Source organism: Streptomyces sp. NPDC006140 (assembly GCF_040628815.1).
Taxonomy (GTDB): Bacteria; Actinomycetota; Actinomycetes; order Streptomycetales; family Streptomycetaceae; genus Streptomyces.
Map to the genome: position 1 here is coordinate 1 of NZ_JBEXTS010000027.1, position 86,975 is coordinate 86,975.

Consider the following 86,975-nt stretch of genomic DNA (forward strand, 5'->3'; position numbering starts at 1 on the left):
CGACCTGGCGAGGCGCAGCCAAACGCAGCCGAACAAGGAGTGAGCAGGACCTCACCACCCAAGACCACTCCACCCCCCGCCACCACCTCCCGGGCGGTGAGTTCAACCCTCGCCTCCGGACAGACCGGCTCCTCCATCCGGCATCACACCGCGCGGGCGAGACCTCGTCCCAACAGATTGGCGATCGCCGGCGTCCCGGGGCCGACAGGTGCGTCGGAAGGCCATGCTGCCCCGAGGTGGCGAAGGGCGCCCGCAGTGAGCTGTAGGGCGCCGGATAGCGTACGGGCATGGCGAGGACGGGGAAACGACGGGTCCTGTACCGGCAGGGCACCGGATTCTGGCGGATGACGGCGAAGTGGGCTGTGGTCTTCGGGACCCTGTACCTACTGGACGGCGGACTGCTCCGGTCGTGGGGCGATGCTCTGATTTGGCCACTGATCGGGATCCTGCTGTGGGTGCCGTTCGGGATCGGCGTCGTCTGGTACCCGAAGAAGGACCAGCGCGTCGAGCTGACGGCGCGTGAACTGCGGGTGCGGCGCAAGCGGCTGGCGATGGAGAACGTAAACCTGCTGCACGTGGCGCGCCTGTGGCTGGACGGCCGGTCAACCGCGGACGACCAGCCGGTGCTCGAATGGATACGCTCCGACCGGGTGGTATGGGTGCCACTACGGGACGGGCGAGCATTCGGCGTGGAGTTCCGCGACCCGGCCGCATTCGCCAAGGTTTTCGGTGACTTCGCGATCGCGGCGTGCGGCGGTCCCGACATCGTCCGTGCGAGGGCCGCAGCGGAGACCTACCCGGATCCAGTCCCGATGCGGCCCCGCCCCGCCGACGACGCAGGCTCCTGGCTGGACGTTCTGGATTTCTGACGGCTGGGAACGTGGGCACAGCACAGCGCTCCATCCGTCCGACTGACCCAGAGCAGACGAGAACCGCTAAGTCGTGGTGCTACCGGACTTCGAAGGAGTACGAGACGCCGAGAAACTCCCATCCGTCGGTACCCTTCGCCATGCGTGTTTCCGATCCTTACACCCCGCTGAATGACGATGACGATGCCGATGTCTGCGGCTCGGCAGGATCGAAAAGGCGTTGGAGAGGCTCACGGGATTCTCGTAGGGTCAGCGCATGGACTGGCAGAAGTGGCAAGACCGGTACGACACTGCTGACTCGCCCCTCGCTCGTCGGCTGGTCACCGTGCAGGAGCGCATTCGTCTCGCGCTGGAGGACTGTCCTCCCGGTCCCTTGCAGGTGGTGAGTCTTTGCGCGGGTCAGGGCCGCGACTTGCTGGGAGTGCTGCCCAGTCACCCACGTGGTCAGGACGTGCGTGCGCGTCTGGTGGAGCTCGACCCGCGAAACGTGGACGTGGCGGCCGAGGCAGCCAGATCCGCTGAGCTGCACAGTATCGAGGCCATTGCTGCCGACGCCGCACTGCTCGATCACTACGAGGGCATGGTGCCGGCAGATGTGGTGCTGATCTGTGGGGTCTTCGGCAACATTGTGGACAGGGATATTGAGCGCACCATCAACGCCTGCACGCAGTTGTGCAAGGCCGGAGGCCGGGTCATCTGGACAAGGAACCGCAAGACACCCGACCGTGTGCCGTTGATCTGCGACTGGTTCGAAGAGCGCGGCTTCGAGCGCGAGTGGGTCACTGCCCCGGACGTGATCCAGGCCGTGGGAGTGCACCGTTTCACCGGCCAGCCCCAGCCCCTCCAGATTGGCACGCGGCTCTTCACCTTCGTGGGGTACGACAAGCTGCAGTCAGCGACCTGAGCGTGTGGATCCCCGATCAGCTGTCGGCTGGCACTGGTTTCCCCGGCCGGCTGGGGCCTCCTTCCGGGCGGGGCGCCTGGTCATGAGGGTACTTCGACTGGGAGATCCCTGTGCCGCCGAAGGCAGCACCTTCCTGTGCGAATTGCGTCAACATACTGCAAGAGGTGCCGAGCTCCTTCGGGCGCTCTATCGGCTTCCCTCCCCATGCTGAGAACAAGCTCCTGTGGTTGTGGACATGCGACGTATTGACATCGACGACGACGAGGTTGACATCGACTTCGATCACCGGTTGCTCTATTCCGGGCAGCCTTATACAGGGGAGGCCGTGGAGCGCTTGGCTGGGCGTCCAGTGAGCCTTGCAACTTACACGGACGGGCTCAAGGACGGCCCTTACCGTGAGTGGTACAGGGACGGCAGACTCCGGGCCGAGGGCATGATGCGCATGGGATTCATGTCAGGAGAATTCAAGCGTTGGCACCCAAACGGAGTTCTGGCAAAGCGCATGGTCAATAGTGAGGATGGAAAAGCTCCCATTGCTGAATACGCATGGGATGAGGAAGGTCTCCCCACTCGCTCCTGGGAGCGCACGAGCCGTGATCGATGAAGTAAAGTGCAGTGCACTTCCAGAGGCCCATCTCGAGGACCGGACCCAGGAAGACATTGAGCCTTTTCCAATCTGACGTCGGGGGGCGTGATGGGCGAAGACCGCAGCCCTTCCTCGCATATGGTTGCCCGAGTGCGTCGTCACGTCGGCGCGGTACCGGTGATCTGCTGCGGCCTTCGGCGCTGTTGTCGGTGATCGCTCGGAACAGCTCGCGAAGCCGCTCGCAGAACTGCTCGTCCTCCGTGATGTTCGGCTCGTCACCGTCCGCCAGCACTCCGAGGCCTGGAGCTGCTCGGAGCGCAGCCCTCCGTAGCGGGCCCGCACCTCAGCCGTCACCGGCGAGACGGCACTTGCCCCACCTGGTGCACCGGCATCCGCATGCCGCCGTTCACCGCCCACGCCCGGGCCGAAGCCGACGGCCGCCCCGTCGGGGATGGGCGGCGTAGGCGGGATCGCGGGGCTGCTGCCTGAGTATCGCCTTTGGGGCGCCTGGCCCGGTGCCGTTGGACGACGGGAAGTGTTTGCAGGGCATCCTGTTTGTCTGGCCTCCCGCGCTTACGCGTTGAGCCAAGTGGTCCAGGTCGTCATGGACTTGCGCATCATGGCCATCGCCGTCACCGACTCCCTGAGCGTCTGAGCGAAGCCGGCCTGGTACTCCGGACTTCCGCCCCGGTGGCCGCACGCCATCCACAGCTGCCAAGCCGCCGCTCCCACGCGCCCGGCGAACATGCCGGTGAACGCCGACTCATCGACCGCCCCGACTGCCCCTCCCGCTGCGACATACCCGGAGAGGCACGCTTCGACGATACGGCGCTCAGGCACTCCCAGGCCGCGGTCGAAGCCGGCGAGATGGAAAGCGGTGAAGACCAGCTCCCACCACGGGTCCTGCGCCCCGGCGGCGTCGAAGTCCAACAGGACCGGTCCACCGGAGCTGGTCAGGATGTTCTGGTGCCGGATGTCGCGATGCATGACCAACTTGGATCGCCACAACTCCTGCTGGTCTTCGACCATGGCCTCGGTCTGCTCCACCGACAGCTTGAGGGTGCGGACATGCTCGGCACTGAGGACCTCGAGGCGTTCGGCCTGAGCGAACCACTCCTCCCACTCTTCCTGGGAGTACGACCGGTAGTCGCCGTCGACGGTCGGATCGGCTGGAATGGCGCACCGCGCAAGGTCAGCGACGAGCCTGCCAGCCCAGGCCGCCAACGGTTCCGATGTCGGCGCGGTCGGATGCGCGCCCTCGACGAAGCGCACCGCACGGGCGTAGAAACCGTCCCCGATCGGCCGCCACAGACCCGCTTCGTGCAGAGTCGTCGATTGCGGCTCGGGCATCGCGACACCGATCTCCCAGGCGGCGGCTTCAAGCGCCCCTGCCTGGGCAGCCATGGGCAGCCAGAAGTCGCCCCAGGGCTGGGCGATCTTCACCACCCATGAGCCGGAGTCAGTAACGGCCTTCCACACCGGGCTCTGCTCGTCGTCCTTGAGCAGCAGCGGGGCCTCCAGCATCTGCCCCAACCCGAGTTGCTCGGCTGCCTGTGCCAGGTTCATGGCCAGTCAGTCAACTCGCCCGCCGCACCAGCGGCAAACCAATTAGTCGCCCCACCTGACAATCTCTGACAAGACACCCGCCGTGCCCGGGAGGGCCAGCAGCGCGCCTTGGAGGTGTCCGCGCCGACCAGCACCATCACCCGCACCCTGCTCCACCTCGACGCCGCAACCTGCGCCCACCACGACGGCGACGGCGTGCAGGCCTGCCACCGCACCATCGCCGCCCTGACCGCACTGCCGGACGGCTGCCGCACCGGTCTGGTCCACCGCCGCGCCCAGGACCTATACGAAGCCGTCCCCGCCCAACACCATCGTGAGCGCCGTCCAGGAGCTGCGGGACGTCCTCGCCGCTCTACGGTTGCGAGCGGGCTGCGCCGCGGGCGCGCCCCCAGCAGCCCGGGCAGGACCAACCCGGCTCCTCCTGCCGAAACATGAGGAGAGTTCGCCGAACCAAAGGGCTTGCGGCGATGACTACCTGCTTTGGTCGCCTCGCGCTGCGCCTTGCCGGGGTCGTCGAGTTCGCTGGTGACTTGCGGCTTTCGTCCCCGCGGAGAGCCTCCTTTTCGTCCTGGGCAGCCTCAGCGATCAATACTCGGGGAACGGCAACGGATCCGTGACCCAGCCCGCCGCCAGCACGAGCCGCGTATGGCGATGCAGGGCGAGGAAGCCGAAGGGCCGGTCGAAGGCGGCGCTGATCTGGGTGGTGACGTAGCGGAGGTCGGGCATGCCCCCGGCGACTGCGGCGAACGCCGTCACCGCGGCGGCCTCGAAACCCAGCGCGTCGAACTTCGCCATGGTGTTCTGCTCGGCCGACCCGATGGCGAGCGGGAAGTCGCTGATGCCGGGGAAATGCCCGCGCGAGGGGTCCCGTGCCGTCGTGAGCCCGAACAACCGGTGCAGCTTCAGCAGATCGTGGCTCGCGCTCATGTCGTACGCCACGGTCGTCACCTCCAGCGACGGCGGCTCGGGCCGCGTGCAGCGCACCTTCTCGACCCGCAGGCCGGGGCCCACGTCCCCGTAGGGCAGCCGCGGCCCCGGCAGGACCGCGTACCGGCCGGCGAGGATGTCGACTCCGGCTCCCAGCACTTGCCCCGGCTTCATATCTTCCTCACCGAGCAGCAGGTGTACGTCCAGGGCGTTGTTCCCCAGCACCTTCAGCTCGGTGACGTATCCGCTGGGTGTCTCCGCCAGCCCGACCCGGTCCAGCACGGCACTGGAGCGCCACAGCCCCAGCCGCGGCTTGGTGGCCCAGGGCTCGTACGCCGTCTCGAGTTCCATCTCGTGGAAGGGGCTCAGCCACTGCGTGCGCATGGTCAGCGCGCTCGCCAGCACCATCTGCGTGTCCTCGGTCAGCGTGACCGGCATACGGTCGATCAGCCCGTCGGTCCGCTTCACCGCCCAGGCGTCCAGCGCCTGGTGGTCGGCCACAGGGTCCCCGGAGAGCACCCCGTGGGTGTCGGCCGGCAGGCCCGCCTCCCACTCCCCCCTCAACTCCAGCGTGCGGTTCGTCCACAGCCCCAGAGCTGTGTCCAGTCCCCGCATGGAGCCCATCGCGGCGAGCAACTCGCGTGCTGCGTCCGCCGCTTGCCCGGCAGGGACCCCAAGAGTCTCCGCCAGTTCGGCCCGCGCGGCGCCCTCGGCCCCGTCGGCCAGGTGGGCCAGCAGCGGCCACACCCCGGCCGCCGAGAACACCGTGCCGTCCTGCGAGACACCCGCCCACCGCGCGGTCAACCCGTTCACCGCGTGGACCGTCCTCGTCGCGACTCCCATTCCGCCCCCGTCGTCAGCGCGTCTACGCAGCACCCAGCCGTACGTCAGGTTCGATGTGCCCTTGCCCGTCACAGCGCCTCGTGTACTGATGAAATGATGTGCCTGTTCCGCCTGTTCCGGCCTGTTCCGAAAGACTGCTTAACGAAAGCCCTCCCACGTGAAGAGGTGAGGTTTCCTACTCACCGGCGCGGGCCACGAGCAGCGGCTGGAAAAAGCCCGTCTCCTGCGGCATCCCCCACTCGGGGTCGACGAACCCGGCCTCGGCCGCGAGGCCGGCCAGCCGGTCCCGGCAGAGTGCCCAGTAAGTAGTACGGCGGACCTTGACACGCCATTCTCCGCCTGCTGGAAAGAGCTGGAAGTGCTCCAAGTCGTAGTGCTCGCCGTCGTCGTGCCAGTTCCAGAGCTGGAAAGTGACAGTTCGTTCTTCGCCGTCGGCGCAGTCGACGTTCTTGTGGATCTGTGGAGGTGTCGAAGCCGGGCGGTCGCGCAGCAGGTCGTCGTAGTGGCGTGTGCTGACCAGCAGCAGGCCGTCGGGGCGCAGCACGCGGCGCATCTCGGCCAGGGCTGCGTGCACGTCCTGCTCAGTCAGCAGGTGAGGCAGCGAGTTGTCGGCGCAGACGACCGTGTCGAACCGGCCATCAGGAAACGGGAGACGTCGCATATCGGCAGCGGCCGTGCGCAAGCTCAGGTTCCGGCGGGCAGCCTCACGGGCAGCGCGGGCAGCGGCGCGAGGGCTGAGGTCGGTCCCGGTGACCCGATGCCCACGCAGCGCCAGGCCGATGGCCTGCGTGCCGATGCCGCAGGAACAGTCGAGAACCTCCGCGCGGTCTTTGCCGATCAGGGCATCCAGGGCGTCCGCTTGCCGACGGATGCTCATGTCCCAGTCTGCGTAGATCAGGTGGTAGTCGTCGGCCAGTTCGTCGTAGAAGCGCGCCACCGATGTCTCGGGCATGGCCCGAGGTTACCGACATGGCCTGAGGGAGGCGCAGGTGGCGGAGAAGTTTGCCGAAGACGCCCGGCGTGAGCGGGAGACGCGGCAGCAGGTGGGCGTGCCCGCCGGCCGGGCCCCCTACGCGAGGGACCCTGAGATGCCGGCGGAGCTGTGGGCGGCCAAACAACGGCTGGTCGACGAGATGACGGTGTGGCGGGCGTGGTCACTGGTTACGGCAGGAGGTCGGCAGCTACCGGGCGGGGCTTCGGCTGCAGCGGTCGATCAGCTGGAGGGAACTTCCCGGTTGCCGGGTAGAAAGGCCAGCACCTTCCGGAGGTCGGCAGGCCCCTGGTAGTGCACACCGGTCATGCCGAGCGAGAGGGCAGTCTCGACGTTCTCCCATCGGTCGTCCACGAACAGGCAACGGTGGGCGGCGACTCCGGCCCGCTCGGCTGCGATTCTGTAGATCGCCTCGTCAGGCTTGGCGACCCCCACCCGGGCACTGCTGACGACGTGGTCCGCGAGATTCGCCAGCCCCATCGACTCAAGGTCGCGCTCCAGTTCCAGGGTCGCGTTGGTCACGAGGGCCAGGGGCATGTGTTCCCGCACCCGGCGCAGCATGGCCACCACCACGTCGTCGGCCCGGAACGGAGCATCGGCAAGGGCCATTCCCAGCTCACGGGCGCGCGTCGGCGGTATCCGGTCGGACAGTGCCGACGCGATGGAGTCCACCCATGCCTCCTTGGTGATCTTGCCGAGGAGGAGCGGCAGGTCCACTTCAGGGGCGTAGGCCACCTCTGTGGTGGTGCCCTCGGCCACTCCTGCGGCGCGTTCCAACTCGGCCAGTGGAGCCATGTCGTAGAAGCGAATCACGTTGTCGAGGTCGCACAGCACCGCGTCGAAGGGCCTGCTGGATGTCTCGGAAGCCGTCACCTGCTCATGAGTAGCACAGCGCTCGGCCGCTGCTTCACCGCGACCAGAAGAAGGTGGCGAGTTCGTCGGCTCGTTCCTTGTCGGCGCACAGTCCGGCGTGGCAGTACCCCGGGCAGCAAGGCCCGCCTCCTGAACGGGCCTTGAGCGTGCGATCCGCGTCCGGTCAGGCGGTGGCGAGGAGTTGCAGGGTGTCGATCACTCGGTTGGAGAAGCCCCACTCGTTGTCGTACCAGGCGACGACCTTGACGTGGCGGCCGTCGACGCGGGTGAGGGCCGCGTCGAAGATGGACGAGGCGGGGTTGCCCACGATGTCGGAGGAGACGAGCGGGTCGTCGGAGTACTCCAGGATGCCGGTGAGCGGCCCCGTGGCCGCGGTCTGATAGGCGGCGAGCACGTCGTCGCGGGTCACGTCGCGGGCGACGGTCGTGTTGAGTTCGACGATCGAGCCCACCGGCACCGGTACGCGGATGGAGTCGCCCGACAGCTTGCCGTCCAGGCCCGGCAGCACCAGGCCGATCGCCTTCGCGGCGCCGGTCGTGGTCGGCACGATGTTGACGCCGGCGGCGCGGGCGCGGCGGGCGTCGCGGTGCGGGCCGTCCTGCAGGTTCTGCTCCTGGGTGTAGGCGTGCACCGTCGTCATGAAGCCGTGCTCGATACCGGCGAGGTCGTCGAGCACCTTGGCCAGAGGGGCGAGCGCGTTGGTGGTGCAGGAAGCGTTGGAGACGATCGTGTGCAGACCGGGGTCGTAGGCGTCGGTGTTGACGCCGAAGGCGAGGGTGACGTCGGCGCCGTCGGACGGTGCGCTGACGAGGACCTTGCGCGCGCCGGCGTCGAGGTGGGCGCGGGCGGCTTTGGCGGAGGTGAAGCGGCCGGTGGCCTCCACGACGATGTCGACGCCGAGTCGGGCCCAGGGCAGCTGCGCCGGTTCGCGCTCGGCCAGCACCGTGATCCGGCGGCCGTCGACGACGAGGGCGTCCCCCTCGGCGGTGACCGGGCGTCCGAGCCGGCCGGCCGTGCTGTCGTAGGCGAGCAGCCGGGCGAGCGTGGCGGGCTCGGTGAGGTCGTTGACGGCGACGACCTCGAGAGTGCTGTCGCGTTCCAGCAGGGCGCGCAGCACATTGCGTCCGATGCGGCCGAACCCGTTGATGGCGATGCGAGTCATAGTGATGTCCCTTCCCTTCGCTCCCCAGGCTCGCTCGCGGGCCGCGCCACGGACAGTGGCGCTATCGCCATGGTTCAAAAGGATCTGGCCATGGGGCGGGCCAGCGCTATTCGCCGCGGGTGAAGGTGCGTCGGTACTCGCTCGGGGTGGTGCCCAGGATGCGCTGGAAGTGCAGGCGCAGGTTCGCGCCGGTGCCGAGGCCGACGTCGGCGGCGATCTGTTCGACGCTGCGCTCGGAGCGCTCCAGCAGTTCGCGGGCGAGGTCGACGCGGGCGCGCATGACCCACTGCATCGGCGTGTAGCCGGTCTCCTCGACGAAGCGGCGGGAGAACGTGCGGGGCGAGACGCCGGCCTGCCGGGCCAGGAGGTCCAGGGTGAGGGGCTCACCGAGGTGGTGCAGTGCCCACTGGCGGGTGACGCCGAAGCGCTCGCCGAGCGGCTCGGGGACGCTGCGTGGCACGTACTGGGCCTGGCCGCCGCTGCGGTAGGGGGCCGCGACCAAGCGGCGGGCGGCGTGGTTCGAGGCGGCCACTCCGAGGTCGCCGCGCAGGATGTGCAGGCACAGGTCGATGCCGGAGGCGGCGCCGGCCGAGGTGAGCACGCTGCCTTCGTCGACGAACAGGACGTTCTCGTCGACCTGGATGCGCGGATGTCTGGCTTTCAGTGCGCGTGTGTAGTGCCAGTGCGTGGTGGCGCGTCTGCCGTCGAGCAGGCCGGTGGCGGCGAGTGCGAAGGCGCCGGTGGAGATGGCGGCGAGCCGTGCGCCCCGGGCGTGGGCGGCGAGCAGCGCGTCGGTGACGGGCTGCGGCGGGTCGTCGCGGTCCGGGTGGCGGTAGCCGGGCACGAAGACGATGTCGGCCCAGGCCAGCGCGTCCAGGCCGTGGGCGACGGAGTAGGACAGGCCGTCGCCGCCGGTGACGAGGCCGGGTGTCGCGCCGCAGACCCGTACCTCGTACGGCATGCTCGCGCGGGTCGTGAAGACCTGGGCGGGGATGCCGACGTCGAGTGGCTTTGCGCCCTCGAGGACGAGGACGGCGACGCGGTGGAGGCGGGAGGACGGCACGGGACAAAGGCTACGGGGGACCTGATGCCGATACGCCCACGGTATGGGGAGGGGGCTCGGCCGGCCGTGCGTGATCGTGGTCGCGCTGGAGACCGGGCGCCCTTCGTGGACGGTGGTGTCGGATGCGAGCCGGCCGGGCTACTCCCCGAGCGGGCCTCGCCTCGGCGGCTACAGCCAGGGTCAGCGGGTGCGGCAGCACCGGTTGTCGGTGCTCAGCGGCGGTACGCGGCTGTCGCGATCTCGATGAAGGATCGGATCAACGGGTTGGTGTCACCTTCGTTCCACACCGCCACCACTCGGCTCGGCGCCATGTCGGTCAGCGGTACCAGGGCCAACTCCGCGGGCAGGTCGTGTCCGAGTGGCGCCAGGCCGACCGTGCCGTTCCACAGCACGGCCTGCAGGCATTCCTGGACGGCGCGCACCACTGGCCCCTCGCGCGGACTGCCGCCGTTCCAGTACGACTGCCAGATGGGGTCGGTGCCCCGGGGGAACTGGAACCAGCGGCGGTCGCCCAGCTCGGCCAGCCGCAGTTGGTCGCGGCGGGCCAGCGGATCGTCGGCGCGCAGGACCACGCCGACCGGGTCGGTCCGCAGCGCACGCACCGTCAGGGCGGTCTCGTCGAAGGGCGCCCGGGTGAGGGCCACGTCGACCAGTCCGGCGCGCAGCCCGCATGTCGGATCGGTCAGGTCGGTGTCGCGGACGCGGACGTCGATGCCGGGGTGGCTCTGGCGGTAGGCGGCGGCCAGCCGGGACACTCCCGGGTCGGTGCCGTCGCCCAGGATGCCGACGGTGATGGTCGCGCCGTTGGCCGCCGCGCCGACGCGTGCACGGACGTGGTCGGCATGGTCGAGCAGGGCTCGCGCCTCGTCGAGCAGCACCGTGCCCACCGCGGTGAGCGTGACGCCGGTGGGCGAGCGGGTGAAGAGCGGGGCCCCGACGTCGGCCTCCAACTGCTTGATCGCCCGGCTCAGCGGCGGCTGACTCATGTGCAGCCGGGTGGCGGCCCGGCCGAAGTGGAGTTCCTCGGCGACCGCCACGAAGTAGCGCAGGGTCCGTAGCTCCACGCTGCAACGATACCCACCGGGTATCGGCGCCGCGGGACAGGTCTTGGACATCGGCAGGGGGCGGGCGGTGCACTCGTGGGCATGACCGAAGAAGCCAGGACCAGCGAGCCGCAGACCGAACCCGCCGTATCGGTGGTGCGTCCCGGCGACGGCGAGACGATCGTTCTGGGCGCCACGCGTATGCGCGTGCTGGAGGACGGCAGCCACACCGGGCACCGCCTCGCGATCGCCGAGTCCGTCCTCCCGCCGCACACCCAGGGACCGCCACAGCACCGCCACGCCCGACACGACGAGGGCTTCTACGTCCTCTCCGGCACCGTGCGCTTCACCGTCGGGCAGGAGGACCACGACGCCCCCGCGGGCACGCTCGTGATCGTTCCGCCGGGCACGCCGCACACCTTCGCCAACATGACCGACCAGCCCGCCGTCATGCTCAGCACATTCACCCCCGACCTGTACGTGCAGTACTTCCGGGACCTCCAGGAGGTCCTCGCCGACGGCCGGCCGCTGACGCCACAGGCCAACATCGACGCGATGAGCCGCTACGCCACCGAGCCGGCCACCGGCCTCGGTGGCGGCGACCGGGGCAGGGCCTGACGTGCGTCGAGGCCGCTCCCGACAGTTGATCTCCATCGGAGGTGGCTCCCGGTCAGCGCATGCCCCGGCGTTGCGTCACCGGACAGGGGTGGGCTGAGTGAGGTTCACCGGGTTGCCGTCGGGGTCGACGATGTGGGCGACGCGTTGTCCCCACGGCATGTCGGTGGGGCCGCTGCGGACCGAGCCGCCCAGCGCGGTCACGCGGCTGAGCGTCTCGTCGACGTCGTCGACACCGATGCTGAGCAGGATCCGCGGCGCCGCTCCAGTCCCAAGGGTCTCCTTGGCCACCAGCCCGAGATCGGTGTCGCCGATGCGCAAGCCGAGGTAGAAGGCCGGGCCCTCCGCCGGTACCCGGAAGACCTCCTCGGCGCCGAACAGTTTCGTATAGAAGTCGAGCAGGACGTCCTGGTCGGCGGTGAGGATCACCGGCTGGATGGTGGACATGGCACTCCTGTCGGGCACGGTCGTGTCGCCGGTAGACCGTTCGAGGACGGTGAACTCATCGGCTGAACCGCCCTGAGGCTCATCCGCGAGCGTCCCGAAAAAATCTTGGGCGGCGATGTCGAGAACCCGTGGCCTGCTTCGTCCCCGGGGTGAACGCGACCACAATGGGCCGCACCAGCACCCAGGAGAAGACAAAATGGCCAAGTACCTGCTGCTCAAGCACTACCGCGGCGCCCCGGCGGCCGTCAACGACGTGCCGATGAGCGAGTGGACGCCCGAGGAGATCTCGGCGCACGTGCAGTACATGAACGACTTCGCGGCCCGGCTGGAGAAGACCGGCGAGTACGTCGACAGCCAGGCGCTCGCCCCCGAGGGCGCCTGGGTCCGCTACGACGGTGAAGGGCGCCCGCCGGTCACCGACGGCCCGTTCGCCGAGACCAAGGACCTCATCGCCGGATGGATGGTGATCGACGTCGACAGCTACGAGCGCGCCGTCGAGCTGGCCGGGGAGCTGTCGGCCGCCCCCGGGGCGGGCGGGAAGCCGATCCACGAGTGGCTCGAGGTGCGCCCCTTCTACGGCACCACGGCCACCATCACGGAGTGACCTCACCCATGGACGAGGCCCTGCTCCGCAGCCTCACACCCGGCGTGCTCGCCCTCCTCGTCCGCCGCGGAGCCGACTTCGCGGCGGCCGAGGACGCCGTGCAGGAGGCGCTGGTCGAGGCACTGCGCGTCTGGCCGGCCGACCCGCCGCGGGACGCGAAGGGCTGGCTGGTCACCGTGGCGTGGCGCAAGTTCCTCGACCAGACCCGGGCGGACGCCGCCCGTCGCCGGCGCGAGGACCTCGTCCTGCAGGAGCCGGCACCCGGGCCCATGCCCGGCGCGGACGACACGCTCCGGCTCTACTTCCTGTGCGCCCACCCGGCGCTGACGTCGTCCTCCGCCATCGCGCTGACGCTCCGCGCGGTCGGCGGGCTCACCACCCGCCAGATCGCCCAGGCCTACCTGGTGCCCGAGGCAACCATGGCCCAGCGGATCAGCCGGGCCAAGCGCACGCTGGCCGGTGTGCGGTTCGATCAGCCCGGCGACGTCGCCACCGTGCTGCGCGTCCTCTACCTGGTCTTCAACGAGGGCTACTCCGGTGACGTCGACCTCGCCGCCGAGGCCATCCGGCTCACCCGGCAGCTCGCGGCCGCCATCGACCACCCCGAGGTGGCGGGGCTGCTCGCCCTCATGCTGCTGCACCACGCCCGGCGCGCCGCCCGGACCGCGCCCGACGGCAGTCTGGTGCCGCTCGCCGAGCAGGACCGCGGCCGGTGGGACACCGGGTTGATCGCCGAAGGCGTTTCGATCCTGCAGGCGGCCCTCGCCCGGGACCGGCTGGGCGAGTTCCAGGCCCAGGCGGCCATCGCCGCCCTCCATGCCGACGCGCCCAGAGCGGAGGAGACCGACTGGGTGCAGATCGTCGAGTGGTACGACGAGCTCGTGCGGCTGACCGACAGCCCCATCGTCCGGCTCAACCGCGCGGTCGCCGTCGGCGAGGCCGACGGACCGCGCGCCGGGCTGGCGGCGCTCGCGGCACTGGACGCCTCGCTGCCCCGCCACACCGCGGTGGCCGCGTACCTCCACGAGCGCGACGGCGACCTCGCGACGGCGGCACAGTTGTATGCCGAGGCGGCCCACAGGGCACCCAGCCTCCCCGAGCGCCAGCACGTGACGCGCCAGGCCGCCCGGCTCAACGCCCGCCTGCGTCGCTGACGGATCGCGCCCGACGTGTGGGCGTGTGCCGCGGCCCTGCGTGCGGTGCGGCCGCCGCGACCGGCCGGCATCGGTACGGGGGAAAGGGGCGTCGGACTGATCACCCGTCAGTCCTCGGGAGCGGCGCTCCTCGACCAGCCGCGTGCCTCGCCCTCGTCGATGAGGCGCCGCCCGGCCTTCCACAACGAGGACGACGCATCCCCGATGACCGCCTTGCGGGCTCGGACATCGTCGGCGGTGACGCCCGGGGTGCGCCAAGTGCCGCCGCGCGCCATCCAGTTGAGGAGCAGGGGCTGCAGCCGGTCCATGGCCTTGGCGAATCGGGCTTCGGGAGTGCGGCGTTCCTCGAATTCGTCCCACAGTGCCCGCAGGCGCCGGGCCTGGTCCCCCGGGAGCAGGTCGAAGAGTTCGTCGGCCGCGACGGCTTCCCGCTCCTGCTGGTCCATGCCCGCGGCAGTGTCGTAGAGCGGGGTGTCGCCGGCGTAGATCTCCACGAGGTCGTGCACCAGGACCAGTTCGATGGTGTGAGCCACGTCGATGGGCTGGTCGGAGTGTTCGGCGAGCAGCACCACCATCATCGCCAGGTGCCATGAGTGCTCTGCGTCGTTCTCACGGCGGTCCGCCGCAGCGAGAGGCGACTGGCGCAGGACGGTCTTGAGCTGGTCCACCTCCACGAGGAAAGTGAACTGGGCGCGCAGCCTTTCGTCGAGATCGTCGGGGAAGGGCGTCTTGTCTGCGAGCAGCCTGCGGCGTTCGTCCTTCATGCGGTTCATCGTGGCACGCAGGGCCCCGGCTCACAGGCAGTCGGGGAGATCGTGGGCCCGGTCAGAACCAGTGCAGGCAAGGCGGGGAGAGGTCGGTGCGGAAGAGGGTGTCGGCGAGGGTGGCCGCGTCCGGGTGGTGGGCCGGGATGTGTCCGGCACGTACGAGCGTGCTCGGGGCGGTGCCGCCGTCCAGAGGACGAACCGGGCCAGGGCCGTGAAGACGGTGTCGGCGGCGGCGATGGTCTCGTCGACCGTCAAGGTGCCGGCGTCGGTCGAGTAGCTGGCGTATCCGTCCGGGACGCCGTCGGCGTCCCGGTGGACGGCGACGTAGCGCGGCGCCGGGGAGATCGGGGCTGCCCGGCGCGCAAGGGCCACCAGCGGTGGGGTCGGGACAGCGCGCCGGGCTGGGCGCGGCGATACCGGTCCTAGACCTCTTCCAGGATCTCGTCGCACTGGGCACGGCGGAGCACTTCGACCGAGCCGTTGTCCGGGCCCGGCGCTGATGCGTCGGCCGGTCCGTGTGCCCGGGGCGGGGCGAGGGCGGCGCGGTGGCGCCGCACTGTCAGCCGCTGCGTGTAGGTCGCCGGTCCGTAGCCGAACCGGCCGTGAGCGCCCGAACGCGGCACGCACCGTGTCGACGAAGACGTCGAAATCCTCGTCGGTGGTGGGACGTATCTCCGTCGCTGCCGCTGCCGCTGCCTCCTCGGGATACCGGCAGCACGAGCGGTGGTGAACAGAAGAGGGCTGTGGAATGTCAGGGAGGTCACCGAAGTTGATCTGAGCATGACTCAAGGACCAGCGCCGCGTTCCCTGTCCGACGAAGCCCTCTCCGATCTGCTCGCAGGGCAGCAGTTCGGAACTCTCGCCACTGTCAAGCAAAGTGGCCAACCGCACCTGACCACCATGCTCTACAGCTGGGACCCCGAGGCCCGCATCGTCAGAATGTCGACCACGGCCGGCCGCATCAAGGTCAAGCACCTGCAGCGCAACCCGCGCGCGGCGCTGCACGTGCAGGGTGGCGACGTCTGGTCGTTCGCCGTCGCCGAGGGCGCGGCGGAGGCTTCGGAGATCACGACGGTTCCCGGGGACGCGGTCGGACGGGAGCTGCTCGCGATGATCCCGGCGGCCGCGAAGCCGGAGGACGAAGACGCGTTCCTCAAGCAGCTGGTGGCCGAGCGCAGGGTCGTCATTCGGCTGCGGGTGGAGCGGCTGTACGGGACGGCCCTGGACATCAACGGCTAGGGGCGACCGTGCGGGTCATCGCCCGCGCGGTGGCGAGCATGGGCAGCGCGGCTTGTGTCCACGCTCGACCGCCAAGCACAGTCGTAGGCCCCCAGCGGCCTTGATCCACTTTCGCAGCACTCCCTAGCGCGCCACGCGGTAGCGGAGGTAGGGGAATCTCGAGTGGAAGGTGCGGGTCTCGACGAGTTCGAGATCCACCCGGCGCTCGTTCCGGGGAAAGAACGGAATGCCACCGCCGACGAGCACCGGGTAGACCACGGTCCGGTACTCGTCGATCAGGTCCGACGCGGCCGCCTCGGCGGCGAGGGTGGCGCCGCCGATCGCGATGTCGCCCTCCCCCGGCTCGGCTCGCAACCGCTCGATCTCCTCCGCCAGGCTGCCGGAGGCCAGGCGGGCATGGCCCTGGACCGTCGACAGCGTGGTGGAGAACACCACCTTGGGGAGCGGCTTCCAGAGCGCCGCCCACTCGAGTTCCGAGTCGTCGAGCGATCCATCCTGGTCTGCGGTCTCCCAGTACAGCATCGTCTCGTACAGCCGCCGTCCCATCAGGTGGACGCCCACTTCCCGGATCTCGTCGATCCAGAAGCGGAAGACCTCCTCGTCGGGCGCCGTCCAGTCGAAGCTGCCGTCCGGTCCGACGATGTAACCGTCGAGCGAGACGCTCATCGAATAGGTCACACTGCGCATCGGCAGTCCTCCTCGGTAGCCGCTTCGACAGTACGGTCCGGACGCCGCAGGACTCGTCACGGCTCGCAGGGTCCGCTGGATCCCCTGGACGTCAGGCTTCGGCGGTCGCGGGCGGGGACGGAGCCGGTTCCAGGCGGACGCAGCAGTGGCCGGGGCTCGGGGCCAGGCATGCCTGGAGGGTGCCTTCACCCCGTCCTTCGAGGACGCCGCTGAGCAGGTGGAGGTTCATGCCGCACACGGTCTGGGTGTGCTCGCGGGCCAGCTCGTGGAAGGGGCAGTTGCCCAGCACGATCGCCTCACCGTCGAAGCGCGGCTCGAAACCGTACCGCTCCAGGAGGTCGAACACGCTCGCGGCGTCCTGCGCGGCGAGCTGGGCGCCGAGAGTCCGGGCCTTTCGGTGCAGGACGGTGCGGACCGGTTCGCCGGTGGTCTCGGCGTCCTCCATGGCCTGGGCGAGGAGCCGTCCGGCCAGTTCGTAGCGCCGTTCCGGCAGGCTGACGGTGACCTGCTTCGCGGAGCGCTTGTACAGCTTGGCCGGCCGTCCGGCTCCCGGGCCGGTGCGGCCGCTGCGGCGCTCGTAGACGACGTCCAGGAGTGCTTCGTCCGCCAGGCGGTCCAAGTGGAAGGCCGCGGTCTGGCGCGCCAGGCCGAGGGCGGCAGCGGCTTCATCGCGGCTGACCGGTCCCGGCTGCCGTACGACGTGGTCGTACAGCCTCCTGCGGGTCGGCTCGTCCAGAGCGGCGACGGCGGAGACATCGGACGGGGGTGCCTCATTCGGGTGGTCCACGAACACCAGTGTAAAACCCACAGCTCTTGACTAAAGAAGCGTCGCGTACTTCTATCGTTAATGAACGTTGTCGATAGAAGGGACGGGCGTCATGTCGTCCGCAACCACCACCACACCGTCCACCGCCCCCAGGCGCGGCGCGCTCAGCGATCCCGGCTACCAGGCGTTCGTCGTCCTGCGTACGGGGTTCACCGCCGCGCCGATCCTGTTCGGGCTGGACAAGTTCGCCAACCTGCTCGTGGACTGGCCGGTCTACCTCGCGCCGTGGATCAACGACATCGTGCCGGGCAGCGCCCAGGCGGCCATGTACGCCGTGGGGGTGATCGAGATCGTCGCGGGTCTCGTCGTCGCCGTGGCCCCTCGTTTCGGGGGCTGGCTGGTGGCCGGATGGCTGGCCGGCATCATCGTCAACCTGCTGACCATCCCGGGCCACTACGACATCGCGCTGCGCGACTTCGGACTGCTGCTCGGCGCGGTCGCCCTCGCCCGGCTCGCCCAGCGCTACCGCGGAGAGCGGCGACCGCGCTGACCGCCGACAGCGGCCCGGGCGGCGGCAGCGCCGGCGGAGGGGAGGCCGGCTCCGAGCGGCTTCGCGTCTCGCAACCGAGGGCAGGTTCTCGATCGCTTGCCCGGTCCGTACGGTGTTCGCGTGAAGGACACGCTGATCGACGATCTCCGTACCGCGTATGACACCCGGCTCCGGGGCGTCGCCCCGCCCGGCGGCGGCGCCCGCGTCGAGCGGGACGGCCCGTTGACCCGTGTCGTCGGGTGGCACCGTGGCTTCGTGACGGGACCACGGGACCTCGGTGTGCGCGGGGAGGAACTCGACACGCTCATAGCGCGTCAGCGGGACTTCTACGCCTCCCGGGGCGAGGCGGTGGAATGGAAGACCCGCGCCCACGATCTCCCCGCCGACCTCACCGAGCGGCTCACCGCGGCCGGCTTCGTCGCCGAGGACACGGAGACCGTGCTCATCGGACGGTCCGCGGACCTCGCCGCCGACCCCGTCCTGCCCGACGGCGTGACCCTCCGCCGTGTCACCGCCCGGTCAGACCTCCAGCGCATCGCCGCCCTGGAGAGCACCGTCTGGGGCGAGGACTGGAGCTGGCTCGCCGACGACCTGGCCGCCCGGATCGGGAACGACCCGGAGAACACCGTCGTCCTCGTCGCCGAGGCACGCGGTGAGGTCGTCTGCGCGGCGTGGCTGGTGTTCCAGGACGGCGTCGACTTCGGCGGCCTCTGGGGCGGTTCGACCCCCGCGGAGTGGCGTGGCCGGGGCATCTACCGGGCCATGGTCGCCCACCGGGCCCAGCTCGCCGCCGAACGCGACGTCCCCTACGTCCATGTCGACGCCTCGGCCGACAGCGCCCCGATCCTCACCCGCCTCGGCCTGCACGCGGTCACCACGACCACGCCGTACGTCTGGTCGCCCTGACACCGACCGACCTCGACGCGGTGTCGATTGTCCGGTCCTGACGGGGCGCGGCATGCTGCTCCCATGCCGTTGAAGACGATCCCTCCGCTGACCCGACGCACCCTGATCCGCGCCCTGGGCTCCGGGGCCGTGCTCGGTGGGCTCGCCGGGTGCGGGGTCCCGGCGGCGTACGTGCGTCCCGGTGATCGCGACGCCACCGACCTGTCCGCGACCGATCGGCGGCTGGTCTGGGCGAACTGGCCGCTGTACATCGACGTCGACGAGGAACAGCCGTCACGGCGGCCCACCTTGGCGGCCTTCGAGAGGCGGACGGGGATCTCGGTGGACTACGTCGAGGAGATCAACGACAACGACGAGTTCTTCGGCAAGGTCAGCCCCGCACTGATGAACCATCAGTCCACCGGCCGGGATCTGATCGTCGTCAGTGACTGGATGGCCGCGCGGTTCGTGCGGCTCGGCTGGGTGCAGGAGATGGACCGGGCGCGGCAGCCGAACGTGTCCAGGTACCTGGACCCGCAGCTGCGTTCGCCTGCCTTCGACCCCGGCCGCAGGTGCACGGTGCCGTGGCAGTCCGGGATCACGGGGATCGCGTACAACCGGCGCCGGACCGGCCGCGAGATACGGCGGGTCGCCGATCTGTGGGCGAGCGACCTGAAGGGCCGGGTCACCCTGCTGTCGGGCCTGGACGAGGCGTTCGCGCTGCTGATGCAGGGCAACGGTGTCGACATCGGCAGGTGGACGGCCGACGACTTCCACACGGTCTGTGACCAGGTGGAGAAGCAGGTGAAGCGGGGGCAGATCCGGCGCTTCACGGGCAACGACTACATCAAGGACCTGTCCAGCGGCGACGTCCTGGCCTGTCAGGCGTACTCGGGCGATGTGATCCAACTCCAGGCGGACGACCCGGACATCGAGTTCGTCGTCCCCGAAGAGGGTGCCGAGCTGTGGGCCGAGTCGCTGATGATCCCCAACCTCGCCCGCCACAAGGCGAATGCCGAGCGGTTGATCGACTACTACTACGAGCCCGAGGTCGCCGCCGAACTCGCCGCCTGGGTCAACTACGTCTGCCCGGTCCCCTCCGCCCAGGACGTCCTCGCCTCCGCCGGGGACCCGGAGACCGCGGCCCTGGCCGAGAACCCGCTGATCTTCCCCGACCGGGAGATGCGCGGCCGGCTCGCCATCGCGCGGGACATCACCTCGGCGGAGCGGGCGGAGTTCGCGCGGCGGTGGAACCGGATCGCGGGGTTGTAGACGCAGCCAGGGCCGCAGGACGGGTCAGGGGGTGAGTTCCTTGCGGACCAGCAAGGTGAACGCGGTGGCCGACGCCTCCCGTTGGACGTCGACGCTGGGCGCTGGTCCGCTCACCGCCGGGAGCTTCAGTGCCTTGACGTCGGAGGCCGGGAAGTCCTCCCGGGCCAGGCCCAGGGTGACGTGGGGCCAGAAATCGTCCTCCACGATGTCCAGGTACTGGGTGACGTCCTGCTGGATGCGTGCCAGCTCGGGAGTGCGTTCGATGCCCAGGCGGATCTGTTCTCCCTTCTGGACGGTGTCCTCGTCGTACCGGTAGCTCGGGTTCTTCCTGAGGGTCCAGCTGCCGTGGCGTACTTCGCCGGTCAGGCGGATGGTCGGAGCGGACCATGCTCCGCCGGTGATGAACGAGCGCGCGTCGTCCAGTTTCCGTTCGTCGGCACCGTGCAGGAAACCCAGGGTGATGTGGATGTGCTCCGGGTACTGCGGGTCGACGCGGTCCTGGCACTGCCGTTGCACGTCGACGAGGTCGTCGACCAGTTCGGGCGGGACCCTCAGGCAGATGAAGGCGTTCGTCCTCTGTCCACCGGCCATGGCGTTCCTCCGTGTGTCGGTCGATCCGGTCACCAGTCGGCGGTATGCCTTGCCCCTGGGCGGCAGGGGCCGCTCATGCCGGACGCGGTTTCACCCGGATGGCCGGACGGCTGCACCGCGTGACCACCCCGCTCAGCCGAGGTCCAGGTCGGTGTGCAGCACGTGGTGGTCCGAGGCCGGGGTCGGCAGCACGCGGTGGTCGAGCGGGGTGATGCCTCGCAGGAAGACGTAGTCGAACTTGAGCTGCCAGTCGGTGGTCGGCTTGCAGGTGCCGGTGGGCGAAGGGCCGCACTGGGGGTCCGTATCCGTGGCCAGTGCCCACATCGGGGCGAGTTCGGGGGCGTCCGGCACGGCGTTGAAGTCGCCGAGGAGGATCGCGCGGTCGTGCCGCGCGGCCTCTGCCGCGAGGACGCGGACCTGGCCCGCCCGCACCTCCTCCTGGCGCCGTTGGGCGAGGTGGGTGTTGAAGACCCGGACCGACCGGCCGCCCACGGTGGTGGTGACCGCCACGTACCCGCGGTCCTCGGAGCCGCCGTCGGGATACTCCTCGGTGACGACGTCTGTCATCGGTGCCGCCGACAGGACCGCCTGGCCGAAGGCCCCCGGGCTCCACGGCGCTCCCCCGCAGCGGCCCCAGTTGCGGAGCACCGTCCCGTACTCGACGTGGTACACGAGCCCGTGGAGGTTCTCCAAGTAGTCCCGGATCAGCTCGACATCACGGACGCACGCCTCTTGCAGGCCGATGACCTGGGGGGCGTACGCGGCGATCTCCGCCGCCCGGTCGACGTTGCTCGTCTCGCAGGGGTTGCAGATGTTCCACGTCATGACCCGGTTCGGTACGACATCCCTCACGGGCTCGACGAGCGGGGTCCCGGCGGAGACCGCGCCGCTCGGCGCGCTGGGGCCGATGAGCACCATGCAGACGACGGTCATGACACCCGCGAGCAACCGCATACCGCTTCTGAGCACCGTCGCCTCCTCCAGGTGGACACACGTGGCATCCGAGGTTCCTTGGACGAGGTTATGGGACGGAGTTGTGGAACGGGATCGCGGATCGGATGGTGGGAGCGGGAACCCGGGCGGACGGCGAGCGCCCGCCCGGGGGTGTCAGCCGCTGTGGACGCCGACCTCGTAGAGGGAGTAGCCCCAGTCCGTGGCGCGTTCCAGGCCATGGACGCGTACGTATCTGGCCGGTGCGGCGGTGAAGTTCGCGGTGTCCAGGCCGCCGTCGCCCGCTGTCGTGGACCAGGCGGTGCGCCAGTTCTCGCCGTCGGTCGACAGCTCGACCCGGTACGACTTCGCGTACGCGCGCTCCCAGTCGAGGGTGACCCGTCCGACGGTCCGCGTGGAGCCGAGGTCGAGCCGGTACCACTGGTCGTCGCTCCAGTCGCTCGCCCAGCGGGTCCCGCCGTCGCCGTCGACGGCCCTGTGCGGCTTGCGGTCGGTGAACAGGCTCCACTCGGAGGAACTGGCCGACGGGGTGGCGCCTGTGGCGAGATCGGTCTCGGCCTCGTGGTTCTCGGAGGCCCTCCACGTGTCGAGGTAGGACTCCGCGCCGCGCAGGAGGTCGGTCACCACGTCCTGGCCGCCGACGCGGCGGATGTCCTCGATCCAGTCGGGGACGAGGCCGTAGTGCGCGGCTCCGTCGGTGTTCAGGTCCCAGGTGCGCTCGCCGGTGACCTGCCGGTGGAGGACGGAGCCGCCGTCGGCGCTCTTGAAGGGGTACTCGACCTTGTTCGGGGCGTCGGCTCCGCGCGGGGCGGGCCAGCCGCCGACGCCGTTCATGTCGGTGCCGTAGCCGTAGCCCACGCCGTACTTGTCGCGCAGGGCCTTGGTGCGCCTCGCCTCCGCGACGAAGTCCTCCGAGCCGTGCATGTACTGGGCGATGAAGCCGCCCAGGCCGTAGACCCGTTCGGTCCACTCCGCGTCCATCCAGCTGTGCGAGGAGAGCACACCGGGGTAGGAGGCGGCCTCGAAGAGGTCGAGCACCCGGCCGGTGGCCTTGACGCTCATGTGGTCGATCTCCAGCATCATCCCGCGCCGCATCATGCCGCGCACGGCGTACTCGCCGAGTTCGGTCAGCCCGCGGACGTTGCACCGGGCGTCCGCGCTGTAGCCGGGGACCTCCACGCCCGCCGGGAGCTTCGCCTCGGCTCCGGCCGCCGGCGCGTCGCCGATGGGGTTGTCGGCCTGGGGGCCAGTGCACTTCTCCGTCTTCCAGAAGGTGCCGGTCGACAGGAACTGGCCGACGTTGATGGCCGTTCCGAGCGTGCCGGAGTCGAAGCGGACACCGCACAGGGCGTTGTCGAACTTGTGGCACAGGAACATGCTGCGCACGCCCAGGGAGTGCAGCTCGTCCAGTCCCTTGTCGATGTCGGCCCTGCTGCACTGCGCGATGTCGAGGACCTGCTTGCAGCCGAACGGCTCGGAGGTCTCGACGCCCAGGACGACGGCCAGTTTGCCCTGCTCGATGACCTGGCGGGCCTGTGCGCTGTCGGTGACGATCCGGAAGAAGCCCTTGCCGGGCCCGCCGTAGATTCTGTCGATGTAGGCCTGCATGTCGTACGTCAGCTTGGCCTGGAGGCGGATGGACGTCATCTCGTCGCAGCCGCGGTCCTTGAAGAAGTACACGGAGCAGATCACGCCGTTGGTGACGAGGTCGTTGACGAGGACCCGCTGGCCGCCGCGCCAGGCCCGCTCCACCCAGGCGTAGTAGTTCTGCTGGTGGGTCAGGGAGTCGTGGGCCGGCCAGTCCTTGAAGGTGGGCCAGCCCACCGGGTCGTGTTTGCCGTCTCCGCCGCGCGTGATGAAGTCGAAGACCGCGAGCGAGCCGTCCGGATAGTGCTCGGGGCAGTCCTTGAGCGCGTCGGCGACGCCCTGTTCGGAGAACGGCTTCCCGCAGATCAGGCGTCCGCCGAACGCCTCGTTGGCGAAGATGTGGTCGTGCGCGTCGACGAAGCCGCGTACCTCTCCCCCGGCGTCCGTGCCGGTGAAGGGCGCGCCGGTGACGTTGATGTCGGAGTCGGGGGCGGGCCGTGCGGTGGGGTTCCACCAGTCGGCGCCGGCCGCCGAACTCGGCGCGGGGCCCAGCACGACGGCCAGCACGAGCAGCAGGAGCGACACCACGGTGACGTTCTTGCGTCCGTGGTTGCGGCGTTCGGCACTCGTCACGACCCACGTCCCTCGGTCAGCGGGAGGCGGGGTCCACGGCCAGGGAGCCGATTGTCATGACCTCGCCCAAAGGTGCGACGAGGATCACCCCTGCCGCTTGACGAGTCAAGTCTCCGGGAGCGATGGGCTACTGACAGGTAATCACTATGTCCTGCCGTCGGTTCGGTGTCAGCTCTTGCGTCCGACGTGGTCGGCCGGGCGGCGGGAGCGGGTCAGGGCCAGTCCGCCGAGGGCTGTGGCGATCAGCCCGACCACGAGGGCCACGTAGGCACCGCCGAGTCCGTTGCCGGTGCCGAGGCCGCCGTCGGCGGTGGCCGCGACCAGGCCGCCGAGGACCGCGCCGGTCAGCGCCGTCACCAGGGCGAGCCTGGCCCCGAGGGAACCCCGGGCGGTGCCGAGACGACCGGCCGGGCGTGCCAGTGCCAGCCAGGCGAGGGCCACACCGGCCAGCCCCAGCAGGGCGCCGGTGGTGGCCCCGAGGCGCCCGAGGCCGAAGTCGTAGACGTCGGCCGCCACGGGCCGGGCCGAGGGCCGGGCGGCCGCCGGCGTGGCAAGCGCGATGCCGGCGAGCAGGGCCGCCGCAGTGGCAGTGGGCAGGGCGGCCGCTGTGGCGGTGAGCAGGCGGCGAACAGACATCCTGGTGCTCCTTCTCTTGCTGCGAGTGGGTGCCGCCCGAGCATGTCCGGCGGACCCGCGCCCGGTCGTCCGGCGGACGCGGACACTTCGCACTGCCGCCGGTGCCGCATCCGGCTACCGCGATCGCCGCAGGCGGCCCGCGGGTACCGCGTGTGCGGTAGCCGGCCGTCGCCCGCGAGGCGGACTCGCCCGTGGCGGCGGCCGGTTAGGGTGCCCGTCATGAGTAACGGGGGGAGCGGTGTCCGGGCCCGTGTCGTGGACTGGGGCATCGCCGGCGGTGTGGCGGCGGCGCTGCTGGTGACCGGGCTGTCCGGGCAGCGCTCCGCCGCGAGCCTCGATGTGCTCGGCTACGCGCTGCTGGCCGCGGGCGGGCTGGCGCTGGCCGCGCGCCGCCGGGCTCCGATCGCCGTCCTGGCCGTCACCGGGCTGTGCGCGGTGGGGTACCAGGCGGCCGGTTTCGACGTGCCCGCCGTGGCGTACCTGTTCGCCGTGTACGCGGCCGTGCGGGCGGGGCACCGGACCGTCACGGTGGCGGCGAGCGTGGCCGTGCTGGGGCTGCTTCCGCCGGCGGCCCTGATCTCGGGTCTGCACGACACGGGCGAGGCGTTCGCGCGGGCCCGGGGCGCCCTGGAGATCGCCTGGCTGATCGCGGCCGGCGCCGCGGGTGAGGCGCTGCGGCAGGCCGAGCGGCGGGCGGACGAGGCCGAGCGCACCCGGGAGGAGACCGCGCGGCGCCGGGCCGACGAGGAACGGCTGCGCATCGCACGGGAGTTGCACGATGCGCTCACCCACCAGATCTCCGTCATCAAGGTGCAGGCGGAGGTCGCCGTGCACGTGGCGCGCCGACGCGGCGAGGAGGTGCCGGACGCCCTGCTGGCGATCCAGGAGGCCGGGCGGGAGGCGGCCCGTGAGCTGCGGGCGACGCTCCAGGCCCTGCGCGACGACGACACGACCCCGCCGCGCGGCCTCGACGACGTCCCGGACCTGGTGGAACGCGCCCGCGCCATCGGCCTGGACGCGACGCTGACCATCGAGGGGCGACGCCAGGACGTGCCGGCCGCGGTGGGCCGGACCGTCTACCGGATCGTCCAGGAGTCGCTCACCAACATCGCCCGGCACGCGGACGCGAGTACGGCGTCGGTGCGCATCGACTGCGGTCCGGACGCCCTCGCCCTCCGCGTCGACGACGACGGCAGGGCGACCCCGGACACCGCCCCGCCGCCCGGTCTCGGCCTGCTCGGCATGCGCGAACGCGTCACCGCCCTCGGCGGCCGGCTGCGCGCGGAACCGCGCGGCGGGGGCGGCTTCACCGTCCAGGCCGAACTCCCCGTGGAGCACACGTCATGATCCGGGTCCTGCTCGTCGACGACCAGCCGCTCATCCGCAGCGGGTTCCGCGCGCTCCTCGACCTGGAGGACGACATCGAAGTGGTGGCCGAGGCCGCCGACGGGCGGGAAGGCCTGGAGCTGGCCGTGAAGCACCTGCCCGATGTGGCTCTCATCGACGTCCAGATGCCGGTCGTCGACGGCATCGAGGCGACCCGGCGCATCGCCGCCGACCCGGCCCTGGCCCAGGTGCACGTCGTCATCCTGACCAACTACGGCCTGGACGAGTACGTCTTCGACGCGCTGCGCGCCGGCGCCGCCGGGTTCCTCGTGAAGGACATCCTGCCGGAGGACTTCCTGCACGCCGTCCGTGTCGCGGCGCGCGGCGAGGCCCTGCTGGCGCCCTCCATCACGCGCAAACTCATCCACCGCTACGTCACCCAGCCGCTCCCCGCGACCAGGGGAAAGAGACTGGAGGAGCTGACCGGCCGCGAGCGGGAGGCCGTCGCCCTGGTGGCGCGGGGCCTGTCCAACGACGAGATCGCGGGCCGCATGGTGATCAGCCCGATGACGGCGAAGACCCACATCAACCGGGCCATGGCCAAGCTCCACGCCCGTGACCGGGCCCAACTCGTGGTGTTCGCCTACGAGTCGGGCCTGGTGGTCCCGCCCGGCTCCTGACGCGGCCACGGCCCGGGTGCCTGCCGAGACCCTCACCTGGGCGCTCCTCGGCCGCGCCTCCGGGCGCCGGGGCGGGTCAGGAACCGCAGCAGCCGTCCGCCGGTGCCTGTGCGGCAGGGGCCGGCGCGGCGGCCGGTGTGCCGAGCTGGACGGGCCGGGGCGCCGGGGCGCAGCAGCCGCCGCCGTCGGCCTGGTCGGCTTCGGGGGTGTCGAAGAGGCCGGCGCCGCCGCACACGCCCGTTTCGGGGAGGGTGAGTTCGACGCGGTCGGCGGCCTCCAGGTCGCCGGCGATCGCCGCGGCGACGGAGCGGACCTGCTCGTAGCCGGTGAGGGCCAGGAACGTGGGCGCGCGGCCGTAGGACTTCATGCCGACCAGGTAGACGCCCTGTTCGGGGTGGGAGAGCTCGCGGTGGCTGTGGGGGCGGACGGTGCCGCAGGAGTGCTGGTTGGGGTCGATCAGCGGGGCGAGCCTCACCGGGGCCTGGAGGCGTTCGTCCAGGCCGAGGCGGATCTCGGAGAGGAAGGACAGGTCGGGCCGGAAGCCGGTCAGCACGATCACCTCGTCCACCGGCTCCAGGCGGCGGCCGTCCTCGCCCACCAGGACCAGGCGCCCGTCGCCGTCGCGTTCGACGGCGTCGGTCCGGAAGCCGGTGACCGCGTCCGCGTGCCCCTCGTCGACGGCGGCCTTGGCCGCGAGGCCGAGGGCGCCGCGCGCGGGGAGCTGGTCGGCGGTGCCGCCGCCGAAGGTGGAGCCGGAGATGCCGCGGCGCAGGATCCACACCGCCTTCGTCCCGGCCCCGTCGCCGGCCCCGGCCAGGTCGGCGAGGCGGGCCAGGGCGGTGAAGGCGGAGGCGCCGGAGCCGATCACGGCGGTGCGCCGGCCCGCGTAGCGGGCGCGGACCGCCGGGTCGTCGAGGTCCGGGACGCGGTAGGTGACGCGGTCGGCGGCCGCGCGCTCGCCGAGGGCGGGCAGGCCGCTGCCGCCGGCCGGGCCGGGAGTGGTCCAGGTGCCGGAGGCGTCGATGACGGCGCGGGCGAGGAGCCGCTCCTCGGTTCCGTCGGTGCGGGTGACGTGGACGACGAACGGCTGTGTGTCGCGGCCGGCGTCGACGAGCCGGTCCCGTCCCGCGCGGGAGACGCCGGTGACGCGGGCGCCGGTGCGGACGCGCTCGCCGAGGGCGTCGGCCAGGGGCTGGAGGTACCGCTCGGCCCAGTCGCCGCCGGAGGGGTGGGCCGAGGGGTCGGGCCTCGTCCAGCCGGTGGGGGCGAGGAGCTTTTCGGCGGCCGGGTCGACCAGTTCGCTCCACGGCGAGAAGAGCCGGACGTGTGCCCACTCGCGCACCGCCGCGCCGGCGGCCGGCCCGGCTTCCACGACCAGGGGTTCGATGCCGCGGTCGACGAGGTGTGCGGCGGCGGCCAGACCGGTGGGTCCGGCTCCGATCACGACGACGGGCAGCTCGGGGGTGGCGGGCGCGGTCACGGCGACTCCTTGTTGTTTCGACGTTTGTCGATGTCCTGTGCGGCCAGGATGGCAGCTGTATCGACAAGCGTCAACATAGACATTCATCGAATCAATGGGCTCGGCATGGTGATCCATTTCCGACCGAGCCGCGGCCATTGGTTCGACGCATGTCAACATAGACACATGTCGAATACGAAGGCGCTGCCGCTGCTCGGATCCGGCGGACCGGACGGCCAAGGGGCGGCACCGTGCTGCCCGCCGCTCACGGAGCGTCCGATGAACGCCGAGGAGGCCGAGACGGCCGCGCGGATGTTCAAGGCGCTGGGCGATCCGGTGCGGCTGCGGCTGTTCTCCGCGGTCGCCTCGCACGCGGGCGGTGAGGCGTGCGTGTGCGACATCTCCGACGTGGGCGTCTCCCAGCCGACCGTCTCCCACCACCTGAAGAAGCTCAAGGAGGCCGGCCTGCTGACCTCCGAACGGCGCGGGACCTGGGTCTACTACCGGGTCGAGCCCTCGGTCCTCGCCGCCATGGGCAGGCTGCTGACCGCTGCTCCGGCCGTCTGACGCCGGCAGCGGGGCGCCGGCGGCACCTGCTCTTCACCCGCTGTCGGCCCGCCGGCCACCTGGCCTCTCCTGCGCCTTGACGGGGTCACGTATCGTCTGCCGATATCGGATTCCGTCACATGCGGCCGGGCCGCCGAGGGAGCAGGGCATGAGCAAGCCGTCCACCACCGCGGGGCTGCCGGACGAGTTGCGCCGGCGACTGGGGGTACCGGACGCGGTCGTGATCGGGCTGGGGTCGATGATCGGGGCGGGCATCTTCGCCGCGCTCGCCCCGGCCGCGCACGCGGCCGGCTCCGGCCTGCTGATCGGTCTCGCGCTGGCGGCGGTGGTCGCGTACTGCAACGCCACCTCCTCCGCCCGGCTCGCCGCCCGCTACCCGGCCTCCGGTGGCACCTACGTCTACGGCCGGGAGCGGCTCGGCGCGTTCTGGGGCTACCTGGCCGGGTGGGCGTTCGTGGTCGGCAAGACCGCCTCCTGCGCGGCGATGGCGCTCACGGTCGGCTCGTACGTGTGGCCGGGGCAGGCCCACGCGGTGGCGGTCGCGGCGGTGGTGGCGCTGACCGCGGTGAACTACGCCGGGGTGCAGAAGTCCGCTGTGCTGACGCGGGTGATCGTGGGCGTGGTGGTGGCGGTGCTCGCCGCTGTGGTGGTCGCCGCCCTGACGTCGGGCGCCTCGGACGCGGCCCGGCTGGACGTCGGCGACGACGCGACCGGGGGCGGGGTGCTCCAGGCGGCGGGGCTGCTGTTCTTCGCCTTCGCCGGATACGCGCGGATCGCCACGCTGGGCGAGGAGGTCCGGGACCCGGCGCGCACCATCCCCCGGGCGATCCCGATCGCGCTGGGTATCACCCTGGTCGTGTACGCCGTCGTCGCCGTAGCCGTGCTGACGGTCCTCGGCGCGGACGGGCTGGCGCAGGCCACGGCACCGCTGTCGGACGCGGCCCGGGCGGCGGGGGCCGACTGGCTCGTGCCGATCGTGCGCGCCGGCGCGGCGGTGGCGGCGCTCGGTTCCCTGCTCGCGCTGATCCTGGGTGTCTCCCGCACCACGCTCGCCATGGCCCGCGACCGGCACCTGCCGCACGCCCTGGCGGCGGTGCACCCGACGTTCAAGGTGCCCCACCGGGCCGAACTCGCGGTCGGCGCGGTGGTGGCGGTCCTCGCCGCCACCGGGGACGTGCGCGGGGCGATCGGCTTCTCCTCCTTCGGCGTGCTGGCCTACTACGCCGTCGCCAACGCCTCCGCCTGGACCCTGGCCCCGGACGAGGGGCGTCCGGCTCGGATCGTCCCCGCCGTGGGCCTGGCCGGCTGCCTCGTCCTGGCGTTCGCCCTGCCGGCGGCCTCGGTGATCTCCGGGGCGGCGGTGCTGGCGCTCGGCGCCGCCGTGTACGGAGTACGCCGTACCGTGGCCGCCCGGAACTCCTAGGCGTATGGAGCACGAGCGGTCGGCACCAGGCGGTCTCCTTCTCGGCGCCGCCCCCTACGGGGCTTCCTCGCCGAGGAGTTCACGGGCGAGTTCCCTGAGCGCTCGACGGTCCTCGGCAAGGGCCTGCCTGCCGGCTTCCGTCGCCCTGTAGACGCGCCGGGTGCGGCCGTCGACCACGCGCTGCTCGGAGACCAGCAGCCCGTCCGCCTCCAGCCGGTGCAGCGTCGGGTAGAGGGTGCCCGGGCTGATCCGGTAGCCGTGCGAGGCCAACTCCTCGGACATCCAGGCTCCGTGGATCTCCTCCTCGGCCGCGTGGTGGAGGATGTGCAGCCGCACCGCACCCCTCTGGAACTCCCGCACCCCGACCCACCTCCGTGCCCGCCGGACAGTGACGCACCCGATATCGGCAACCGATCCTAGCCGGACCGGGTCGTCCGGGGGCCGCCGCGTGCTCGCGTCGTACACCACGCGGGGGTACTAGGCGCGGGTGCTAAGCACTGGCGCTAGGCGGTGGTGCTAGGCGCGGGCGAACTTCCGGCGCCAGGCCAGGGACACGTACACCAGCGCCACCAGCACCGGCACCTCGATCAGTGGGCCGACGACTCCGGAGAGGGCCTGGCCGGAGGTGACGCCGAAGGTGGCGATGGCGACCGCGATGGCCAGCTCGAAGTTGTTGCCCGCGGCTGTGAAGGCGAGCGTGGCGGTGCGGTCGTAGGCCAGGCCGATGGCCTTGCCGAGGGCGAACGTGCCGAACCACATCAGCGCGAAGTAGACCAGCAGCGGCAGGGCGATGCGGGCCACGTCCAGCGGCTGCGAGGTGATCGTCTTTCCCTGGAGGGCGAAGAGGATGACGATCGTGAAGAGCAGGCCGTACAGCGCCCAGGGTCCGATCTTCGGCAGGAAGCCCGTCTCGTACGTCTCGCGGCCGAGCTTCCGCTCGCCGAGGCGGCGGGTGAGGAACCCGGCCAGCAGCGGGATGCCGAGGAAGACGACGACGTTCAGGGCGATCTTCCCCATGGAGATGTCGAGGTGCTCGCCGTTGCCCAGGTTCAGCCAGCCGGGCAGCAGGTCGAGGTAGAACCAGCCGAGCAGGCCGAAGGCGAGGACCTGGAAGACCGAGTTGAGCGCCACGAGCACGGCGGCTGCCTCGCGGTCGCCGCAGGCGAGGTCGTTCCAGATGATGACCATGGCGATGCAGCGGGCGAGGCCGACGATGATCAGGCCGGTGCGGTACTCGGGCAGGTCCGGCAGGAAGATCCACGCCAGCGCGAACATCACCGCGGGGCCGACCAGCCAGTTGACGACCAGTGACGAGACCATGAGCCTCTTGTCGCCGGTGACGGCGTCGAGCTTGTCGTAGCGGACCTTGGCCAGGACCGGGTACATCATGACCAGCAGGCCGATGGCGATCGGGAGGGAGATGCCGCCGATCTCGACCGCGGCCAGGGCGTCGTTCAGGCCCGGGACGGCGCGCCCGAGGCCCAGGCCCACGGCCATGGCGAGGAGGATCCAGACAGCGAGGAAGCGGTCGAGGGTCGACAGCTTCGCGACGACCGAGGAATCCTCGGTGGCCGCGGGTGCTTCGGTGCGGGTCACGGGCAGGCCCTCTTGTTGTCGGCGGCGGCACGGGCGGACTCGGCCAGGTCACCGAGTTGTTCGGCGAGCTGGGCGATGACGTCGGGGCGCAGCCTGTAGTACGTGTACCGGCCGCACGGCTCGGTCTCGACCACACCCGCCTCGCGCAGCACTCTCAGGTGGTTGGAGAGGTTGGTCTGCCGGGCGCCGGTCTCCTCCACCAGGTGGGTGGTGCACAGCGTCTCTTTGGCGAGCAGGGTCACGATCCGGAGCCTGAGCGGGTCGGCCAGCACCCGGATCAGGTCAGTGTCGACTGACGTCATCATGGACTGATAGTGTCACATCATCCATGGCTGATAACAGCCGGGGGTGACCTGATCGTCGAACTGCTCGTCCCGCTGTCACGAAGGATGAACCGATGTCCTCCTCCAGCCCGCTCGCCTCCGTGCTGTTCGTGTGCGTCCACAACGCCGGACGCTCCCAGATGGCCGCCGGATTCCTCGACCACCTCGCGGGCGACCGGGTCGAGGTCCGCTCAGCCGGTTCGGTCCCGGGCGACCGGGTCAACCCCTCCGCCGTGGAGGCCATGCGGGAAGTCGGCATCGACATCTCCGCGGCCGAGCCGAAGATCCTGACCACGGAGGCCGTCCAGGCGTCCGACTACGTCATCACGATGGGCTGCGGCGACGCCTGCCCGGTCTTCCCCGGCAAGAAGTACCTCGACTGGGCCCTGGAGGATCCGGCTGGCAAGGGCGTCGAGGCCGTCCGCCCGATCCGCGACGAGATCAGGGCCCGCATCGAGGCGCTGATCGCCGAGATCGACGCCCAGCGGAGCGTGTGATCCCTGCGGGGTCCGGCCGCGGTCGGTTCCGTCCGGCCAGGAGGGCGCCGTCGACGTCCCGGATCGCGCCGGGCACGGACCCTCTTCCCGTCCTTGCCTCCCGACCGGCGATCCGGTCGGCGGATCGCGGACATGTGACGGTCAGCGGACGACACTCCTCGACCGGGGCCCGAGCGACAGGACCGACAGTCGGCGGATCGCAGGGGCGCGCGCCAGGGGCGCAGGAAGCAGAGGCGGTCGTCGGCACGCGACCGTGAGGGCCGGTCGGCGTAACGGCCGTGCGGGTTCTCACAGGTCGAACTCGAGGTGCTCCACGTCCGTGAACTCCACCAGCAGGCCCTGGGCGCGGCGGCCGTGGTCCTTGAAGTAGATCTCCTGGAGGCCTTCCGCCGCGATGTCCCGCAGTTGCTGTTCCGTGCCGCCTGCTTCCTGCGTGTCGAACAGGCGGGCGGCGTACTCGGGGGGCAGGGCCACGGTGAGGTGGCGCAGGCGGGCGTCGTCGGTGGTGCCGGGGGCGGCGGTGTAACCGAAGCGGGCCCGGGTGTCGATGACGATGCCGGCCGTGGTGGCGGCGGCCCGTCTGGCCTGGGCCCTGACCCTGGGCTGCCACCGCTTGACGACCTCTCGCTCCAGGCGCTGCGCCAACTCGGGGCGGGGGTGTCTGATCTGGTCGCGGACGTACCGCTCGACCGTGCGCCGGGTGATGCCGAGCAGCTCCGCCACCGGCCCGGTGCCCCGCAACTGCCGCACCAGGAACCGCATCCGGGCACCCGCGCTGCGCGGGACGGGGCGTGTGAACGCCTTGCGCAGCGCGGCGTCCAGACCGTCGCCGACCCTGTCCACCGGTCCTCCCCCTCTACTCTCCGTCGTCCCCGGCGGCGACCTCGCCCGTCTTGATGTAGCGCGCGAGGTTGAGGTCCTGGCCGTATTTCTCGCGCACTTCCTCCGCCCACAGCGTGGTCTGGGTGCCCTCGTGCTTGACCATGCCGGGCGACACCCCGATCCGGAAGGAGCCGGGGACCGTCCTGCCGTCGGCGCCGTAGGGCAGCACGTCCAGCGGGGACGGGCCGTCAGCGGCGTAGACGGCGCAGTCGGAGAGTACCGCCACCGGGTAACGGCCGGTCGCCGCGGCCAGGTTGAGCATCTTGCGGTGCATGTTGACGCGGGCCCGGGAGATGACGGCGGCGCGGATGTCGGGGCGCCATGTCGGCCGGGACAGGGCAGGCCAGGGCTGCCCCGGCTTCCAGCCGCCGCCGCGCGCCCGCTCGCGGAGCTTGCCGATACCGCCCTTCACGGTCGACTTGACCGCGTCCAGGACCATCGCCATCTCCGGGTCGCGCCGCCGGTAGCCGTCCATCGCCTTCAGGAACCGCGCGGGCGGCAGTTTCTCGCCCACGCCCAGGTCGGTCATCGTCTCGACGTAGGCGTCGCGCAGCCGCTTGTACCAGCCGTCGAGGAACCTGCCCTTCTCCTCGCGGACCCAGGCCTCGACGGGTGCGACCTCGTAGCCCAGTTCCACCGCGTAGGCCACCGTCGGTGTCGCGTACCAGGCCGGGCCCGAGGGGTGCTCGCCCGTCGGGGTGAACGGGTTGGGCAGCAACTCGCCCCGCACCCGCTGCCACCGCTTGCCCACCAGCACCCGCGAGAGGTCGACGTGGGAGAGGTCGACGAGCCAGGCCCCCGGCAGCGCCGCGTCGAAGGCGGGGCGGGTGACGTGCACGGGCGGGGCGGCCAGGCCGACCACCGCGCCGTTGGCGGCGGCCCCGAACGCGAGGTTGACGTCGATGCCGACCAGGTAGCGCTGCATGCACTCGGCGTCGGTCAGCTGCCGCGCCCAGTCGTAGGCCTCCTCCAGCAGCATCTCCTCGGGGCCGCGCTGGTGGAAGCGGGGCAGGTGGGCGAGCAGCGGATGACCGTCGGGGGCTTCGCAGGGGGCGCACTCGACGGGCCGCTCCCCCAGCGAACCGGGCCGGTGCTCCTTGTGCCGCCGGCCGGACTCGTCCGGCTCGCCCGCGCGCGTCGGCGGGTTCACCGCCGTCATCAGCTCCAGGCCCGTGACGGCCGCCGAGCCCCGCGGGGTCAGCACCCGCACCGCGTAGGTGCCCAGTACCCGGGCCAGTTCCGCCGGTTCGAGCTGCGCGGCCCCGCCCCAGGTGCGGGGGTCGAGTGCGTTCCAGGAGGGGACGCACAACTGCACGCACTGGCGCAGGCGGCCCTCCGCGGGACGGTAGATGCGCGCCCAGGGGCCGAAGCCGCGCTGGGTCAGCTGCCAGTTCGCCTTGTGGAGTTGCTTGACGACCTTGTGGCCGTCCGGGAGCCGCCCGGCCAGCCGCTCAGGCTCCGACAGGCGCGCCGGGAGGCCGTAGCGCTCCAGCGCGGACTCGGTGAGCACGAGCAGCGGGTCGGCGTCCTTGCCGCTGCCGTGCAGTCGCGGGGCTCCCAGTCGCGCTGCGGTCAGTGTCCATTCCACCAGCGCGGGCAGCGACTTGGCGGGGACGTCCAGCATCAGGCCGCCGACGCCGTAACCGGTCACCCGTCGTTCGGCGTCCGCGTCGAGGACCAGCAGCGGGCCGTTCGCGAACCGGTCGGTGCCGGGCTGCGGGGGGCTCGGCTGTGCCGTCCGCTCGGCGTCTCGGCGTCGCCCCGCCGGTGACGAGCCGGACGGGCGCGCCCCGGGAACCGCCGCCTGCTCGCGATCCGTTGGCGCGGCCGGGGTGTCGGGGGGCGTGGGGGTCGTGTCCGGTGCGGGAGCGGCCGTGTCGGCGTCGGCGGGGTAGAGCCGGGCCAGTTGGTCCAGCAGGCGGGCGTACGCGTCGCGCTCCGGTGGGCGCGGTTCGGTCTTGCCGGCTTCCCAGCCGCTGAGCGTCGCGCGCCGCACCCGCAGGGCCGTGGCCACCTCGTCGAGCGTCAGCCCGTGTGCCTGCCGCAGGCGCTTGCGCTCCGCCGGCGGCGGCAGGGGGGAACGGGAAGCGACCAGCGCGTCGACCGCGTCGAACAGCTCGGACATGCAGTACCTCCTGTGCGGCACCGTATCGCGAAGCGCACATCTCGCGTACGAAGCACGCACCTGCGGCGCACCTGTCAACCGGATACCGCGCACCTGTCACACCGGAAACCGGGCACCTGTCACACCGGATGCCGGTCGCGGGCCGGTCGTTGGAAGCAGGAGAGGACGACCACGAACGGCCAGACCGACTGGATCGTCGTCACGGCGCGCTCGGCGGCACCCGCGGCGCCCCGCTGGTGCAGTTCGACCAGGAACCATGCCGCGCCCAGGGCCATCACGGCGGTCGCCCCGAGGGCGGGCAGGGGCCGCAGGGCCCAGGGCACGGTGCCGCTGGTCCTGGCGGCCAGGACGGGCCAGGCCGCCAGGAGGACGAAACCGACGGCGGCCACCGAGCCGTGACCGAGGGAGCCTCCGCTGCTCGGTGCCGGGACCAGGGCCACCGTCAGGGCCGACACGCCGCCGGCCGCGAGGGCCACCCGTCCGGCGGTCGCGGCCGGTCGCAGTCCCCAGGCGGTGAGCAGGTGGCAGACGCCCAGGGCGATGAACGCGGCTGTCATCACCCAGTAGCCCGAGTTTCCCGGGGCCGCCAGGACGCTGATCGTCTGGGCGGCCGGGTCGTAGGCCGGGCCCTGCAGGGACGCGGCCATCAGCCAGCCCATGATCAGGACGACAGGCGCACACCCCGACGACACCAGCGCCCAGACAGGAACAGATCGCATCAGGACACCGTAAAGCGGTGCATTCGCCGACGGTGGTGTGTGGGTGTCGGTCGCCGGGTTCCGGGCACGGGTTGGGCCCGCGTGGCGTAGTCGCCCAGCCCCCGTGCGGCTGCGGGGCGCACGATGGAATCGTGCGGGTGCGCGGCGAAAGGTGATCGGTCATGGAGCTCACCCTGGTGGTGCTCATCATCATCGTGGGGCTGACGTTCGACTTCACCAACGGCTTCCACGACGCCGCGAACGCGATCGCCACCTCGATCTCGACCCGGGCGCTGACGCCGCGGGTGGCGCTGGCCATGGCCGCGGTGATGAACTTCTGCGGCGCCTTCCTGGGGACCGAGGTCGCCCAGACCGTCGGCAGCGGCATCATCGGCGCGCCCGAGGAGCTGTCGGGTCTGCTGCTGGTCGTCTGTGCGCTCGTCGGCGCCATCGCGTGGAACGTCTTCACCTGGTGGCGGGGGCTGCCGACCTCGTCCTCGCACGCCCTGATCGGCGGGCTCGTCGGTGCCGCGCTCGCCGCCTCCGCCACCGTGCACTGGTCCGGCATCGTGGACAAGGTCGTACTGCCGATGCTGTTGTCGCCGCTGGTCGGCGTGGCTCTCGGGTACACGCTGCACGCGACCATCCTGTGGGTGTTCCGGCGTGCCATGCCCCGGCCCACGATGCGCCGGTTCCGCATGGCGCAGACCGTCTCCGCCGCCGCCATGGGGCTGGGCCACGGACTGCAGGACGCGCAGAAGACCATGGGCGTCATCGTGCTCGCCCTGGTCACGGCGGGGTGGCAGGACGACTTCTCCGTCCCGGTGTGGGTGATCGTCGCGGTGGCTGCCGCGATGGCCGCCGGTACGTACAGCGGAGGGCGCCGGATCATCACCACCCTCGGGCGGCGCATCGTGCATCTCGATCCGCCGCGCGGGTTCGCCGCCGAGACCGCCGCCGCGGCCGTCCTGTACACCACCGCGTTCCTGGTGAAGGCGCCGATCTCCACCACGCAGACGATCACCGCGGCGATCCTGGGTGCCGGTGCCACGCAGCGCGCCTCGGCCGTACGCTGGCAGGTGGCCCGTTCCATCGTCACCGCCTGGATCCTCACGTTCCCCGGCGCCGGGATCCCCGCCGCGGCGATGTACCTGTTCCTGCACGCCGTCACCGGCCTGTGAACCCAGCCGGAGGCCGTCCATGATCGCCTTCCCTCCCCGGCCGTCCGAGCAGTCCCGTGCCCTCGCTCCGGACGGGCTTCCGATGCCCGGACGCTTCGCCCATCTGCACCCCGACGACGGCGCCTGCCTGATGGAGGCCGCCGCCCTGCTGGCCGGCGGCCGGTTCACCGACAGCCCGGCCGGTACGCACCCGGCGCTCGCGGCGCTGGCCCGGGCGGTCAACGACAGCGTCACGGACGCCGCCCGGCTCGCCCTGTGGCCGCTGGCCGCCGACCTCGCCGACGCCCGCCCCGAGGGCCGGGCCTACGCACCGCTGCTCGTCGGCGCGGTCGTGGACGCGGCCCGTTCGACCCGGCCCACGTCCCGGCGTCTGGCGCGGGCGAGCCGCGCGTGCCGCCGTCGAGCCGAGCGGCTCGCCCGGGCCCGTGCGGGCGGGCTGCCGGGGCGCGTCGCCGATCTGCTGTGGTGGCGCGGGCCGGGGCGCCGTTCCCTCGAGCACGCGCTCCGGGTGCTGTGCGCCGCGCCCGACGCCGACCAGCGGCTCTCCCGGCTGCTGCGGCAGGCCGTGGCGGACGCCCGGGGCGAGGCAGTGCGGGCCGATGCCTGCGAGGTCCGCGGTGAGCGGCCCGCGTGAGTCGTCGTCGGCCCCGCCCGCTGAGTATCATCCTATGGACGTAAATCGGATGATTTGCCTTCGAGGGTCGTCACCGACCGTGGCCATCCTCGCCGGAGTGATCCATGTTCCGCACCGGCACGACGGACGACGGCGACGAGCTGCTGACCAGGCTCGGGGCCCTGACGGCTCAGGCACGGGCGCAGGCCGAGATGCAGCGGTCCCGCCTCGAACTGGCCATCGCGCTGCAGCGCGGCATGCTCCCCCGGGACCTGCCCGTCGCCCGCAGGCTGCATCTGGCCGTGCGGTACACACCCGCCTGCCAGGGCCTCAACGTGGGCGGCGACTGGTACGACGCCTTCACGCTCGGCGACGGCCGGATCGGGCTGTCCATCGGTGACGTCCAGGGCCACAACATCGAGGCGGCCGCCTTCATGGGGCAGGTGCGGGCCGGACTGCGGGCCCTGGCCTCCGTCACCAGCGAGCCGGGCGAGGTCCTGGCCCGGACCAACGACCTGCTGCTGTCGCTGGGCTCCGACCTGTTCGCCACCTGCACCTACATGCGGCTCGACCCGTGCGCGGGCGTCCTGGAGAGCGCGCGGGCCGGGCATCTGCCCTGCGTCTGGGCCACGGCCGACGGGAAGTCCGGCGTCACCGAGGACGAGGGCGGCCCGCCCCTGGGGATCCAGGCCGGGACGCCGTACCCGGTGACCCGTCACGAGCTCACCACGGGCGGCGTGTTCGTGCTGCTCACGGACGGTGTCGTGGAGGGGCCGTCCATGCGGCTCGAGGAGGGCCTGGACCAGGTGATCCGGCTCGCGGGCATCGCGGCGGTGGCGGGCATGGACGTGGACGCGCTCGCGGCCGCCGTCATCAAGGGCGCCGAGCGGGTCGGGCACGACGACGACGCCGCCGTCCTGGTGGTCGGCCTCGACGGTCCCGAAGCTCAGCCATAGGGCCGCAGGGCCCCGCTCTCACCTCGCCGACGCGGCGGCCCCGGTGTCTCATGGCTGCTGTGGTGGGCACCCAGGATCTGCGTACGCCGGTCGTCATCGCTCTGCAGACGCTGGCCGTCGCCGCCTGCTATTACGTGTCGGGGCAGCTGGGCCTGATGCGGGAACTGGTCGTCGAGGGCGCGGTCGTCACGCCCGTCTGGCCTCCCACCGGCGTCTCGGTCGCCTTCCTGCTGATCTTCGGGCTGCGCTGCTGGCCGGGGATCGCCCTGGGCGCCTTTCTCGTCATCCTGTCCCTCACCTCCCTGCGGCCCTCGGCGTTCGGCGTCCTGGCCGGCAACACGGCCGCGCCGGTCGTCGGGTACCTGCTGCTGCGCCGGGCCGGTTTCCGTACCGACCTGGCGCGGCTGCGGGACGGTCTGGCCCTGGTGTTCCTGGGCGCGTTCACCGCGATGCTGATCAGCGCGACCGTGGGCGCCGGCCTGCTGATCGCCACGGGCCGGCTCGACTGGCCGAGCTTCTGGGCGGTGTGGCTGGCCTGGTGGGTGGGTGACGCGATGGGCGTCCTGATCGTCACGCCGGTGCTGCTCCTGCTGTACCGCCTGCGCCGGCCGCTGCGGCTGTCGCGCTGGAAGGAGGCGTCGGGCCTGGCGCTGATCGCGTGCTGTGTCGTTCCGCCGGCCACGCACAGCCCGGTCAGTCTGCTGTTCCTCGTCTATCCCCTGCTGATCTGGGCGGCGCTGCGTTTCCAGTTGGCGGGCAGCATGCTGTGCGCCCTGTTCGCCTCGATCATGGCGACGGTGGCGGCGACCGACCGGTCCGGGCCGTTCGAACGGCTGACCAGGGTCGAGGTGATGATCAAACTGCAGGCCTTCAACGGGGCGATGGCCCTGACCGCGCTGATCCTGTCGGCCGTGATCACCGAGCAGATCAACACCCGGCGTTCCGTGGAACGGGCGTGCCAGGAGCTGGTCGAGGTGCTGGAGCACCTGACGGCGGGCGAGGCGGCGGACGGCCGGGCCTCACTGGAGGAGGGGAGAATCGGGCGGCGGCAGGACGAGTGACGGGCCGGGGGTCGTGCGTCCGCGGGGTGGGGCGACTGGTCTGCGGCCGGGCTCGGTGGCCGCTGCGCCCGCCGGGGGCAACGGGTCCGGTTGCCGTCACGCCCGGGGAATCGACGGCCCGCGACCAGGCCCGGCTACCGCTCAGCCCACCGGGGGCCGAAGGGTCCGATTGCCACCGCACCCGAGGGAATCGACAGGCCCGCGACCAGGCCCGACTACCGCTCACCCCACCCGGGGGCCGAAGGCTCCGATTGCCACCACACCCGAGGGAATCGACAGGCCCGCGACCAGGCCCGACTACCGCTCACCCCACCGGGGGCAACGAGCCCGATTGCCACCGCGCCCGCGGGGATCGACGGGACCGCGACCGCGCCCGGCGTTGCGCCCGCCGGGGGGCCGACGGGCACGATTGCCGCAGCGCCCGCGAGGGGCGAAGACCTCGCGGCCGGGCCCGGTTACCGCGTCCTAGGGTGGGGCCATGACCGAGGTCGAGGTGCTGGAACTGCTGGTGTCGCCCTCGCACCGGCTGGCCGGACGGCCGTCGGACGGCCCCTCCCCCGGCCCGGCCGACGAGCGCGTCACCCGGGTGGAGGTACGCCGGGGCCTGGGGCTGGTCGGCGACCGCTACTACGCCCGGCCCGCCCACCGGAACGCGGCCGTCACCATGATGGCCTCGGAGGGCCTCCCGGCGGACGCCGACCTCCGGCACACCCGCCGGAACGTCCTGCTCAGGGGCGTCGACATCGACGCGTACGTCGGCGCGACGATCGCCCTCGACTGCGGCACCGGGCCGGTGGTGTTCGCCGTGAACCGCCCCGCCCGGCCCTGCGCCTGGATGGACGTCACCATCGGGCCCGGCGCGCACCGGGCCCTGCGCGGCCGGGGCGGTGTGCGGTGCACGCCCCTGAGCGACGGGGTGCTCACGGTCGGCCCGGCCACGTTCCGTGTCGTGGCCGGGGGCGAGGCCGTGTCCTGAAGCGCCTTCGGCGGTCAGCCGGCGGACGGTGCCGTGCGGATGGCGGCGATGTCGAGCTGCAGGCGCACCTTCTCGCTCACCATCGCGCCTCCCTCGGCCAGCCTGCTGTTGTAGGTCAGGCCCCAGTCGGAGCGGTTGATGGTGGTGGTGCCGTCGAAACCGACCCGGTCGTAACCGAAGGGGTCGGTGACGTGCCCGATATAGGTCATGTCCAGTACGACGGGGCGGGATATTCCCTTGATGGTGAGCTCCCCCGACATGCGGTACAGGTCGGTTCCCGCTTGTTCCACCGCGGTACTGGTGAAGCGCATCCGCGGATAGGTGGCCGCGTCGAGGAAGTCGCGGCCGACCAGATGGGCGTCACGCTGTTCCACTCCGGTGTCGACACTGGAGGTGAACAGGGTGATGTCGGCCCGCGACCGGGCCGGGTCGTGCGCGTCGAAGTAGAGCCGGCTTTCGTACTCCAGGAAACAACCGCGCACGGTGGTCACCATGGCGTGCCGGACGGAGAAGCCGATCCTGCTGTGCGCGGGGTCGACGACCCATTCACCGGTGAGATTCGCCAGGCCGGGGTCCGGCAGCACGGCGGTGGGGGAAGCCGGTGCGCCGCCGGGGCGCTGTGGGGGGACGGTCGGCGCCTGCCGGCGGGACGGCACGACGCGGTTGAACAGGTTCATGATTCATCTAGTACTTGAGTTTGGTTATGGCCGCAAGTCCCCTTGCGATGTGGGACTGTTGAAAACGAGCGCCTGACCTTTTTGCCGCCGCTTCGCACAGAATCCACACATGGCTGTCGCTTCCCGCTACCGAAATAACCATCCGAAGCCCGCTGGATTTTCATTTCGGGCATATCGGGGAATGAGGCTTCTTCTCTTCGATCGCGAGGTCGTTGTCGACGGTGTAGTAGGGGCGCAGGGAGGATCCGTCGCGGGTGACCGCCGGGTAGACGTACACGTGCTTGCGGTCCGCCACGTCGTCGAGCAGGCGGCCGATCCTGATCGGCGCCGCGTCGGCGGTGGGCCGGACGAAGGCGTCCCAGATCCGGTCCGCGCCCCCGTCGTCGGCCGCCAGGTCCTCGGGGCCGGCGGTGAAGGAGAAGCCCTTGGCGTCGTCGTCGATCCGTGGGCTGAGGCACCGTACGGTGTCGGTGCCGCGCAGGCGCAGGCGCACGGTGGCGTCCTCGTGGAGGCCGGCACCGTGCAGGCGGGCGGTGACCGTCATCGCGCGGTCCGTGACGTCGATGGTGCGGGCCTCGGCGTGGGCGGTGCGCAGCCAGGCCCGCAGCGCGAGGAAGCCGTCCTTGGTGACGTACGGGATCCGGACGGCGACCGGCGCGGGCCGGTCGCGCAGGTGCCCGTCGACGAGGGCGCGCAGGTCCCGCAGGCCGGGGCGCAGCCGTCGGCGTTCGGCTCCCGGTTCCGGCAGGAGGTAGACGTCCCAGCGGCCCTCGGCCAGGGCCGGGTCCGGTTCCAGTACGGCGTGCAGGTGGGTCCCGGTGTGGTCCGGTGCCAGGTCGAGGAGGTGGCGGACCGTCTCGGGGCTGCCCTTCTTGGGGCGCAGCCGCAGCAGCAGCTGGGGGCGGGCGGCCGGGACCGGCGGGAGGCGGAAGGTGATCCGGCCGTCCGTGTCGATCGCGCAGTCGGTGCGCGGCTGGGTGTCGTGCGGGGTGCCCATCGTGGTGCCTTCCGGCGCGTTCGTCGTCATGGTCGTCGGTTCCGGCGCGCTCATCGCCGTCCCTCGCGGATGCGGATGCGGCGCAGTACGCCGGTCGCCACGGTGTGGGCCGCGTCGCGGGCGGCGTGGCCCCGGCCGGTGAGCGGGCTGCCGGCCCGGGGCTCCTGCGCGGTGCCGGGCCGTCGGCCCGTGGTCCTGGCCGTCGCGGCCTCCTCGAGGATGCGTTCGGCCTGTGCGACGACGGGGCCGGGGGCGTAGCGGCGGGCGTTCTCCAGGGCGGCGCGGCCCATGCGGCGGCGTCGTTCGTCGTCGCCGACGAGTTCCAGCAGGGCCGAGGCGAAGGCGTCGCGGTCGCCGACCGGCACCAGCCGGCCGTCGGTGCCGTCCTGGATGATCTCGCCGGGGCCGTAGGGGCAGTCGGTGCTGACGACGGGCAGTCCGCAGCGCATCGCCTCGACGATCGTCATGCCGAACGGCTCGAAGTCGGAGGCGGCCGCGCCGATCGAGGCCTTGGCCCACTCCGCCTCCATGGGGGTGGCGGCGCCCATGAGGAACACGTTGTTCCACAGGCCGAGCTGTTCGATGAGCCGCCGCAGCCTGGGCTCCTCCTCGCCCTTGCCGTAGATGCGCAGCTGCCAGTCCGGGAACGCGGCGGCGACCTGGGCGAACGCCTCGATGAGCAGGTCGTAGCGCTTCACGGGGACCAGCCGGCCGGCGGCGACGACGATCTTGGCGTTGCCGTCCGCGGGCGGCAGGGCGGGGTCGGGGACGCTGTTCGGGAGGGCCTCGACGTGGACGCCGGGCAGCCACATCTTGCGCCGGTAGGCGGCGGCGTCCGCCTCCGTGACGGTGGTGACGACGTCGAGGTCGCGGTAGGCGCGGCGCAGTGCGGTGCGCAGCCGCGGCGAGTGGTTGTCGAGGGTGAGGTGCTCCTGGCCGACGCGCAGGACGTGGCGCGGGGCCTGGCGGGCGATGTGCACGTTGAGGCCCGGGCGGGTGCCGATGACGACATCGGCGTCGAGCGCCTCCAGGTGCGCGCCGATCCGCTCGTCGGTCAGCTCGCTGTACTGGTGGTGGCGGTACTCGGCGGGCGGGAAGACCTTCGCCGGTCTGGCGTGGAGCGGATGGTCGGCCTCCTTGCGGAGGTCCACCAGGGCCCGCAGCCGCACCCGGGGGTCCGGGGTGAGGTTGGGGTGTTCGCGGTGGCGCAGCGCGGAGACGATCTCCACGTCGTGCCGTTCGGCGAGGGCTCCGGCCAGGTTGAACGTGGTGGTGATCGTGCCTCCGATCCCGTAGGCGTTGTGAATCAGGAAAGAGATCTTCATGGTGGCCTAGACGGTGTCAACCACCGGACAGTTGTTCGCCGTTACCACTCCGTTGCCGGTCCGGCGGTGCGGGCCGGTCCGGCCGGTCCGGGCGTGATCTCGGACATAAGTGGTCTGGGACATACCGGATTGCCACCCAGGTGTGCATAGCTTGATGTGTTTGCCCGCAGCAACGTCGCGTCATCGGGTGCCCCCTCGTATTCGATCTCCAGGAGACCCATGCGCCCCCGAACAGCCTCCGTCCCGCGCATCACGTCCCTCCCGCCCCTCGCCCTGGCCGGCGGGGCGCTGGCCGTCGGGGCCGGCGGTCTGTACCTCGCGGGGCTGGTCCTCACGGGCGGGGAGATCGACTCCGGTACGACGGTGCGCGGCGTGGAGATCGGGGGGCTGAGCCGCGCGGAGGCGGTGCGGAAGCTGGAGCGGCGGCTGGGCGCGGCCGGCGCGCGGGAGCTTACGGTGAAGGTCGGTGACCGTACGGGCACGGTCGATCCGCGGCGCGCCGGGCTCTCCTACGACATCCAGGAGACCGTCGACCGGGCGGCGCGCACCGGCAACGACCCGGTCGGCGTGTTCGAGGGGTTCTTCCGCTCGGGCGGTGCCGTCGAGCCGGTCGTACGCCTCGACGAGGGCAAGGCCCGGGCCGCTCTCGGGCAGCTGGCGAAGGACCTCGACCAGAAGGTGCGGGAGGGCGCCGTCGGCTTCGACGGCGGGCGGGTGAAGCAGGTCGCGCCGCGCACGGGTTACGCGCTCGACGTGGACGCCGCGGTGGCACCCCTGCGCGCCTCCTTCCTGCGCGGCGACGCCGCCGCGGTGACGGCCCTGCCCGCGCGGGAGAGTCGGCCGGAGGTCACGGCCGACGAGGTCCGGCGGGCGGTGCGGACGTTCGCGGAGCCGGCCGTGTCGGCGCCCGTCACGCTCACCGCGGCCGGCAGGCGGTTCACGGTCGGCCCGGACGTGCTGGGCGAGCACCTGGCCATGCGGCCGGACGACAGCGGCAGACTGAGACCGGAGCTCGACGCGAAGGGGCTGCGGGCCGCCTCCGCCGTCGCCGGTCCCCTGGACGAGGTGACCACGACGGCCGAGAACGCCAGGCTGCGGGCGGACGGCGACCGGGCCGTGGTCACCGCGGACGCCGTCCCCGGCCGGGAGGTCACCGACAAGGCGCTGGGCAAGGCGGTGCTGCCGCTGCTCACGAGGTCGGGCGCCGACCGCGAAGGCGAGGTGGAGGTGCGCAGGATCCAGCCCGAGGTGACCCGCGAGAACGCCGCGGAGCTGGGGCTGACGGAGAAGATGTCCTCCTTCACCGTCCACTTCGAGCCGGCCGAGTACCGCACGAAGAACATCGGCCGGGCGGTGGAACTCATCAACGGCTCCCTCGTCAGGCCGGACGAGACGTGGAGCTTCAACCGGACCGTCGGGGAGCGCACCGAGGAGAACGGTTTCGTCGAGGGCATCATCATCCTCGACGACAAGTTCACGAAGGCCTCCGGCGGCGGCGTCTCGGCCGTGGCGACGACGGTGTACAACGCGCTGTTCTTCGCCGGGGTCAAGCCCGTGGAGCACGGCGCGCACTCCTTCTACATCGAGCGGTACCCCGAGGGCCGCGAGGCGACGGTCGCCTGGGGCAGCCTGGACCTGAGGTTCACCAACGACTCCGGCAAGGCGATCTACATCCAGGCCGAGTCCACCGACACGTCCGTGACCGTCTCCTTCCTCGGCACGCGCAAGTACGACGAGATCAAGTCGGTCAAGGGCCCGCGCACCGAGGTGAAGAAGCCGGAGAAGAAGGTGAGCGACGACAAGGAGTGCGTGCCGCAGACGCCGCTCGAAGGGTTCGACGTCACCGTGGAGCGGGTCTTCTACGACGGCGGCCGGGAAGTGAAGCGGGAGCCGTTCCGCACGCACTACACGCCGCGTGACGAGATCGTCTGCGAGTAGGCCACTCGCTGTTCCTCTTCCTCCGCAACTCTCCTTTCGGAGCTGAGCGTTGACCCGCCCCCGGGGTGCCAGCACAATGAGCGCGCACTGGCTGAGAGCGCTCTCAAGAGGAGATCCATGACTGGCAGACAAGGCCCGGCGGTCAGCCGGCGTTCGCTCATCGGTGCCGGACTCGGCATCAGCGCCGCGGGGCTCACCACCGTCGGCTCGGCACCGGCCCTGGCGGCCGGCCGGGCCGGGGCGCGTCCCGCGACGGCCCGGGGGTACGCCTTCCTCGCCGCCGCCATGGACGCCTACCCCGGTCACAGCGGCATCCGCCTGGCCCAGAGCTACACCGACCAGGCCGGGCTGTTCAGCACGGCGTTCACGTACGACAACGCCCTGGCCGTTCTCGCCCACCTCGCCGCCCGCACCGCGCACGGCCTGACCAGGGCCGAGGCGCTGGGCGACGCCCTGCTGTACGCGCAGCTCCACGACCCGGCGTACGACGACGGCAGGCTCCGGCAGGCGTACAACGTCGGCCCGTACACCTTCTACGACGGCGCGCCGCAGCCCGACGGCTTCGTACGGCCGGACGGCACCGTCAATGTCGGCACCCAGTTCGGTTTCACCGGCACGGCGGTGGGCGACATGGCCTGGGCGGGTATCGCGCTGAGCGCGTTGGCCCGCCGCACCGGGGCGCGCCGCTTCCTCACGGGTGCCGTACGGATCGGCGAGTGGATCGCGCGGACGGGCCGGACCGACGAGCCGCTCGGCGGCTACAAGTTCGGGGTGGACGGGGCGAACCAGCGGCTGCCGTTCACCTCGACCGAGCACAACACGGACCTGATCTGCCTGTTCGGCCGGCTGGCCCGGCTCACGGGAGACCGGGTGTGGCTGGAGCGGCGGGCGCGGGCCGAGGCGTTCGTGCGGCGCATGTGGGAGCCGTCCGGGGGCTTCTTCTACACCGGCACCAACGACGGAGTCACGGTCAACACGTCGCCGGTCCCGGAGGACACCCAGACCTGGACGCACCTCGCGCTCGGCTCCGGCCGCTTCTCCCGTTCGCTGGACTGGGCCGCGGCCGAACTGGCGGTCCTGGACCACTCCGGCCGCACGAACAGCACGGTCCCCGCCGGGCAGTCGTACGAGGGCGTCACCTTCAGTTCGGCGAGCCTCCTCGCGGACGAGGGCGCCCCGATCGCGGCGGGGCAGCCCAAGCCCGACCGCAACGGCGTGTGGTTCGAGGGGACGGCACACCTCGCGCTCGCCCTGCGGGACCGCGGGGCGCGGGGCGACGAGGCACGCGCCCGGCGTCTGCTCGCGTCGGCCGAGAAGGCCCAGGACCTGCTGGGCGGCGGTCAGACCGTGGGCGGCAGGGCGCTGCCGGAGCGCTGTGGCGTGGTGTCCGCGAGCAGCCCGCTGGACACCGGGTTCGGTTTCGGCTACTACCCCTACCGGCACACGGGCGCGACCGCCTGGTACCTGATGGCGGCGGCGCGGTACAACCCGCTCAAGGCGTGACGGGACGGCCCGGTCCGCCGTGGTGTGCGGCGGACCGGGCCGGTTCTCAGGCGATGCGGTGGACGGCCTGGGTGCTCAGTTCGTAGCGGGCGCCGACGATCGCCAGCCGGCCGGTGTCGACCTTGGCGGCGAGGTCGGGCTCCGCGGCGAGCCGGGCGCGTACGAGCCGGACGTTGGCGTCGACGGTCGCGTCGATGCGCGCGTCGCCCTCCTTGCCATGGTCTATCGCGGGGCTGATCTCGTCGGCCAGATACTGGATGTGCGCGGGCAGACGGCCGCCGGACTCCTCGGCCTCGACGGCGGCGCGGACCGCGCCGCACGACTGGTGGCCGAGGACGACGACCAGGGGTATGCCGAGTTCCAGGACGCCGTAGGCGACGCTGCCGAGCACGGCCTCGTCGAGGACCTCGCCTGCGGTCCGGACGGTCATCAGGTCGCCCAGTCCCTGGTCGAAGACCAGCTCCGGGGGCACGCGCGAGTCGATGCAGCCGAGCACGACCGCGAAGGGGTGCTGGGCCGTCGTCAGCGTCCGGCGGATCTCGGGGTCTTCGTGCGGGTGGCGTTCGCGGTAGTCGCGCCAGCGGCGGTTGCCGGCGGCCAGCTCGTTGAGGGCCTCGCCCGGTGTGGCGGGCCGGGGACCGGTGCCCGGGGTGTGGGGGGCGGCGGTGGCGGGCCGGGCGGCGCCGAGGCCCGCGCCGAGGGCTGCGGCCCCGGTCAGCGCGGTGCGCAGCAGGGTGCGGCGGACGGGGCCGCCGGTGGTCGGCCGTGGACCGGCGAAGGGGTGCGGTGCACGGCCGGCGCCTCTGTGGGCAGCGGAATCTGTCTTCACGAGCAGAACGTATGCCCGAATCCGGGCGCGATCGCCGTTCTTGCCGTTTCATGGTGAGAGTTGGGTAAGTGATGTTCTTACCTTGAACGGCCTTTGACGATCCCTCAGAAGACGCGCGAACGCCCCGGGCCGGCCGGCCCGGGGCGTCCTGTCATGCGGGGTCGGTCAGACCAGGTCGAACCGGTCCAGGTTCATGACCTTGACCCACGCGTCGACGAAGTCCTTGACGAACTTCTCCTTCGCGTCGTCGCTCGCGTAGACCTCGGCGAGGGCCCGCAGCTCGGAGTTCGAGCCGAAGACCAGGTCGGCGCGGGAGCCGGCCCACTTGACCTCGCCGGTGGCGGCGTCGCGGCCCTCGAACGTGGTCTGGTCCTCGGACGTCGACTTCCACGTGATGCCCAGGTCGAGCAGGTTGACGAAGAAGTCGTTGGTCAGCGAGCCGGGCGTCGTGGTGAGCACGCCGAGCTGGGACTGCTGGTAGTTGGCGCCCAGCACCCGCAGGCCGCCGACCAGGACGGTCATCTCGGGGGCGCTCAGGGTGAGCAGGTTCGCCTTGTCGAGCAGCAGGTACTCGGCCGGCAGGCGGTTGCCCTTGCCGAGGTAGTTGCGGAACCCGTCGGCGGTCGGCTCGAGCGCCTCGAAGGACTCGGCGTCGGTGTGCTGCTCCGTCGCGTCCACCCGGCCCGCGGCGAAGGGGACCTCCACCTGGAAGCCGGCTTCCTTGGCGGCCTTCTCCACGGCGGCGGAGCCACCGAGGACGATCAGGTCGGCCAGGGAGACCTTCTTGGCACCGGCGCCGGAGTTGAACTCCTGCTGGATGCCTTCCAGGACGCGCAGGACCTGGGCCAGCTCGTCGGGCTCGTTGACCTCCCAGCCGCGCTGCGGCTCCAGGCGGATGCGGGCGCCGTTGGCGCCGCCGCGCTTGTCGCTGCCGCGGAAGGTGGAGGCCGAGGCCCACGCGGTGGACACCAGCTGCGAGACGCTCAGACCCGACTCCAGGAGCTTGGTCTTGAGGGTCTTGATGTCCTCGGCGTCGATGAGCTCGCCCTCGGGCTCCGGCAGCGGGTCCTGCCAGATCAGGGTCTCCTCCGGGACCTCCGGGCCGAGGTACAGGGACTTCGGGCCCATGTCACGGTGGGTCAGCTTGAACCAGGCGCGGGCGAAGGCGTCCGCGAACTGGTCGGGGTTCTCGTAGAACCGGCGGGAGATGGGCTCGTAGATCGGGTCGAAGCGCAGCGCCAGGTCGGTGGTGAGCATCTTCGGGCGGTGCTTCTTCGAGGAGTCGTGCGCGTCCGGCACGATCTCCGGGGCGTCCTTGGCCACCCACTGGTGGGCGCCGGCCGGGCTCTGCTCCAGCTCGTACTCGAACTCGAAGAGGTTCTTGAAGAAGCCGTTGCTCCACTGGGTGGGCGTGGCCGTCCAGGTGACCTCCAGGCCGGAGGTGATGGCGTCGGCGCCCTTGCCCGTGCCGTAGGTGCTGCGCCAGCCGAGGCCCTGCTCCTCCATGGAGGCGGCCTCGGGGTCGGCGCCGACGTGGTCGGCGGGGCCGGCGCCGTGGGTCTTGCCGAAGGTGTGACCGCCGGCGATCAGGGCGACGGTCTCCTCGTCGTTCATCGCCATGCGGCGGAACGTCTCACGGATGTCGCGGGCCGCGGCGATCGGGTCCGGGTTGCCGTTCGGGCCCTCGGGGTTGACGTAGATGAGGCCCATCTGGACCGCGCCGAGCGGGTTCTCCAGCTCGCGGTCGCCCGTGTAGCGCTTGTCGTCGAGCCAGGTGGTCTCGGGACCCCAGTAGACGTCCTCCTCCGACTCCCACACGTCCTCGCGGCCGCCGGCGAAGCCGAAGGTCTCGAAGCCCATCTGCTCCAGGGCGACGTTGCCGGTGAGGATCATGAGGTCGGCCCAGGAGATGGACTGGCCGTACTTCTTCTTCACCGGCCACAGCAGGCGGCGGGCCTTGTCCAGGTTGCCGTTGTCCGGCCAGCTGTTCAGCGGCGCGAAGCGCTGCTGGCCGGCGCCGGCGCCGCCGCGGCCGTCGCTGATGCGGTAGGTGCCCGCGCTGTGCCAGGCCATACGGATCATCAGCGGGCCATAGTTGCCGAAGTCGGCCGGCCACCAGTCCTGCGAGGTGGTGAGCACCTCGGCGATGTCGCGTTTGACGGCCGCGAGGTCGAGGTTCTTGAACGCCTCGGCGTAGTCGAAGTCCTCACCGAGGGGGTTGGCCACCTCGGGGTTCTTGGCGAGGATCTTCAGGTTGAGCCGCTCGGGCCACCACTGCCGGTTGCCGCCGCCCTGGGTCGGGTGCAGCGCGCGGCCGTGCGCCACCGGGCAGCCGCCTCCTGCCTCCTCCGACTTCGGGTCGGTGACGATCGCGTCGTGGTTCTCAGTCATGGAAATCCTTCCGGACGGGGTGGATCACGGTGCTCGGGTGGATCACGTGCTCAGGAACTGCGAGCGGTGGAACAGGCGGGGCACAGGCCCCAGTAGATGACCTCGGCCTCGTCGACGGCGAAGCCGCGGTCGTCGGACGCGGTCAGGCAGGGGGCGTGGCCGACCGCGCAGTCGACGTCGGCGACGGCTCCGCACGACCGGCACACGAGGTGGTGGTGGTTGTCGCCGACCCGACCCTCGTAGAGCGCCGGGCTGCCGGGTGGTTCGAGGCGGCGTATGAGTCCCGCCGCGGTGAGTGCGTGGAGCCCCTCGTAGACGGCCTGGACGGAGATGTGGCCGACGCGGCCGCGAACCTCGGAGGCGATGGCCTCGGCACCGAGGTGGTCACCGTCCCGCACGGTCTCGAGCAGCGCGACGCGGGCTGCCGTCACCCGCAGGCCGGCACCGCGCAGCTCCTCGGCGGTGGTCGGGGTCCCGGATGCGGTCATGCGGGACAACCTAGCGGCATAAACACGACTGATTCAAGAAAACGAACGGTTCAATTTTGGTGTCCTGCGGGTGAGGCCTTGTGGGGCGGCCGTTTCGGCAGAGGTCTGTGAGCCATGTCACAGGAGCTGGGTGCGGCGACCGCGGGACCGGCCGGGCGAGGGGAGCACTAGGTCAGGCGGGCGAGACGGGCCGCGGCCGTCGCGGCCCGGCGGTCGGCCTCGCGGAGGCGGCGGTCGGCGTCGCGGGCCCGCTCGCGGGCCGACCGCTCGGCGAAGCGGGCCTGCTGGTGTTCGCCCTTGGTGCGCTCCAGCTCCTCGGTGAGCTCGTCGACGCGCCGCTGCAGGCGTTCCACCTGCCGCTTCGCCTCCTCGGCGGCCTGTCCCGCGGCCGCCGCCTCGTCCTTCCGGGTCCGCAGCTCGCGCTCCGCCTCCGCGGCGTCCTGGCGGGCTTCGGCCAGCCGTCTGCGCTGCCGGTCGTCGGCCTTCTTGTCGGAGCGGTTGTCGTCGGCCTTCCTGCCGGGGCGGCCCGGGGCCTCGGCGGGTGTGCGGGGCTGCGGTCCGGCGCCTTCCGCGGCGGCCGGGAAGCCGACGGTGGCGCTGAGCGGCTTGGTCAGCCGGCCACTCGCCCAGGCCTCGGCGGCGCCGGGGTCGGCCAGGACGGCGTGCAGGGTGTTCTCGACCTCGCGGAGCACGCTCTCGCCGATCGGATGGCCGGCCTCCTGTGCGAGCTGCCGGGTCTGCGCGGACAGGGCGCGGATGAGCGCGTGCTGCCGGCGGCTCAGCTCGCGCAGCTGCGTGCCGTCCAGGTCCTGGTGGGCCCGGCGCAGGCCCTCTCCCAGCCGGAGCAGCGGCTCGACCTCGCCGGGCCGGCTGCGGACCAGGAGGTTGCCGGCCCAGGCCGCGAGGCTGGGCTTGCGCAACGCGCCGATGCGCTCGGCGAGTTCCCGGTCGCCGGCGGTGCGGGCGGCCGCCACGGCCGCGGCGCGGGCGGCGGTGAACTCCTCCGGCCGCAGGGCGTACAGCTCGTCGGCCACGGCGTCGTAGTCCATGCGCGTCCCTTTCGCGCGGAAGCTCCGTTCCGATCGTCTCAGGCCGGGCCCTCGGGGGCGCGCGGGGAGCGGGCCGAGCGCTCCGGAGACCCCCGTTCATGATCAGGAAATCGACGGTTTAACATATGAGCGCCGCCTAGCTCGAAAGATGGATTCGTGACTGCCAACGAGGACTCGTTCACCAATTGGAAGAACCGCGAGGAGATCGCGGAGTCGATGATCCCGATCATCGGGAAGCTGCACCGGGAGCGGGACGTGACGGTCCTGCTGCACAGCCGCTCCCTGGTGAACAAGTCGGTGGTCAGCATCCTCAAGACCCACCGGTTCGCCCGGCAGATCGCCGGCGCGGAGCTCTCGGTCACCGAGACGCTGCCGTTCCTGAAGACCCTCGCCGAGCTCGACCTCGGGCCCTCCCAGATCGACATCGGCATGCTCGCCGCGACGTACCGGGAGGACGACCGCGGTCTGTCGGTCGCGGAGTTCACCGCCGAGGCCGTCGCCGGGGCCACCGGTGCCAACAAGATCGAGCGCCGCGAGGGGCGCGACGTCGTCCTCTACGGCTTCGGCCGCATCGGCCGGCTGGTCGCCCGGCTCCTCATCGAGAAGTCCGGCTCGGGCAACGGCCTGCGCCTGCGGGCCATCGTCGTGCGCGGCGGGGGCGAGCAGGACATCGTCAAGCGCGCCTCGCTGCTGCGCCGCGACTCCATCCACGGCCAGTTCCAGGGCACGATCACCGTCGACGAGGCGAACAGCACGATCGTCGCCAACGGCAACGCCATCAAGGTGATCTACGCGAACGACCCGTCCGAGGTCGACTACACGGCGTACGGCATCAAGGACGCCATCCTCATCGACAACACCGGCAAGTGGCGCGACCGCGAGGGCCTGTCGCAGCACCTGCGTCCCGGTATCGACAAGGTCGTGCTGACCGCGCCGGGCAAGGGCGACGTCCCGAACATCGTGCACGGCGTCAACCACGACACGATCAAGCCGGACGAGCAGATCCTGTCGTGCGCGTCCTGCACCACGAACGCCATAGTGCCGCCGCTGAAGGCGATGGACGACGAGTTCGGCGTCCAGCGCGGCCACGTGGAGACGGTCCACTCGTTCACCAACGACCAGAACCTGCTGGACAACTACCACAAGTCCGAGCGCCGGGGCCGGTCCGCGCCGCTCAACATGGTCATCACCGAGACCGGTGCCGCCTCCGCCGTCGCCAAGGCGCTGCCCGACCTCAAGGCGAAGATCACCGGCAGCTCCATCCGGGTGCCGGTGCCGGACGTCTCGATCGCGATCCTCAACCTGCAGCTCGCGCGCGAGACCACCCGCCAGGAGGTCCTCGACTACCTGCGCGAGGTGTCCCTGACCTCGCCGCTGAAGCGCCAGATCGACTTCATCAGCGCCCCCGACGCGGTCTCCAGCGACTTCATCGGCTCGCGCCACGCCTCGATCGTCGACGCCGGCGCCACCAAGGTCGAGGGCGACAACGCGATCCTCTACCTCTGGTACGACAACGAGTTCGGCTACTCGTGCCAGGTGATCCGGGTCGTGCAGCACGTGTCGGGCGTGGAGTACCCGACGTACCCGGCTCCGGCGGTCTGATCCGCGCGGTGCCGGTGAAGCAGTGCCGGTGAAAGCGCGGGGCGTGCGGGCCCCGCGCTTTCGCGCGTCAGCGGCGGGTCAGCTCGATCCGGTACTCCCGTGTCTGTGAGCCGTCCTCAGCGGTGACGGAGACGACGTGGGCCGTCCTGCCCCGGGAGGTGTCCTCGCCGACCGTCACCTTCGCGTAGGGGTCACGCGGGGTGGCGGTGACACGGGCCCGGTCCGGGCGGTCGACCGCCGTCCGGTAGCTCGTCCGGTCCGGGTCGAAGCCGCTCAGCGGCGTACCGTCCACCTCGATCGAGGCCGCGGCGGCGTCGGCGGAGGTGCCCGGCGCCTTGGCGTACACCTCGATCTCGCCCAGGGTGATGTAGCCGCCCGGGCGTGCCGTCATGACCACGCGCACGCCGGTCACCGGGCCGCTCGCCCGCACCGGCACGTCGGCCACGGGCGTGCCCTCGGTGCCGACCGGGACCGTGTCGCTCGCGTCGGCCCAGGTGCCGTCGGCGCCGCGCACCTGCACCTTGAGGGACTCCGCGAAGCTGACGTTGGTGCCGTCGCGGTGGAAGTGGGTCACGACCCGGGTCAGATCGCGCGCCTCCGGCAGGGTCAGGGTGATGGTGTCGGACGGGTTCTTCGTGCCCGACTTCCAGTTGGACCAGGCCTTCTCGGAGGTGTTCCCGTTGCGCAGGCCCTCGGCGGAGTAGCCGCTCTCGGTGTACGTCGCGCCGACCGTCACGCCCTCGTCGCGCGCGGCGTTCGTCTCCCGGGGCGCGGTGACCTGGACGCGTGCGGTCGCCGCCGCCGTCGTTCCGCCGGGGACCCGGGCGGTGCCGCGCAGGGTCACCACCCCGGTCTCGTCGAAGGCGCCCGCGGGTGCGGCGTCCCAGGTGACCGGCAGGTCGGCGGTTCCGCCGTGCCGTCCGACGCCGGTGACCGTGGCGGGCAGGCCGGGCCGTCCGCCGGTGTAGGTCTTGGCGCGGGCCGGGAGGGTGGCGGCGACGGTGTCCACGGTGACGACCGCCTCGGCGGGGACGGTCCGGCCCAGCGCGTCGGTCGCCCGGCCCTTCACCCGTACGGTTCCGGGTTCGCGCCAGCGTGACGCGGAGGGCAGCGTCCATTCGACGGGGAGCGCGCCCCGGGCGCCGTCGCGGAAGACGGGTGTCACGGTCGCGGGCAGGTCGGGCGCGTGGCCGGGGACGGTGAACGCCCTGGCGGGCTGTGTACGGAGCACCGTTTCGTCGGTGACGCCCCACCGCTGGTTGGCGGCGGAGGTCGGCAGGAAGGCCGAGACGCGGGCGCCGTCCGCCGTGGACTGCCCGACGACGTCGAGCAGCCGGCCCGTGGCGGCGTTCACGAAGGTCCAGGTGCCGTCCCCGGTGGTCGACATGATCCACTGGGCGGCCGGTGCGTCCGCTTCCTGGAGTACGGCCTCGTTGTCGCGCACGCCGAGGCGCCTGCCGTCGGAGGCGTTGACGAGGGCGTAGCGGTCACGGTTGCCCTCACCGCGGGTCAGCCGCTTCACGGTCCACAGCTGGGACTTGGCGGCCGGGTCGTTCGTGCGGACGACGACGCCGTCGCCGTCGGCGGCCGGGGCCAGGGACTTGCCGCTCTGGGCGCCCTGGAGGCGGTAGACGTGGCCGGGCTGGACGAGCGCGGCGTTCTCGGCGGTGCCGGACACGCCGTCGACGAGGAGGGTCGTGACCGACTTCGGCGGCACGGTCAGCGTGGCGGAGGCGTCCTTCACCTTCACGGGCGTGCCGCGGACGAGTGCGCCCTCGGCGCTGGTCACCACGGGGGTCACGGTGGCGCCGGGGGCGACGCGCCGGAACTTCGCGAGGTCCAGGGTGACGGCGCGCGGGGTCGTGCCGTTGTTGACGTGCACCACGGTCGCCGCGCGGCCGGACTTGCGCACGGCGGCGACGCTGGAGGGGTCGTCGGTCTTCACGAAGCGGTCGCCGGGCCGGATGTGGTGGGTGAAGTTGCGCAGGGTGTGGAACTTGGTGTTGGCCCGGATCGGGCAGGTCTCCAGGGTGTCCTTCGCGGTGCAGTTGAACGGGATGTGGATGCTGCCCCAGTTCTTGCCGGCCGCCGCCTGGGGGATGGAGTCCTCGATCGGCTGCCACAGCACCCAGGCGGACGGCTCCAGTTCACGGATGTCGTCGACGACCCGGGTGGCGATGCCGAGCCCCGGTTCCATGCCGGTGAAGTCGGTGCCGGTCCCCCAGGTGCCCTCGACCTCGCTCATCCAGAACTTCTTGTCCGCGGCCTTGGCGCTGTCGCGGGCGCTGGTGCGCATGCCGGTGCCGTAGGTGTGCACGTTGAGCTGGTCGACGGCGGCGCGGGCGGAGCTGTCGTAGGCGTTCCAGTTGCGGACGAAGGTGCTCGGATTGGTCTCGTCCATCGCGGAGACGGTGGCGCGGGTGCGGGCGTTCTCCAGTGCGCGGTGCAGGGCCAGGACGACCTTCTGCTGGAGTTCGGGGCCGGCGTGCGCGCCCTCCTGGCGGCCGCCCGTGGGCTGTCCGTCGGGGCCGAGCTGGGTGCCCCAGTAGTTGGTGTTGGGCTCGTTGAGCGGGGCGATGGTGTCGAAGCGGATGCGGTGCTTCTTCTCCAGCTGCTCGGTCACCTTGACCAGGTAGGTGGCGAAGTCGTCGACGCGGTCGGCCCGGATCTGGTCCGTGTTGGCGTCGAAGCCCCCGGAGACGTAGCCGCTGACGGTCTGGAACCAGGGCGGGGAGTTGCTGAAGGCCTCCCAGCGGGTCACCTTGCGCTTGACCTGGTCCACCCACCAGCGCTGGTTGGCGTCGGCGGACCAGTCCCAGTGGTCCGGGTCGTCCGGGTTCCACCAGTCGGTGTCCTCCCGGGTGGTGCCCTCCGGGGCCTTCCAGAAGCCCTCCATGGTCGCGCCGGTCTTCATGTAGTCCTTGCGGACGTCCGGGGCGTTGCCGCCGCCGATGTTGTAGCGCGCGATGTTGAGGCGGAGGCCGTCCTCGCCGAACAGCATGTCGACGAGCTTCCGGCGGATGGGTTCCGGATAGCCGCCGGTGATGTTGGCGAACCAGACGAGGCTCGTCCCCCACCCTTCGAACTCCTGCTGCCGGTACGACGGGTCGATCCGTACCGTGACCGCGCTGCCGGGGGGATCGGCGGCAGCGGCGGGCGGCACGGCCACGAGCCCCGCCCCGAGCGCCAGGGGGACGGTGGCCGCCAGGGCCCGGGCGAGGCGACGTCTGCTGGACATGAATTCCCTTCGGGAGCGAACAGAACCGCGCAGAACCAATCGAGCTTCCCGAATATTTGAGGACGGCAATCAACACGTCAAGAGGCAGGACGAGTTGGGAATCGACGCACGCCCCTTGACGCCCTCCGGCCCACCACCCCAATAATGACCGTCCACATATCTAAACGACGTTCTCTGTTGTGTACGGGAGCGAACGCGGAGGCACAGTGGCCGGTACAGGCGCAGCCCGCAGTCGTCCGATCGTCACGTCCCTCGTCGTCCTGCTCGCCGCCTCCGGTTGCTCGGTCGCCGGCGCCGACCCCATCGGCGGCGGACCGGACGCCTTACGCATCGTCCTGCCCGAGGAACCGCCCACGCTGGAACCCTGTGACGCCTCGCTGACCGCGACGGGCCGGGTGACCCGGGCCAACATCACGGAGGCGCTCACCGAGCGCGACGCCTCGACAGGACGCCTGGAGCCCGCCCTCGCCACCAAGTGGACGCGTACGTCGGCGACTTCGTGGACCTTCACCCTCCGCGAGGGCGTCACCTTCCACGACGGCTCGCCGTTCACGGCGGCCGCGGCGGCGTTCTCCATCAAGCGCGCCACGGACTCGGGGATCGACTGCAACGTCGACGGCTACATCTTCGCGGACAGCGAGCTGACCGCCACGCCCGTCGGCGGGACCACGCTCCGGGTCACCACGGCGAAGCCCGACCCGATCCTTCCGCTGCGCCTGTCGTTCGTCGAGATCGTGCCGACGACCACCGACCCCGACTCCCGCGTGCGCGAGCCGGTCGGCACCGGCCCCTACCGGATCGACGAGTGGAACCAGGGCCGTTACCTGCGGCTGAAACGCTTCGCCGGCTACTGGGGCAAGACCCCCGACTTCACCGCGGCCACCTACGTGTGGCGCGCCGAGGGGAGTGTCCGGGCGGCGATGGTGACGAACGACGAGGCGGACGTCGCGATCGGGCTGGCACCCGAGGACGGGGCCGGTGACCGGGCCGTGGAGTTCGCCACCAACGAGGTCTCGTACCTGCGGATGGACGCCGGCAAGCCACCCCTCGACGACATCCGCGTCCGGCAGGCCGTCAACTACGCCATCGACCGGGAGGGGTTGACCACGGCGGTCTTCGCCGGACGGCCCAGCGGGCAGCTCGTGTCGAAGGGCGTCACCGGCTACAACGCGAGCGTCCGGCCGTGGCCGTACGACCCGGAACGGGCCAGGGAACTGGTCGCCGAGGCCCGCGCCGACGGGGTCCGCACCGACACCACCCTCACCCTCATCGGCCGCAACGGCATCTACCCGAAGGCCGCCGAGGCGATGGAGGTCGTCCAGGACGGCCTGATCAAGGCCGGGTTGAAGGTCAGGATCAGGATGCTGGACGTCAACGCCTGGCTGGAGTACCTGCTGCGCCCCTTCCCCGCCGGCGACACCGGCCCCACCCTGCTCCAGGCCCAGCACGGCAACCAGGCGGGCGACGCCGCCTTCACGATGGGCCAGATCTACGGCAGTAAGGGCGCCCAGAGCAGCTACGGCACCGCCGAGTTCGACGCGCTCATCGAGCGGGCCGGACTCGCCTCGGGCGGCAAACGCCAGAAGGCGTTCGCGGCGGCTTTCAGCCATCAGCGCGACAAGGTCGTACGGGACGCCGTGATGGCCAACATGACCGGCCTGCTGGCCCTCTCCCCCAAGGTCCGCTACCGGCCCGACTCCGCCACCAACGACGAGATGCGGCTCGCCGACATGCGCCGCGCGGACTGAGGGAGGACGTCCCGTGCTGACCCTGCTGCGCCGCCGCGCGGTCTCCAGCGTCATCCCGCTGCTGTTCGTGGTCCTCGGCGTGTTCTTCCTGGCCCGCCTCACCGGAGACCCCGCCAACCTGTACCTGCCGCTGAGCGCGACGCCCGAGATGCGGGCCGAGTTCGCCGCCCGCAACGGCCTGGACGACCCGCTGATCACCCAGTTCGGCGACTACCTCGCCCAGGTCGCCCACCTCGACTTCGGTGAGTCGCTGCGCACCGCACAGCCGGCGGGCGAGGCCGTCCTGCGGGCGTTCCCGGCGACCCTCCAACTGGCCGGCTGGACGATGCTGCTGGCCCTCGCGGGCGCCGTCGTCATCGGCAGTCTGGCGGCCTACCGCCCGAACTCGGCCACCGACCGGATCGCGACCTTCCTGTCCTCGACGGCCGCCAGCGTCCCCGACTTCTGGATCGCCATCATGGGCGTGCTGGTCTTCGCGGTCACCCTGGGCTGGCTGCCCACCTCCGGCACCAGCGGCGCGGCGGCCTGGGTGCTGCCCGTGGCCACACTTCTGATCCGCCCGTTCGGGGTGCTGGTCCAGGTGGTGCGGGGCGCCATGGTCTCCGCGCTGTCCGCCCCGTACGTCAAGGTGGCCCGCGGCAAGGGGGCCTCCGAGATCCGGGTGGTCTTCGGGCACGCCCTGCGCAACGCGGCCGCGCCGGCGCTCACCGTCGCCGGAGACCTGGCCGTGGGGCTGGTCAACGGAGCGGTCGTCGTCGAGACGATCTTCGGCTGGCCCGGGATCGGCAAACTCATGATCGACTCGGTGCTCCAGCGGGACTTCGCGGTGCTACAGGCCGCGGTGCTCGTGACCGCGCTGGCGATCTTCGCCCTCAACATCCTGGTGGACCTCTGCCACGCGCTCCTCGACCCGCGGGTACGGCAGCGGGCGGCGGCATGAGCCAAGGACGGGACATGCTCGACACTTCCGAGGCCGGTGGTCCGGCCGTACGGCGGCGGTGGTTCGCCCTGCTGCTCCGCGACCGGTTCGCCTGCGCGGCGGCCCTGGTCCTGATCCTCGTCGCGCTGTGCGCCGTGCTCGGGCCGCTGCTGGCGGGGGATCTGGCGACCCGTCAGAACCTGCGCGCCCCGGGCCGGCCGCCCTTCAGCCTGGAACACGGCTGGGCCTTCGTCCTCGGCAGCGACTCCCTCGGCCGGCCCGTCGCCGCGCGGCTGCTGGCCGCGGCGGGGACGACCCTGGCGGTGGCGGTGCCCGCCGTGCTCTGCTCACTCGTCATCGGCTCGGTGTGGGGCATGTGGGCGGGCTATCACGGCGGTTGGCGCGAGAACGTGTCGCTGCGGGTGGCCGACGTGATCCTCAGCTTCCCCTCGCTGCTGCTGGCCGTGGTCGTGCTGTACGTGTTCTCGCCGAGCGCCGCGAGCCTGGTGCTGGTGCTGGCCGTGGCCCGGATCCCGGTGTATCTGCGCACGGCCCGGGCGGAGGCGGCGGAGCTGCGCAGCCGGCTGTTCATGGACGCGGCCCGGACGTTCGGCACGGGCAGTCGGGCCGCCATCCGGCGGCATGTCGCGCCGAGCGTGCTGCCCACGCTGCTCACCGTCGCCGCGCTCGACTTCTGCTTCGTGATGCTGGCCGAGTCGTCGCTGAGCTTCCTGGGCATCGGCATCCAACCGCCGGACGTCAGCTGGGGGTTGATGGTGGCGCAGGGGCGGCAGGAGTTGCAGAGCGCGTGGTGGATCGCGCTGTTCCCCGGGCTGGCGATCGTCGTCACGACCGTCTCGGCGACCGTCCTCGCTTCCTGGGCCCGGTTGACGACCGACCCGGGGCAGCGGTGGCGGGAGGGACTCGGGCGGCGGTCCGGGGAGCGGGGCGCGAGGCGGGACGACTGGGGGCGGTCCGCGGCGGACGGCTCCGCCGCAGGCGGCCGGCCTGCACGGTCGGACAGCGCGAACGGTCCCGGCGCCCGCCCTTCGGGTGCGGGCGCGGACGCCGGCGTCCTGGTCGTGGACGGCCTGTCGGTCGACGTCCACACCCCTGCCGGTCCCGTGCACGTCGTGCGCGGGGTGGGCTTCGCCGTGCGGTCGGGCGAGACGCTGGCGCTGCTGGGCGAGTCGGGCTGCGGCAAGAGCATGACCGCGCACGCCGTCGCCGGTCTGCTCGATCCGGTCGCCGAGGTGGTGGGCGGGCAGGTGCGCCTGGACGGCGTGGACCTGCTCGGGCTCGGGGCACGGGCCCGGCGCCGGCTGGCCGGGCCGGGTCTCGCCATGGTCTTCCAGGACGCGCTCAGCGCGCTGAACCCCGTCCACACGGTCGGAGCGCAACTCGCCGAGCCGTTCCGCATCCACGAGGGCCTGTCCCGGCGTGCGGCGCGGGCCCGGGCGGTGGAGCTGATGGAGCGCGTGGGCATCCCGGAGGCCCGCTCCCGGGCGGACGCCTACCCGCACCAGTTCTCCGGCGGGATGCGGCAGCGCCTGCTGATCGCGACGGCGGTCGCCCTGCGGCCGAAGGTCCTGATCGCCGACGAGCCCACGACGGCCCTGGACGTCACCGTGCAGGCCCAGATCATGGACCTCCTGGGCGAGTTGCGCGCCGAGCAGCGGACGGCGCTCGTCCTCATCACCCACGACCTCGGGCTCGCCGCCGAGCACGCGGACCGGGTCGCGGTCATGTACGCCGGGACGGTGGTGGAGACCGGGCCGGTCGCCGAGGTGTTCGGCAAACCCCATCACCCGTACACCCGTGGCCTGCTGGAGTCGGTCCCGGCCGAGCAGCACCGGGGCGCCCGTCTGACCTCCATCCCCGGGAGCCCGCCGGAGCCGGGCGCCGTGCCGGCCGGCTGTGCCTTCCGTACGCGCTGTCCGCTGGCCCGGGAGCGCTGCGCCACGCACCGTCCGGAGCTGACCGGCACCGGGACCGGCCGGGCCGCCGCCTGCCACTTCGGGAAGGAACTGGCCGATGCCTGAGCACGCGGCACTGCTGGAGGCCACGGGTCTGGCCAAGAGCTTCACGGTCCGGCGGACCCTGCGGGGCGGCACGCGGCTGCGGGCGCTGGACGGTGTCGACCTGACCCTGGGGCGCGGGGAGACCCTCGGGCTCGTCGGCGAGTCCGGCTGCGGCAAGTCCACGCTGGCCAGGGTCCTCCTGCGGCTGGAGCGGCCCGACGCGGGCAGCCTGCGCTACGACGGCGTCGACCCGTTCGCGTTGTCGGGGGCGGAGTTGCTCACCTGGCGCCGGCGGGTGCAGATGGTGTTCCAGGACCCGTTCGGTTCGCTCGACCCGCGCCTCACCGCCGCGGATCTCATCGGCGAGCCCTGGCTGACCCACCGCGCGCTCGTGCCTGCCTCGAAGCGGGCGGCGCGGGTGGCCGGGCTGCTGGAGATGGTCGGCCTGCGCGCCTCGGACGCACGCCGCCTGCCGCACGAGTTCTCGGGTGGGCAGCGGCAGCGGATCGGGATCGCCCGTGCCCTCGCGCTGGAGCCCGAGGTGATCGTCTGCGACGAGCCCGTGTCCGCGCTGGACCTGTCGGTGCAGGCGCAGGTGCTCAACCTCCTGTGCGACCTGCGGGACGAGCTGGGACTGTCGTACGTGTTCATCTCGCACGACCTGTCCGTGGTGCGGCACCTCGCCGACCGGGTCGCCGTGATGTACCTCGGCAGGATCGTGGAGACGGGTCCGACGGAAGAGGTCTACGAGCGGCCGCGGCACCCGTACACGGAGGCGCTCCTGTCGGCGGCCCCGTCCCCCGTGGCCGGCAGCGGGCGCCGCAGGCAGCGCATCGTGCTCACCGGCGAGATCCCGTCACCGGCCGACCCGCCGTCCGGGTGCCGGTTCCGGACCCGGTGCCCACGGGCACGGGACCTGTGCGCCGAGGCCGTTCCCCCGCCTGTGCCGGGCGCGCCGCTCCACGGCGCGGCGTGCCACTTCCCCCTGGAGGTGGTTGCGTGAGTTCGCGCATGCGGACAGGCCATGGCCGGTGCCGCGCCCTCCATGGGGACGCGGCACCGGCATTCGTTCGGCGGGTTCCTCACCTCAGTGCTTGAAGACGTCCTTCGTCTTCTCCTTGGCCTGCCGGGCGTCGCCCTTCGACTGCTGCGCGCGGCCCTCGGCCTCCAGCCGCTCGTTGCCCACCGCCCGGCCGGCCGCCTCCTTGGCCTTTCCCTTGGCCTGCTCGGCCTTCGCCTTGGCCTTCTGCTCTCCAGCCACGGTTCCTTCACTCCCAGCCGTGTCCGACTTCGGTGTCACGGTCCGAGTTGCCTTGAGGAGGCAGCGCAAACGTGCCGGGTCGCCGGCGGTCAGTTCAGGAGTTCGCGGGCCAGGGCCGCGCACCACCACCGCTCCACGCGGTCGGGCGACCACCCGCGTTCACCGGTCAGCACGGTGTAGACGTCGATGTTGCACAGCGCGGCGTAGACGTCGACCGCGGACGGCACGTCGAGGCCGGGGCGCAGGACTCCGGGCGGCCAGGAGGAGAAGACCTGCACCCGGGTCCGGTCGCCGCGCAGACGGCTGTCGTGGTAGAGCGTGGCCAGCTCCGGCTCGGACCGTCCCGCTTCCCGGACGAGCGTGATGACCTCGCCGGCGCGCTCGTACAGCCGCCGGTCGTAGCCGGCCATCGCGGCGAGCTGCCGGGCGGGGTCCGTCGTGGCGGCCTCCAGCTCGGCGATCAGCTGCGGCACGCCGGCCGAGAGGTCCGCCGCGTCGGCCAGCGCCCGGGTCAGTCCGGACTTGTTCCCGTAGGCCGCGTAGACGGTCGGCACGGACACCCCCGCCTCGCGGGCCACGTCCCGCACCGTCGTCGCACCCCACCCGTGGGTGACGAACAGCCGCAGCGCGGCGCGGGAGATGTCGGCCCGGGTCTGCTGCGCCTGCGCCGTCCGGCGCAGGGAGTCGTACCGTCGCCGCCCCGGCCCCTCGGTCATGCTCCGTCCCTTCCCCGCATTAGCTTGACGCTCCCTATAATCAATATATGTTACGTACGCAGCCGGGGACCGCCCCGGCCCTCGTGAAGTCCGCCCGGGTCAGCGGTCTCGCCGCCCTGGGCTTCGCCTTCCTGATCGTCGCGGGGAACGTGGTCCTGGTCCCGGCCGGCCTGCCGCGCACCGGCACCGGCATCGCGGAGGTGGAGGAGTTCTTCCGCGCGCACGGGGGCCTGGTCGGCGTCGGCTCCGCGGTCACACCCGTCGCCTGGGTGCTGGCCACGCTGTTCGGCGCGGGCGCGGTCCGTGTGCTGTGGCGGTCCGAGCGGGACCGGGGCGAGGCATGGGCCCTGTTCGGCTTCGCCGGGCTCGTCCTGCAGAACGCCGTCTTCGCCGGGGTCGTCGCGATCCGGCTGGCGCTCGCGTCGACAGCCGCGGACGGCGTCGGCGCGGCCGGCGGCCTGTGGGCGCTGCACGACGCCCTGTTCACCCTCAACGGCACGTTCCTGGCGGTCGCGCTGGTCGGCCTGTCCCTCGCCGGCCTGCGGGCGGGGCTGATCCGGCCGTGGCACGGCGGCTGGGGGCTGGTGTCGGCCGCGCTGCTGTCCTGTTCGGCCGTCCTCACCCCGCTGGTCATCGACCACGACGGCCCGCTCGGACTCCTCGGCCTCGCCGGCTGGCTGATGTGGGTGGTGTGGCTCGTCGTCTACGGTCTCGCCCTGATGCGCCGGGTGCCGGTCCCGGGGCCGCCGACCGGCGGTTGAGCGGGGCCCTTCGGGCCGTGGGCCGGGTCTTCCGGCAGCAGAAGGGAGCCTGGCCCGGGCCCTGGGGAGTCAGTGGCAGCACCCCTCGGCCTGCTCGGGGCCGGGCGCGGTGTCCAGGCGGCAGAAGCAGGACGCCTGGATCGGTACGTCGGCCAGCGCGGTCGCCAGTTTGAGCTGCTGGGCCACGAGGGCCGCCTCGCCGGTCCTGCCCAACCGCAGCAGGCACTCGTGGAAGCCGTGCAGGGACCAGACGTTGCCGGGGTGCTGGAGGGCGCGGGGCAGGGTGTCGTCCAGGCCGAGGTCCGCTCGGTAGACCGCCTCGGCCTCCGCCACCCGGCCCTGTTCGAGCAGCAGGGCGCCGTAGGCGTGGCGGGTGGGCTGCATCCAGCCCCAGGGCTCGTCGTAGGGGAGGTTGTCGTCCAGGGCGATGGACCGCTCCAGGGCGGCGAAGGCGAGGTCGTGGTTGCCCCTGCGGTACTCCAGCTCCCCGTCCAGCATGGCCGCCGCGATGGCGAGGATGTCGTGGCAGGTGTTGTTGAACAGCATCCGCGTCTCGGGCACCCGGCTCACCGCCGCGCGGAACAACTCGCGCTCGGCGTCGGCCCGGGCGACCTCGCCGGTGGCCGAGAGGGCGACACCGCGGGCGTAGTGCCGCAGGGCGGTGGTCACCGAGTAGAGGTCCGGGTCGGTGGGGGCCGGCAGGGCGAGGATGTCGGTCCAGCGGCCGAAGCGGATCAGTACGTGGACGCGCATGCCCAGGAAGGCTTCGAGCCAGTCGGCCATCGGCGGGCTCTGCACCCGCAGCAGGTCCTCCGGCACGGCGGCTTCCAGCTCGGCGGCGGTGTCCAGGGCGACCCGCTCCTGGCCGAGGAACATCGCCCCGTAGATCTTGAAGTGGTAGTTGTGCACCCGGTAGAGGGTGTAGAAGTTCATCGCGCCGGACCGCCGGCGGAACTTCTCGTCGGCGGCGATCGCGTCGCTGTTGGCCGCCACGACCCGGCGGTAGTCGCCGCACAGGACGTCGAGGTGCGAGGGCATGTGGAGCAGGTGCCCGGCGTCGGGCACGATGCCGCGCAGGCGGTCGGCGACGGTGAGCGCCTGCTCCGGCGTCGGGGACATCTCCATCAGGTGGATGTAGAGGTGGAGGACGCCGGGGTGTTCGGCCCCGGCGTCGGTGCCGAGCGCGCTCTCCAGTACGGCCCTGGCCTCCAGGGTGCGGGCGCCCTCGGCCGGCTGTCCGGTCCTCAGGTCCCACAGCTGCCAGGGGGTGAGGTTCATCAGGGCGTCGGCGTGGAGCGTGGCGATGTCCGGGTCGTCGGGCGCCAGTTCGTACACCGCGCGCATGGCGTCGGCGTAGGGCTCGTTCCACACCGAGCAGTCCTCGACGGCCTCCGGCTGGGGGTAGCGGGCGCGCAGCGCGCCGATGAGGGCCCGTTCGACCGGGGTGGCGCGGGCGGCGGCCTTTTCGTGGGCCCGTTCGACGGCGGTGTGCGTGCGTTCGACGGTTCGCACCAACTCATCGTCGTCGAAGAATTCCCAGGGCTTGTTGTAGTTCGGGCCGAGCGCGTAGGCGATACCCCAATAGGCCATCGCGCACTCGGGATCGGCCGCGGCCGCCTTCTCGAAACAGGTGACGGCCTCTTCATGGTGGAAGGCGTACGTCCACACCAGGCCGCGATCGAACCAGAGTTGGGCTTCCGCCGAGGACGTGGTGACGGGACGGCTGTGGGTCCCGAGGTCGTAATAGTCGCCCATGGGTTTCTCCTGGGATGATGCACCAGTGACGCAGAGGTGATGAAGAGTGACACATCGGACACACCCCGGCGGCGAGGACGATCATCGTGTCGTTCGATCGTGGGCACGTTCGCCAGTGGGCTGGCACCGCCCAACTCCCGCTCCCTAGGATGTACTTCCTGTCCAGCCAGTCCGTTGGCGCGGCACCTTGCAGGGGGAACGATGCATTCCGACAAGCAGTTGTCCACCGAGATCGACGCGACCGTGCCGACGGCTGCGCGCATGTACGACTACTACCTGGGCGGCAAGGACAACTACGCGGCCGACCGCGCCGCGTGCGAGGAACTCGACAAGGTCGTACCCAGCACGCGCCGTCTGGCCCTGAACAACCGGCGTTTCCTCCAGCGTGTCGTGCGGGCCCTGTCCGAGGAGTACGGCATCCGGCAGTACCTCGACCACGGCTCAGGCCTGCCCACGCAGGACAACGTGCACCAGGTCGCCCAGCGCATCGACCCCACGACCCACGTGGTGTACGTCGACAACGACCCGATGGTGCTGGTCCACGGCCGCGCCCTGCTGGAGCAGGACGAGCGCACCGCCGTCATCCACGCGGACATGCGCGCGACCGACCTGATCCTCGACCACCCCGACACCCAGCGGCTGATCGACTTCTCCGAGCCGGTGTGCGTGCTCTTCAACTCGGTGTTCCACTGCATCCCGGACAGCGACACCGACGGGCCGCTCGCGGTGGCGCGCCGCGTCCGGGAACGGCTCGCGCCGGGCAGCTTCATGGTGATGTGCCAGCTGGTCAGCGAGGACCCCGAGGTCCGCGACTTCGTTACGAACTTCATGGACCAGGCGACCCAGGGACACTGGGGGCGGGTGCGCGAGGAGAAGGACGTCGCCACCTACTTCGAGGGTCTGGAGATCCTCGAACCGGGCCTGGTGGAGGTGTCCACGTGGCGTCCGGACACGGAGGTGGCCCCCCGTCAGCTCACCCATGAGTGGATCGAGTTCGGCGGTGTGGGGCGGGTTCCGCTGGAGAGGTGACCGCGAGGCCTCTCGCGGGGCGGCCGGCGTCCCGCGAGAGGCACACGCACGTCAGGGGTAGCGCTGCTCCATCGTCCGACACAGCATGTCGAGGGAGTCGCGCGGCTTGAGCGCCTCGTCCGCGAGGCGGTCCAGCGCGATCCGGTACTCCTCCGTCTCGTCGCGGTCCTCGAGGAAGTTGGCGCTCCGGATGTGCTCCAGGTAGACCACGTCGGGCAGGTCCAGGCCGCCGAAGCGCAGATACGTCACCGGGATGGCGGGCGCCGAGGCGTTCGTGACGCTCAGCGGCACGATCTGCACCGTCACATGGGGGCGCTGCGCCATCTCGACGAGGTGCGCGAGCTGCTCCCGCATCACGTCGGTGCTGCCCAGGACGCGCAGCAGCACGGACTCGTCGATGATCGCCCACAGCTGCGGGGCGTCGGTCCGGGACAGCAACCGCGCCCGGCGCGTGCGGAGTTCGACGCGCCGCTCCACCTCGCCGGCGGGCGCGTTCGGCAGGCCGCGCTCCACCACCGCCCTGGCATAGGCGGGGGTCTGCAACAGGCCGGGCACGTACTGGATCTCGAAGGTACGGATGGTGGCGGCGGCCTCCTGGAGTCCGACCAGGCGGTCGAACCACTCGGGCATCAGCCGCTTGTCGTACCGCTGCCACCAGCCCGGCTCACCGGCGCGCCGCAGCAGCTTGAGCAGCACCGAGGCTTCGTAGGCATCGGTGCCGTACAGCTCCAGCAGCGCCCGGACGTCGCTCTCCGTCGGCGGGCGGCGGCCCTTGCCCGCCTCGATGCGGGACAGTTTCGCGGCGCTGAAACCGACAGCGCGCGCCGCCTGGTCCTGGGCGAGCCCGGCGTCCTCACGGAAGCCTGCCAGCTGCACACCGACGAGCATCTTCAGCAGAGTCGGCGCCGGCTCGGGCCTGTCCAGGTAGGGTTCCAGACGGGAGATGCGATGCGACGCGGCGGACATCCTGACTCCCAGCAGACCGGCACAAGGGCGACTTACACTATCGCACCCGGCCGGGCGTCTCCGCATCAGCCCGTACGGGCCCATGGATGTGGGGAGTTGGATTCCACTCCCCCACCAGGGCTTCACGCCGCGTTCGCGTCGCCACCCCCGCTCACACCAGGTGGTCGAACTCTCCGTCCTTGGCCCCGGCCAGGAACGCCCGCAGCTCCGCGGCCGTGTAGACCAGGGCGGGCCCGTCGGGGTCGCGGGAGTTGCGCACGGCGATGCCCCCGTCGACGAGGGGAGCCACCTCGACGCAGTTGCCCTCGGCGTTGCTGTGCCGGCTCTTGATCCAGCAGGCGTCCAACGAACTCGCCTGCACTCCGTTCCGCACTGGTGGCACCGCGGTCTCCTTGCTCTCCGGCCGTGTCCGTCCCGGCTTGCGTACCCACAACGGCTTGATTTTCACGCAATTTCTCGTGCAATTGCACGCGAGCGCCGTCAGCGTGGATAATAGCTGCGGCGTCAACCCCTGTGCTGGCGCCGCGTCCTGACGTCGCATCGGGGAGATGCCGTGTCATCACCTGCGCAGCCTGTGCTCCGGCAGCCGAGTGGGGCTGCGGCACACGCAGGCGCATCGGCGACGGCCCACGACATCCCGCCCGGCCCGCTCACGGCGACGCCGTACGAGGCGACGCCGTACGGGCCCCCGCCCGCGATGCCGGAGACGGTGCCGCCGCCCTCGGTCGCCCTGACCGCCCCGGCCCCCCTGTCCGCCTCGGCCACCCTGCGGGTCGAGTGCAGTCGGGAGGGCTTCGCACGCGTCCGGTCCTTCACACGTGACACCCTCCACGTGTGGTCGCTCGACCACTGCTGTGACGACGCCACCCTCGTCATCACCGAACTCACCGCCAACGCCGCGACGCACGCGGCGGCGGGAGCACCGGGCGCGCCGGAGATCCGGCTCGGGTTCCTCCTGGACCCGACGCACCTGCTGGTCACCGTCTCCGACCCCGACGACCGTCCGCCCGTGTACGCGCCCGCCGGCTCCTCCCTGGAGGAGAACGGCCGCGGCCTGTGCATCGTCGACGCCCTGTCCGAGGAGTGGGGCTGGGCCCCCAGCCCTCCGGCGGGCAAGACGGTCTGGGCCAGATTGTCGACCTGTCCACCCCTCTGACACGACTGCCGCGGAAAGGCCCCTCGCCATGCGCAGCGCTTCGACGGAACACCCGAGCAGCGAGCGCCCCCAGCGCCCCGACACCCCGACCGGGGTGGCCCGGACCACGCCGCTCACGGCACTGGACCGCGTGCCGTGGGGCGACATCCAGGACTCCACCGGTTCGGCGGCGGCCATTCCCCTGCTGCTCAACGGCATCGCCTGGGGCGACGCCGACACGGCCCGGTCCGCCCTCGGCGACCTGCGGAAGCGGATCTGCCAGTTCGGCTTCGTCGTGGAGCAGGCGACCGCCGCCACGGTTCCGTTCCTGTGGGAGCTGGCGAAGCTGCCGCAGGTGACCTGCCGCGCCGAGATCATCCAGCTGCTCAAGAGCATCGCCGACGCCCGCCAGTGGGAGAGCACCGCCGCCGTCTATCCGAAGCTGATGAACCACCGGGAGAACCCGGTGGCGTGGGAGCGCGCGGCGCGGCAGGCGGTGCGGGCCCGGCGCGGCGACCTCGGCCGGCTGATGGCGGACGAGGACACGGAGATCGCCCGGGCCACCACCGAGCTGGCCCGCTCCCTCGCCACCTGAGGCCGTCGCGCGCCGTCCGAGACCGTCGGACGTTTCCCACGGACCGGGAGGCCGTGCGGGTCCGGAGTCGTGACGATACGGTGAGGGCCCCCTGTCACCATGGGTGATGCCCCTCGCCTTGCCGGGCCCGGCAGTGTAGACATGGGCACATGGTCCGACTCTTGGGTCGATCCGGGACTCGATCGCCCCTGCGGCCCGGCGCTGCGCCGTCCGCACGGCAGCGGCGGGAGGCGGGCCCGTCGCGGTGGCATCCGGTGGCGGGGCTGCGGTCGGCGCTGGGCGGGCGCAGCGTCGCCGGACAGGTGTTCCTGCTGGTCGTGGTGATCGTGCTGCTGCTGGTCGTGGCGGCCGTGGTGGCGCTGCTCCTGCAGGTGCGGCACGACACGACGCTGGAGGCCCGCAACCGTTCACTCGCCGTCGCGGAGACCTTCGCCAACGCGCCGGGCACCGTCGAGGCGCTGCGCAGTCCCGATCCCACGGCCGTGCTGCAGCCACGGGCCGAGGCCGCCCGAGAGCGGTCGGAGGTCGACTTCGTAGTCGTCATGAACACCGACGGCATCCGCTACACCCACCCCAAGACGGACCGCATCGGCAAGCGGTTCGTCGGGACCATCGCACCGGCCCTGGCCGGAAAGGCGGTGACCGAGGAGATCGAGGGCACCATCGGTCCCCTCGTGCAGGCCGTGGTGCCGGTGAAGGGCCCGGACGGCCGGGTCGTGGGCCTGGTGTCGGCGGGGATCACGACGGCGAAGGTCGGCGGGACCGCCGACGAGCAGCTGCCGCTCCTGCTCTCCGCCGCCGCGGCGGCGCTCGCCCTGGCGACGGCGGGTGCCGCGCTGGTGAGCAGGCGGCTGCTGCGCCAGACCCACGGCCTCGGGCCGCACGAGATGACCCGGATGTACGAACACCACGACGCCGTGCTGCACGCCGTCCGCGAGGGCGTTCTCATCGTCGACGACGGGGGCACGCTGGTGCTCGCCAACGACGAGGCGCACCGGCTGCTCGGGCTGCCCGCCGACGCCGAGGGCCGGCACGTCCTCAGCCTGGGCCTCGACCCGGGCACCGCCGACCTGCTGGCCTCCGGGCGCGTCGCCACCGACGAGGTGCACCTCGTCGGGGACCGGCTGCTGGCCGTCAACCAGCGGACCACCGACCACGCGGGCGGTCCGCCCGGCAGTGTCGCCACGCTGCGCGACTCCACCGAGCTGCGCGCCCTGTCCGGCCGGGCCGAGACCGCGCGGGAACGGCTCAACATGCTGTACGACGCCGGCGTGGGCATCGGGACGAGCCTGGACGTGACCCGCACGGCCGAGGAGCTGACCGAGCTGGCCGTGCCCCGGTTCGCCGACTTCGCCACCGTGGACCTGTTCGACGCGGTGCTGGGCGGCGGGCAGCCGGACGCGGCGGCCGCGCTGAGCCGCACGGCGCTGAGCGGCATCCGCAAGGACGCTCCGCTGTACGCCGTCGGCGAGCGGATCAGGTTCGTCGAGTCCTCCCCGCAGGGCCGCAGCCTCGCCACCGGCCGGCCGGTCCTGGAACCCCGGCTGAGCGAGGCACCGGGCTGGCAGGCGCAGGACCTCGAACGCTCGGCGCAGATCGTCGACTACGGCATCCACTCCCTGATCACGGTGCCGCTGCGGGCCGGCACCCTGCTGCTGGGCGTGGTCAGTTTCTGGCGCTGCGAGAAGCCGGTGCCGTTCGACGAGGACGAGCTGGCCCTGGCGGAGGAGCTGGTCGCGCGGGCCGCCGTCTCCATCGACAACGCGCGCCGCTACACCCGCGAGCACAGCATGGCGGTGACGCTCCAGCGCAGCCTGCTCCCGAGGAACCTGCCCGAGCAGGGCGCGCTGGAGATCGCCTACCGCTATCTGCCCGCGCAGGCCGGTGTGGGCGGCGACTGGTTCGACGTGCTGCCGCTGTCGGGGGCCCGGGTCGCGCTCGTGGTCGGCGATGTCGTCGGCCACGGTCTGCACGCCGCGGCCACGATGGGGCGGCTGCGCACGGCGGTGCACAACTTCTCCGCCCTCGACCTGCCGCCCGAGGAACTCATCGCCCTGCTGGACGAGTTGGTCGGCCGCATCGACCAGGACGAGACGGAGGCGGAGGGCAGTGCCCCGGTCACCGGCGCGACCTGCCTGTACGCCGTCTACGACCCGGTCTCCCGGCGGTGCACCGTCGCGCGGGCCGGGCATCCGCCGCCGGCCCTGATCCACCCCGACGGCAGCGTCGAGTTCCCCGAGGTGCCGGCCGGGCCCCCGCTCGGCCTCGGCGGTCTGCCGTTCGAGACGGCGGAGCTGGAGCTGGCCGAGGGCAGCCGGCTCGTGCTCTACACCGACGGGCTGGTCGAGGACCGGGAGCGGGACATCGACGTCGGCCTGGAGATGCTGCGCGAGGCCCTGAGCCGGTCCGGGCAGTCCCCCGAGGAGACCTGCCGGACCGTGCTGGACTCGCAGCTCACGGCCCGCTCCAGCGACGACATCGCGCTGATCGTCGCGCGCACCCGGGCGCTCGCCGCCGACCGGGTCGCCGAGTGGCCGGTGCCGGCCGACCCGGCGGCCGTGGGCGAAGTGAGGGCGGCGGTCAGCCGGCAGCTGGCCGAGTGGGGCCTGGAGGAGCTGACGTTCACCACCGAGCTCATCCTGAGCGAGCTGGTCACCAACGCGCTCCGGTACGGAGAGGGCCCCATTCGCGTGCGGGTGCTGCGCGATCGCCACCTGATCTGCGAGGTGTTCGACAGCAGCAGCACCTCGCCGCACCTGCGGTACGCGACCATGACGGACGAGGGCGGGCGCGGGCTGTTCCTCGTCGCGCAGCTCGCGGAGCGCTGGGGGACGCGTTATCTGCCCGCGGGAAAGGTGATCTGGGCGGAGCAGCCCCTGCCGTGAGCGGAAGGCGAGGGTGACGTCGGCGCCGTCGGACGTGTCACCGGGCCGTGCCCGCCGGGGGCCGCTGTCCGATCCGGTCCACCACCCCCACCGCCACCAGTCCCTTGACCTCGGTGTACTTCTGGCCGCCCCGCAGCTCGCCGTCCGCCCAGCGGCCGCCCTTCGATCCTTCCTGTCGCAGACCGAGGTAGGCGTAGGTCTTCGGGTCGAAGATGAAGGCGAAGGCCAGGCCGGGGTGGGAGACGGCGATGCCGTGGCGTCCGAGCGCGTCCACCGCGTGGTGGTCCAGCTCGATGCCGGGCAGCTGGGCGACGGCCTCGAAGGCGGCGGCCTGGAGGCCGGGCGGCATCACGCGGGGGCCGCGCATGAGCAGGCAGGCGTTCAGGTAGGCGTCCTGGTCGGCTTCCGGACGGTCCGCCCCGCGCACTTTGAGGATCTCCAGGAGCTTGTCGGGATCCGTGGGCCACTTCCTGAGCTTCGCGTACTCGGTGGGGGGCCAGCGCACCTGGTGCTCGCCCAGGGGAGGTTCGTCGAGGATCCGGCCGTAGTAGCTGTACCGGGAGGGCTTGGAGCCGTCGACCGACAGCCAGCTCTCGTCCGTGAACCGCTGGGTCTTCCCGCCCTTGAGGTACGTACGGGCGGTGATCTCCTTGGTGTAGAGGTACTGGTCGTTGCGCGGGACCGGCAGGTGCGCGCTGTCGGTGCGGGAGCGCTCGGCGGCCCGGTGAAGGAGCCGTGCCGCGCCGGCCAACTGCGGTGCCGTGGCGTCCCGTTCCTCGCGGCGGGCCGTCAGGACGACGGCGCCGGTGGCCGTGGCAGCGGTGGCCGTCGCGGCGAGGGCGGTGCGGAGCGCGAGCCGGCGGGGGAAGGCCCGGACGACGTGCGGGCGCGCTTCCCGGTGGACGGCCCGCAGGAGGCGGGCCCGGGCCTCGTTGCGGGCCCGGTCGGTCAGCGGGGGCACGTCGGCCTCCAGTTCGCGCACCGCGGTGAGGTCATCCACGAGCGGTCTCCTTCGTCTCGCCGGTCGGGCCGGTCTCGTCCGTCTCGTCGTGCGGGGCGGTGGGATCCGAACCGCCCAGCGCTTCGCGCAGTTTCTTCCGGGCCCGGTGCAGCCGGGAGCGGACGGTGCCCACCGGGATGCCGAGGGCCTGGGCGGCCTCCGCGTAGTCGAGGTCGCCCCAGGCGATCACCAGCAGCACATCGCGGTGACGGGCCGGCAGCGCCGCGAGGGCACCGGCCAGGGCGGCGCGTGAGCCCTCGGCGCTGACCCGGGCGGCGACCCGGTCCGCCAACGGCTCGGCGTCACCGCCGCGTTCGCCCGGCGCCTCCGCGGCGACGCGGGACAGGGCGCGCAGCCGGCGGGCCTCGGCGCGCCGGTGCCGGCCGACGAGGTTGGTGGCGATGCCGTACAGCCAGGGGCGAGCGGGCGACCGTGCCAGGTCGTAGCGGCGACGCTGCTGGAAGGCGGTCACGAAGGTCTCGGCCATCAGGTCGTCGGCCGCCTCGGTGCCGAGCCGCCGGGCGATGTACCGGTGGATGTCGTCGGCGTAGCGGTCGAAGAGCACCGCGAACGCGTCGGGGTCCTCCCGCGACCGCTCGATCACCGAGGCGTCGGACTCGTCGCACCGGCCGGGGGCGTGGCGGGCTCCGACGCTCGGGGGCGCGGTCATCGGTCACCTCTCGGGTCCGGCCGGTCGCCTCTCAGGTCCATGGGGCCTTCCTTCGACGTCACGGGCATGGTCGACTGCTGTTCGCCGATGCCCGCGTTCGGGTTCCCGGGGACGTGTGCGAGGGCGCCGCGGCAGGCCGGACACCTGCCCATAAAGTAGCCTTATGAGCTCATAGACCGGACCCGCATACCGACTTAGGCTTGCCTTAGTTTAGGCTTCCCGTCGAGATCGCTTGTCGCCGCTCGAAGGGAACCTGACCATGCCCCGCCCCCTGCGGGTAGCCATCGTCGGATCCGGCCCCGCCGGGATCTACGCCGCCGACGCCCTGCTCAAGTCCGAGGTGGCCGCCGAACCCGGCGTGTCCATCGACATCTTCGAGCGCATGCCGGCGCCGTTCGGACTGATCCGGTACGGCGTCGCCCCCGACCACCCGCGGATCAAGGGCATCATCACGGCCCTGCACCAGGTGCTCGACAAGCCCCAGATCCGGCTGTTCGGCAACGTGGACTACGGCACCGACATCGGCCTGGACGACCTGCGCGCGTTCTACGACGGCGTGATCTTCGCCACCGGCGCGATGGCCGACCGGGCGCTGTCCATCCCCGGCATCGACCTCGACGGTTCCTACGGCGCCGCCGACTTCGTGTCCTGGTACGACGGCCACCCGGACGTGCCGCGCACCTGGCCGCTGGAGGCGGAGAAGGTCGCCGTGCTCGGCGTCGGCAACGTCGCGCTCGACATCGCGCGCGTGCTGGCCAAGACGGCGGACGAGCTGCTCCCGACGGAGATCCCGCCGAACGTGTACGAGGGTCTGAAGGCCAACCGGGCCAAGGAGATCCACGTGTTCGGCCGCCGGGGCCCGGCGCAGGCGAAGTTCAGCCCGATGGAGCTGCGGGAGCTGGACCACTCCCCCAACATCGAGGTCATCGTCGACCCGGAGGACATCGACTACGACGAGGGCTCGATCGCCACCCGGCGCGGCAACAAGCAGGCCGACATGGTCGCCAAGACGCTGGAGAACTGGGCGATCCGCGACGTCGGCGACCGGCCCCACAAGCTCTTCCTGCACTTCTTCGAGTCGCCGGTCGAGGTCCTCGGCGAGGACGGCAAGGTCGTCGGCCTGCGCACCGAGCGCACGGAACTCGACGGCACCGGCAACGTCAAGGGCACCGGCACGTTCAAGACGTGGGACGTCACCGCCGTCTACCGCGCGGTGGGCTACCTGTCCGACAAACTCCCCAAGCTGCCCTGGGACATCGACTCGGGCACCGTCCCGGACGAGGGCGGGCGGGTCATACAGGAGTCCGGCGAGCACCTGCAGTCCACGTACGTCACCGGCTGGATCCGGCGCGGTCCGGTGGGCCTGATCGGCCACACCAAGGGCGACGCGAACGAGACGGTGTCGAACCTGCTGGACGACTACGCGAACGGCCGGCTGCACACGCCCTCGACTCCCGCGCCGGAGGCCGTGGACGCGTTCCTCGCCGAGCGCGACGTCCGCTTCACCACCTGGGACGGCTGGTACCGGCTGGACGCCGCGGAGAAGGCGCTGGGCGAGCCGGAGGGACGCGAGCGCGTGAAGATCGTCGAGCGTGAGGACATGCTCCGCGCCAGCGGCGCCTGACCTCTCTGTCCACCCGCGGGGCGGGTTCGGTGGCAATGTCACCGGACCCGCCCTTATGCGTGCTTGAACCGTGTACGATCCAGACGCTTTCACCGAACCATCACATCGCCTTCATCAGAGGGCCATGCAAGGGGGACGAACGTCCATGCGTATACGCCTTGTCGCCGCCACGGCCGCCGCTGCCGGAGCCCTGACCGCCCTGACGGCGGCCCCGGCCCAGGCCGCCGAGTACAACTCCGCGCTGAAGATCGGCGGTGTCCAGTACGACGCCCCCGGCCGCGACTCCAACAACTGCCGGACGGGGAACACCGACGAGGAGTACCTGAAGATCAAGAACTACTCGCGGTCGACGACGGTGAACCTCAAGGGCTACGTCGTGAAGGACGCCGCCGGGAACAAGTTCACCTTCACCGCGAACCACACCCTTCAGCCGGGTGACTACGTGAAGCTGCGCGGCGGCAACGGGTCCGACTCCGACGCGAACAACGTCGTCTACCGCGACAACTGCAACTTCATGTGGAACAACGACAAGGACACGATCTACGTGTACAAGCCGTCCGGCAGCCGGGCCGACGTGCACTCGTACACCAAGAGCGGCTCCGACAAGGACGGCAACGGGTACATCTCGTTCCACGGCTGAGCCTTTTGCCGAACCGGCAACAGGCTTGGTGCGCGGCGCGGCGGGCGCCGGATGATCGGTTGGACCGAGCGTCCCACCGCGCATCCCGGGAGGATCCATGCCGCAGACGTCCGCCGTCGACCGCACGCACCGCCTCGTGCCTTCACCGGCCGGCCGCACCCACCTCGTGGAACAGGGGGACGGGCCGCTCGTGCTCCTGCTGCACGGATTCCCCGAGTCCTGGTACGCGTGGCGCCACCAACTGCCCGCCCTGGCCGCGGCCGGTTACCGGGCGGTGGCCGTCGACGTCCGCGGCTATGGACGCTCGTCCCGGCCCGCCGAGGTGGAGGCTTACCGGCTGCTGGAGTTGGTGGCGGACAACGTTGCCGTGGTGGAGGCACTGGGCGAGCGGTCCGCCGTGCTCATCGGCCACGACTGGGGTGCGACGATCGCCACGACCTCCGCGCTGGTCCGGCCGGACGTGTTCCGCGCGGTGGGGCTGCTGAGCGTGCCCTACACGCCGCCCGGCGGCCCCAGGCCGAGCGAGGTGTTCGCGGGGATGGGCGGCGACGAGGAGTTCTACGTCTCCTACTTCCAGGAGCCGGGCCGGACCGAGGCGGAGGTCGAGCCCGACGTACGCGGCTGGCTCGCGGGCTTCTACGCGGCCCTGTCCGCGGACACGATGCCCGAAGCCGACCCGCATTTCGTGGCGCGGGGCGGCCGGTTGCGCGACCGGTTCCCCGTCGGCCGGCTGCCGCACTGGCTGAGCGAGACCGACCTCGACATTTACGCTGGGGAGTTCGAGCGCACGGGCATGACCGGCGCCCTGAACCGCTATCGGAACATGGACCGCGACTGGGAGGACCTGGCGGACTTCGCCGGCGCGCCCGTCACCCAGCCGTCGCTGTTCATCGGCGGCGGCCTGGACGCGTCCACGACCTGGCTCGCCGACGCGATCGAGGCGTTCCCGGCCACCCTGCCGGGCCTGACGGCGTCCCACATCCTCGACGGCTGCGGCCACTTCCTCCAGCAGGAACGTCCCGTCGAGACCAACCGGCTGCTGGTCGAGTGGCTGGGCGGCCTTCGGGGTTAGCCGTGCGGCAGCCGGCGCCCGGTCGTCGGCCGGCTGCCGGAGCAGCAGCTGCGGCCTCACCTCGCCGTACCGCCGTACCGCCGTACCGGAGCCCGGCATGGCGGGGCCCTCCACGTCGGGTCCGTCGCGGAGGGCTCCCGTCCGGTGGTGCCGGTTCAGACCTCCAGGTCGGCTTCGATCCGGCGGAGCTGGTGGCGGGCCATGGCCAGGTTGGCCCGGCTCCCGTCCAGCACGAGGTAGAGGAACAGTCCGCTGCCCCCGCGCCCCTTGAGCAGGCGGATGAGGTGGTACTGGGTGTTCAGGGTGATCAGGATGTCCTCGATCTCCTCCTTCAGCCCCAGGTGTTCCATGGTGCGCAGCTTGGCCCGTACGACGTCGGTGTTGCCGGCGGCGGCGACTTCCAGGTCGAAGTCCTTGCTGCCGCCGAGGGTGCCGAGGGCCATGCCGCTGGTGTAGTCGACGAGGGCGGCGGCCGTGGCTCCGTCGATGGAGCTCAGGCATTCCTTCAGGGCGGTCTCCGTGTTGGCCATGCGGTCGGTTCCTTTCGGTCGGTGTCTGTTCGGTCGGTGTCTGTTCGGTCGGTCGGGAGGTTCGTGCGGCTCAGCTGCCGGTCTGCGGGCGCGGCGGGTGGGTGGGCCGTTGCGGGGTGCGTACCGGGAGGGTGCCGATGGGGCGGGCGGTGGCCGGGGGCGCTGTGGCGAGGTGCTCTTCGGGTGCGGGTGGGGACGGGGACGGGGGTGCGGCTGCTGCTGCGGACGCCGGTGCCGGCCTCGGCGTCGGTGTCTGTGCGGGCCGCGGTACTTGTGCGGGCGTCGGTGTCGGTCGGTCGGCGTGGCGGCCGGTGCCCGGGCCGACGCGCGTGGCCACCAGGTCGGCGATACGGGCGCCGCCGCGGCGGCCCTCCAGGTGGAGGCGGCCGACGTTGACGCGGTCCTCGGCCAAGAGGGTGAGGACGGCGGTGGTCCCGGCCGCGTAGGTCGCGACGTAGCCGTGGGCGCCCCGTACGAGGAGTTCGCGGAAGTCGCCGCGGGCGGCGGCGTCGGTCATCCGGTACGCCACGCCGAGGGCGGCGGCGGTGAGCGCCGCGAGTCCCTCCGGCTCGGTCTCCGGTACGTCGTGGGCGAGGACCAGTCCGTCGACGGTGGCCGCGAGGGAGCCGGTCAGCCCGGGCACGCGGGTGCGGAGCCGGCGCAGTTCGTCCAGGACGTCGGTCTCGACGGCCATGAGCAGTCTCCTTTCGGCACGCTGTCGTCGCGCGCGGATCACAGTGCCTCCAAGGCGTGCAGGAGCCGTCGCAGCAGTGCGGTGTCGGGCTCGTCCGGTGCCGCAGGCAGGGGGGCGGGTCCCGGTGCGGCGGACGCGGTGGCGGGGTCTGCGGGGACGACCAGCCCGGCTGCGGCCAGACGGCGGAGTTCGACGAGGGTGTGGAAGGTGCGGCAGGCCAGGGCCGTCGCGATCTGGGCGGCGGTGCGGACGCCGTCGACCTGGGCGAGGATCCGGTCGCGGCGGGCGGGCAGTTCCACGGGGCCGCCCGGCACGCGGGCGAGCGGGGCGACGTCGATGGCGGGTTCGGGCCAGATGCGGTGCAGCAGTTCGCGGCGGCGCCGGGACTCCCGCAGGACGGTGTCCACCGGTACGGAGCGGACCGCGCCGAGCCAGTGGGCGACCCCCGGGCGGAAGCGGAGGGCCGGTCCGTCGTGGGCGAGGACGAAGTACGCCGCGTCGAAGAGGGCGCCGAGGTGGCACAGCTCCAGCGCGCCGGCGGCGAGGTGGCCGCTGTCGACGAGCTGTCGGCCGACCCGGCAGCGGCGGCCGGCCTGGTCGATCGCCGCCCACCAGCCGTCCGCGGCGAGCGCTCCGCTGTGGGTGAGCAGGTCGCCGAGGTCGGGTGTGACGGCGGATTCGACGTGGACGACGTGTCCCGCCGCGAGGTAGACCATCCCCGACTCGGTGGACAGGGCACCGCTCGCGCCCTGGGCCGCGAGGGTGCCGAGCAGGACCGAGGCCGGTTCGTCCGTGCGCGCGGTCAGCATCGGCGCGATCATCCGAGCACCAGTCGGTCCGCCATCTCGGCCAGCCGGATGCGGGCCAGGGCCAGGTTGCCGTCCGCGCGGTCGAGCCATAAGTGCAGGAACACGGTGCTGTCGAAGGTCGTGGTCACGAACCTCAGCAGGTGGTACGAGTCGGTGTTCGTGATGATCAGGTCCTGCACGGGTGGTTCCTTGCCGGACGGTCCGCCCGCGTCGCCGCCGGCCGGCGCGAGGGCGCCGCTCTCCGTGGCGAGGCGGGCGAGTTCGGCGGTCTCCGCGGCCGTCGCCTCCGGGTCGCCGCCCGGTGCGTCACCCACCGCGCCCAGGGCGAGACCGCTGATCCAGTCGACCACCGAGGCGCCTCGCGCACCGGGCAGCCGCATGGCTTCCAGCAGACTTTCGTCGATTCCGGGCACGCCGAATCCCCTCCCCCTGCACGGCTGTTCCCGCGAACGTGAGCACGACACTACGGAAAGTGCTTGGCCCAGGTGAACGCTTTGGCATTTTCCAAAGGAATGTGCAGGGAAGCGGGCGGGGGTTGAACGGGGTTGATCGGAAGGGGGCAGGACGCATCGCAGGGCACCGCAGGAGCCCTCGTCCGCGCCGTCCCTCATCCGCCGCAGCGATGTAGGCCGGCCCGGGCGTCGGCACCCGCGCCCCCGCCGCTGCGGCTCAGGCGGACCTCGTCGTGTCCACCACCATGCCGCGAATCAGGCCGCGACAAGCCCCTGCTCGCGGTCCGGGGTTTTGACCTTGGGCTTCTTGTTCGGCAGTGAGAGCCGGAAGACCTTGCGCCACGCGGAGAACACCTGTTTGGGCAGTGGCCCTGTGACGTACTCCAGCTCGTACTTCTCGAACAGCGCGCGCACCTTCACCGAGACCTCGGCGTACCGGTTGCTCGGCAGGTCCGGGAACAGGTGGTGCTCGATCTGGTGCGACAGGTTGCCGGTCATGAAGTGCATGGCCTTGCTGCCGCTGATGTTCGCCGAGCCCATCATCTGGCGCAGGTACCACTCGCCGCGCGTCTCGCCCTTGATCGACCGGCGCTCGAAGACCTGCACGCCCTCGGGGAAGTGCCCGCACATGATCACCGAGTGGGACCAGATGTTGCGGACCAGGTTCGCGGTGAACGTGGCGGCGAGCGTGGGGAGGAACGACGGGCCCGACAGCAGCGGGTGGATCACGTAGTCCTTGAGGACCTGCTTGCGGATCTTGCGGCCCACGGCCTTGGCCCGCGCGCGGAACTCCGGGTTCTTGCGGCGGCGCTTGTGCAGGTTCTTGCCGAGCTCCAGGTCGTACGCTGCGATGCCGTACTCGAAGAAGCAGGCGTTGATGAAGTTCCACAGCGGCTGACCGAGGTGGAACGGGTGCCACTTCTGGTCCTCGTCGACGCGCATGATGCCGTAGCCGAGGTCGTTGTCCTTGCCGATCACGTTGGTGTACGTGTGGTGCAGCTCGTTGTGCGAGTGCTTCCACTGGTCCGCCGGCGAGACGTGGTCCCATTCCCAGGTGGTGGAGTGGATCTTCGGGTCGCGCATCCAGTCCCACTGGCCGTGCAGGATGTTGTGGCCGATCTCCATGTTGTCCATGATCTTCGCCACGGACAGACCGGCGGTGCCGATGATCCACGCGGGCGGGAACATCGAGAACAGCAGTACGCCCCGGCTCACCAGCTCGAGCTTGCGCTGCGCCGAGATGACCTTGCGGATGTAGGCGGCGTCCTTCTCGCCGCGGCCGGCGATCACCTCGTCGCGGATCGCGTCCAGCTCGCGGCCGAGCTCCTCGATCTGCTCCGCGGTCAGGTGGGCGGTGGGGTCGATGGCGGTCAAATTGCTCCTACCGTTCGATGTCGCAGGGGCCCGCCGCGGCGGACACGCAGGTCTGGATGAGGACGCCCGGCTCGGCCTCGGTGATCTCGCCGGTGCGCAGGTCGCGGACGGCGCCCGCCTTGAGCGGCGTGACGCAGCCGAAGCAGATGCCCATGCGGCACCCGGACGGCATGAGCACGCCCGCCTCCTCGCCGACGTCCAGCAACGGCGTGGCGCCGTCCGCGTCGACGGTCTTGCCGGTGGCGCTGAACGTGACCTCGCCGCCGTCGCCGGCGGCGACGATGCCGGGGCGGAAGCGTTCGGTGTGCAGGCGCTCCTGGACGCCGTGCCCGCTCCAGTGCTCCTCGGCGGCGTCGAGCAGGCCGGCGGGCCCGCACGCCCAGGTCTCGCGCTCGGCCCAGTCGGGCACGAGTTCGCCGAGGCGGGCGATGTCGAGCTTGCCGTCCGTGTCGGTGTGCACCTCGATGAGCCGCAGCTTCTTGTCCGCGACCAGGTCGTGCAGTTCGTCGCGGAAGATCACGTCTTGCGGCTGTGGCGCGCAGTGGACCATGACGACGTCGTCGAACTCGGTGTCGCGCAGCATGCCCATCACGGGCGTGATGCCGCTGCCGGCCGTCAGGTAGAGCACCTTGGCGGGCTTGGCCCGCGGCAGCACGAAGTCACCGGTCGGCTGGTCGAGCTGGATCAGCGTGCCCGGTTTGGCCCTGCGGACCAGGTGGTTGCTGACCTTGCCGTCCGGGATCGCCTTCACGGTGATCGTGACGCGGCCGTCCTGGCGGTTTGTCGGCGAGGTGATGGAGTAGGCACGCCACAGGCGCACCCCGTCGACGTCGACCCCGATCCGCACGTACTGACCGGCTGTGTGGCCGCGCCAGCCCCGGCCCGGCCTGATCACGACAGTCGCGGCGTCACGCGTCTCGGGGTGCACGGCCTCGATGCGCCCACGCAGGTCAGCGCCCGCACGCAGCGGGCTGACCAGGTCGAGGTAGTCCGACGGCAGCAGCGGCGTCGTGACCATCTCCATCAGTTTCCACGCCCTGCTGCGGAGGGCTGCACTCGTCATGGCTCCAGCCTGCTGCGCCTCAAGGCGTAAAGTCCTGACCGCAGGACGTGAATCTGATCGGCTGAATTGTTCGCAGGGAACAAAACGTGAGCCATGCAATCCGGAGGGCCAGCGAACTGGCCCTTGATGAGACGACGGTCACCGCACTTCGGGCCGCGCTGAAGACCACCGCCGACGAGGTCGTCCAGGCGATCATCGACGAGGTCCCTTCCTACGCCAACGCCCTTTCGGGCAGCATGGGCGGTACCATCCGCCGAGCCGTCCGTACCGCCCTGGGGCACTACCTGGACCTCGCGAGCGGGAACGCCACGGGCGGCGACGGCGGTGACGCAGCCTACGAGTTGGGCCGCGGCGAGGTGCGCGACGGCCGGTCGATGGACGCCCTGCTCAGCGCCTACCGCGTCGGCGCCCGCGTGGCCTGGCGATGTCTGGCAGCGGGTGCCGTATCCGCAGGTCTGCCCGCCGCCGAGGTCGCCAAGTTCGCCGAGCTGACCTTCGCCTACATCGACGAGCTCTCCGCCGCGAGCGCCGCGGGCCACGCCGACGAACTGGCCGCCCAGGGCCGGGCCCAGGAGCGCCACCTGGAACAGCTGGCCCGCGACCTCCTCGCCGGCGCGAGCCCGGACGTGCTGCTGGCCTCCGCTCAACGGGCCGGGTGGCAGCCTCCGGTTACGCTGACCGCGGTCCTGCTGCCCGCCGCCCAGGCCCGGCCCGCCTACCGCGCGCTCGACCCGAGCACCCTCGTCCTCGACGATCTGCCGGATGCCACCGGTGTGCTCCTCGTCCCCGACGCCGACCGATCACATCTGTTGCGGCAGCTGACCGACCGCACCGCCGTGGTCGGCCCGGCCCGGCCATGGACTCGCGCGTCCGCCTCGTACGCACGAGCCGTACGCGCGCGCTCCCTCTCCTCTGATATTCGCGACACCGAGGACCACCTGCCCGAGCTGGTGCTGAGCGCCGACGTGGACGCGTACGCGGACCTGCGTGCCCGAGCCCTCGCACCGTTGCGGACCTTGCCTGTCGCGACCGCACAGCGGCTGGAGGAGACGTTGCGGGCGTGGCTGCTGCATCAGGGCAGGCGCGACGAGGTGGCGGCGGCGTTGTTCGTCCATCCCCAGACCGTCCGGTACCGGATGTCGCAGCTGCGGGAGCTGTTTCCGGATCTCGCATCGCCACAGCGAGTCCTTGAACTGACTCTGGCGGTCGGTCTTCGGGTCAGCTGACGCGTTCTTCGATCGTCCACGCCCGCATCCGCGAGCGGTCCAGGCATCGTGTCTCGTCCTCGGTGCCATCAGCTGCGGCCCGGGGAAGAGCAGTATCAGCCAGCTGGCGGTAACCCGCTCTGCGATGACAGGTCCTCCTTCTCGCGTAGCAGCGGCCCCAGTGCGGCTGGCAGGGCCTGGGACGCCGTCCGGTGAACCGCCTCCGAACAGGTGGGCCATGAGGCAAGGCTCAGTGCTTCGACTGCGGCTGCACGGCCTGCGGGGCAGTTCCCCCAACCTTCGGCCGCGGCGGCTTGGAGGCGGCCTCGCTGGCGTCCCGTCCAGTCTCCCGTCGGCTCTGAGGCGGCTTACAACAAGGCACCAACCCGTCGGTGAAATCGCCCACCCAGTTGTGGACGCCGCGCCGACGGGCGGCGGCCGAGATGGCTCCCAGTGCGCGCACCTGGTCCGCGGTGGCCGCCCGGGAGGAACGGGCCCAGTTCACCGGCGTCGACCGCCACACCCAGACAGCGCGGCGACAAGGGCAGCGGTCGCGGATGCGACAACCGGGCCCCAGCGTCGCGACGGCGCAACGCGAAGACTCACAAGATCCCCTTCGTCGGACCGGGATGATCAGAGGCCGAACCGGTGCGTCGGTGCTGTTCCGCCTACCGCCTTCCGTCGCCCGCGGTGCCGCAACTTCGCCGGTTCCCCATGCCGACTGACCGTGCACGGTGACCGACCTCGAAGACCGCCGTCCCCAGGAGGCCTCGCGGTCACTTTCGCACCGATATGGCCGGTTCCGCACTGGTGCACGGTGCACCGACTTCGGGAGGCTGCCGACGGGCCTCATGTCTAAAGAGACATGACAAGAATCGCAGGGGAACTTCAGGGAGGGGGAGTTACATGAGACGGGCAATACTGGCGGTCTTCGCCGCGATCGGACTGCTGCTCACGGTCCCCGGAACAGCGAGCGCGCACAGCACCGACGACTGGGTGGAAACCGAAGTCCACCCTCAGGACAACGGGTTCGGCTACGTCGGCGACTCGACCAGCCACGTCGGCGGCGTGTACCAGTACACCAACATGTGGCGCACCAACAACTACGTGGCGCTCAGCTCCTACGTATCCGACACCTCGACCGACGGCCACTGCGCCACCACCCAGATCCGCTACGAGATCCACGACAACGGCAACTGGGTCGGCCACTGGCACTACCGCACCATGCCCGTCCACGACTGCTCCACCGGATCCGCGGGCGGCGGCGGGGTCTTCGACGGCTACTTCTACAGCACGTACAAGGTCCGCAACGTCTCCGCCCGCGCGTGCCACGCCAACTCCTCCGGCGCCATCGTCGAGTGCGAATCCACCTGGCACGGGCCGATCTGACCCCGACCTCACGCAGTCAAAAGGCCGACGCCCCAGGCGGGGAGGTTCCCTGCCTGGGGCAACGGCTTTGGTGGTGGTCAGCGACCAATCCTGTGTCGTAGAAGGCCCCGAGCTACCCGCCCGACACCCGCAACGCCTCTATGCACGTTGCGTCGCCGTACGGCTTGATTCTGGTCGGTTACGTGTGCTGGACCAGGCCGAACGTCACGCCCGTCGGGTCTGTGAGGACGGCGCTGCGTCCTACTCCGGGTGTCTCGGAGGGTGCGGAGACGACGGTGCCGCCCAGCTCGACCGCCCTGGCCACCTCGCCTTCGATGTCCTTGACGCCGAAGTGCAGGGTCCAGCCGGCCGGGCCCTCGGGCCCGCCGGTGATGCCGCCGAACCGCGCGACTCCGCCGACGAAGGTCAGGTGAGCCGCGGCGCCCCCGGCCGGAGGAGTCGTGGCGGTCCAGCCGAACACCTGGGCGTAGAAGGCCTCGGCGCCGTCGGAGTCCGGGCTGTTCAGCTCGAACCAGGACGGCGTTCCGGGTTCGCGGACCAGTCCGGAGCCGGGGTGCTTGTCCGGCTCCCAGGCGCCGAACACCGCGCCGTCGGGGGCGGCGTAGACGGCGGCGCTGCCGGCGACCGACACCTTCGTCGGCGGACTGACGACACGGCCGCCGGCCTCTTCGACCGCCTTCGTCGTCCCGTTCAGGTCGTCCGACATGAAGTAGACGCTCCAGCCGGCCGAGTGCTCCTGCCCCTCCTTGAGCTCCACCGCGCCCACGATCTTCTCTCCCCGCAGGGTGAAGTTCACGTAGCCACTGGGGAGTTCCAGGGCCTGCCAGCCGAAGAGCGAGCCGTAGAAAGTGCGGGCGGAGGCGACGTCGGGGGTGTCGAGGTCCGCCCAGCACGGTGCGCCGGCAGGGTGACGGGTGATCTTCATCGATGCTCCTCGGAACGCGGTGGACGATCTTCACTCAGCATCGCCGCGTTACAGAAAGGGCTCCAGCCAGGACCGTCAACTCGCTTATTTCTTCCATCCGTTGACCGGTGGGCGGAGAATTCGACCAGTGGGCCGGTCATCGGATGGCGAGGTTGTCGAGGTACGAGGTCACGTTCCGGCGGGTCTCGGCCACACTGTCGCCGCCGAACTTCTCCGCCACCGCGTCCGCGAGCACCAGCGCCACCATCGCCTCGGCGACGATGCCGGCCGCCGGGACCGCCGAGACGTCGGAGCGCTGATGGTGGGCCTGCGCCGCCTCGCCCGTCGTCACATCCACCGTCTGCAGCGCCCGCGGCACCGTCGCGATCGGCTTCATCGCCGCCCGCACCCGCAGCAGCTCACCGGTGGTCAGACCGCCCTCGGTGCCGCCCGAGCGGCCGGTCGTGCGCCGGATGCCCTCGTCGGTCTTCACGATCTCGTCATGCGCCTTGGACCCGGGGATCCGCGCCAGCTCGAAACCGTCGCCGATCTCCACGCCCTTGATCGCCTGGATACCCATCAGCGCGCCCGCGAGCCGCGCGTCGAGCTTGCGGTCCCAGTGCACGTGCGAACCCAGACCCACCGGCACGCCGTAGGCCAGGATCTCGACCACGCCGCCGAGGGTGTCGCCGTCCTTGTGGGCCTGGTCGATCTCGGCGACCATCGCCTTCGAGGCGTCCGCGTCCAGACAACGCACCGGATCCGCGTCCAGCTTCTCGACGTCGGCCGGGGTCGGGTAACGGCCCTGCGGCGCCTTCACCGAGCACAGCTCGACGACATGGCTGACGATCTCGATGCCGGCCGTCTCCTTGAGGTACGACCGGGCCACCGCGCCCAGCGCCACCCGGGCCGCCGTCTCCCGGGCGGAGGCGCGTTCCAGGATCGGCCTCGCCTCGTCGAAGCCGTACTTCTGCATCCCGGCCAGGTCGGCGTGACCCGGGCGCGGGCGGGTCAGCGGCGCGTTGCGGGCCAGCCCGGCCAGAACCTCCGGATCGACCGGGTCGGCCGCCATGACCTGCTCCCACTTCGGCCACTCGGTGTTGCCCACCATGATCGCCACCGGCGAGCCGAGCGTGAGCCCGTGCCG

At 71.6% G+C, this 86,975-nt stretch carries 83 protein-coding genes and 1 pseudogene; 38 read left to right on the plus strand and 46 right to left on the minus strand.

What is annotated here, in order from left to right; translation table 11 throughout:
* The first annotated feature begins 287 nt into the window (after window positions 1-287).
* From ABZ386_RS40125 to ABZ386_RS40140, 4 genes are all read left to right on the plus strand, one after another.
* Window positions 288-869: a hypothetical protein gene (locus tag ABZ386_RS40125; protein WP_358968410.1), complete on the plus strand. Its 582-nt coding sequence runs from the start codon at window positions 288-290 to the stop codon at window positions 867-869.
* A gap of 256 nt (window positions 870-1,125) precedes the next feature.
* Window positions 1,126-1,773: a class I SAM-dependent methyltransferase gene (locus tag ABZ386_RS40130; protein WP_351343649.1), complete on the plus strand. Its 648-nt coding sequence runs from the start codon at window positions 1,126-1,128 to the stop codon at window positions 1,771-1,773.
* A 235-nt stretch (window positions 1,774-2,008) separates the two neighbouring features.
* Entirely contained in the window at window positions 2,009-2,377 is a 369-nt protein-coding gene (locus ABZ386_RS40135; protein WP_355713381.1) for a hypothetical protein, read from the plus strand.
* 378 nt (window positions 2,378-2,755) lie between these two features.
* Window positions 2,756-2,848, plus strand: a complete 93-nt coding sequence (locus tag ABZ386_RS40140; protein ID WP_358968413.1) for a hypothetical protein — start codon at window positions 2,756-2,758, stop codon at window positions 2,846-2,848.
* An 84-nt stretch (window positions 2,849-2,932) separates the two neighbouring features.
* Here ABZ386_RS40140 and ABZ386_RS40145 read toward each other — a convergent pair whose 3' ends face one another.
* The 7 genes from ABZ386_RS40145 to ABZ386_RS40175 form a co-directional block, all read right to left on the minus strand.
* Window positions 2,933-3,925: a phosphotransferase gene (locus tag ABZ386_RS40145; protein ID WP_355713384.1), complete on the minus strand. Its 993-nt coding sequence runs from the start codon at window positions 3,923-3,925 to the stop codon at window positions 2,933-2,935.
* A gap of 585 nt (window positions 3,926-4,510) precedes the next feature.
* A complete protein-coding gene (locus ABZ386_RS40150) occupies window positions 4,511-5,695 on the minus strand; it encodes a serpin family protein (RefSeq protein WP_358968416.1) in 1,185 nt (394 codons plus the stop codon).
* A 175-nt stretch (window positions 5,696-5,870) separates the two neighbouring features.
* Window positions 5,871-6,647, minus strand: coding sequence for a class I SAM-dependent methyltransferase (locus tag ABZ386_RS40155; protein WP_351343634.1), 777 nt, complete (start codon window positions 6,645-6,647; stop codon window positions 5,871-5,873).
* Between the two features lie 261 nt (window positions 6,648-6,908).
* A complete protein-coding gene (locus ABZ386_RS40160; RefSeq protein WP_355713396.1) occupies window positions 6,909-7,559 on the minus strand; it encodes an HAD-IA family hydrolase in 651 nt (216 codons plus the stop codon).
* A gap of 163 nt (window positions 7,560-7,722) precedes the next feature.
* Window positions 7,723-8,721: a type I glyceraldehyde-3-phosphate dehydrogenase gene (gene gap, locus ABZ386_RS40165; protein WP_355713399.1), complete on the minus strand. Its 999-nt coding sequence runs from the start codon at window positions 8,719-8,721 to the stop codon at window positions 7,723-7,725.
* Window positions 8,722-8,827: 106 nt separating this feature from the next.
* Window positions 8,828-9,784 carry a helix-turn-helix domain-containing protein gene (locus ABZ386_RS40170; protein ID WP_358968419.1) on the minus strand — a complete coding sequence of 319 codons (957 nt, stop codon included), beginning with the start codon at window positions 9,782-9,784 and terminating at the stop codon, window positions 8,828-8,830.
* Window positions 9,785-9,996: 212 nt separating this feature from the next.
* Window positions 9,997-10,833: a LysR substrate-binding domain-containing protein gene (locus ABZ386_RS40175; RefSeq protein ID WP_358968505.1), complete on the minus strand. Its 837-nt coding sequence runs from the start codon at window positions 10,831-10,833 to the stop codon at window positions 9,997-9,999.
* A 96-nt stretch (window positions 10,834-10,929) separates the two neighbouring features.
* Here ABZ386_RS40175 and ABZ386_RS40180 point away from each other — a divergent pair, with 96 nt between their 5' ends.
* On the plus strand, window positions 10,930-11,445 hold the full coding sequence (locus ABZ386_RS40180; protein ID WP_351343622.1) for a cupin domain-containing protein: 516 nt from the start codon (window positions 10,930-10,932) through the stop codon (window positions 11,443-11,445).
* A 75-nt stretch (window positions 11,446-11,520) separates the two neighbouring features.
* Here ABZ386_RS40180 and ABZ386_RS40185 read toward each other — a convergent pair whose 3' ends face one another.
* Window positions 11,521-11,889 carry a VOC family protein gene (locus ABZ386_RS40185; protein WP_358968422.1) on the minus strand — a complete coding sequence of 123 codons (369 nt, stop codon included), beginning with the start codon at window positions 11,887-11,889 and terminating at the stop codon, window positions 11,521-11,523.
* Between the two features lie 196 nt (window positions 11,890-12,085).
* Between ABZ386_RS40185 and ABZ386_RS40190 the strand changes: the two genes are divergently transcribed.
* A complete protein-coding gene (locus tag ABZ386_RS40190; RefSeq protein ID WP_114257203.1) occupies window positions 12,086-12,493 on the plus strand; it encodes a YciI family protein in 408 nt (135 codons plus the stop codon).
* Between the two features lie 8 nt (window positions 12,494-12,501).
* Window positions 12,502-13,647, plus strand: a complete 1,146-nt coding sequence (locus ABZ386_RS40195; RefSeq protein ID WP_358968508.1) for a DUF6596 domain-containing protein — start codon at window positions 12,502-12,504, stop codon at window positions 13,645-13,647.
* A gap of 107 nt (window positions 13,648-13,754) precedes the next feature.
* Here the strand turns inward: ABZ386_RS40195 and ABZ386_RS40200 are convergent, their stop codons facing one another.
* Together ABZ386_RS40200 and ABZ386_RS40205 are read right to left on the minus strand one after the other, a co-directional pair.
* Window positions 13,755-14,411 carry an HD domain-containing protein gene (locus ABZ386_RS40200; RefSeq protein WP_358968425.1) on the minus strand — a complete coding sequence of 219 codons (657 nt, stop codon included), beginning with the start codon at window positions 14,409-14,411 and terminating at the stop codon, window positions 13,755-13,757.
* A 61-nt stretch (window positions 14,412-14,472) separates the two neighbouring features.
* Window positions 14,473-15,019: pseudogene (locus ABZ386_RS40205) on the minus strand (GNAT family N-acetyltransferase); the annotation flags it as partial.
* Between the two features lie 175 nt (window positions 15,020-15,194).
* Between ABZ386_RS40205 and ABZ386_RS40210 the strand changes: the two are divergent.
* Window positions 15,195-15,653, plus strand: a complete 459-nt coding sequence (locus tag ABZ386_RS40210) for a PPOX class F420-dependent oxidoreductase (RefSeq protein WP_358968427.1) — start codon at window positions 15,195-15,197, stop codon at window positions 15,651-15,653.
* Window positions 15,654-15,776: 123 nt separating this feature from the next.
* On the opposite strand, the gene ABZ386_RS40215 is transcribed toward ABZ386_RS40210, so the two are convergent.
* Both ABZ386_RS40215 and ABZ386_RS40220 read right to left on the minus strand, forming a co-directional pair.
* Complete coding sequence (locus tag ABZ386_RS40215; protein ID WP_356506261.1) at window positions 15,777-16,340, minus strand: dihydrofolate reductase family protein; 564 nt, start codon at window positions 16,338-16,340, stop codon at window positions 15,777-15,779.
* Between the two features lie 91 nt (window positions 16,341-16,431).
* On the minus strand, window positions 16,432-17,133 hold the full coding sequence (locus ABZ386_RS40220; RefSeq protein ID WP_351343876.1) for a helix-turn-helix domain-containing protein: 702 nt from the start codon (window positions 17,131-17,133) through the stop codon (window positions 16,432-16,434).
* 85 nt (window positions 17,134-17,218) lie between these two features.
* Here ABZ386_RS40220 and ABZ386_RS40225 point away from each other — a divergent pair, with 85 nt between their 5' ends.
* From ABZ386_RS40225 to ABZ386_RS40235, 3 genes are all read left to right on the plus strand, one after another.
* On the plus strand, window positions 17,219-17,656 hold the full coding sequence (locus ABZ386_RS40225; protein WP_358968430.1) for a hypothetical protein: 438 nt from the start codon (window positions 17,219-17,221) through the stop codon (window positions 17,654-17,656).
* A 120-nt stretch (window positions 17,657-17,776) separates the two neighbouring features.
* The gene (locus ABZ386_RS40230) at window positions 17,777-18,562 is read left to right on the plus strand and encodes a GNAT family N-acetyltransferase (RefSeq protein ID WP_358968433.1); all 786 of its coding nucleotides are present in this window, start codon (window positions 17,777-17,779) and stop codon (window positions 18,560-18,562) included.
* Window positions 18,563-18,625: 63 nt separating this feature from the next.
* Window positions 18,626-19,813 carry a spermidine/putrescine ABC transporter substrate-binding protein gene (locus tag ABZ386_RS40235; RefSeq protein WP_356619218.1) on the plus strand — a complete coding sequence of 396 codons (1,188 nt, stop codon included), beginning with the start codon at window positions 18,626-18,628 and terminating at the stop codon, window positions 19,811-19,813.
* A gap of 24 nt (window positions 19,814-19,837) precedes the next feature.
* Here ABZ386_RS40235 and ABZ386_RS40240 read toward each other — a convergent pair whose 3' ends face one another.
* The 4 genes from ABZ386_RS40240 to ABZ386_RS40255 all read right to left on the minus strand — a co-directional run bounded on the left by ABZ386_RS40240 (window position 19,838) and on the right by ABZ386_RS40255 (window position 24,211).
* The gene (locus tag ABZ386_RS40240) at window positions 19,838-20,404 is read right to left on the minus strand and encodes a hypothetical protein (RefSeq protein WP_351343600.1); all 567 of its coding nucleotides are present in this window, start codon (window positions 20,402-20,404) and stop codon (window positions 19,838-19,840) included.
* A gap of 132 nt (window positions 20,405-20,536) precedes the next feature.
* Complete coding sequence (locus tag ABZ386_RS40245) at window positions 20,537-21,358, minus strand: endonuclease/exonuclease/phosphatase family protein (RefSeq protein WP_351343873.1); 822 nt, start codon at window positions 21,356-21,358, stop codon at window positions 20,537-20,539.
* Window positions 21,359-21,511: 153 nt separating this feature from the next.
* A complete protein-coding gene (locus ABZ386_RS40250; RefSeq protein WP_358968437.1) occupies window positions 21,512-23,575 on the minus strand; it encodes a discoidin domain-containing protein in 2,064 nt (687 codons plus the stop codon).
* A 168-nt stretch (window positions 23,576-23,743) separates the two neighbouring features.
* Entirely contained in the window at window positions 23,744-24,211 is a 468-nt protein-coding gene (locus ABZ386_RS40255; protein WP_351343593.1) for a DUF6223 family protein, read from the minus strand.
* Between the two features lie 219 nt (window positions 24,212-24,430).
* Between ABZ386_RS40255 and ABZ386_RS40260 the strand changes: the two genes are divergently transcribed.
* The gene (locus ABZ386_RS40260) at window positions 24,431-25,558 is read left to right on the plus strand and encodes a sensor histidine kinase (RefSeq protein ID WP_356506265.1); all 1,128 of its coding nucleotides are present in this window, start codon (window positions 24,431-24,433) and stop codon (window positions 25,556-25,558) included.
* Complete coding sequence (locus ABZ386_RS40265) at window positions 25,555-26,217, plus strand: response regulator transcription factor (protein ID WP_351343586.1); 663 nt, start codon at window positions 25,555-25,557, stop codon at window positions 26,215-26,217. The genes ABZ386_RS40260 and ABZ386_RS40265 overlap by 4 nt, the downstream gene beginning before the upstream one ends.
* A gap of 76 nt (window positions 26,218-26,293) precedes the next feature.
* Here ABZ386_RS40265 and ABZ386_RS40270 read toward each other — a convergent pair whose 3' ends face one another.
* The gene (locus tag ABZ386_RS40270) at window positions 26,294-27,697 is read right to left on the minus strand and encodes an FAD-dependent oxidoreductase (protein ID WP_358968440.1); all 1,404 of its coding nucleotides are present in this window, start codon (window positions 27,695-27,697) and stop codon (window positions 26,294-26,296) included.
* Between the two features lie 165 nt (window positions 27,698-27,862).
* Here ABZ386_RS40270 and ABZ386_RS40275 point away from each other — a divergent pair, with 165 nt between their 5' ends.
* A complete protein-coding gene (locus tag ABZ386_RS40275; protein WP_351343580.1) occupies window positions 27,863-28,243 on the plus strand; it encodes a metalloregulator ArsR/SmtB family transcription factor in 381 nt (126 codons plus the stop codon).
* Between the two features lie 148 nt (window positions 28,244-28,391).
* The gene (locus ABZ386_RS40280) at window positions 28,392-29,666 is read left to right on the plus strand and encodes an APC family permease (protein WP_356674102.1); all 1,275 of its coding nucleotides are present in this window, start codon (window positions 28,392-28,394) and stop codon (window positions 29,664-29,666) included.
* 54 nt (window positions 29,667-29,720) lie between these two features.
* Here the strand turns inward: ABZ386_RS40280 and ABZ386_RS40285 are convergent, their stop codons facing one another.
* From ABZ386_RS40285 to ABZ386_RS40295, 3 genes are all read right to left on the minus strand, one after another.
* Entirely contained in the window at window positions 29,721-30,026 is a 306-nt protein-coding gene (locus tag ABZ386_RS40285) for a PadR family transcriptional regulator (protein ID WP_355724706.1), read from the minus strand.
* Between the two features lie 156 nt (window positions 30,027-30,182).
* Window positions 30,183-31,262 (minus strand): ACR3 family arsenite efflux transporter, encoded by a 1,080-nt coding sequence (gene arsB, locus ABZ386_RS40290; RefSeq protein ID WP_351343571.1) that lies wholly within the window; start codon window positions 31,260-31,262, stop codon window positions 30,183-30,185.
* Window positions 31,259-31,567, minus strand: coding sequence for a metalloregulator ArsR/SmtB family transcription factor (locus ABZ386_RS40295; protein WP_351343568.1), 309 nt, complete (start codon window positions 31,565-31,567; stop codon window positions 31,259-31,261). Before ABZ386_RS40295 ends, arsB begins: the two co-directional genes overlap by 4 nt.
* 92 nt (window positions 31,568-31,659) lie before the next feature.
* On the opposite strand from ABZ386_RS40295, the gene ABZ386_RS40300 reads away from it, so the two are divergent.
* A complete protein-coding gene (locus tag ABZ386_RS40300) occupies window positions 31,660-32,082 on the plus strand; it encodes an arsenate reductase ArsC (protein WP_351343565.1) in 423 nt (140 codons plus the stop codon).
* A gap of 288 nt (window positions 32,083-32,370) precedes the next feature.
* Here the strand turns inward: ABZ386_RS40300 and ABZ386_RS40305 are convergent, their stop codons facing one another.
* The 3 genes from ABZ386_RS40305 to ABZ386_RS40315 all read right to left on the minus strand — a co-directional run bounded on the left by ABZ386_RS40305 (window position 32,371) and on the right by ABZ386_RS40315 (window position 35,808).
* Entirely contained in the window at window positions 32,371-32,925 is a 555-nt protein-coding gene (locus ABZ386_RS40305; RefSeq protein ID WP_351343562.1) for an XRE family transcriptional regulator, read from the minus strand.
* A gap of 13 nt (window positions 32,926-32,938) precedes the next feature.
* The gene (locus ABZ386_RS40310) at window positions 32,939-35,089 is read right to left on the minus strand and encodes a helix-turn-helix transcriptional regulator (RefSeq protein WP_358968444.1); all 2,151 of its coding nucleotides are present in this window, start codon (window positions 35,087-35,089) and stop codon (window positions 32,939-32,941) included.
* A 119-nt stretch (window positions 35,090-35,208) separates the two neighbouring features.
* A complete protein-coding gene (locus ABZ386_RS40315; protein WP_351343556.1) occupies window positions 35,209-35,808 on the minus strand; it encodes a DUF998 domain-containing protein in 600 nt (199 codons plus the stop codon).
* A gap of 161 nt (window positions 35,809-35,969) precedes the next feature.
* Here ABZ386_RS40315 and ABZ386_RS40320 point away from each other — a divergent pair, with 161 nt between their 5' ends.
* The 5 genes from ABZ386_RS40320 (at window position 35,970) to ABZ386_RS40340 (ending at window position 40,574) form a co-directional block, all read left to right on the plus strand.
* The gene (locus ABZ386_RS40320) at window positions 35,970-36,968 is read left to right on the plus strand and encodes an inorganic phosphate transporter (RefSeq protein ID WP_114257178.1); all 999 of its coding nucleotides are present in this window, start codon (window positions 35,970-35,972) and stop codon (window positions 36,966-36,968) included.
* Window positions 36,969-36,987: 19 nt separating this feature from the next.
* A complete protein-coding gene (locus tag ABZ386_RS40325) occupies window positions 36,988-37,602 on the plus strand; it encodes a hypothetical protein (RefSeq protein ID WP_358968446.1) in 615 nt (204 codons plus the stop codon).
* A 104-nt stretch (window positions 37,603-37,706) separates the two neighbouring features.
* Window positions 37,707-38,537: a PP2C family protein-serine/threonine phosphatase gene (locus ABZ386_RS40330; RefSeq protein WP_351343549.1), complete on the plus strand. Its 831-nt coding sequence runs from the start codon at window positions 37,707-37,709 to the stop codon at window positions 38,535-38,537.
* 50 nt (window positions 38,538-38,587) lie between these two features.
* On the plus strand, window positions 38,588-39,598 hold the full coding sequence (locus ABZ386_RS40335; protein WP_351343546.1) for an MASE1 domain-containing protein: 1,011 nt from the start codon (window positions 38,588-38,590) through the stop codon (window positions 39,596-39,598).
* Window positions 39,599-40,076: 478 nt separating this feature from the next.
* Window positions 40,077-40,574 (plus strand): molybdenum cofactor biosysynthesis protein, encoded by a 498-nt coding sequence (locus ABZ386_RS40340; protein ID WP_356675598.1) that lies wholly within the window; start codon window positions 40,077-40,079, stop codon window positions 40,572-40,574.
* 14 nt (window positions 40,575-40,588) lie between these two features.
* On the opposite strand, the gene ABZ386_RS40345 is transcribed toward ABZ386_RS40340, so the two are convergent.
* From ABZ386_RS40345 to ABZ386_RS40355, 3 genes are all read right to left on the minus strand, one after another.
* The gene (locus ABZ386_RS40345) at window positions 40,589-41,251 is read right to left on the minus strand and encodes a YceI family protein (RefSeq protein ID WP_351343540.1); all 663 of its coding nucleotides are present in this window, start codon (window positions 41,249-41,251) and stop codon (window positions 40,589-40,591) included.
* 160 nt (window positions 41,252-41,411) lie between these two features.
* A complete protein-coding gene (locus ABZ386_RS40350; protein WP_356506021.1) occupies window positions 41,412-42,248 on the minus strand; it encodes a transferase in 837 nt (278 codons plus the stop codon).
* A gap of 50 nt (window positions 42,249-42,298) precedes the next feature.
* Entirely contained in the window at window positions 42,299-43,573 is a 1,275-nt protein-coding gene (locus ABZ386_RS40355; RefSeq protein WP_351343537.1) for a glycosyltransferase family 4 protein, read from the minus strand.
* Between the two features lie 219 nt (window positions 43,574-43,792).
* Between ABZ386_RS40355 and ABZ386_RS40360 the strand changes: the two genes are divergently transcribed.
* Window positions 43,793-45,511: a VanW family protein gene (locus ABZ386_RS40360; RefSeq protein ID WP_358968449.1), complete on the plus strand. Its 1,719-nt coding sequence runs from the start codon at window positions 43,793-43,795 to the stop codon at window positions 45,509-45,511.
* A 117-nt stretch (window positions 45,512-45,628) separates the two neighbouring features.
* Window positions 45,629-47,014 (plus strand): Tat pathway signal sequence domain protein, encoded by a 1,386-nt coding sequence (locus ABZ386_RS40365; RefSeq protein ID WP_358968452.1) that lies wholly within the window; start codon window positions 45,629-45,631, stop codon window positions 47,012-47,014.
* Window positions 47,015-47,060: 46 nt separating this feature from the next.
* Here ABZ386_RS40365 and ABZ386_RS40370 read toward each other — a convergent pair whose 3' ends face one another.
* The 4 genes from ABZ386_RS40370 to ABZ386_RS40385 form a co-directional block, all read right to left on the minus strand.
* Entirely contained in the window at window positions 47,061-47,843 is a 783-nt protein-coding gene (locus tag ABZ386_RS40370; RefSeq protein ID WP_358968454.1) for a carbonic anhydrase, read from the minus strand.
* Between the two features lie 165 nt (window positions 47,844-48,008).
* Window positions 48,009-50,234, minus strand: coding sequence for a catalase/peroxidase HPI (gene katG, locus ABZ386_RS40375; protein ID WP_351343525.1), 2,226 nt, complete (start codon window positions 50,232-50,234; stop codon window positions 48,009-48,011).
* A gap of 50 nt (window positions 50,235-50,284) precedes the next feature.
* Window positions 50,285-50,722 carry a Fur family transcriptional regulator gene (locus ABZ386_RS40380; RefSeq protein WP_351343522.1) on the minus strand — a complete coding sequence of 146 codons (438 nt, stop codon included), beginning with the start codon at window positions 50,720-50,722 and terminating at the stop codon, window positions 50,285-50,287.
* Between the two features lie 167 nt (window positions 50,723-50,889).
* On the minus strand, window positions 50,890-51,771 hold the full coding sequence (locus tag ABZ386_RS40385; RefSeq protein WP_358968457.1) for a hypothetical protein: 882 nt from the start codon (window positions 51,769-51,771) through the stop codon (window positions 50,890-50,892).
* A gap of 156 nt (window positions 51,772-51,927) precedes the next feature.
* Between ABZ386_RS40385 and ABZ386_RS40390 the strand changes: the two genes are divergently transcribed.
* Complete coding sequence (locus ABZ386_RS40390; RefSeq protein ID WP_114257166.1) at window positions 51,928-53,373, plus strand: glyceraldehyde-3-phosphate dehydrogenase; 1,446 nt, start codon at window positions 51,928-51,930, stop codon at window positions 53,371-53,373.
* 67 nt (window positions 53,374-53,440) lie between these two features.
* Here ABZ386_RS40390 and ABZ386_RS40395 read toward each other — a convergent pair whose 3' ends face one another.
* Complete coding sequence (locus ABZ386_RS40395) at window positions 53,441-56,611, minus strand: RICIN domain-containing protein (protein WP_358968460.1); 3,171 nt, start codon at window positions 56,609-56,611, stop codon at window positions 53,441-53,443.
* A 206-nt stretch (window positions 56,612-56,817) separates the two neighbouring features.
* Between ABZ386_RS40395 and ABZ386_RS40400 the strand changes: the two genes are divergently transcribed.
* From ABZ386_RS40400 to ABZ386_RS40415, 4 genes are read left to right on the plus strand one after another with little or no spacing between them, the layout of a single operon-like run.
* Window positions 56,818-58,359: an ABC transporter substrate-binding protein gene (locus ABZ386_RS40400; RefSeq protein ID WP_358968463.1), complete on the plus strand. Its 1,542-nt coding sequence runs from the start codon at window positions 56,818-56,820 to the stop codon at window positions 58,357-58,359.
* Window positions 58,360-58,372: 13 nt separating this feature from the next.
* Window positions 58,373-59,299: an ABC transporter permease gene (locus ABZ386_RS40405; protein ID WP_355726112.1), complete on the plus strand. Its 927-nt coding sequence runs from the start codon at window positions 58,373-58,375 to the stop codon at window positions 59,297-59,299.
* A 14-nt stretch (window positions 59,300-59,313) separates the two neighbouring features.
* Window positions 59,314-61,320, plus strand: coding sequence for a dipeptide/oligopeptide/nickel ABC transporter permease/ATP-binding protein (locus ABZ386_RS40410; protein WP_358968466.1), 2,007 nt, complete (start codon window positions 59,314-59,316; stop codon window positions 61,318-61,320).
* Window positions 61,313-62,302, plus strand: coding sequence for an oligopeptide/dipeptide ABC transporter ATP-binding protein (locus tag ABZ386_RS40415; RefSeq protein ID WP_358968469.1), 990 nt, complete (start codon window positions 61,313-61,315; stop codon window positions 62,300-62,302). The genes ABZ386_RS40410 and ABZ386_RS40415 overlap by 8 nt, the downstream gene beginning before the upstream one ends.
* 84 nt (window positions 62,303-62,386) lie before the next feature.
* Here the strand turns inward: ABZ386_RS40415 and ABZ386_RS40420 are convergent, their stop codons facing one another.
* Both ABZ386_RS40420 and ABZ386_RS40425 read right to left on the minus strand, forming a co-directional pair.
* On the minus strand, window positions 62,387-62,560 hold the full coding sequence (locus ABZ386_RS40420; protein ID WP_114257161.1) for a CsbD family protein: 174 nt from the start codon (window positions 62,558-62,560) through the stop codon (window positions 62,387-62,389).
* Window positions 62,561-62,649: 89 nt separating this feature from the next.
* A complete protein-coding gene (locus ABZ386_RS40425) occupies window positions 62,650-63,276 on the minus strand; it encodes a helix-turn-helix domain-containing protein (protein ID WP_356619189.1) in 627 nt (208 codons plus the stop codon).
* A 47-nt stretch (window positions 63,277-63,323) separates the two neighbouring features.
* Here ABZ386_RS40425 and ABZ386_RS40430 point away from each other — a divergent pair, with 47 nt between their 5' ends.
* Window positions 63,324-64,037, plus strand: a complete 714-nt coding sequence (locus ABZ386_RS40430; RefSeq protein ID WP_356674235.1) for a 2-oxoglutarate/malate transporter — start codon at window positions 63,324-63,326, stop codon at window positions 64,035-64,037.
* A 69-nt stretch (window positions 64,038-64,106) separates the two neighbouring features.
* Here the strand turns inward: ABZ386_RS40430 and ABZ386_RS40435 are convergent, their stop codons facing one another.
* Complete coding sequence (locus ABZ386_RS40435) at window positions 64,107-65,792, minus strand: hypothetical protein (protein WP_358968474.1); 1,686 nt, start codon at window positions 65,790-65,792, stop codon at window positions 64,107-64,109.
* A gap of 201 nt (window positions 65,793-65,993) precedes the next feature.
* On the opposite strand from ABZ386_RS40435, the gene ABZ386_RS40440 reads away from it, so the two are divergent.
* Window positions 65,994-66,821: an SAM-dependent methyltransferase gene (locus ABZ386_RS40440; protein ID WP_351343493.1), complete on the plus strand. Its 828-nt coding sequence runs from the start codon at window positions 65,994-65,996 to the stop codon at window positions 66,819-66,821.
* Between the two features lie 51 nt (window positions 66,822-66,872).
* Here ABZ386_RS40440 and ABZ386_RS40445 read toward each other — a convergent pair whose 3' ends face one another.
* Entirely contained in the window at window positions 66,873-67,787 is a 915-nt protein-coding gene (locus ABZ386_RS40445) for a helix-turn-helix transcriptional regulator (protein ID WP_351343491.1), read from the minus strand.
* 151 nt (window positions 67,788-67,938) lie between these two features.
* Entirely contained in the window at window positions 67,939-68,169 is a 231-nt protein-coding gene (locus tag ABZ386_RS40450) for a DUF397 domain-containing protein (RefSeq protein ID WP_114257157.1), read from the minus strand.
* A gap of 315 nt (window positions 68,170-68,484) precedes the next feature.
* Between ABZ386_RS40450 and ABZ386_RS40455 the strand changes: the two genes are divergently transcribed.
* From ABZ386_RS40455 to ABZ386_RS40465, 3 genes are all read left to right on the plus strand, one after another.
* Window positions 68,485-68,943 carry an ATP-binding protein gene (locus ABZ386_RS40455; protein ID WP_351343867.1) on the plus strand — a complete coding sequence of 153 codons (459 nt, stop codon included), beginning with the start codon at window positions 68,485-68,487 and terminating at the stop codon, window positions 68,941-68,943.
* 28 nt (window positions 68,944-68,971) lie between these two features.
* Window positions 68,972-69,517 carry a hypothetical protein gene (locus tag ABZ386_RS40460; protein ID WP_351343488.1) on the plus strand — a complete coding sequence of 182 codons (546 nt, stop codon included), beginning with the start codon at window positions 68,972-68,974 and terminating at the stop codon, window positions 69,515-69,517.
* A 149-nt stretch (window positions 69,518-69,666) separates the two neighbouring features.
* Window positions 69,667-72,402 carry a SpoIIE family protein phosphatase gene (locus tag ABZ386_RS40465; protein WP_358968477.1) on the plus strand — a complete coding sequence of 912 codons (2,736 nt, stop codon included), beginning with the start codon at window positions 69,667-69,669 and terminating at the stop codon, window positions 72,400-72,402.
* A gap of 37 nt (window positions 72,403-72,439) precedes the next feature.
* Here ABZ386_RS40465 and ABZ386_RS40470 read toward each other — a convergent pair whose 3' ends face one another.
* The gene (locus tag ABZ386_RS40470) at window positions 72,440-73,402 is read right to left on the minus strand and encodes a CU044_5270 family protein (RefSeq protein ID WP_358968480.1); all 963 of its coding nucleotides are present in this window, start codon (window positions 73,400-73,402) and stop codon (window positions 72,440-72,442) included.
* Complete coding sequence (locus ABZ386_RS40475) at window positions 73,395-74,072, minus strand: RNA polymerase sigma factor (protein ID WP_358968483.1); 678 nt, start codon at window positions 74,070-74,072, stop codon at window positions 73,395-73,397. Before ABZ386_RS40475 ends, ABZ386_RS40470 begins: the two co-directional genes overlap by 8 nt.
* A 259-nt stretch (window positions 74,073-74,331) precedes the next feature.
* Here ABZ386_RS40475 and ABZ386_RS40480 point away from each other — a divergent pair, with 259 nt between their 5' ends.
* The 3 genes from ABZ386_RS40480 (at window position 74,332) to ABZ386_RS40490 (ending at window position 77,408) form a co-directional block, all read left to right on the plus strand.
* Window positions 74,332-75,696 (plus strand): FAD-dependent oxidoreductase, encoded by a 1,365-nt coding sequence (locus ABZ386_RS40480; RefSeq protein ID WP_358968486.1) that lies wholly within the window; start codon window positions 74,332-74,334, stop codon window positions 75,694-75,696.
* 145 nt (window positions 75,697-75,841) lie between these two features.
* Window positions 75,842-76,336: a lamin tail domain-containing protein gene (locus ABZ386_RS40485; RefSeq protein WP_351343478.1), complete on the plus strand. Its 495-nt coding sequence runs from the start codon at window positions 75,842-75,844 to the stop codon at window positions 76,334-76,336.
* Between the two features lie 97 nt (window positions 76,337-76,433).
* Window positions 76,434-77,408 carry an alpha/beta hydrolase gene (locus ABZ386_RS40490; RefSeq protein ID WP_358968489.1) on the plus strand — a complete coding sequence of 325 codons (975 nt, stop codon included), beginning with the start codon at window positions 76,434-76,436 and terminating at the stop codon, window positions 77,406-77,408.
* Window positions 77,409-77,563: 155 nt separating this feature from the next.
* Here ABZ386_RS40490 and ABZ386_RS40495 read toward each other — a convergent pair whose 3' ends face one another.
* From ABZ386_RS40495 to ABZ386_RS40520, 6 genes are all read right to left on the minus strand, one after another.
* Window positions 77,564-77,938 (minus strand): hypothetical protein, encoded by a 375-nt coding sequence (locus tag ABZ386_RS40495; protein WP_030244809.1) that lies wholly within the window; start codon window positions 77,936-77,938, stop codon window positions 77,564-77,566.
* Between the two features lie 70 nt (window positions 77,939-78,008).
* Complete coding sequence (locus ABZ386_RS40500; RefSeq protein ID WP_358968492.1) at window positions 78,009-78,632, minus strand: roadblock/LC7 domain-containing protein; 624 nt, start codon at window positions 78,630-78,632, stop codon at window positions 78,009-78,011.
* Window positions 78,633-78,670: 38 nt separating this feature from the next.
* Window positions 78,671-79,441: a hypothetical protein gene (locus tag ABZ386_RS40505; RefSeq protein ID WP_358968495.1), complete on the minus strand. Its 771-nt coding sequence runs from the start codon at window positions 79,439-79,441 to the stop codon at window positions 78,671-78,673.
* 8 nt (window positions 79,442-79,449) lie between these two features.
* Window positions 79,450-79,854 carry a hypothetical protein gene (locus tag ABZ386_RS40510; RefSeq protein WP_114257150.1) on the minus strand — a complete coding sequence of 135 codons (405 nt, stop codon included), beginning with the start codon at window positions 79,852-79,854 and terminating at the stop codon, window positions 79,450-79,452.
* A gap of 294 nt (window positions 79,855-80,148) precedes the next feature.
* Window positions 80,149-81,267: an acyl-CoA desaturase gene (locus ABZ386_RS40515; RefSeq protein WP_358968497.1), complete on the minus strand. Its 1,119-nt coding sequence runs from the start codon at window positions 81,265-81,267 to the stop codon at window positions 80,149-80,151.
* 7 nt (window positions 81,268-81,274) lie between these two features.
* Entirely contained in the window at window positions 81,275-82,330 is a 1,056-nt protein-coding gene (locus ABZ386_RS40520) for a ferredoxin reductase (protein WP_355727479.1), read from the minus strand.
* A gap of 86 nt (window positions 82,331-82,416) precedes the next feature.
* On the opposite strand from ABZ386_RS40520, the gene ABZ386_RS40525 reads away from it, so the two are divergent.
* Window positions 82,417-83,556: a helix-turn-helix domain-containing protein gene (locus ABZ386_RS40525; RefSeq protein WP_356505977.1), complete on the plus strand. Its 1,140-nt coding sequence runs from the start codon at window positions 82,417-82,419 to the stop codon at window positions 83,554-83,556.
* Between the two features lie 885 nt (window positions 83,557-84,441).
* Window positions 84,442-84,924: a hypothetical protein gene (locus tag ABZ386_RS40530; RefSeq protein WP_351348955.1), complete on the plus strand. Its 483-nt coding sequence runs from the start codon at window positions 84,442-84,444 to the stop codon at window positions 84,922-84,924.
* 178 nt (window positions 84,925-85,102) lie between these two features.
* On the opposite strand, the gene ABZ386_RS40535 is transcribed toward ABZ386_RS40530, so the two are convergent.
* Together ABZ386_RS40535 and aroC are read right to left on the minus strand one after the other, a co-directional pair.
* Window positions 85,103-85,849 (minus strand): VOC family protein, encoded by a 747-nt coding sequence (locus ABZ386_RS40535; RefSeq protein WP_358968501.1) that lies wholly within the window; start codon window positions 85,847-85,849, stop codon window positions 85,103-85,105.
* 136 nt (window positions 85,850-85,985) lie between these two features.
* On the minus strand, window positions 85,986-86,975 hold a 990-nt coding region (gene aroC / locus ABZ386_RS40540; RefSeq protein WP_351348961.1), incomplete at its 5' end, for a chorismate synthase.

Excerpts from the sequence above, each read along its gene's own strand:
- gap (WP_355713399.1), bottom strand. The coding sequence starts at position 8,721 with ATGACTCGCATCGCCATCAACGGGTTCGGCCGCATCGGACGCAATGTG.
- ABZ386_RS40320 (WP_114257178.1), top strand. The coding sequence starts at position 35,970 with ATGGAGCTCACCCTGGTGGTGCTCATCATCATCGTGGGGCTGACGTTC.
- ABZ386_RS40435 (WP_358968474.1), bottom strand. The coding sequence starts at position 65,792 with ATGGGCGACTATTACGACCTCGGGACCCACAGCCGTCCCGTCACCACG.
- ABZ386_RS40340 (WP_356675598.1), top strand. The coding sequence starts at position 40,077 with ATGACCGAGGTCGAGGTGCTGGAACTGCTGGTGTCGCCCTCGCACCGG.
- ABZ386_RS40535 (WP_358968501.1), bottom strand. The coding sequence starts at position 85,849 with ATGAAGATCACCCGTCACCCTGCCGGCGCACCGTGCTGGGCGGACCTC.
- ABZ386_RS40520 (WP_355727479.1), bottom strand. The coding sequence starts at position 82,330 with ATGACGAGTGCAGCCCTCCGCAGCAGGGCGTGGAAACTGATGGAGATG.
- katG (WP_351343525.1), bottom strand. The coding sequence starts at position 50,234 with ATGACTGAGAACCACGACGCGATCGTCACCGACCCGAAGTCGGAGGAG.
- ABZ386_RS40265 (WP_351343586.1), top strand. The coding sequence starts at position 25,555 with ATGATCCGGGTCCTGCTCGTCGACGACCAGCCGCTCATCCGCAGCGGG.
- ABZ386_RS40225 (WP_358968430.1), top strand. The coding sequence starts at position 17,219 with ATGTCGTCCGCAACCACCACCACACCGTCCACCGCCCCCAGGCGCGGC.
- ABZ386_RS40485 (WP_351343478.1), top strand. The coding sequence starts at position 75,842 with ATGCGTATACGCCTTGTCGCCGCCACGGCCGCCGCTGCCGGAGCCCTG.
- ABZ386_RS40380 (WP_351343522.1), bottom strand. The coding sequence starts at position 50,722 with ATGACCGCATCCGGGACCCCGACCACCGCCGAGGAGCTGCGCGGTGCC.
- ABZ386_RS40425 (WP_356619189.1), bottom strand. The coding sequence starts at position 63,276 with ATGACCGAGGGGCCGGGGCGGCGACGGTACGACTCCCTGCGCCGGACG.
- ABZ386_RS40455 (WP_351343867.1), top strand. The coding sequence starts at position 68,485 with ATGCCGGAGACGGTGCCGCCGCCCTCGGTCGCCCTGACCGCCCCGGCC.
- ABZ386_RS40465 (WP_358968477.1), top strand. The coding sequence starts at position 69,667 with ATGGTCCGACTCTTGGGTCGATCCGGGACTCGATCGCCCCTGCGGCCC.
- ABZ386_RS40125 (WP_358968410.1), top strand. The coding sequence starts at position 288 with ATGGCGAGGACGGGGAAACGACGGGTCCTGTACCGGCAGGGCACCGGA.
- ABZ386_RS40350 (WP_356506021.1), bottom strand. The coding sequence starts at position 42,248 with ATGGGCACCCCGCACGACACCCAGCCGCGCACCGACTGCGCGATCGAC.
- ABZ386_RS40410 (WP_358968466.1), top strand. The coding sequence starts at position 59,314 with ATGCTCGACACTTCCGAGGCCGGTGGTCCGGCCGTACGGCGGCGGTGG.
- ABZ386_RS40475 (WP_358968483.1), bottom strand. The coding sequence starts at position 74,072 with ATGACCGCGCCCCCGAGCGTCGGAGCCCGCCACGCCCCCGGCCGGTGC.
- ABZ386_RS40245 (WP_351343873.1), bottom strand. The coding sequence starts at position 21,358 with ATGCGGTTGCTCGCGGGTGTCATGACCGTCGTCTGCATGGTGCTCATC.
- ABZ386_RS40210 (WP_358968427.1), top strand. The coding sequence starts at position 15,195 with ATGACTCAAGGACCAGCGCCGCGTTCCCTGTCCGACGAAGCCCTCTCC.
- ABZ386_RS40395 (WP_358968460.1), bottom strand. The coding sequence starts at position 56,611 with ATGTCCAGCAGACGTCGCCTCGCCCGGGCCCTGGCGGCCACCGTCCCC.
- ABZ386_RS40195 (WP_358968508.1), top strand. The coding sequence starts at position 12,502 with ATGGACGAGGCCCTGCTCCGCAGCCTCACACCCGGCGTGCTCGCCCTC.
- ABZ386_RS40430 (WP_356674235.1), top strand. The coding sequence starts at position 63,324 with ATGTTACGTACGCAGCCGGGGACCGCCCCGGCCCTCGTGAAGTCCGCC.
- ABZ386_RS40345 (WP_351343540.1), bottom strand. The coding sequence starts at position 41,251 with ATGAACCTGTTCAACCGCGTCGTGCCGTCCCGCCGGCAGGCGCCGACC.
- ABZ386_RS40315 (WP_351343556.1), bottom strand. The coding sequence starts at position 35,808 with ATGCGATCTGTTCCTGTCTGGGCGCTGGTGTCGTCGGGGTGTGCGCCT.
- ABZ386_RS40325 (WP_358968446.1), top strand. The coding sequence starts at position 36,988 with ATGATCGCCTTCCCTCCCCGGCCGTCCGAGCAGTCCCGTGCCCTCGCT.
- ABZ386_RS40140 (WP_358968413.1), top strand. The coding sequence starts at position 2,756 with ATGCCGCCGTTCACCGCCCACGCCCGGGCCGAAGCCGACGGCCGCCCC.
- ABZ386_RS40180 (WP_351343622.1), top strand. The coding sequence starts at position 10,930 with ATGACCGAAGAAGCCAGGACCAGCGAGCCGCAGACCGAACCCGCCGTA.
- ABZ386_RS40445 (WP_351343491.1), bottom strand. The coding sequence starts at position 67,787 with ATGTCCGCCGCGTCGCATCGCATCTCCCGTCTGGAACCCTACCTGGAC.
- ABZ386_RS40130 (WP_351343649.1), top strand. The coding sequence starts at position 1,126 with ATGGACTGGCAGAAGTGGCAAGACCGGTACGACACTGCTGACTCGCCC.
- ABZ386_RS40150 (WP_358968416.1), bottom strand. The coding sequence starts at position 5,695 with ATGGGAGTCGCGACGAGGACGGTCCACGCGGTGAACGGGTTGACCGCG.
- ABZ386_RS40190 (WP_114257203.1), top strand. The coding sequence starts at position 12,086 with ATGGCCAAGTACCTGCTGCTCAAGCACTACCGCGGCGCCCCGGCGGCC.
- ABZ386_RS40330 (WP_351343549.1), top strand. The coding sequence starts at position 37,707 with ATGTTCCGCACCGGCACGACGGACGACGGCGACGAGCTGCTGACCAGG.
- ABZ386_RS40255 (WP_351343593.1), bottom strand. The coding sequence starts at position 24,211 with ATGTCTGTTCGCCGCCTGCTCACCGCCACAGCGGCCGCCCTGCCCACT.
- ABZ386_RS40240 (WP_351343600.1), bottom strand. The coding sequence starts at position 20,404 with ATGGCCGGTGGACAGAGGACGAACGCCTTCATCTGCCTGAGGGTCCCG.
- ABZ386_RS40500 (WP_358968492.1), bottom strand. The coding sequence starts at position 78,632 with ATGGCCGTCGAGACCGACGTCCTGGACGAACTGCGCCGGCTCCGCACC.
- ABZ386_RS40145 (WP_355713384.1), bottom strand. The coding sequence starts at position 3,925 with ATGAACCTGGCACAGGCAGCCGAGCAACTCGGGTTGGGGCAGATGCTG.
- ABZ386_RS40355 (WP_351343537.1), bottom strand. The coding sequence starts at position 43,573 with ATGAAGATCTCTTTCCTGATTCACAACGCCTACGGGATCGGAGGCACG.
- ABZ386_RS40200 (WP_358968425.1), bottom strand. The coding sequence starts at position 14,411 with ATGAAGGACGAACGCCGCAGGCTGCTCGCAGACAAGACGCCCTTCCCC.
- ABZ386_RS40495 (WP_030244809.1), bottom strand. The coding sequence starts at position 77,938 with ATGGCCAACACGGAGACCGCCCTGAAGGAATGCCTGAGCTCCATCGAC.
- ABZ386_RS40295 (WP_351343568.1), bottom strand. The coding sequence starts at position 31,567 with ATGATGACGTCAGTCGACACTGACCTGATCCGGGTGCTGGCCGACCCG.
- ABZ386_RS40310 (WP_358968444.1), bottom strand. The coding sequence starts at position 35,089 with ATGTCCGAGCTGTTCGACGCGGTCGACGCGCTGGTCGCTTCCCGTTCC.
- ABZ386_RS40155 (WP_351343634.1), bottom strand. The coding sequence starts at position 6,647 with ATGCCCGAGACATCGGTGGCGCGCTTCTACGACGAACTGGCCGACGAC.
- ABZ386_RS40385 (WP_358968457.1), bottom strand. The coding sequence starts at position 51,771 with ATGGACTACGACGCCGTGGCCGACGAGCTGTACGCCCTGCGGCCGGAG.
- ABZ386_RS40300 (WP_351343565.1), top strand. The coding sequence starts at position 31,660 with ATGTCCTCCTCCAGCCCGCTCGCCTCCGTGCTGTTCGTGTGCGTCCAC.
- ABZ386_RS40415 (WP_358968469.1), top strand. The coding sequence starts at position 61,313 with ATGCCTGAGCACGCGGCACTGCTGGAGGCCACGGGTCTGGCCAAGAGC.
- ABZ386_RS40460 (WP_351343488.1), top strand. The coding sequence starts at position 68,972 with ATGCGCAGCGCTTCGACGGAACACCCGAGCAGCGAGCGCCCCCAGCGC.
- ABZ386_RS40530 (WP_351348955.1), top strand. The coding sequence starts at position 84,442 with ATGAGACGGGCAATACTGGCGGTCTTCGCCGCGATCGGACTGCTGCTC.
- ABZ386_RS40440 (WP_351343493.1), top strand. The coding sequence starts at position 65,994 with ATGCATTCCGACAAGCAGTTGTCCACCGAGATCGACGCGACCGTGCCG.
- ABZ386_RS40505 (WP_358968495.1), bottom strand. The coding sequence starts at position 79,441 with ATGCTGACCGCGCGCACGGACGAACCGGCCTCGGTCCTGCTCGGCACC.
- ABZ386_RS40480 (WP_358968486.1), top strand. The coding sequence starts at position 74,332 with ATGCCCCGCCCCCTGCGGGTAGCCATCGTCGGATCCGGCCCCGCCGGG.
- ABZ386_RS40490 (WP_358968489.1), top strand. The coding sequence starts at position 76,434 with ATGCCGCAGACGTCCGCCGTCGACCGCACGCACCGCCTCGTGCCTTCA.
- ABZ386_RS40280 (WP_356674102.1), top strand. The coding sequence starts at position 28,392 with ATGAGCAAGCCGTCCACCACCGCGGGGCTGCCGGACGAGTTGCGCCGG.
- ABZ386_RS40260 (WP_356506265.1), top strand. The coding sequence starts at position 24,431 with ATGAGTAACGGGGGGAGCGGTGTCCGGGCCCGTGTCGTGGACTGGGGC.
- ABZ386_RS40235 (WP_356619218.1), top strand. The coding sequence starts at position 18,626 with ATGCCGTTGAAGACGATCCCTCCGCTGACCCGACGCACCCTGATCCGC.
- ABZ386_RS40365 (WP_358968452.1), top strand. The coding sequence starts at position 45,629 with ATGACTGGCAGACAAGGCCCGGCGGTCAGCCGGCGTTCGCTCATCGGT.
- ABZ386_RS40185 (WP_358968422.1), bottom strand. The coding sequence starts at position 11,889 with ATGTCCACCATCCAGCCGGTGATCCTCACCGCCGACCAGGACGTCCTG.
- ABZ386_RS40360 (WP_358968449.1), top strand. The coding sequence starts at position 43,793 with ATGCGCCCCCGAACAGCCTCCGTCCCGCGCATCACGTCCCTCCCGCCC.
- ABZ386_RS40275 (WP_351343580.1), top strand. The coding sequence starts at position 27,863 with ATGTCGAATACGAAGGCGCTGCCGCTGCTCGGATCCGGCGGACCGGAC.
- ABZ386_RS40135 (WP_355713381.1), top strand. The coding sequence starts at position 2,009 with ATGCGACGTATTGACATCGACGACGACGAGGTTGACATCGACTTCGAT.
- ABZ386_RS40335 (WP_351343546.1), top strand. The coding sequence starts at position 38,588 with ATGGCTGCTGTGGTGGGCACCCAGGATCTGCGTACGCCGGTCGTCATC.
- ABZ386_RS40215 (WP_356506261.1), bottom strand. The coding sequence starts at position 16,340 with ATGCGCAGTGTGACCTATTCGATGAGCGTCTCGCTCGACGGTTACATC.